This is a genomic window from Heliorestis acidaminivorans, from assembly GCF_008933955.1.
GTDB lineage: Bacteria > Bacillota > Desulfitobacteriia > Heliobacteriales > Heliobacteriaceae > Heliorestis > Heliorestis acidaminivorans.
In genome coordinates, this window is the sequence record NZ_WBXO01000005.1 from 1 (window position 1) to 115,343 (window position 115,343).

A 115,343-nucleotide genomic window follows, 5' to 3' on the forward strand; every position below is an offset into this window, starting at 1 on the left:
CACCCCCACCCCCCCGACCACGACCCCAAAGAATTATAGATAAAAGATATCGAGAACTAAGATATAGAGCAATAAGCAGTAGAGGCCTAAGCAGTAGAGCAAGAAGCAGTAGAGCAAGAAGCAGTAGAGCAAGAAGCAGTAGAGCAAGAAGCAGTAGAGCCAGAAGCAGTAGAGTCAGAAGCTGTAGAGCAAGAAGCAGTAGAGGAAGAAGCAGTAGAGCAAGAAGCTGTTGAGCAAGAAGCAGTAGAGAGAGAAACTATTAAAGCCGAAGAAAAAGAAGTAGAGGCTGAAGAAGTAGCAGTAAGAGACGAATCTGCTGAAGCAGTAGAGTCAGTAGATATTAAGACTGATGCGGAAGAAGTAGCAAAGATAGAGGAAGTTAAAGAAAAAGCAGAAGAGATTGCTGATGTGGTAGCAGAAGCATCAGAAGCATCAGAAGTCGTATCAGAGGAAGTAAAAGAAGAAAAAGAGTCAGATGCAGATGAAGCAAAAGGGCCTTCCTTAAACTTAATTGGTTCTAGTAAGAGCCAGCGCACAGGACGCAGTCGTAGTAGAGAGCAAGCTAACAGACCAAGAGCTTTTGGCCGCCCTTTAGCCGCTCCACCTACAACATCTGCACTTGAGAAAGAAGAAGCATCTAAAGAAATAAGCATGAGCAATCTTGTAAAAGGAACTTCAGCAGAAAGAAGTAGTAGAAATCAACGGACTATTCGTCGAATAACTGCGGCTGTACCGAAAGAAGAGGTAGTTACACAAGCAAGCACAAGCTCCAGAAAAAGCTCTTCAGCTTCATCAAACCGATCAGGGTCTTCACAACGGAGTCAACGTGGCCAATCGAAGTGGAAGATTGTACTCGTTTTGCCAGGCGACAACTTAACTAAGATAGCCCGAAGAAATAAAGTAACAGAAGACGCTATACGTCAGCTCAACCAGCTAGATGCAGAAGGTACAATCGAGACAGGTCAAACATTGATGGTGCCTAGAGAAAGCTTGAAATGATGCGGTTGCTGTGACAAAAAAAGAAAAATGGTTAAAACCTCATAACGTAGCTGAAGAGCTAAATGTGACAGAAGAGAAAGTTTTAAGTTGGATTATTTCTGGTAATTTGCCTGTCGTTGATTTTGATGGTTCTGGAGACTATAGAATTCGAGAAAAAGAATTTCATAAATTTATTGATCAACAACAGACCAAAACAGCGATGGCTTTAGAGCAACTGAAGATGCAGATTGAAGAAGAAGCAATTATTTTTGAAAACCTTTATGAATGGATGCAAGAAGAATATAAAATGCTGACAACACAATATCAGAACATTGACGATTGTCTGCTAGATGTTTTAGAACAATACAAAGAAGGTTGGGAGCGCTGTTTAACATCTGGAGAAAGAGCCAAAGCTCAGGTCTATCAGGAAGCGATGATGGAAATATATAACCGCTGGGAAAAGCCCAAGCAAGACTATCAGCAATGGTTGATGAACCATGAGAAAAGATGGCAAATCTTTATGGCTCAATTAGGGCCTATGCTAGAGACTAATGCTGGTCTTATGGCTCCGGCCGATCCTTATCTAGCTCTTAATATGTCTCAAGTCAAAAGTGCATCAACTATGGACTCTTTTGTTGAATCAAAACGACATCAAAAAGATCTTTTCCAAGCTTTATATCTCTGGATGAAGAGAGAAAACAATACTTTATTAGACCACTATAAAAGAATGGAACGTACCATCAATAGAGTTGTAGATAGCTTACAGCGTAAAGCTAAAAAGTCTAGTAAGAGCATGGAATTTGAGCGGGGGCAAACTTTTCAGGAAACTGCGGCTATGCTATATCGACAGTGGGAAAAGGTGCGAAATGACTTCAATCGACATCATCTCTTAGGACAGCAACGGTGGTCTCAGTGTCAAAGTAAAGTAAAAATGAGCCTTGCTAATAGTCGCAGTTACTCGTCGCAAAGCGATTCTGTTGGTCACGGTGCCAAAATGGTAAGTACTTTTGATGATGATGATCAAGAGCCGGAATCCACATAAAAAGGATTCCGGCTCTTGCCGTCTAAGAAGTATTATAGTGAAGTATTATAGGGTATAAGAAATAAAAGGAAACATGAAAGATGTCGGTTAAAAGAGAATAATAGTGTAACTAGGCAAAAACGACAAGAAAATACAAGATGTGACGGAAAAATCTGTTAATAACTATGTGGATATTGTGAATAAAACCAATAAGAATGTTTCAATTTCAATAAAAATTAAAGAAAGGTGTCGGGACTTTGTCATGAAAATAGGTCTTTTGCAGTTTTCAGTCTGTCGAGGAGAGTTGGAAAAAAACGAAACTATTATAGATGCTTATATGAAAGAAGCAGGGGAGATGGCTCCAGATGTTATAGTTTTACCTGAAATGTGGACTAGAGGCTACGATTTAGAAAATCTTCATCTCCATAAGGATTTAGAAGAGCTAAATGGTGAAAGGACTGCCCAAAAGCTAAAAAAATGGGCTCTAGAGACAGGCGCCTACATTGTAGGCGGCTCTACAGCCCTTAGAAAAAGTAACACCAAGGGTTTTACTAATACTATGTATGTAGTCAATCCCCAAGGTGAGAAGATACTTACTTATGATAAAGTTCATCTATTTCGTCTGATGCAAGAAGATCGTTATATGGTAGCAGGCCAAGAAAAGGGGAATTTCTACATTAAGGAGTGGCCTTGCGGTGCTATTATTTGTTATGATCTTCGCTTTCCCGAATGGGTACGCCAAACCATCCTAGCTAATCAGGGACAGATGCTTTTTGTTGTTGCTCAATGGCCCCAAGTAAGAGTGGCTCACTGGCGCACACTTTTGCAAGCTAGAGCCATAGAAAACCAAGCTTATGTCATTGCCTGCAATCGCAATGGTGCTGACGATGATGGCACTATTTTCGCTGGTCACTCTATGGTCATTGATCCTTGGGGAGAGATTGTAGCGCAAAAAGGAGAAGACGAAGGCTGGCTTTGGGTTGATATTGACCCGAATAAGGCAGTTGAAGTGCGAAAAAAAATCCCCATTTTTGCCGATCGCAGGGTAGAGCTTTATTAGTTTGCTTTCTTTGACCTTACTGCTTCGTTGACTTTCTCGTTAACTTTACTGTTTCTTTCATAAAGAATTCGTAGACCTTCGAGGGTAAGACTTGGATGAATGTAATTAACTTCTGAACAGTCTTGTCCAATCAAAGAAGCAAAACCACCAGTAGCGACCACTTTTACTTCTTGACCTTCTTCCCACATTTCTGACTTGAAACGTTTCACTAGCCTATCTACCAGACCGCGATAGCCATAGTATATACCGGCTTGCATGCTTGCAGTTGTATTTTTACCAATGGCTTGATCTGGGCGCTTAATATCAAATCGAGGTAGCTGTGAAGCTTGGTCGACTAGAGCTTCCACAGAGATGCCTATGCCAGGACAGATAACGCCGCCGAGAAAATCGCCTTTGTCATTGATAGCACATATGGTAGTAGCTGTTCCTAGGTCAACAGTGATAATAGGGCCACCGTAGATATGTAAGGCCGCTACAGCGTTGACAATGCGGTCAGCACCTAAACCTTTGGGGTCATCGATACGTAAGTTAATACCTGTTTTGATTCCCTTTTGAACGACAAGAGGTAGAATTCCCCATTGCTCTTGAAACAGTTCGGTGAAAAGGGGATTTAGAGGTGGTACGACAGATGAGATAATTACACCATCGATTTGAGTAGCTTCAATAGCATGGTTTTCCATGGCTTCTAGCATCAAAATGGTATATTCATCTTTGGTTTTATGACGGTCTGTTTGTAAACGCCAGCTAACGGAGACCTTGTTCTGCTCATCAAAAAGAGCTGATACTATGTTGGTGTTACCAATATCTAGTACAAGAAGCACCCTATAATTCCTCCAAGCATTCCAATAAGGATATCCTTATTATTCACTTGAAAAAGAAAATATCCTCCCCAAAAAAGAGAAATTACTGGTTGGCCAACTTTCCTTCTTTAAGCAGTGTTAAATCTTTTCCAAGCTCCTCTTGGAGCTGTAACATTTTTTTTATATAATGGTGAGCAACCTTTCCTGCTTCGGTGAGGTGGACACCCGTATTCGTACGAGTAAAGAGGGTTACATTTAAGTTTGATTCGAGGGACTGAATCTGCGAACTTATGGCTGGTTGTGTAAGATGTGCCAATTTAGCTGCTTTGGAAAAGCTTTTTACTTGTGCTACGAGACAAAATACTTCAAGTTGGTTAAAGTTCATTGACCCACCCCACTTCATTTTATAAATTTACCCTACTAGTGTAAATGAGAACATGTTCAAATACAAGCCGTCAAAATAAGGAGCGACTGTAAGCCCTGTCATGGTAGAAGCAGGATTTTTTTGTATAGTTCTCGAAATTAAGTGTAACATTAAAGTATCGTTACGTGCGGAAAGGGGTCATTGGTATGTTTCGGATCACCTTTTTCGGGACTGGCAATGGGCTTAGCTATCCTAATCGGGAAAATACTTTTTTTCTGGTACAGCACTTGCCTAAGAATAGCGCTTATCTAGTTGACTGTGGTGGTTCTCCGTGGGCTAAATTGGTCAGAGCAGGTGTTGGGCCTGAAGATCTGAAAGCCCTTTTGATTACTCATGGTCATGCTGATCATACCTATGGCTTACCTGCCTTAATTCAGAGCCTTTGGCTTGCTGGTAGGAAGAGTCCGCTTCCTATCTACTGTCCTTCTGGCGCAGAAAAAACTATTCAAGGTCTGCTCGATTTATTTCATTTGCCTTCTAAGCCTAATATGTTTGAAATTATCATTCAAGACCAGCCCTTAGAGCGAGAAACAGAGGTCTTGACTGATGGAGGATTACGAATCACAACTTTTCCTGCTTTACATGGCATTCCTACCATGGGAATGATTTTTTATGAGAAGATAAGAGATAGAACTGTCAATGTTGTTTACTCAGCAGACACTGTCTACAATCCTATGTTAGAGACCTTAGCTCATAAGGCTACCTGTCTAATACATGAATGTAACGGTGCAGAGCAAGCTCTAGGACAACACTCTTCTATGCACGATGTTGTTAGGTTGATGAAGAAAACAGAACCAGAGCAAGTTGTACTAGTGCATCTTACGGAAGGGGAAAATTACTCGACTCTGATGGAGAAGTACGATCTGAAACAGCCGAAGTTTTTAATTGCTGAAGATGGCATGAGCTTACGAATTTCTTAAGTTCTTTTATAGAAGCTATTTCTAATAGCTACTGTGCTAGTTAAATTTTTGTCCTCGTAAAGCTTCATAGTGCTCATAAGCTTGTCGAACCAGCCTGATTAACAGGCTAGTGTGACAAGCTTTTTTTTATTATAGCTTGAAAATATTAGACATGGTTGTCTAGCTTTATAGTCAAAGGTTAAGCAAAAACTAGAATTACTTTAGACAAAACCTTGGAAGGAAGACTAAGAATCTGGTACTATTTAGTTGGCGAAACGATTAACTCAGGGGAGGTGCAATATAGTGGCCTTCGTAACCTTTCGTGAAGAACGTTGTAAAGGCTGTGCTCTTTGTACAACTTATTGTCCTGTTAATATTGTCACTTTAGACAAAAGCCGTTTTAACAACAAAGGATTCCATCCAGCTGTCGTTACGGATATGGAAAAATGTAAGGGTTGTGCTTTTTGTGCTCGCATGTGCCCTGACTTAGTCATAGAAGTGGAAAAATAAAAAAGTAGGTGAATCTTTTGTCAGAAAAGGTGCTCATGAAAGGGAATGAAGCTATTGCTGAAGCGGCCATACTTGCTGGTTGTCGTTGCTTTTTTGGCTACCCTATTACACCTCAGAATGAATTAATTGAGTATATGGCCCGCCATCTGCCTGAGGCTGGCGGTACTTTTTTGCAATGTGAAAGTGAAATTGGCGCGATTAATATGGTTTTTGGCGCTTCTTCAGCTGGTGTTCGGGCTATGACTTCTTCATCTAGCCCTGGAATTAGCTTAAAGCAAGAAGGTATTTCTTACATAGCTGGTGCAGAGCTTCCTGCCGTGATCGTTAATATTGTAAGATGTGGCCCTGGTTTGGGAGGCATCTTGCCTTCCCAGAGCGATTACTTCCAGTCCACGCGCGGTGGTGGCCACGGTGACTATCGTATGTTCGTCTTAGCTCCTAATTCAGTTCAGGAACTGGCCGACTTAACACTCTTAGCTTTTGAGAAAGCTGATGAATATAGAACCCCAGTTATGATTCTAGGTGATGGCATCTTAGGTCAGATGATGGAACCAGTTGTATTGCCTGAAAAAGCGACTATAACAGTAGATAAACCATGGGCTACTACAGGTCGTGGTAAAAGAGGCAAAAACAATCTTGTCTCATCACTCTTCTTAAATCCTGAAGAGCTAGAACAACACAATTTTAAGCTTCAGCGCAAATATGATCTGATGAAGGAAAAAGAGACTCGTTGGGAGTCTTACCTTACGGAAGATGCCGAGGTTATTGTAGTTGCTTATGGTTCAGCGGCTCGTCTTTCCATGGCCGCTGTCAATATGGCTAGAGAGCAAGGGATCAAAGCTGGTCTGATTCGACCGATCACTCTTTTCCCTTTCCCAGATCAGCCAATTAGGGCTCAGGCAGAGAAGGGTACTGCCTTCCTTGCTGTGGAGTTAAGCACAGGCCAAATGGTGGAAGATGTGCGCCTCGCTGTAGAAGGTCGTAGTCCTGTCCATTTCTATGGCCGTTGTGGTGGCGTTGTTCCTGATCCGAAAGAGATCTTAGAAAAAATTGTAGCAATCAGAGCTTTACAAGAGGCTAGATCAGAAAGCACCGAAGGAGGTGCGGCCTAAATGACTAGAAAAGTATACAGTAGACCGCAGAGTGTAGTGGACATGCCTTTTCACTACTGTCCCGGTTGTCATCATGGCTTGATTCATGGCTTGATGGGTGAAGCTTTAGATGAACTTGATCTGACAGAAAAAACTATTGGTGTTGGCCCTGTAGGCTGTGGTGTTTTCGTCTATGATTATCTTGATACAGATATGATCCAGGCTTCTCACGGTAGAGCGCCAGCTGTTGCAACAGGTGTCAAAAGAGCTTTACCGGATCGATTCGTTTTTACTTATCAGGGTGATGGCGATTTGGCCGCTATTGGGACTTCCGAAATCATCCATGCCGCCGCTCGAGGTGAAAACATTACGGTCATCTTCGTTAATAATGCTATCTTCGGCATGACAGGTGGACAAACAGCACCGACTACTCTAGTGGGACAAACGACAACGACAGCTCCAATTGGGCGTTTAGAAGAAGTAGAAGGAGCTCCTATTCAAGTCTGCGAAATGTTGAATACTTTGCAAAAACCTGCTTTAATCAGCAGAGTATCTGTTCATAATCCAGCTAATATTATGCGCGCCAAAAAAATGATCAAAAAAGCCTTCCAATGTCAGCTGGAAGGTCGTGGTTTTAGCTTCGTTGAAGTTTTATCATCTTGCCCCACGAACTGGCGTATGAATCCTTTGCAAGCTCTTCAGTGGATAGAGGAAACTATGAGTGCTTACTACCCCATTAAAGACTTCCGCATGCCAGAAGGAGGGCAATAAGATGGAACATCGCATTATCCTCGCTGGCTTTGGCGGTCAAGGCGTTATGTTAACAGGCCAACTTATGACTTATGCTGGCATGATGGAAGGCAAAGAAGTAGCTTGGATTCCTTCTTATGGACCAGAGATGCGCGGCGGCACAGCAAACTGTAGTATTACTATTGCTGATAAGCCTATCGCTTCACCTATCGTTTATGAGCCTACCGTAGCTATCGTACTTAACCAACCATCATTAGAAAAGTTTGCTCCCAAAGTTGTACCTGGTGGTCTTTTGATGATCAATTCTTCTCTCGTCAATGGTCAAAGTGACCGCACAGATATTCGTCAGATCGGATTAAAGGCAAATGACTTGGCCAATGAGATCGGAGACTCTAAAGTAGCCAATATGGTTATCTTAGGCAGTCTTATCGGCTTGACTGGTATTATCTCTATGGAATCGATTCTAGAATCTTTGAGAAAAGTCTTGCCACCGCATCGCCATAAGCTTATTCCTATGAATCAGCAAGCTCTGGAAAAAGGAATGGAGCAAGTACTTTCTCTGTCGTAAGGAAAATCACTCCTTCGTTCGCCGAGCAGGCGCTGGTTGTCTGAAGAGAAATGGCAGGCCTTGCTTCTTTTCATCCCTTGGATCGGGCAAGCGAAAAGCAAGGAACAAAGCTAGGACCTGAATTATTGCAATACTAATAAAGAGCCAAGGCATAGGTATAACCTTGAGAAAAGCGCCAGCTACAAGAGGCAATAGCGCAACTGGGGTGGCGAAAAGGTTGGAGATACTTACGTAGATAGGCCTTTTTTCTTCTGCCGTTGTCTCCATAAGATAATTAACAAAGCCGAGCCAGCCGCCAAGAACCATCCCTAGCGTCATAAAGCCTAAAAGGGTAACAATGATGGATATTAACCCTGTTACTTGTCCTGAGAGGAGTATGAGTAAGGGTACTATGATATTCGTAGCAAGTGTAGCCATAATTGTTCTTTTGTTGCCCGCTTTATCGCTTAAGTAACCCCAGAGCAAGCCGCCAATAACTTGGCCAATAATTTGAAACATGACAATAAAGCCGATGAGCCAGGCAGGTAAAGAGCCTGTTTGTTGCACATAAAGGATATAAAAAGGAAAACCAATAATATTGAAGCCCATAAGTACCTGCACGATCAGCATTTTGCTAAAAGATGGATGATCTTGCAGGTATTTTGGTACATGGGTAACTACATAGCGTGCTGAAACTTTTCTTTCTTTTGCATCTTTCTTAGGTGGATCTTGGGTCATACGAATGGCAAAAATAGAAGCCCAGAGTAAGAACAAGGCGAGAAAGAAAAGTAAGGCAAAGTTATAAGGAAAGGCAAAGTCAGGGGAAGAAAGAACTCTTTGAACGACAAAAGCTCCACCAAGTGCTCCCAGTCCACCTAGAGCTTGCATAGTACCTAGTAGTTTTCCACGATGGGATTCATCAATGGTGCGGCTATAAATATCCATCCAAGATACTTGCCCCATTCCTTCACCAAAAGCAAAGACGGTGAAAGTTACAAAAAAGGTTACCACAATCACAGTAGGTGATAATCCAAACCAGATAGCTAAGACGGGCAAGATGAGCAAAGAACGGGTAAAAAGATGTAAACGTGATTGAAAAAGGTTAAGATTTTGCGCTCCTGCAACCCAACCGGCGATTAGAATCTGAGGCAGGAAAAAGCCAATCGATCTAATAGCGGCCGCTAAGCCTACGAGAAGTGGTGAATCTGTAAGTCCATTCAAAAAGAGGGGAATCAATACGTTGGCATCAAAAAAAGCGAGTGCCGAAAAGTAGAGAGCACCGTTAGCTGTAAGAAAAATAAAGTTTCGTTTATCTAACTTGTCACGCCATTGCAAGGATAGAGATCCCCCTAACATAAATTATGTCACAATCGTCTTATGTAGTTAAGTTCCCCGAGATTTTAAGTCCCATTCTGGAGAAAAAAACCTTGCTATCCCTTTGTAGTTCATGTAGCTTTGCACAATGAGGCTTATAAGGCTTATAAAGGTTAGAGAAAAGGCCAAGAAAAAAGTAGTGCAGAATCATAAGAATAACAAAGAGAGCTTATTTCTCCTTAGTGAGAAATAAGCTCTCTTCGGTATATCTGCAGTTTCCCCAGAGACCTCTTCTAGGCCTTTTCTTCCAAAGTAGCTACAGGGACTTCTATGCGCTTACCTTCTTCTAGTAACTTCACTTGTGCCGTTTCTTTCTGGCGATTTACTTCTTCTATCCAGACAGAGCTTTGCTGATATTGTACTTCGATTGTATCGGGCGATTGTAGGATTTCTTCGGCTCTCTGCGCTTCCACAGCAAGAGCACCTCCTTTTTTCACATACCTTTGTAGGTAGCATAGGAAAAAAGGTAAAAAGCATGCATGGATAAAATTGCCTGTTCTGTGATAACAATAGTACTAAGAGTATTAAGGTCTTAAAGTCTGCTGTAGATAGTTAACAGGTACAGCAAGGCCAATTATGGAATCGTCATCGCTTTCTTGACGTAAGGTAGCAAAGATGACAGCGACAACTTCACCTGCTTCGTTGAGGACAGGGCTACCACTAGAGCCTTGATATATGGTGCTTTCGATCATCCATACAGGTTCATTCCAGTTGCGTAGTCTGGTAAGTCCTACGTATTCTCCTTCTTTGACGACTTTGGAGAAACCAAGAGGATTTCCTATGATCAATAACTGTTCTCCTACATGAACTTGTGCTCTCTCATCAACGGGCAAAGCTGGTAGGTTGGCGCCTTCTATTTTTAACAGGGCCAGATCAATTTCAGGGAAAGACTTCTGCTCTTGTACTCGGTAGACTTGTCCACCACGGGAAAAATTGACATAAATAACTCGGGCATCGGCGATAACATGATGATTAGTCACAATAAGTCCATCTGAGGAAATGTTAAAACCTGTACCTCTACGTCCTAGAGCTTCTACATGGACGACAGCTTGCTGTAGAGCCTGAATTTCCGTATCCTGGGCTAGCTCTTGGGAGCGTGTTAAAAAGTCTAGCGGTGGTAGTCTCAATCCATAAGTACTGCCTAATAAGACTAAAAATAAAAAGATTAAACCTGTAGCCAAGCCCACGGTGCGCACAAAACGAGCTGATTGCTCTTTCTGTTTGCGCAAATCATTAACTTCATCGTCTTCTTCATAACGTTCGTTAAGCTCTTGAAAAAGATCCATTTCCAGTTGTTTTTCCATCTCCGGTGGTACGGGAACATCCCAATAGGCTTTGTTTTCTGCCTTTTCTTCTCTAATTACTGCAGGCAGGCGCTTTTTTTTCTCGGGCACTTCTGAGTTTTTTTCTTCTACCAAATTTCATGACAACTCCCTTACAAAGAGCCCTACTTATAACCAGATTTGATTGAATATCCAAGCATATTCTCGTATGCTATAAATATCTACTCCCTGTTTAACAAAGGGATTTCCCGCGGAAATCAAAAGAGGAGGGAAAGATATGATTGGTCCTTTACCAGAAAAGATGGTTTCCCGTTGCTATGAAGCTATAAAAATTCGCAAATCTAGGCGTAACTTTAACGGAAAAGCCTTAGATAAAAAGGATATTGCTTTGATGGAAGAAGTTTGTGAGACTTTTCAACCTTTTGAAGGTCTTCGGGCTGTCTTCGTCAATGGACCGCCTGACGATGTTTTTACAGGCGTAGCAGGTTCTTATGGTAAAGTAAAAGGTGCACCAGCTTATCTAGCTTTTGCAAGCAAAATAGATCTGCCCGATAATGATGCCAAGATTGGCTACTTGGGAGAAGGCATTATTTTAGAAGCCACTGCGGCTGGTTTGTCGACTTGTTGGGTAGCAGGCTTTTTCTGTCCTGCAATGGTAAAAGATCAAATAAACTTGCAAGAAGAGGAGAAAATCTTCGCTGTTACTCCCCTAGGCTATACCGATAAAGGGCTCAATTTCGAAGAAAAGGCTATGTCTTTTCTCGTCAATTCAAAAAAGAGAAAGAGCCTAAAAGAAATAACCTCTGGATCTGATTATAAAAAGTGGCCTACAGCGGCTCAGCAAGGGCTAGAGGCTCTGCAATGGGCTCCTTCTGCTGTTAACCGTCAACCTTGGAAGGTAAGAAGAGAAGGTGACGACTTTGTTATCTCTACTGATGCTCTACAAGGTGTCTCTAATATCTCCAAAAGACTTGACTGTGGTATTGCTATGCTACATTTTGAGCTAGCCCTTCGTCATCATGGTCAAGAAGGACAATGGCATTTTCTCGAAGATCCCGATGTAGCAAAATGGTCTGTTAAGCCAAGTTAAGCTCTTAATTTGGCTTATCTTTTTCTATTATAGAGTTGTAAAGAGGGCTAATGCAATGGTAGGTACAGGAGAGTCCGTCGACAGGATGTTGCGAATTCAGTATAATTAGCTGGAACAGAAGAAAAGGATGAACACATATGGTAGATGAAAAAGAAAGAATCTTGCGGGAACAACTAGAAGTAATCAAGTACCGTTTAGAGTTACTTGGGCAAATTGAGGAAAAATTAAAAGAAATGAGAGCTCTTGCTGTCTATGCCTCAACTAATGATTTAAGTGAAGAGGAAGTAGAAAAAATTCAGGAATGGGTCGATCGCTTACAAGATGAAATTGCCCAACTGAATGAAGAAGCAGAAGTATTCTCGAAATCAGAATATATAGAACCTAATAGAATTATTCATTGAAAACTATTACATATAGTTGACAAGCAGACCTTAGCAAAGAAGTCTCTCAATAGGTCGATCAGGGGGAGGGATTGCTCTTGCTTCTAACAGAAAAAGAAAAAGAATTGCTACTAGCAATTCTAAAAAAAGAACGTATTAAGCTTTTCCAAGGAAAAGAGAAAAAAGAGAGCATCGAAGCAATGATTCACAAGATAGAACAATCGATGCGCAACGTTAAGGTGAACGAAATTCCCAAAAAGTTTGATACCTTCAAAAAATAAATCTGTTCAAAAGTTTGCTCTTAACGCAAAGGTGCTACAAAGGCTTCTAATTCACTTTTGCTGGAAATAGCACCCATTTTAACATTTTGGATAACACCGTTTTTATCGATAAAATAGGTTGTTGGTAAGCCTCCTACGTGATAGGCCAGGGTAACGTCTCCACTTTCATCGAGTACGATGGGGAAAGTGATCTTAGCTAGTTCAAGAAACTTATTGACATCTCTTAGATCATCTTGAAAAGTAAGATTAACACCGATGATAACAACGTCATCTTTGTTTTCTGCATAAAATTGATTCATATGAGGCTTCTCTGTTAAGCAGTAGGGGCAGGTAGTTGCCCAGAAGTTGAGCACGATAGGCTTTCCTTTTACATCTGCTAAAGATAGAGTCTCTCCATCTAATGATTTAAGTGTAAAGTCAGGAGCTACCTGTCCTCTTAAGCCAAAGGAAGTTGTAGTTGTACCGCGCTCTTCATCAGCACCGCAACCTCCCAAGAACAGAGCTAGGGCGAGTAGTAGAAAGGGAAGCAGGTAACGGTAAGCTTTTTTCATCTTTTTCCTCCTAGAAATACCCCCGAGGGTATTGCGTGTTTTCGTTTTAATAGTACTTGCTTTTGCATTGAAAAGCAAGCCTTCGTGAATGTGAAGAGTTTCCAGTAGCTTTATTGTATATTTACTCTGATAACTAGCTTCCCCAAATCAAAAAATCTAAATCAAGAATGAACTAAGAAGAAGAAGACCTTGTGCGGGTAAAGTGCACAAGGTCTTCTTCTTAACAAAAAAACATATGAATTACAGAAGCAAAGAATTACAGAAGTAAGCTGTTAGCATACATTTTTCATTCAAAAGAGCTATTCTTTAACGTTGAGAGCGGAACGTAACTTGGCAAGATCGAGAATGTGTTCTTGTTCCTGCCGAATCAATTCACGTACAGGTTCTTTGTCAGTATCGGAAACCAAGCGAAGTAGTTCGTTGAAAAAGAGAATAGATTCTTTCTCAAAGCGAAGGGCCAAATCAATAGCATCTTGATCACTCTGAATCTTAGCAAGCAATTTCTCGATTTCTTCTGCTTTACCAAAAACATTATCTTCAATTAAAAACTTCATATAAGCTTCATATTCACCATCATATTGCTGAGGAGTCTGGTAATCACCAAGACGATCTCGTAGATTCTGAAAATCTTCAATATGTTGGCCTTCTGCTTTTGCAAGATATTGTAGAACAGGTCGTGCTTGCTCGCTTATTACCTTATCGAGCAGAGCTTTGTAAAAGGCTTCTCCGTTCCGTTCAATGGCAATAGCAAACTCAACAACTTCAGCAGACTTAAATAACATTTTCCCCACTCCTTTTCCTGACCATGAACATGTTATCACAAAACACAAAAAGCAGTCCAGTAAAAAGAGTCAATAAAGAGCCTATAAAGAGTCAATAATAAGTCTATCTTTTTTCTAGAAAAGATACAGCAGAAAGACCTGCAACAGAGCCTTGTCCAACTGCTTTAGAAATCTGATAGGGCTTGCCAGTACAATCACCGGCTCCATAGGCACCAGCAATATTAGTCTCCATCATTTCATTAACTAAAATAGCTCCGTTTTTTGTTTCTAGACCAGGCAAAAGTACGTCTGCCCTTTGTGTTTCACGGATAATAAAGACACCTTCTACAGGAATTTCTCTTTGATCTAACACAAGAGCTTGTACAAGATCGCCATTGCCTTTTAGCGCTACTGGTTTTCCTTCCTCGATCTCCATGTTAGCTAGAGCGTTCCGCTCTTTTTTATCTTTTAATGGGAAGTAGTAAAGCTTATCAACCACTTCAGAAAGAAAAGCAGCTTCTTCCCAGCCTTCACCTTCTGTGTAATCTAAAAGAGCTACCTTGCGGTTACGAAAAAGAGGTCCATCACAGGTGGCGCAATAAGATACGCCTCGCCCTAAGTAGTCACTCTCTCCTTCAAGTTGCTTTTCAATATGAACGCCTGTAGTGATAATGACTGTTTTGCTCTCGTATTCTTTTTGACCGCTTTTAACGAGGAAGAAATCACCCATATGATAAATAGATGAAACTTTTTCACTATGGATAGTTATGCCCATCTTCTCAGCATGATCGAGAAAGTGATCGCGCAATTCTCGACCACTTATGCCGTAAAAGCCTAGGTAATTATCAACCCGCTCAGCCTTTTCTAGCCAAGGGCTACATACTTTTGATCCTAAAACTAAAAAAGATTTCTTACGGATCTGTAAGTTCAAAGCGGCTGACAAACCAGCAGGTCCACAGCCAACAACTATACTATCTAGTCTTTCCATTTTCGTTCCTCCTTGCTTACGTAACTTTAGAAGCTACATTCTGCTTAAATAATCTTTCAAATTAAATAATCTTTCAAAAAAAGCTACTCGTCAAGTGTAGGGTAACCGAATCAAGCAGGAAATACTATACTGATCATAACAAAAAAGTTAAGAAATCATCAGACCAAAATATCTAAAACAAAGTGAAACAAATCACTAGAAAGAATTTACAACAATCTTTGTTTAAGCATTGACGATGTCTCTCAAGGTAGTTATAATATTCTTAAAATTTAGTATTCTCTGTAAAGGAGGGTGGGTCCATGACTTCAAGAGAAGATATGGCAATGGAATTGCTGAGTATGTCTTTAGAAGAGCTAGAAGTAGAAGCAATACGTCTTGAATCTAAGTGCCGGACATCCGGCGACATGGAAAGTCAGATTCGCCTTTCTGTGGTCAGGGCGGCCATGTATCAACGGAGTAGTCAGAAAATTTACGAAGCGGAACGTCGGATGGCTGAGACTTACAAAAGAGCGAAAGGGAAGTCAGGCAAGGTCTGGTATGTTCCTCCAAAGAGTGAAAGTCAACCAACAAGAGTATTTTACATGGGAAGAAGCGGTAAGATAAATTCGGCTAACATCAATGATATGCTTGGCGATCTTGAGGAAGCCTAAGAATTCCTAAGAATGCTTTGACCATGTTAAGTGCCTTGTGAATCTAACAATATGAGCCCCCATCGTTGATCAACGATGGGGGCCTTACTTATGACCAGAATTAGTACAGAATTTAACATAAGGTAGTATAATTAGAGAACTTCTTCCTTATTCGTGAATCAAAGGCGGTAAACAGCGGACACAGTCCCAGGTGGAAGGAGTTACGCACAATTTTTAGAGAAAAGGAGATCGTTGATATTGTCTAATTGTTGATATGTGTCTAATAAATGATACAAAAAGAAGTCGAAATTGGCTAAGAAGATACACTAGAGATTATATATACATTCACAAATGTTGATATATAGAGACAAAAGTGTATATTATATAAAAATACTGATAGAAGTAGCAATTAGATACTTCTCAAATATAACTGGTATACTAATCCAACCAAATAGTGTTGACTGCAATTGTTGACACATGCTACACTTATCAACGATTCTTCTATTTATAAATGCTTGCATTTTATCAAAAGAGCTCATATTTAGAAGGAGGTTTGCGAAAAAAGTTACAATTCAGGGTTAATTGCCTCCCAAGGCTTTCATAGAATCAAAGCTTTCTAGACCCAGTAAGTAATAAGCGGAACATGGAATTTGATAATAACGGGGTGGAAAGGGGAAACGTCATGGGGACTAATAATCATTTTGCCATTCGGAAAGTGCATTCCCTGCTTGGCATCATTCCTATTGGATTCTTTTTTCTAGAGCATACTATCACTAACTCTATGGCCATTTTAGGCGAAGATATGTGGATGGCCTTTGTTTCTTTTTTGCATAATCTTCCCTTTAAGATTTTCTTAGAGGTCGGCTTAATTTTCCTTCCTATTGCTTTTCATGCTCTTTATGGTCTCTGGATTGTCTACGGTGCGAAAAACAATACTTTACGATACAGTTATTTCAAAAACTGGATGTTTTACTTGCAACGTATAACAGCAATAATTACTCTTGTCTTTATTATTTGGCACGTCTGGACCTTAAAAACGGCTAATCTATACTATTCACAAAGTTACTTCCAGGCCATGGGTGAGATGCTTTCTAATCCCTTAGTTTTTGCGGCCTATCTGATCGGTTTTCTTGCTGCCGCTTTTCACTTTACCAATGGTATCTGGAGCTTTTTAGTCGCTTGGGGTGTTACAGTTGGACCTAAGGCACAAAAAGTATCCTTTGCACTATGTATGGGATTTTTCGCATTACTCTCTGCAGCGGGTATCGGATCCCTGATCTCTTTCCTGCAGTAAAGAAGCAAGAGGTGGGATGATATGGATAAGAAGTTTATTGTAGTCGGTGGTGGCTTAGCAGGCTTAATGGCTACAATCAAGATTTGTGAAGCCGGTGGAAAAGTAGATCTCTTTTCCTTAGTCTCTGTAAAACGTTCTCACTCCGTCTGTGCTCAAGGTGGCATTAACGGTGCCGTTAATACAAAAGGTGAAGGCGACTCTCCAGCTGAACATTTTGATGATACAGTTTATGGTGGCGATTTTTTAGCGAATCAACCACCTGTAAAAGCTATGTGTGATGCTGCACCTGGCATTATCTACATGTTAGATCGTATGGGCGTTATGTTTAATAGAACGCCAGAAGGTTTGCTTGACTTCCGTCGCTTTGGTGGTACCAAGCATAACCGTACCGCTTTTGCTGGCGCTACGACAGGCCAACAGCTCCTTTACGCATTAGATGAACAAGTCCGTCGCTGGGAAGTGGAAGGTCGCGTTACTAAGTACGAAGGCTGGGATTACCTATCTGCTGTCCTCGACTCAGAAGGGCAATGTCGTGGTATTACAGCTCAAAATATGACTACTATGGAGATCAAAGCTTTCCGTGGCGAAGCTGTTATTCTAGCTACCGGTGGCATTGGTATGGTTTTTGGTCGATCCACTAACTCCACTATTAACACAGGCTCTCCCCAAGCTTCAGCTTACCAGCAAGGTGTCTACTATAGTAACGGTGAAATGATTCAGGTTCACCCCACGGCTATTCCTGGTGACGACAAGTTACGTCTCATGTCAGAGTCAGCACGTGGTGAGGGTGGCCGAGTTTGGACTTATAAAGACGGCAAGCCTTGGTACTTCTTAGAAGAATGGTACCCCGCCTATGGTAACCTTGTTCCTCGTGACGTAGCTACAAGAGCTATCTATAAAGTTTGTTACGAGCTCAAGCTTGGTGTTGACGGAGAACCTATGGTCTACCTCGATCTATCTCACATCGACTCTAAGCTCTTAGATCGTAAGCTTGGCGGCATTATCGAGATTTATGAAAAGTTCGTTGGTGACGATCCACGAAAAGTACCGATGAAGATCTTCCCTGGCATGCATTACACCATGGGCGGTCTCTGGACCGACTATGATGGTATGACTAATATTCCTGGTCTCTTTGCTAGTGGTGAAGCGGAATATCAGTACCATGGTGCTAACCGTCTAGGTGCTAACTCCTTACTGTCTGCTATTTACGGCGGTATGGTCTCAGGTCCGTCCGTATTGAAGTACGCTTCAGGATTGAAAAAATCAGCTCAAGATATTCCTCAATCTGTATTTGATGCCGAAGTAAAAGTACAGCAAGCAAAAATGGATAAAATCTTCAAAATGCAGGGCAATGAGAACCCCTATGTATTGCATAAAGAGTTAGGCGAATTAATGACGGAGTATGTTACGATTATTCGGATAAACAAAAATCTCCAAAAAGCTGATGAAAAAATTCAAGAGCTTATGGAGAGATATCATAAGATTGGTCTGCCAGATTCTGCAAGACATGACAATCAATCGGCTATCTTTACGCGTCATCTTTGGAACATGCTAGAGTTAGGTCGCGCCATTACAATTGGAGCTTTGCTTCGTAATGAAAGTCGTGGCTCTCACTATAAGCCTGAGTTCCCAGAACGTGATGATGAGCAGTTCATGAAAACTACGATGGCTCGTTGGAGTGCCGATGGCCCAATTATTTCCTATGAAGATGTGGACGTCTCACTAATCAAGCCACGACCCCGCCGTTATGACGTGGACAAGGAGGCGAAGTGATTATGGGAGAAACGATAAAATTACGAGTCAAAAGACAAGATAATCCAGAAGCATCGCCTCGCTGGGACGATTTTGAAATTCCTTACCGCAAAAACCTCAACGTAATTGCTATGTTGATGCATATTCAAAAAAATCCTGTCTTAGCTAACGGTCAAAAGACTGCACCAGTAGTTTATGAGTGCAACTGCTTAGAAGAAGTTTGTGGTGCTTGCACCATGATCATTAATGGTAAACCACAACAAGCTTGCTCCGCTCTTGTAGATCAGCTACAAAAGCCAATTACTTTGGAGCCTTTAACAAAATTCCCTGTACTTCGTGATCTCCATGTAGATCGCAACAAAATGTTTGAAAACTTGAAGAAAGTAAAAGGCTGGATTGACATTGATGGAACCTACGACTTAGGACCAGGACCTCGTATGGCACCAAAGACACAGGAGTGGGCTTACCCGCTCTCACGTTGCATGACCTGCGGTTGCTGTGCTGAGGCTTGTCCTAATTACAATGAAAAAAGTGATTTTATGGGACCGGCAGCGATTTCACAAGTTCGTCTTTTTAATGCCCATCCAACTGGGTCTATGCAAAAGGATGATCGACTAGATGCCATTATGGACAAAGGCGGTATCAGTGACTGTGGCAATGCCCAGAACTGTGTTCAAGTTTGTCCGAAAGAAATTCCTTTGACCACATCGATAGCTGATATGGGTAAAGATACAGTAAAACGATGGATTTCCAGAGCTTTACGAGCCTAGGCGTAATTTAAGCTATTCCGGGGTAACTTAAGGAGGTATGATCCTGTAATAATACAGGGTCATACCCCAATTGGACATAGCAATGTGGCCTGAGTTTTCCTTTGCTGTTGTGGGATGAAGATTCTCAGGCTTAATCAATGCAATGTATTGCATTGATCAGGTCTGTTTATTTTTGTTCTGCACAGTTAACGGGAACTCAGGCCTTTTTGCATAGATGCTTTTTTTCACAACATCTTCGATAACATTCCAGGGCAAGAAACACTTTTTTGTCAACCTTTGGCTGTTATTATTAAGTTACGAAGATGTATTTATGAACGAGGAGGTTTTCTCATACCGTGAAGTGCTTTGAATACATGGGCAAAGAACTGTTCGCTCAGTATGGAATCCCTGTTCCGTCCGGACGTATGGTAACAACGGCTGAAGAAGCAGAGAAAGTGGCCGCAGAAATCGGCCGTCCTGTTGTTGTTAAGTCGCAGGTTCTATCGGGCAAAAGAGGTAAAGCTGGAGGCATTAAGTTTGCTGATACACCAGCTGAAGCAAAGAGTGCCGCTAAAGAAATTTTAGCAATGACTGTGCAAGGTCTCCCAGTAAATCGGTTGCTTGTCGAAGAGAAGCTGAAAATAGAAAGTGAAATATATGTGGCCATCACAATTGATGGGGCATCTAAGGCACCAGTCTTGATCACTTCAGCCAAAGGCGGCATGGATATTGAAGAACAAGCAGAAGAAGACATCGTGAAAGTTCACCTAGATGTCTTCTTGGGATTACAACCTTTTATGGCTAAAGAACTAGCAAGAAAAATTGGTCTAAAAGGCGCCTTAGCAAAAAGTTATAGTGATGTTGTTCAGAAAATGTATCGTTGCATGATTGAAAAAGACGCAGAACTAGTAGAGATTAACCCACTCGTCGTATCAGGTGAGCAAGTTATTGCCGCTGATGCCAAGGTGACAATTGATGACAGTGCTCTGTATCGCCAGAAAGATATTGAGTATGTCGATGAAGATATGACAGAAGTTGAAAAGCTAGCTCGCGATGCTGGTATCGGTTCTTTCGTAGAATTAGGTGGCGACATTGCTGTTATGGCTAATGGTGCAGGAATTACCATGGGTACTTTAGATATGGTGCAATTGTTCGGCGGTGAACCAGCTAACTTTATGGATGCTGGTGGCGGCACCGGTGTAGAAGGAACAGCTAAAGCTATTGAGATTCTATTAGCTCAGAATCCTAAAGTAATTTTTATCAACATCTTCGGTGGAATCACTCGTTGCGATGATGTTGCCAAAGCCCTCGTTTATGTGAAGGAAAACAAAGGCATTCCTGTACCTGTTGTGGTGCGCATGGTCGGTACGAATGAACAAGAAGGTGTTGCCATTCTGAAAGAAGCAGGCTTTGAAGCCTACAGGGATATGAAGACAGCGGCGCAAAAAGCTGTAGATCTTTCCAAAACTGGGGGTGCTGAATAGTCATGGCGATTCTAGTTAATGAGCAATCTAAAGTTCTCATTCAAGGGATTACAGGTAAGCAAGGTACTTTCCATCTAAAAAAGATGCAAGAGTTCGGCACGACTGTAGTTGCCGGTGTAGCACCTGGTAAAGGCGGTCGTATTCACGAAGGAGTACCGCTTTATGAAACTGTTTTTGAAGCTGTAGAAGCTCATCCCATAGATGCTACAGTCCTCTTTATACCAGCACCTTATTGTAAAGATGCGGCTTTAGAAGCCATAGAAGCAGGTATCAAAGTTATTGTCATTATCACAGAACATATACCTGTGATGGACGAATTGATTATTGTTAATCGGGCTAAGATGAAAGGTGTTACCATCATCGGCCCTAATACCTTCGGTATGGCTTCTTGGAAGTGTAAACTTGGCATTTTGCCTAACGTAGCTTTCTCTCAAGGTCCAGTAGGTGTAGTTGCTCGATCTGGAACCTTGACTTATGAAATTGTAGGCTCTTTAACTAGTGAAGGTATTGGCCAGACAAGCGTCGTCGGACTCGGTGGCGACCGCGTGCCAGGCACGAACTTTGTTGATATGCTCAAACTTTTTGAAGCCGATCCAGAGACTAAAGCAGTTATCCTTGTTGGAGAAATCGGTGGTAATGCAGAAGAAGAAGCTTCTGAATATATCAAAACTATGTCTAAGCCTGTAGTTGCCTACCTAGCAGGAAAAAGTGCACCACCAGGAAAAAGAATGGGACATGCTGGTGCGATTATAGAACGCGGTAAGGGCACTTACGAAGGCAAAGTTAAGGCTCTAACAGAAGCAGGAGCTCAAGTTGCTACTTTCCCTTATGAAGTAGTTGATAAGATTAAAGCCTTATTGAAATAGCCTCTTAGCCTTTAACTTTTTGGGAAGGCGGGGTGTAATGACCTGTTCGCTAAGGGTTACAGGGCGACGGCACAGGCAAAGTGCTCACTAAGTCATTACACCACAGTGCTTGCCAATGAGTTCATGTCTTAAAAAAGTCGATAGCTTCACTAATATAAGTCTTCGACAAAGAGGCTTTTTGCTTAAGGGTACTTGGTTTAGCAGATAAAGGATAAGAAAAAGTGAAATAGATACCCGAAGGCGATGGGTACGACATACTACCCTGGTAGCGATCGTGCCCATCGCCTTCTCACATATACAATGCCATGAGGGAGGTATGATGTTTTCATGTTCGATCCCAAGGAACTAGAAAGACTGAAGCAGTCAAAGGAACAGTGGAAAGAGAACAAAGTTTCTAAAGTTACTCAACGATTCCCCGAACGGCGCTCAGAATTTAAGACAGATAGTGATATCCCTGTAGATACTGTTTACACGCCTGATGATCTTGGTGTTTTCAATCACGATGAAAAGTTAGGATTGCCTGGTGAGTACCCTTATACACGTGGTGTACAACCTAATATGTACCGCGGTCGTCACTGGACGATGCGCCAATATGCTGGTTTTGGTACGGCAGAGGAGACGAATAAACGCTTCCGTTATCTGCTAGATCAAGGGCAGACTGGACTTTCTTGTGCCTTCGATTTACCAACACAGATCGGCTATGATTCCGATAGTGACCTAGCTCAAGGTGAAATCGGTAAAGTAGGCGTTGCTATTGATACGCTTGCTGATATGGAAATTCTTTTTGACCAGATACCTCTAGACAAGGTTTCTACTTCTATGACTATTAACGCACCAGCGGCTGTTTTATTAGCTATGTACATTGCAGTAGCAGAAAAACAAGGTGTAAGTGCTGAAAAACTGAACGGTACAATTCAGAATGATATTCTAAAAGAGTATATTGCGCGTGGCACATATATCTTCCCACCCGAGCCTTCCATGCGCCTCATTACCGATATTTTTGCCTACTGTGCAGAGCAAGTGCCGAACTGGAATACTATCTCTATTTCCGGTTATCACATTCGCGAAGCCGGTTCTACAGCGGCGCAAGAGATTGCTTTTACGTTAGCAGATGGTATTGCTTATGTGCAAGCGGCCATTGATGCAGGCCTTGATGTGGACAAGTTCGCCCCAAGACTATCGTTCTTCTTCAATGCCCACTTGAACTTTTTTGAAGAAGTAGCTAAGTTCCGAGCGGCTCGTCGTCTCTGGGCTAAGATTATGAAAGAACGCTTTGGTGCTAAGAATCCTAAGTCTTTAATGCTTCGTTTCCATACACAGACAGCAGGCTCTACTTTGACAGCGCAACAACCTGATGTGAATATAATGCGTGTTGCTTATCAAGCGTTAATGGCTGTTCTAGGAGGCACACAATCTCTACACACTAACTCTCGTGATGAAGCATTAGCCTTACCTAGTGAAGAATCAGTACTCATTGCTTTGCGGACTCAGCAAGTTATTGGTTACGAAATTGGCGTAGCTGATACAGTTGATCCACTAGGTGGTTCTTACCATGTAGAGTATCTAACGGATGAACTTGAGAAGAAAGCTATGGAGTACATTAGCAAAATTGACGACATGGGTGGCGCTCCTAACGCTATTGAGTTTATGCAAAGAGAGATTCAAGCAAGCGCTTACAAATACCAGCAAGATATAGAATCAGAAGAACGTATTGTAGTTGGTGTTAACAAATTTATTATGAAGCAAGAGCCACCGAAAGATCTGCTTCGAGTCGATCCAGCTTTAGGTGAATCCCAAAAAGCTAAACTTAAGCATGTAAAAGAAAATCGTGATCATGCCCGTGTTCATGAGGCTTTAGAGCGGATTAGAGTGACAGCTCAAAGTAACGAGAACTTAATGCCAGTCATTATTGAGGCTGTAAAAGAATACGCTTCTCTGGGTGAAATCTGCGGTGTCCTGCGTGACGTCTATGGCGAATATCGTCAACAGATCATTTTCTAGCTTTCAAGGAGGGTTGTCTTTATGAACCGCAAGCCAATTCGCGTTGTTGTAGCCAAACCTGGTCTAGATGGTCACGATAGAGGTGCTAAAGTTATTGCTCAAGCTCTTCGAGACGCAGGAATGGAAGTTATCTATACAGGACTTCGTCAAACGCCTGATCAAATTGTTGAGGTAGCCATACAAGAAGACGTGCAGGTTATCGCCCTTAGTTCATTGTCGGGTGCTCATCTACATCTCTTCCCACCAGTAGTTCAGAAATTAAGAGAACAAAACATTCACGATGTGTTGGTCCTTGGCGGTGGAGTTATTCCTGATGAAGATATTCCTGTCTTACAAGATGCAGGAATACCGGCGATCTTCACACCAGGAGCTTCCACCAAAGACGTGGTTCGATATATTCAAGAACACTTTTACGGACCTCAAGAAAAGCCTAAAGTGCAAAAAATTGATCACATAGGTATTGCCGTAAAAGATTTACAACAGGCTATTGATTTTTATGAAAATGTAATCGGTATCAAATGCACCATGATTGAAGAAGTTCCCGATCAGAAAGTAAAAGTTGCCTTCCTACCAACAGGTGATTCAGAAGTAGAGCTCTTAGAGTCCACTGATCCCGACGGCCCTGTAGCCAAATTCATTGCCAAAAACGGCGAAGGCATGCACCACATTGCCTACCGCGTTGACAACTTAGAAGCAAAGTTAGAAGAGCTAAAGAGAGCTGGCGTGCCCTTAATTGACCAGAAACCTCGTCGTGGTGCTGGTGGTGCTATGATTGCTTTCTTACATCCCAAGGGAACATTTGGTCATCTTGTGGAGCTTTGTCAGAGGGAAGACTAAACGCAATAATCGATGGGAGGTCGCTAGCCCTTGAACATGGAAGAACGTTTGGCTCAGCTAGAGAAATACCGCGAAAAGATCAAAGGTGGCGGAGGACCGAAAAGGATCGCCAAACAACACGAATCAGGCAAACTTACAGCACGGGAACGGATTGAAATCCTTCTCGATGAAGGTTCCTTCGTGGAAGTTGGTGTTTTTGTTGGTAAGTCAGATCTAGCCAACTTAGAAAACCCTGGTGAAGGTGTTGTTGTCGGACAAGGTACGATCGATGGTCGTCTAGTCTATGTCTATGCTCAAGACTTTACCGTATCTGGTGGTTCTCTTTCCAAAGCCCATGCTGATAAAATCTGCAAAGTTATGGACTTAGCTCTCAAAAACGGAGCACCCTGCATTGGTCTGAATGACTCTGGTGGCGCTCGTATTCAAGAAGGTGTAGACTCTCTCGATGGCTATGGTAATATTTTTTACCGTAACACCATCTCTTCCGGTGTTATTCCCCAGATTTCCGCTATCTTAGGTCCTTGTGCAGGCGGTGCTGTTTATTCACCGGCCTTAACTGATTTCATATTTATGGTCAATGGCATTTCTCGGATGTTTATCACAGGACCACAAGTTATCAAAGCTGTTACAGGTGAAGATGTTTCAGCGGAAGAGCTCGGTGGAGCACTTACGCACAATCAGAAATCTGGTGTAGCTCACTTTCTGGCTGAAAGTGAAGAAGAGTCCTTCCAGCAGATACGGACACTATTGTCTTATCTACCTTCTAACAACATGGAAGATCCTCCTATGGCCGCTCCTGTAGCGCCTGAACTAGATCCTGAAGAACTGCTAAGCATTATTCCCGATAGTCCTAATCAGGGCTACGACATGCGTGATGTTTTAATGCGCATCGTAGACGGTGGCTCTTACTTTGAAGTTCAGCCACTATGGGCTCAAAATGGTATTACTGCTTTCGGTCGTATAAATGGCCGTCCTGTCGGTATCTTAGCTAACCAACCAAAAGTTCTTGCTGGCTGTCTTGATATTGACGTGTCTGATAAACTTGCTCGCTTTGTGCGCTTCTGTAATGCATTTAACATTCCATTGTTAACTTTCGAAGATGTGCCTGGTTTCTTACCAGGAACGAATCAAGAATATGGCGGTATTATCCGTCATGGTGCTAAGATGCTGTATGCTTACTCTGAAGCAACAGTACCTAAGATTACAATTATCTTACGCAAAGCCTATGGCGGTGCTTATCTGGCCATGTGTGGTAAACCACTCGGTTGCGATGTTGCTTTTGCTTGGCCAACGGCTGAAATTGCTGTTATGGGCCCAGAAGGGGCCGCAAACATTATCTACCGCAAGGAAATTGAAAATGCCGACGATCCGATTGCTATGCGCCAGGAAATGGTACAGCGTTATCGGGACGAGGTTTCCAATCCCTTTATTGCAACAGCTCGCGGTTATGTAGAGGATATCATTGATCCTAGAGAAACACGGAGTCGTCTTGTAGCAACTTTAGAGGCCCTTGCTAACAAGCGTGAAAGCAGACCAGTTAAAAAGAACGGGAACATTCCTGTATAAGCATCAACAATCCCGCTTCGGAAAGGAGTTGGGTTCATATTGGTACGAACTAGACAAAGCGGTTTTCGTAGCCCCTTGAAATTAAAACAGGCTCAAGTAGCCGCCATGATCTGTGCTCAATGTTATGAACAAATCGAAAAGCTAGACAAAAGCTCAGGTAGTAGCAGAACTTTTCGAGTGCTCCCTGCTGTAGGAACGACAAATTCACCCTGGTCTGGTAGAACTGGCTGGCGTGCTAGAGGTCGTGCTGAAGCATTAGGTCAAAAGAATACGGAACGTTCTATTGAAGACATTGCCAGGCAAGTTGCATCTTCGATGCCTGAGAGCGGGAGGGACATATTTGTGAAGAGATTTAAAGTTCGTGTTGATAACCAAATGTTTTATGTAGAAGTAGAGGAGATCCCTGGTGAAGGTGAAGCTTTTGCTCCAACTGCTACGGCTACAGCAGTTCCAGCTACTGGGCCAGTAAAAAGTGCGCCTAAAGCGGCAGTACCAAAACCAGTAGCTCCCAAAGCTCCTGCACCTGCGAAAGCCGCTCCTGCACCAGCAGGTGGCGGAGGAGGCGTAACAGCGCCTATGCCAGGAACGATCATCGATGTAAGAGTAACAGTAGGACAGCAAGTGAATGCCGGAGACACGGTAGTTGTTCTAGAAGCCATGAAAATGGAAAACGAAATGGCAGCTGATCAAAGCGGAACAGTTAAAGATATCCGCGTTAAGAAAGGTCAGGCTGTCAATGCGGGAGATGTATTAGTTATCATTGGCTAAGACCAAAAGGTCAGGAGGAAAGCGAAGATGGAAAGAGGTACCATAAGATTCACCGACACTACGTTGCGTGATAGTCACCAGTCACTACTGGCCACCCGTATGAAAATCGAAGATATGCTCCCCATCGTCGAAAAAATTGATTCTATAGGATACCATTCTCTCGAAGTATGGGGTGGAGCTACCTTTGATACCACAATGCGCTTTCTCAACGAAGATCCTTGGGAACGTTTAGCAACGATCAAACAATACTGCAAAACACCGCTACAAATGTTACTGCGAGGCCAAAACATTGTTGGCTACAAGCATTATGCTGATGATGTTTTAGAAGCTTTTATCATGTACGCTTGTAAGCACGGTATGGATATTTTCCGTGTCTTTGACGCTCTTAACGATGTACGGAACATGGAAAAAGCCATGGAATATGTCAAAAAGTATGGCGGACACGTGCAGGCCGTTGTTTCCTACTCCATCAGTCCAATTCATGACGTGGCTTACCACGTTAATATGGCCAAAGAATTGCAAAAACGAGGCGCAGACTCTATCTGTATCAAAGATATGGCTGGCATTATGGCGCCTGGTCCTGCCGCTGAGATTGTTAGAGGCATCAAAGAAGAAGTAGACGTTATGGTGCAAATCCACACTCATTACACTTCAGGTATGGGTGCCATGATGTATATGAAAGCTATTGAAGCTGGAGCAGATGTAGTCGACACAGCCATCTCTTCACTTGCCCTATCGACCTCACAACCGGCCATAGAATCTATGATTGTGGCCTTAGAAAGTATTGGCTACAAAACAGGACTAGATCTTCACAAGTTAAAAGAAATTGCCGATTACTTCAAAGATGTCCGTAAAAAGTATAGAGAGTTTGACTTAACTGATGGTACACCAGATACCAACGTACTGGTATACCAAGTTCCAGGAGGCATGATCTCTAACTTCCTCTCCCAGTTAGCTCAACAAAATGCACTGCACAAATTGCCCGAAGTGCTTGATGAAGTGCCTAGAGTTCGTGAAGACTTTGGCTTCCCACCACTAGTTACACCATCAAGCCAAATTGTAGGCTCTCAAGCGGCTCTCAACGTACTGCTAGGAGAACGCTACAAAATGGCTACGAACGAAGTAAAACAGTACATGAGAGGCTTCTATGGCCAACCACCAGGCCCTGTTAATGAAGAAGTGCGCAAAAAAGTTATTGGCGATGAAGAAGTAATCCACTGCCGACCTGCCGATCTTATTCCACCAGGCATGGAAGATGCCAAAAAAGGTGTAGCACCAGTTATGCAAAAAGAAGAAGACGTAGTATCCTACGCCATCTTCCCTAATGTAGCTTATGGCTTTTTGGAAGAAAGACTATCACGTAAAACTGGTGTAGATTACAAGCTTGCCAAAGAAGTTACTGAAGAAGGCGGTAAACCAGTCTACCCAGCTTAACGGCAGAGACGCAGAGGGTACAACCGCATTTTTAGAATATTAAAACCGCCATGCTAGTAAAAACTAGGATGGCGGTTTTTTTTATGTCTATCTAGATTTATTTTTAGCTAGGCCTCTGTGGTTTTTCTCAAGGTCTTACTTTTGCTCTTCAGCAAAAACTACATTATCAATATGCACATTTACAGCTGTCACAGAAACACCAAGGCCGGCGTCGAGGATATAGTGGACCCGATCTTGAATTGCTTTACCGAGGCGATGGAGAGGGTGGCCAGCGTATAGGCTTACAGAAATATCGATAAGTACATCACCATCGTTATAATCTACGTCAACTTTATCTACTGATGCAACACCCTCCATTGCTACTGTCTGGTGAATGATAGTATCAATGACAGCAGGGCTAGCAATAGAAAGATTACCTAGGGATGTAAAAGTAGGCCTTACAATAGACTGTTCAGTCCAATTTTTGCGCTCATTGTCTCTTTTGCGAAAGAAGACTTTAATAGGGTTAACGAGACCCTCAGACCACTTCTTTTTTACTTCAAAGGCGGGAGCAGGTACGACGTGACGTCCTAATTGCATGCGGTGGTAACGGGCTTTACGAATTTCCTTTGTGGAAGCTACATCTTCAATGCGCACAATTTGTTCAATAGGCGGAAGCTCTAATTTGCGTGCAATTTTCTCTACCATGCCATCGGAAGTACCAAGAATAAGAATGCCTTGAGGAGCAAGTTCCTTTAACGCTTTCATGGCATCAAGGCGATGTTGTTCATCATTAAAAAGTGCGGTTTTGATAGCACCGATGCGAGTGGCAGACTTCTTAGCCGATACTCCAGCAAGAATCTTGTTGCCTTGAATCAACAATCCATCGTCTATTATAACTTGGCAATTCATATCATGGGCGAGACGAATAGCTCGATGGCTTTTTCCTGTACCACTAGATCCCACAAAAGCGTATATACGCATTTTTTTATTACCTCTTTGTAAAATGATTCTCTTCTTTATCTATTATACCATTTTAGATCAAGAAGTGTATTGGTAGAATAAGAAGGAGGAAAATTTTTACTAAAAAATCAAAAAAAGAAAAACAAAAAGAAGGAAAATAATTCCATAGAGCGAATATAAACTTAGAGTTTTGAATGAAAGATAGGTGATGCTTAATGGGCTAAGGTGTTACGGTGATGACTTGCTGTTCGGAAAGAACTGTACTCTGTTGGAGACGTTGCAACAGTAGTGCCAGCATCATGACGACGACGCTAATAGACCAGTGGCTCGATGATCAGATAAGGACATTGCCAAGAGGTGGGGATCTTGAGGCTCTTCTCCGGTAACGTGAAGAAACTTAGCCCTTTGCTGAGCGGCAAACCGACAAGATCGGAAAAGCAATAAGGCTAGACAGACTCTAGAACCAAGGAAGGTGATAGAGCGGAGAAGCAGTAGGTCGACCGATTAAGATAAATTAAGAAAGAGGGCGATGATAATTATACCGGGAGGGTAATACTCTCAGCCAATAGGTTTACCAAAAAAGCTCGAGCAAGTAAGATTTTTTACTATAGTTTAATAGGCGACCTTATGATCTAACCGGCCCATGCGCTTCATTAAAATGGCGAATCCCAGTGGGGAACAGCCGGTAGACAGGGATGAAAAAATCATACAGTCGGCAGTTGTATGTATATCAGAGGAGGGTTAGGAGACCGGAAGCTGGGTAAGGCTCCGGTCTCTATGTTTGATAGCAGAAGAAGTTCTTCCTTTTAGGTATCTTTTGGGTGAGAAAGAATATATTTTTATAGGCAATATATAACCTCTTGCAAGACAGGCCCTTGCTTAGATCTAGATTCCAAAAATAATGTTACATACAATTTATAGAATACTTCTGTACTGTAGCGATAGAGGGGATGAAAAAGATGACCCGTCCTATAGAAGAAAAAAACTTACAATCTATAGCACCGGAAGAATATCGTAAAATCCAAGAAGTTGTGGAAGATGTAGAAACAAAAGTGATAGTTTTAGAGAAGCAAATGGAAGTCTTAGCAAGACATATGGTACGGGTCGGCGAGAAGCTGGATTTACTGTTAAAAACCAGTGATAAGTAAGAATACAAAGCTTCTGTTTGGAGGAATGAGATGAGACCCCAGACACAAAAAGCCTTCTTTCTTTTGCTTGGGGTAGGTTTTCTTGTGCCAACTTTTTTATTGGGTTATCTCCTTAACCTACTCCTGCAGGAGATGAACATAAATTTAGTAGTTATGAACCTATCCATCTATTGGTTAGGACTATTTAGCTTTTTTATGCTGGTCATTGTGATGACCAGTCTTTATTTTATAACCAAGGGTGAGCTCTATAATCTTTTCAGTCAGAAAACTAATAAAAAGCATGATGAACAAGTAGATAGTAGTGCAGACGACCAGTGTGACTCTGCTGAGATAAGTTCAGAAAAGAACCCTCTGGTTTTCAAGGAAAACCATCTTTTTTTGACTCTTTTACAACTATGGATGATGAAACAGACGACCTTTCTCAAAGGAACAGTACAAATAATGGATGAAGAGGTGGGGCAACAATCTCACCTTCAAGAATATAGTCGACGTTTACAAGAGCTTTTAATGAGGCAAGAACAATTCTGGCAAGAAATTTATAATGGCTTGTTGCGACAGCCTTCTTTTTCCTGGACGAACTTAAAAGAACTATGGATAAAAACAAATGCTCAAGCAGTATTTGTTGAGTCGCTAGATGAGTTGTCAGCAAAGCTAGATCCTGAAGCACTGCCTCTAGTATGGACTGATGGTGAAAAAGTCAAGCTAGCCTTATCTTATCTTAAGCAATTAGATAGACAAGTTAATCTAGGACCTATAGAAAAAGAAGAACAATACCTTATGGTTCCTATAGAAATTATAGATCATCAAGAAAAAAATACAGTCATAGATGAAGAATTAGCTTACCTATTAGCTTTCTATATCTTTTGTCAGCTTCGTATACTCCTTCAATTTAGTAAAAAGGAAGATGCTATAAGGTTGCTCCTAGCCTTTCCTTTAGAAGATGAAAAGTTATGGCAAGAGAAAGGAGGATGGAAAAGTGTCATCAACAATTCTGATCATTGCTGAAGAAGAACATATGCGGTGGGTTTTTTTTCGTGCCCTTAGCTCTGTTGGATATGATGTAAGAGCAGGGGCTACGGAAGAAGAAAGTCTTCCGATGATAGAAGAGAAGATGCCACAGCTCATACTCCTCGACCTCGACGCCTATCAGTGGGATGGTTTTATTTTTTTACAGCGACTACAACAAATGACCCCGCAAGTGCCTATTGTAGTGGTAAGTCATCAAAGTGCATTGGAAAAAACATTACAAGCTTTAAAACTAGGTGCGCGCGATTATATTCATAAGCCTTTTGATTTACAAGAGCTTCGGGTTACTGTAGAAAAAGCCCTACATATGGAGGCTTTGCAAGACGAAGTTCGTTACTTACGACAGCAAATAGGTCGAGGTTATGGGGAAATCGACTTAGTTGGACAAAGTCGCGCTATGCAATCAATAAGTCAGCTTGTAGAACAAGTTGCTAATTCTATGGCCCCCGTTTTGTTACAAGGGGAGAGAGGTACAGGCAAAGAAACAGTTGCGCGAGCTCTGCATTATAAGAGTAAGCGGCGCGAAAAGCCCTTAATTATTTTTGACTGCTCGGCAGTGCCAGCCAAAATGGCAGAAGGTGAGTTATTTGGTTGGGAGGCAGAAGACCATAGCCGGCAAGGTGCGCTCCTACTTGCTCAGGGTGGCACTCTTTTCTTGAAAGAAATAACTTCTCTCTCTCTTCCTTTGCAAGCTCGCTTAGTTGAAGTGTTAAATAGACGTTTTTTTCGTCCTGCGAAGAGCCAAAAAGAAAAAGTAGTTGATATTCGATTTATTGCATCGACAACTTTGAATATGGGACAATTAGTGAGAGCTGGGCGTTTTCGAGAAGATCTATATTACCATTTAAAAATAATTCCTGTATTTCTCCCACCTTTGCGACAACGTGTGGAAGATATATCACCTTTGGCCCATCATTTCCTCAAACGCTTTGACCCTACGGGTCGTATTCATGGTTTTACAGCCGCCGCTATGTCGGCTTTAGAAGCCTATCCGTGGCCAGGTCATGTACAAGAGTTAGCTACTGTAGTAGAAAGAGCTTTGTTACTTTGTCAGGAAGAATGGATTGATCGCCAGGACTTTTATCTACCCTATAGTGCGGAAGAAAGGTTGCAAGCGGTACAAGATAGAGAAAAAGGTCAAGGCCAAGGCTTTCGTGAACAGACCAAAGAAGAATCAATAAAAGATATTTTATCAGAAGCAAGAAAGAAGAGAAGCACAGATAGAAGAGTAGATAGAAGATCAGATAGCTCTGCAATAGACGAAAGTACAGTTATAGAAAATCAGCAAGGGAGCAAAGTAAGGGCTAAAGATTTGCATAAAGACAGAGTGATTTATGAGTTAGCAGAAGAAGCAGGTGAAGCTGACTTAGCTGAATATGTAGCAGGAACAGAAAAAAAAGTAATTCGAGGACCAGGATTTACTCTCTTATTAGAAAAAGAAACTATCTTTGTAGAAGATATTGAAAAAAAATTGATTGAATACGTTTTAGAACGTTTTGAAGGCGATCAGAATAAATCGTCTCGTGCTCTAGGTATGACCAGAGCTTCCCTTGCTTCGAGGATGCAAAAATATCAGATCAGCCATGTGGGTCGACGAAGAAGGTCTTGAATAAACATAAGAAGTTTACTTTTTGAAAATATGACTATAGTTACCTGTAAAAAGAAAGAGGTTTTTGTTGCTCTTATGACGAATTAAAGCTATTGCCTGCTTGTGGTTAAGACTGAGGAGGAATATAGTGAATCGACGACAGTTTATGATTGCTTCCGCAGTTTTTCTGGCCTCTTTCACTGTTGCCCCCTCTGTATCCCTTGCTTCGGGCTTAACAGTTAACAATCGCCTTCTTCGTCAGGGTGTGACAGGTCAAGATGTTTTACAGTTGCAGAATCGATTGAGAGACATGGGCTTTTTGCATGTCAATCCTACAGGTTTTTTTGGAACTTTAACGCACAATGGAGTTATGCAATTCCAGCGTTTCCGAGGTCTTACGGTAGATGGTATAGTAGGGAATCAAACTTTACAAGCTATGCGACCTCAGTTAGTACAGTGGACGAGAGCTACTCAATTACTGCCTCTGCGTACTGATGTTTGGCTGACTGAACCTTTAAGTGGTCTCACCTTTCGAGCGCGAAGAACAGGTGGCGCAAACCATGCTGACATGGAGCCGTTAACCTGGAACGATACTGACATTTTTAGGCGTATTTATGGTGGGCGGTGGAGCTGGGAACGTAAGCCGATGATCATTACTATTCGAGGCTGGCGTCTAGCAGGCTCGATCAATGGTATGCCTCATGACTATCAAACGATAACGAATGGCTTTCCTGGTCACTTTTGTATTCACTTCGTAAATAGTAGAACTCATGGAAGCAATATTATAGATACTCAGCATCAGGCGGCTGTACGTATTGCCGCTGGCTATGGACCATAAAAACATAATTGTAAAACCACAAAAAGAGCATGGCAAAAGAGCCGACAGATTAAGATCTGTCGGCTCTTCTCCTTGCTACTTACTAGCCCTGAGTTTTCTTTCTAGTTCATTTTGTTGCTATTGAGACTATATTGCTCATCAACTTCCAGCAAACCCCTATCATGGTAACTTACCAACGAACATAATTCGTTAAAATAGGGCCATTATTGAACTGTAGGGGAGAGCTGATTATGTCTCGTATACTTGCAGTTGGCACAGCAGTGCCAGAACAAATGGTTTCTCAAAAAGAAGCCCGTCAATTTGCGGAGAAGCTTTTTCAGGAAGATTTTAGAGATCTAAATAGATTGCTTGAAGTTTTTGAGAGAAGTCAGATAAAGAAACGTCATTTTTGTATGCCTCCTGATTGGTTTCAAAAGAAGGTATCTTTTCGTGAGAAAAACAAACTCTATCAAGAGGAAGCAATTAAGCTAGGAATGAAAGCTATCGATAACTGTTTACAGAAAGCTAAGCTATCTCTAGAGGAAATTGATAGCTTTATTTTTGTATCCTCAACAGGAATTGCTACACCTTCTATAGATATGCATATCGCTAATAAGATGCAAATGCCGAAGCATATTAGACGTATGCCTTTGTGGGGTCTAGGTTGTGGCGGTGGAGCTATTGGCATTAGCCGAGCTTGTGAACAGACTCTAGCTCACCAAGGAGATTATATTCTCTTACTGTCCTTAGAACTATGTGGCCTTACTTTTATGCATTCAGATCGTTCCAAAAGCAATCTGATAGCTACCTCTTTATTCGCCGATGGCTCTGCCGCTACTTTGCTAAGACATGACAGAACTGAGCAGTACGGCGAAGCTTTCGTAGGTCCTGAGGTGTTAGATTGGCAAAGCTACTATTGGCCTGAAAGTTTAGACATAATGGGTTGGGATGTAACAGAAGAAGGGCTCAAAGTTCTCTTTTCTCGACATATTCCGAATCTTGTCAAAAAAGAAATAGGCCCTATCGTAGAGGCTTTCTTAGCCAAGCAAGGTCTCACCGTAAAGGATATTGACTGGTTTATTGCTCATCCAGGAGGGTTAAAAGTTCTCGATGCTTATGAGGAGGCTTTGAAGTTACCTAGCCATAAAACAGCTATTTCAAGAGAAGTGCTCTGTCAATACGGCAATATGTCATCAGCAACAGTGCTTTTCGTGCTTGAAAAGACAATAGAACAAAAACCTCCTGTTGGAAGCTACGGTCTTATTACAGCTTTAGGTCCTGGCTTTTGCTCCGAACTTTTGTTGGTTAGATGGTAATTATAAAAAACGATGCAGTAAAGGAGATAGTAAGGATTGGCCCAATTTTTTTATGTTCTATTTATTTTACTGATAGTACAACGTTTAGGAGAGCTTTTATTAGCTCATCGCAATGGTCTATATATTGTAAAAAAGGGCGGTTATGAAGTAGGGAAGGAGCAATATAGAGTAATTGTCTTACTGCATAGCCTCTTTTTTGTGGCTCTTTATACAGAAGCAATCTATTTAGGATCTGTAGCACCACCATGGTGGATAGTACCGACTATTCTGTTTTTCTTAGCCCAGGGCTTACGTTATTGGGCTATTTTTTCTCTTGGTCCTTACTGGAATACAGGAATTTATGTATTACCAGATGCGCCAGTTGTAACGAAAGGTCCTTATCGTTATCTGCGCCATCCCAATTATCTCGTTGTTATGACAGAATTGCTTACTTTACCGCTTATCTTTGGGGCTTATGGTACAGCTTTGATTTTTACTTTAACTAATGCTTATATTCTCTCACAACGCATTGCTCTAGAAGAGCGTGCTTTAGCGGAAGTAACAAATTATGAAAAAGTGATGGCTCAAGTGCCTCGGTTATTACCAAGTAAGCTAGAAGAAGCTGTGCGGGATAGTAAGAAAAAAGTATAAAAAATATAGTACGGTAAATTAAAAAATGAAAAAATTACATGGCCAGAGGGTGTACCCTCTGGCCATGTAATAAAAAAGAGTATGGCTGTAATCGAGATTCTGTCCCCGGCTAAAGCCGATGGATAGTCATTTGTCTAAACAAAGCTTTCTAAAGAAAACTTTACTTCTCGCCGTAGCGAGTGCCCCTACCCGCGACATTGTCGCCTATTTGGGTTGCACGCTAGTGGAGTTTACCCTTGCACTCCTCCGTCGCCGGAGGATATCGTTTCTGTGGCACTTTATGGCTACTTACCTCTCCTAAGAGATGCTTTTGCCGTCGTCAGGTCGCCCTGCCCTAGTTTGCACTAGGCACCATACTCCAGTCCTGCTTCAAAGCAGAGCTGGGCGTGTCTCGAATTTCCTCGACCCCTGCAATAGCAGAAGCCGCGACTATCCACCATACTCTTTTTTCTTATTGTATCACAAGAGAGCAGAAACTGTAAGAACAGTATGCCTGCACAAGTGATGCTAATACAGTATATAGAAAGAGCGTCAATGATGCAAGTGGTAATTCTTGCAATGTCATTATGACGACTAGATCGATAATTGGTTTACATAGTTAGTTTACGAAGGTCGACGCAAGACAAAAGTAACAATTTCAGAAGGGCAAGCTAACCGAAAAGGAAGCCAATGACCAAGGCCACTATTAACGAATAGTTTACTTTGGTCGTCACCATACCAGCCACGCATATACTGCATAGCCCAAGGGAATAAAGAACGACTACCAATACCTACTTGTCCACCATGAGTGTGTCCAGCTAAAGTCAATTCAACTCCGGCTGTACGAGCTTCATTGAAAAAATCAGGGTGATGAGTTAGTAGTATTCTGGGAACACCTTCGGGTGCATCTTGTAAAGCTTGGTTAAGCATCTGCTGACGAACAATAGCCCTTGAATCAGCTTGTCTGATAAAAGGATAGTCTACACCAACCATACAAAGCTGTCCATCTGCAATTGTCATAGAAGTGTTTTCAAGATTCACCACAGAGCTATCATCAAAAGCGGCTCGAACTTCACGCAAACCACGATAATGTTCATGATTGCCTAAGCAATAAAAAGAGCCATAAGTAGTTGGAATCTGATCAGCCATAGCAAGAGCAGGCCGCAAAAGTGGTAAGTCGTCTACATAATCACCTGTAATAGTTACAATATCAGGCTTTTCCTTAGCGATCATCTCCACTGCTTCTTCCCATCGGTTTAAAGGGAAAAAAGTGCCCAAATGAACATCGGAAATCTGAAGTACTCGTAAGCCATCAAGCTCTGGTGAAAGACCTGGTATAGTGACTGGAAAAGTTCTTGTAATAACTCGATTATCGCCAACTAAAGTGCCTTGTGTTGCTACAGTTAAGGCTACAAAGGGAACGGCCGTTAGAGCCCCTTCAATCATGCGGCGACGACTGATTTTTTCGGGCAGATGTACCTTACTTACGCTTTCTTCATCAGCACTTTTATCTTCTATAGGAAGAGCCTGACCATCCTTCTTTTGCCCTGCCGCTCTAACAAGTTGCTCCTTGTTTTTTTCTGACCCTCCATAGCGATGAAGAATAAAAACAAGGGGTAGACTAATGAGAAAAATAAACTGAGCTATGTTCCAAGCGAAAGCTGGATAATAAGCGATTCGTAACCCAGGTTGAGTATCTTGAAAACCTGTCAATATACTATAGATCAAGGGTAACAGTGATATAAAAGCGATTAACCAGTAGACAATTCTTCTTTTTACAGGGCGAAAAAAAGGAATCCAACGAACAAGAGCCATATAAGACAAATAATTAATCAATAAAAAAGCAAAAACAGGTAAAAAACGCATAATCGAAAAAAAGGCTGTTTCCACCAAAAAAATCACTCCTAATAGGATGGAAGACCTAGCTATCCTAATACAATGATTTATACCCTGCCCAAAGAGGACAGGGTACTGTAATAAGCATTAGTCTGTCTCTAAGAGAGGAACGGCGCCTGGTTCTTGTTGTGGCGGAGGGATATTCCTCTTTCTTGGAGCTTTTACGCCTGGTGCTGTTTCACCTGGACGGCCATATTTTTTGTACAATTCTTCAAGAGAACGCTGATCCAATCGATAGGTCACCAGACTCTTGGTTTTTTCGGACATGGACATACCTCCTTCACAGGTTTTATTTTGACCTGTTTGGAGTCTTGTCATTCTACTGTTACTTCGTCAATTATCCAGATTTGCTCAGGTCCAATGTTGAGAGGTTGAAGAAGATGGATCGTGTATTGATTTTTACCATGAGTCACAAGGACGGAGGCTTTGCCGGGCTGGCTATCCCGTTCTGTGAGACTGAAGGAATCTTTGTCAGGAGAAAAACCTAGAGCAATGCCATCAACACGAGAGACTTCTACAGGATCTAATCGCCAAAGTTGATGTCCTTCTTGTACAGCAGACTGAATATCTTGCAAATTCGATGGTGCTGGAATCTTCCCGTGACGAATTGTAAGATAATCAAAAAAAGCAAGCGGTTCTGCTATATACATATGACCGGCAATAGACTCAATGATCTGTCCATCAATGAGAATTTGAATGGACGTAAAATTTAAGGCAGACAAACTATTAACAATAGATCCGACCAAAAGGGCTTCACCACTAGAGCCAAGGTTGATTCTATAGATATGGTCAGATAAATTTATAGTAAGTCGATCTTCATCTTCAATCACTTGGTCTAATAAGATTGTTTCTTCTGGTATTAAAGTGATTAACTGCTCATTCCGAGGACCTGCCTTGAGTTGTTCAAAAATTTTGGCTACTTTTTCTTCTTGTGTACCTGACACAGTATATTCTTCGCAGGCTAAACGATTTAATTCTCTATCGGGAAAATATAATTGCACTACTTTTTCAGAAATAGGTGATGATATTTCCTCTTGTTGTTGCGATGAAACTGCTGAATTAGCACAGCCAGCTAAATAAACGGAAGTAAGGACTAACAAAAATAATAGAAAAGCATAATGGAGATGCTTTAGTTTCAGCCTGTACAAAAAGAATCCTCCCTCCAACGAAGTTATAGTTAGAAGCTAAATACTCTTTCGCTAGAAAAAAGTATAATCCTGCCTTATCAACCATAAGGAAATTTAAAGTCTCTTTTTATTTCTGTTTTAGCAGGAATCATACTTATCTATGGAGAAAGTAGATGGTTATAATGATGCCGTATGATTCTATTAATGAATCCTTTGGAGGGAAGAGGTATGTTTTTTAATAAGGGCTCTAACATGCCCGCTTCGTTGCCTTCTACTTCAATAAATATTACAAGCGAAGAAGCAAAAGTATCTAAGCAACTGTTGAACCTGAGCGAGAAAGACCTTACACTCTTAGCTGAACTTAAGCCTATCTTAGAACCTCGTATTGATGAAGTGGCTAACAATTTTTACAAACAATTGTTGGCTTTACCTGAGCTACGTAAATTTATTGAAGAGAATTCGACGTTAGAGAAGCTACAAGGCACGTTTAAACGTTATTTAATGAGTCTCTTTACAACAACTGTTGACGATAAGTATATCCAATATAGAACTCACATTGGACATGTACACAATCGTGTCAAATTGCCACCCTACTGGTATACGGCCGCTTATCAGGCACTTTTTAACTCTATTTACCCCATTTTAGAGCAAGTTCGAGATCGCCGTAAAGCCATGGAAATGATTACAGCTTTACAAAGGTTAACGAACTTAGATCAGCAAACGGTAATGTCAGCCTACATAAAAGATTACTTGAAGGAAATTGATCAAAAAGAAGAGATGGAAAGACTTCTTTCTGAGATGCAACAACTACAAGATCGCGTCAACGATTCTAGTCAAACCTTGGCGGCGACAGCGGAAGAGACTGCCGCTTCAGCGGCTGAAATGGCCTCAGCGGCGCAAAGAATTTCTCAAAATGCTATACAGGCTACAGAGTATGCCAGTAATGTTAATGCTCTTGCTGAATCAGGCGAGTCTAAGATTCAAGATACAGGTAAAGCTATTGAGAATCTAGGTTCTTTAATTCAAGGCATGCAAGAAAAGATTAAAGCTCTTGATGAAAGTTCCGAGAAAATTGAATCGATAGCTGGTGTTATTCAAGGTATTGCAACGCAGACGAACTTACTTTCTTTGAATGCTGCTATTGAAGCGGCTAGAGCTGGCGAATCAGGTCGCGGATTTACTGTTGTTGCCAATGAAGTCAAAAAGTTAGCAGGCTTCTCAGAGCAATCAGTTCAAGAGATTGCAGAAATGATCCAGATCTCCCGTCAGCATACTACTGAAGTTTCTCAAGCTATGATTCAAACGAGCAAAGCCATGGCCGCCGCTTCTGCTGTAGCACAGGAAGTAGTGCGCAGCTTCGGCGATATTATTAGCTCAATTGATAACAACCAAGAGCGTGTCCATTCTATTGCCAAAGAGATTGAGAGCTTAACAACTACCTCTAAGCAGATTGAAGAAGCATCTGATGAAGTAGCTCGTTCTGCTGAAGCTCTTTCTGTTATGGCTTTTAACCGCTCCTAGTGCTAGAAGTGAAAAGATAGCATCCAAAAAGACATAAAAAAGACCTCCTTGCCAGTAGCCTTATCATAGGCTCGGTAGGGTGGTCTTTTTTTTTTGACATGTTGGTCTTTCTATTTTACTTGAATATATTCGTCCATGATGACAAGACCGATTAAGCGTGCCCAGATCAATATAAGTACAGTGAGTTGTTGTAAGAAAAAGGAGAGATAAAGACTAGTCCATCCTCCACCGGGCCAGTTCATAAGTAGGCTATAAAGTAAGGCGATGATAAGAAAGGCTAGAATATAGACAATTCCACGAAGCGTTAGCAATGAAAAATAATGCTTAATCACATAGGGGAAAGCAACTGTAAAGTTAGCAAGAGCAGAAGGCTTGCGATTAGAGCAGCAACTTGTTGAAATTAAAGCTAAACGAGCCTTATCAGCAATAAAAGAAACAAAGGAAAAAGCTAACAGAAATAACAAGACTTTGGCTAATAGATAGCTTAGCCAGGAGAAAATGGTCCAGTTAGGGTTAATAGTTCCGAAGGAAAAAGTAAGCCAGAAAAGGATGGCATAAAGAGGTGCTAGTAAGAGAGCTAGTGCCCAACAATAGAGATAATGGTCAGCTATACCACGAATAAAGGAATGAATTTGCTTTTTTGGGGACTGTCTGCTGTGGCGGTTATCTCTAAGGACTGCTATTAGGCCAGCTTGTAAAAAAGGAAGAAGGCAAGCAAAAAGAAGCAAGGGAAGGTAAAAGAGCCCTTGTGCTAAGGCATTCATAGCTGGTGTTTGAAAAGGCAGTAGTAAGTCGTGGTAGAGAGAATAACTCATACTATCCCAACTTCTCTCAGGCAGGCCTGTAGTTAGACCTTGTGGGCTTACCCAGTCAGCAGGTAAGGCGGGAAAGGCTTTTAACAAGTAGAGAAAAAGAGGGAGTAATAAAGGAAGAAGTATAAGTAAGCTAAGAAACCACAAGAGCAAAGAAAGTGGAAAGAGATTTAAGGAACGCCTGAATAGGCTTTTAGAAAAAGAATGAAGCAGGAAGAATCACCTCCTGCTTCATTCTATTGGACTTCCCTAGAGACCATGACAGTCGATCTAATGAAAAGATAAGCCTATTCTTTTTAGCAGTAAAAAGCTACAAAGCTAATGCTAAAAGACTCTGATAATAGAGAGCAACTAAGAGAGTCCAGCGAAAGGCTGGCCACCAGGCGCTCTCTTGGGTCCAATCATTGTTTAGTCGATTCATGTCTAAAGGTAGACGCTCCTCGGGGTCTATATGAATAGCTAAAGGTGGTTGAGAATGCTGGATTCTTATTTCTAGATACCTCTCTTCTCCAGACCATTGGACAATTTCTTTTTGACCATTTTGGTGCAGAATCAATATTTCTACTGGTGCTATAAGTTCGCCACGACGATCAATGCGAACTATCCAAGCAAGTCCTTCTGCTGTTCCCAAAGGCTTAATATCTCCCAGAGCATAGTCAAGATAAGCAGGGCTTTGCAAGCCTTTTTGCAAAAATTTAGCGCTTTCTGAACATCCTTTTTCTTTTACAACAGCTACGAAATCATCTGTGCCAGGATGACGAAAAGCCCAGCGCTGGTAATAGGTAGATAAGATGTCGAACACCTTTTCTTCTCCTAGCAGACCTTCAAGGCTATAGAGAAGCAATGCACCTCGATAATAAACAGATGTAGCATAGGAGCGCGACGAAGCGTAGTCATAAGCTGGTAAATCAATAGGATCTAGTACAAGCGGTTGCAGGACCGTACGAAAAAGTCCTGGACTGTTGGTGCTTAGAGGTAGAGGTAGCAAAGGCTGTCCGAAGATGGAAAAAGAACTGCGACTATCACCATAAAGTCGCTCTAGAATTTTTCCTTCTGTATAAGTGGTAAGACCTTCATCTAACCAAGCTTCTTCAAACTCATTATTGGCTACGATACCATACCAGTACTGGTGTATTGTTTCATGGACTAATACTCTTTCTGGTTCCATTGATTGTCCATGAGAAAGCAGAGGCGTGCCTCCAGTAATTAGGGTGGGATATTCCATACCTCCAGCGCCAAGAGCATCTCCCGGTGGATCGATGACTGTCAAGGTTTTATAAGGATAAGGTCCAAAGAGATTATGAAGCTCTCTTAAAGTTCCCACTACAGCATTTAATTGTCTGGTGGCTAAATGACTTTTTTCTGGCCTTGTATAAAGTGATACAATTACTGGTTCTCCTTGGGCGGGCTTGAAAGTATCTTGATATATGACAAAGCGTGGATCGGCGGCCCAGGCAAAGTCGTGAACCCACTTTTGAGCGAAATGATAGTGTATTACCCCTTTTTCCTTAATTGGTTCTGTGATTTCCTCGCCTGTAGCTCCCACAATATAATCTTCTGGTACGCTAATTCTTACATCATAGTTAGCAAAATCGGCAAAAAATTCACTGTTGCTATGATACTGATGAAGATTAAAGCCCTCGGTAGGTCGCCCTCGCTGTCCGGCAAGCTCATAAGCGGCCAACTTAGGATACCATTGACCAGCCATCACAAAAGGCTCTACAGTTCCAGAACGAGCAAAGATTGCTGGTAGATGAGTTCGAAAAGAAATAGTAACTTCTAGCACTTGCTTAGGCATTAGCGGCTCAGGAAGTTCTAGTAAGGCGAGAGTCTTATCTTGACGATTGTCGTCATCTGGTTGTATATAACGTAAGTTGTCTGTAATGTCTTTAGAACCTTCTGCTTGATGATAGGAGATAGAGAAAACCTCAACTTGACCTGTTTGAGTATGATTTTGCTGATGTCCTCTGTGAAGGCCTAAAGAGTTGTTCATAAAAGTAGAGCCAGGAGCAAAAGCATTTTGATACAGATGGATTGCTATCTCGGAAAGTGGTTCAGTGCCTGGATAAGTCCAAGTGATAGTAACTTTACCATCAATAGTAGAAAGTGAAGGCACAAAGTTACTTTCAATTTGGTAATGCACAGGTGGCTCTTGGTCTGGCATACTCAATGTCTTGACATTGGAAGCGGCCACAGCCACCGTGGCAGGGATAGGTGATAAAGGTAGTAAAAGCAACAAGGCAAAGAAGAAGAAGAGGCAGAGAGAGAGCATATTTCTGGTAAAAAGATAGTTCATCATAGACCGCTCCTTTTTTGTACTTACTACGCTGTCCGCAAAAGGGTAAAAAACTGGTAAAGTCAAGCCTTTACTGCTCATAAAATGGACAAGATGAAAAAAAGGGGAGGCGGAGGTATGCAAGGTAATCCTTTAGATAGCACAACCTTCGAATTTCTTCGGCTAGGTTGGTGGTTCTTGCATATTCTTTTCATTATGACGATCTTTTATCTCGGTCATCGCTACTGGCCCAAAAAATAAAAAAGAAACTTTTCCCTCTACTTTACTAGGAACCATTAGTTGGAAAAATTAATAAGATATTTACGAATTAAGGATTGTAGGGGGAGGTCCCGCTTCATGGACTTAAACAATGTGAAGGATGCCATTGGTCAGCTACTCAATCAGAGTAAACTTAACCTTCCAATTAGCGATGCAGAAGAAAAACAAGTAAAGGGCATTGTCGATAAGGTCAAAAAGAAACAGTCACTTAGTGATGAAGACCGCAAAAAAGCTGTTAAGCTTGTTAGCCAGTTTTCCAAACAACTGGCGCCTCAGCAAGGTCAACAGCTCAAAGCAATGTTAGATCAACTGATGAAGGCTCATAAGGTTTCTGACAAAGACAAAGCCGCGCTAGAGCAGATTAAGAAAATGTTATAAAAGTAGGGGGTCTAACAGAAAGGAGGGATTATACATGAGCTGTACCAGAACCATAAGTCCGTTGATTCTAGATCGACGCGTTCTTGGTCTTGTCCTTACTTTAATTGTTATTGCAGCTTTTTACCCCACGATTTTTGGCTGTTACTAGATAATTACGACCCCATTGAGTAGTTATAAAGAGGGGAGTCCTGTACGGCAGGGCTCTCTTTCTTTTTTTCGAGTGATAACATACACCTTTTTCCACCAATTCTATAATATGTATTAGCTAGTGGTCAGAGAAACTATGGAGGTGTAGAAATGAAGCCACGGTCGTCACGATCGCCACGGTCGCCTGGGCAAAGACGGTCACGGTCACGTCGACGAAGCAAGAAAAACAGTATTGATCATCGCTTAAAAATATTAAAAGAGCGCGAAAGTAGGTTAATCAAAACTATCCTTCAGTTAGAGCAAAAAAAAGAAAAAATGAAAGAAGGTAAAAAAGGTAAGAAAACAAATACTTTTTACGAGAAAAGATTTGACGGGCCTCTCCATGACGAAAGTGATCTAGATCAAATTTTTAGCAATAGCCTCGATGAAGTAGGGACAGAAGGTACAGATGCGCTCTCTGCCCTATTAGACAAAGAGGCCGATAAAGATAATTCCTCAACAGAGAAAAATCCATTAACAGCATTGAGAGAAATTTTTCCCAAAAACTTTGATATACACACAGTAGAGAAAGAAATTCAAGGATTGAAATCAAATGCCCATAAAGTTGAAGGATTATTGAAAGAAGCTGACGAAGCCCTTGATTCTCTTGTCAAATCGATGGGTTATATGGGTGTCAAACCAAAGCGAGGTAGTTGGGCTTACCGTCGCTGGCGTAAATTACAAAGAGAAGGAGATCGTTCCGGAGATAGCCAAGGAGGGCTCGACATAGGAGCTCTGCTTAATCTAGCATCCATGTTTGCAGGTTCTGGAAATCCACTAGGAACTGCCGCAGGTGTTACGGCATCACCAGCAACAGGTGCAGTACCAGCTCTTGGTTTTGTAGGAGACTTAATGAAATCTCCTACTGTACAAAACGTGTTGATGAATGCGGCAACCTCTTTTATGAAAAAAGGAAAGTTTAAGCTCTTTTAATTATACAAATATCAATAGTGCAAATAGCATCAAATACCATTAAAAAAACAAAGAATATTGACATTAAAAGATAAAAAGTTAAAGAAAAACCAAAGTGTTAATGTGACATTTGTCACGTACTTTGGTGTTTTTTTTTATTAAAATGCGATTAGAGAGATAAAAGGAGGGAGCGGCAAGACCAACTAGGTGAAAGTTATTACATACTCAGGAAGGAGGGGGTAATGTGGAAGTAGGCAGAAAAATACGCATTGCCATCTTAGCTGTTGGCTTGTTTATGCTGGCCGCTGGTGCAGGAACGGCAACAATGCACTCTGTAACCAGTAGCGCTGCTTTTTGTGCCAGTTGTCATATCATGGATACCTACATGAATTCCTGGGAGCACTCTTCGCACAGAGAGGTCGCTAGTTGCAATGATTGCCATACAGATCAGCGAAACATTCTGACGAAGACTTGGTCAAAAGCAAAAGCAGGTACTCTCCATGGATACGTAAATTACCTTACAGAGCATCCAGATTACTTAGAGCTCTATGATTCGAGTCGAGATATCGTACAAGGTAACTGCATTAGTTGTCACAGTGATCTTACTTTCAAGACAAACTTAGACTATCAACCCTCGCAAGGAGGCAACTATTGCTTTGACTGCCACAGCTCTGTACCCCATGACTTTTATCGACCGCGATACTGACCAAAATAAGAAAGGAGAGATTAATGAATGAATAAGAAGAAGTGGCTTCTTGGAATCTGGGCTATCCTGATTATCTTCATGTTTGGCGCTTTTATAAGTGGTTGTAATTCACAACCTGCCGCTACTTTTGGCTACATAGAAACAGGATTCGGTCCTAATGAGCACGATATGGAAAAATACGCCCTCCTCTTCCCCCACCACTATGACTCTTTTATGAAAAATGCAGAAATGAGTGACGAAAACTCAAAGTATGGTGGAAGTATTCTGGACGACCACTTAGAGAAGTATCCTTACATGAAGACCCTTTTTGCAGGCATGCCTTTTTCTCTTGAATACAATGAAGATCGCGGGCACGTCTATTCCATGATCGATCTTGTTGAGATCAAGAGGGTAACTAGCCTACCTGGTGGAAAACAACAGATGGGCTCTTGTCTCACTTGTAAAACTGTAGAAGCTTTTGATCTGCAAGTAGAAATGGGCTTAGATTATTACTCAACTCCTCTTCCTGAGCTGTTACCTGATGTTGTACACGGTTTTAGCTGTTCTGTTTGTCACGATCCACAAACTATGAAGCTTAGTGTAGGTCAACAACCTTTTATCGATGCTATGAATCGTATTGGTACAGATGTCACTAAAGCTACACAACAGGAAATGCGTACTTATGTGTGTGCACAATGTCACGTTGAATACTACTTCAACCCAGCTCGTCAAGGCGAAGTAACTTTCCCTTGGGATAAAGGCTTTGATGCGGCTGACATGGAGCAGTATTATAACGAGATCGCAGGACCTCTTTACGGCTTTAATCAAGATTGGGTTCATCCAGATACGGGTACACCATTATTAAAAGCACAGCACCCTGAGTTTGAAATGTACCAAGGTTCAATTCACCAGATTAACGGTGTTTCTTGTGCTGATTGTCACATGCCTTACGTCAAGCAAGGTAATACAAAGATCTCCAGTCACTGGATGACTTCACCGATGAAGCATATGGAACAGTCTTGTACGGTTTGTCACCGTCAGAATGTAGATGAACTTCGTGACTATGTCTATTCAACGCAAGACACTGTATTTGTTAATCTAAAGAAAGCTGGCTCTTATAACGAGCAAGCGATCAACACAATTGCTAAAGCTATTGAGCTAGGAGCTACTGATGAAGCACTTGCCCAAGCACGTGCCTTACATCGTCAATCACAGTGGCGCTGGGATTACGTAGCTGCTGAAAACTCTATGGGCTTCCATAACACTTCTAAAGCTTTAAGTACTCTTGCTGAATCAATTGAGTTAGCTCAACAAGCTACCATGGCGGCGGCTCGTGCTGGCAACTTCCATGACATTCCTGAACTGAAGCCTTATGGTGATTATGTTTATGAAAGATTTGAAGTAAGCGGCTGGTCAAAAGATCGTGCCCGCACTCAAGCACCGACATCGATGGATTGGCACCACTAGGATATTAATAGCATATTAATTACTTTCTTTTTATCTGTGGTGGTTAACTCTAGAACAAGACTAGTTAAAAAGTAGAGACGATGTGCCTTACTGCACAACGTCTCTACTTTTTTATATTTATGCTTTTTTCTAAACTAAATTTTTCACAATACTTTAAGTTCCTTACACAATCTTTTTAATACTCTTTAAGCGGTATTGCTAGGGTACGTTTTGCTTTACAACGGGAGCAGAGGAGGAGATGAAGGCATTGCACTTCTTCGTCAATTGTCATCCCTAATTGATCATCACGATCATAAGGACTGTAAGGTTGTGCAAAATCTTCTAGTCGTCCTTGATCTACCATTAATAAGGAACATTGTTGACAGGGTATGGATATACGAGTAAGGCCATTGCAGGCGGGACAAAGCTTTTCCATAACTATCGCCTGTCCTTTCCATTTCAGGCTAACTTCTTTATAGGTCACTCATAGCGAAGTGCTGTAATCGGATCTAATTGCGAGGCTTTACGTGCTGGATAGAGTCCGAAGATAAGACCTATACCAGAAGCACCGAGAATGCCAAGCAAAAAAGCAGAAGCTGGAAGGTTAGATAAAAGTCCTTCTAAAGGCCAGTTGGCCCAATAAGCCAAACCGTGTATGGCGAGCAAGGAGAATAATGAACCAATGAGACCGCCTAAAGCGCCTAGTAAAAGGGCTTCAATAAGAAACTGCATCATAATCTGTCTAGGTGTTGCTCCAAGAGCACGACGAATGCCTATCTCACGAGTTCGTTCTTGCACAGATACTAGCATAATATTCATAATGCCAATGCCCCCAACGAGCAAGGATATACCAGCAATAGCAGTAAGAAAAGAAGTTAAAGTACCTAAAATGCTTTCGCTAACTTTGATAATATCTTTTTGAGAAAAAACTTGGATCTCTCGCTCCGTTTGTACCCGACTGAGCACGGCTTTGATACGCTCCTGCAAAGCATCGATCATATTGGGGTTCTCAGCTCGTACAAAAATAATTCCTACGTTGCGAATACCGGAGATATCTTGTACGGCAGTAACTGGTGCTACGATAATATTATCGCGATCGTGACCAAAAGAATGACCTTTTTCTTCTAAAGTTCCAATAACACGAAAGGTCGCTCCGTTAATGCGCACTGTACGTCCTAGAGGGTCTGTTGCACCGAAGAGTTTTTGACGGACTGAAGAACCTAATAGAACTACACGAGAACGAGCTGTAATTTCTCCACTATGAAAAGAGCGACCTTCAGCTAATTCGTAGCCTTGTATAGATAGAAAAGTATCGCTATCACCGTAAAGGGTAATACCTGCCCGTGCTGAAGCTGTCTCTGCTCTTGCTGGCACTGTTAGACTAGGACTAACTACATCAATGTGAGGTAAGTTTTTTAGTTTCTCAGCATCTCGCATTGTTAGGTTTGATCTCATCATACCAGGACCAAAAGCGCCATCTTCACGAGCAGGCATAACCATTAGCAAACCAGCACCTAACTCAGAGATCTGTCCTGTTACTTCTTTGCGTACAGTATGACCAAGTGAGATAAGTGTGACGATGGCAAATACACCGATAACTACGCCTAGTACTGTCAGAGTGGAGCGAAGACGATGAGCCCATAATCCTTCAAGAGCTAATAATATCATCTCATAAGTCTTCATAAGCTGTGCAACCTTTGCTGTTCTTGTGAAGTTCTACTTTCTATCTTGGGAATTACAACAACAGATTCTTCAGGCGCAACAATAGAGCCATCTTGAATAGTAACTATACGATCGGCCCATTTAGCTACATCAAGGTCATGGGTGACCATCAAGATGGTCTTGCCTTCCTCAAGTAGCTCTCGGAAGAGATGCAAAATTTCTCTGCCTGTTCGTTGATCGAGATTGCCTGTAGGTTCATCAGCTAATATGACAGAAGGTTGATTAGCTAGAGCTCGGGCTATTCCAACGCGCTGTCTTTCTCCACCTGATAGTTCTATAGGCCGATGATGCAAACGATGGGACAATCCAACTCGCTCCAAAAGTTCTCTAGCTCTTCTTTTTCTTTCTACAGGTGCAAGACCTCCATATAGCATAGGGATTTCTACATTGCGCTGGGCACTAAAGCGAGGAAGAAGATTAAAAGATTGAAAAACAAAGCCCATCTTCTGATTGCGAAGCTGACAACGTTCTTCTTCTAATAGGTTACCTGCCTCATGTCCTAGTAGTTGATAAGAACCACTAGAAGGACGATCCATCAAACCGATAATGTTCATTAAAGTACTTTTGCCGCTTCCCGAAGGACCCATAATAGCTAGAAATTCACCAGTATGAACAGACAAATTTATATTACGTAATATTGATAATCTGTTACCGCTAAACTTGAAAGACTTTTGCAAATCTATAATATCGATAATTTTTTGCACCATAGAGCTAAGTCCTCGCCGGAGCAGAGCTTTTTACTTTTACACTTTGCCCCGTAGTAATAGAAAGTCCACTAGGGATAATTACTTCATCGCCTACTTCTAAGCCTTCGAGAACTTGGGCATAAAAGTCGTCTCGAATACCAAGCTTAACATCTACAACAGTAGCTCGACCGTCACGAAGCACGTAAACTTTGGCAACTCCCCGCTCTTCCCAGATGGAATCTACTGAAATACGTAAATCTTGCACTTCTTCAAGTAATATTTTTCCATCAGCAGTCATGCCTGCATAGACCTTAACATCATCAGGTACAGAAATAGTTACTTGAAAACCGCGATTGCCATCTAAATCTCGACGAGCCATCTTGGAAAGACTAAGCACTTCGCCAGAGAAGACTTGTCCTGGATAACCGGTAAAGGACCACTGAACAGGCATCCCTGGCTCAACAAGCAAAACTTCAGACTCATCTACTAGCGCATGTACAATAAGGTCTTCCATATCACTAATCTGGCCAAGCGGAACACCGAGAGGAACCCAGACACCACTATGGGCCATTTTTTCTGTCAATTTGCCATCCATAGGGCTAAGTACATCAAAGTCACCAAGGCGCGCAATAGGTTGATCTTGCTTGACCGGATCACCTTCTTGCACTAGCCACTCCAGAAGACCGGGGCGAGGTGTATAGAGACTAATTTCTTTTTGCGGTCGTACTTCTCCACTTATCCAAAGCTCTTGCCAGACAGAACCGTGATCTGCAGAGATAGTTTCAACTTCCGTTGGTTTAGGTACCAAAAAAGAAAGCACTAGAAAAGTAGATGAGATTAGAAGAAGTAAAGCAAAAAGACCAGAAAATAATTTTTTTTGTGACAAATGACCTTTTTGGGCCAAAGCCCAGACCCCCTTTTTTCACATTAAATAAATAGACAAGGTGATGGATAAATAAAGAAATACCAGACAATTCTGTAACAAACAGAACTATCTGGTATCTTGTCCTTTTAGACCTTTTTTTATCAACTATGATCTAGACTTTCCACTTTGCTCCCTTAATCCAAGAAGATGGAGAGCTTTGAGCCCTTTGGATTGAATCATAATACGGAAGGTTTCCCCCATTCCTAAGGGTTGAATTAATTTCTTAAGTTGCTGTTGCCGACGAAAATCTGCTACAGTCATTGTTGCTTTAGGCTTTATTTCTTCGGGGTCAAGCAAGCTAATAAGAAACCACATCTGATTGGTCAAGCCAAGAGTCTGCCAAAGTCTTTCTTCACCAAGAGTTGACAAAGCAGTAAAATCAATATGGGTAGTAAGATCTTTCAAGCCTATGTGGGTGAAAGGGTCATTATTAGCCTGATGGCGATAATAAGTCATTAAAGTACCTTCAAAACGAGATGGATGATAAAGCACTTCTGCTGGATGGCCATAGTCAATGGTAAGTACAAAGCCACGTTGAAGATGATCATCTATAAAAGAAACCCAATCTTCCATGGTAGGATTGATCTCAATAATTTGACCTTCTTCAAGAGTAATATGGCGTTGCCAGATGTGCTTATCTGCCCAGTCTGTTACAACAGTTGTGGAGATTGGACCGCTTTGCCAAGCAAAATTATCATCATGCAAGGCTACATAAAGCTCTTGTAGCTTTCCATCTTTATAGACCAAGCGGTGAACAGGAAGAGCATCAAAAAACTCATTACTAAGAACTAAGCCTTGAAGTTTGTTAGGCAACTGCTCCGCGGTGATCCATCCATAAGTTCCTCTTTCCATTCCTGCTGGATCTTCGTAAGAAGAGTATGTGGAAAGCTCAGATAAGAGTGCCTTCTGTTCTAGACGTCTTTGTGGGCTTACTTCAATTAAGTGATAGATTAAATGGTTTGACAAGTCCGTAGAGGCTAGTGCTGTTAAAATACTATGAGCCATAAGGCCACGACCTGGCCCTAATTCTATAATGGAAAAAGGAGTAGGGCAGTCGAGGTGGCGCCACATTTCCTCAATCTGACGTGCTAGCAATTGGCCAAAAAGAGGACTAACTTCCGGTGAAGTAATAAAGTCTCCTTCTGGGCCTAGAGGACTTCTTTCTGCTGTATAGTAACCGTAGTCAGGGTGATATAAAGTCAGTTCCATAAAATCTCGGAAAGTCATAGAACCTTCTGTTGTTATGATGTTTTTAAGATGTTGTTGAAGCTCAAGATGACGCATTTCTTGATTAGTTGCCTCCCTAGCTATATTCTGAGCCCAATCATAACATTGATGAGATAGCTTGTCCAAGCTTTCTGGTCTTCGAAACCCTTTAGTAGGTGCTATCTTAATAGGAGATCTAGCTATGGCCAATGGCTGAAAGAATTTATGAATTAGAGGATAAGCATAAATGATACTTTTCACATTACTGATAGCTTGGCAAACTTTACAAGCCTTGTTATGATGAAAGAGAGAAAGGAGTGATTATGAATGAAGTATAGTTGTCTCCTCTGTGGGTATATTTACGATCCTGCTCAGGGTGATCCTGAGAACGGTGTCTCTGCTGGCACAGCTTGGGAAGAGGTACCTGCTGACTGGGTTTGCCCCTTGTGCTCCGCTGGTAAAGATGAATTTGAAGCTGTATAAAAGCAAAAAAACTGTCCACAACTACATGTGGGCAGTTTTTTTGCTTTTTTTGCTTAAATAATGAAAAAAGTGTGAAACTAGCTGTTGACAAGAAAAAGAAGATTTACTATACTACGAATCGTAAACAGTAACAATAATAATTACTATTAACGGAGGATGAGATTTATGGAATTTGTTAATGAAGTTCAATTAGGTGTTACTAAAGGAACAGCAGTAGAAGATGAAGTTACGGCTAATTTCCGTGGCGAGACCACAGAAACAGGTCTTTACCTAGCAATGGCACGTCAAGCACAGCGTCAAGGCTACCCTGAAGTAGCTGAAGTACTTAAGCGAATTGCCTGGGAAGAAGCAGAGCACGCGGCCCATTTTGCTGAATTAAATGGCATGATTTCTTCCTGCACCAAAGAAAATCTTGAGAAAATGCTAGCTGGTGAGATTGGTGCTAACAAAGGCAAAAAAATGGCCGCTACCAAAGCCAAAGAGAACAATATCGATGCGGCTCATGATTACTTTGACGAGTCCTCGAAGGATGAAGCTCGACATGCTCAGATGTTGAAAGGTATGCTGGATCGATACTTTGCAAAATAATGAAAAGTTCTTCAAGGCAGAGTGCTAATACTCTGCCTTTTTCTTGTTATAATAAGCAACAGTAGTTCTAGCCCATTTTACAGCGGTTTGCTAAGTAAGCTATTACACAACAGATCTTGCTTAAAAAAGGAGTGGCATCTTTTAATGGGCCTAATCGATTTGCATACCCACTCTACAGCATCAGATGGAACATTAAGTCCTTCTGATTTGGTACAAAAAGCAAAAGAAAAAGGTATTACTCTGCTTGCTTTGACAGATCATGATACAATTGACGGTGTAGCAGAAGCACAAGCACGAGGAAAGCAGTTAGGTGTAAAAGTTATTGCAGGAATTGAATTAAGTGTGAATTATTACAATCAAGAAATGCACATTTTAGGTTATCATGTAAATGTAGATCATCCAATATTGCAAGAAGAACTGCTTAAATTAAGACATTATCGAGAAATTCGCAATCCTCTTATGATTGAAAGATTGAAAAAATTGGGAATTTCGATTACTCTAGAAGAAGTAGGGGAAATTGCAGAAGGAAATATTATTGGTCGTCCTCATATTGCAGCCCTGCTTGTTCGCAAAGGTATTGTATCTACAACGGAAGAAGCTTTTGAGCGTTTTCTAGCCGTTGGAAAAGCAGCTTATGTAAAAAAAGAAAAGTTAACGCCACAAGCAGGAATTGAACTATTAAAGAAAGCAGGCGCAACAGTAGTTTTAGCTCATCCTATTTTTTTAGAGAAACAAGACAAGGCTAGCTTATCAGCGCTCTTGCGCGAGCTTGTCTCCTATGGTCTTGGAGGGATAGAAGCTTATTATCCCGAACATTCTGCAGAAGATGTAGAAAAGTTTGTAGCTCTAGCTAAAGAGCATAATCTGATTGTTACAGGCGGCAGTGACTATCATGGTTCTAATAAGGTAGATATAGAACTTGGTAGAATCATGGCTAATGGAAGTCCTTTGCCTGTAGAACTGATGAAAGTAATAAGGGAGAGTATAGAATATGTATGAATTAATTGTTCGGAGCCATTTTGATGCCGCTCACTACTTGCGTGATTATCCAGGTAAGTGTGCTCAGATTCATGGTCATACTTGGGATCTAGAGGTTGTACTTTCTGGTACTCAATTAGATGAGTTAGGTATGCTGATTGATTTTGGAATTGTAAAAGCAGAATTAAATCGTATCTGCGATCAACTTGATCATAAAATGATTAATGATCATGAATATTTTCAAGAACATAACCCTACAGCAGAAAATTTGGCACGCTTTTTCTATCAACAATTGACCGATTGGGTAAAAACAAGGTATCCTCATGTTAAAGTAGCTTCTGTAGAAGTTTGGGAATCTCCTCGTGCTTCCATTCGTTACAGAGCAGAATAAATTTTTAGTGATTCATAAGGAGAAAGGATATGTTAACGTACGAAGACGTCTGGGAAGAACTGCTACATGCATTAGAAGAATCGGGATTGGATATTTTTGACATTCAAAACTTTATTGAGACAGGAAGTTGTCTCCGTGAGTTTCGTTGTTTTTGTCAAGTCCCCGATGCCACTGTTCACTCAGAGCTCAAGACGGAGATTGCCTTTCTCTGGGATGCCAGAATGACGGCTTCATCTCTTTATGATCTACAGGGTTCATCAACGCAAATAGCAGTAGATTCTTTTTCTTCTTCCAATGAGGGTTCTTTTCAAAGAGGAGAACTTAGTGGGCCTGTTTTGGAGTTAGAGATCAAATATTACTTTCCTGCTAAAGACTTTCAATGGGCAGGCATTTTGACGCGAAGAGTACAAAGTATTATTAGCCATATGGTAGAGCCCCAGAAGATGCCAGAAGTAAACTTTGAAATATCCGTAACTCCTGAACAACAAGTCAATATTCATAGTGCTTATGCCTTTTATAAATGGCCTCTTCGGCTCGATAGCTTTGAAGTGCAATTTGATTCCCTAGGCAACGAAATTTCTCGTATCCTACATGCTATGCATCATTCTGGTCACTTTGAGGAGCTACTTTAGATAATGGAGAAAGCAGTTAGTATACTAAGTAAGAAATTTCCTCAGGGAATTGGTTACGACTTGGTAGCTTTTCACGCTTCTGCTACTGTGGCCGATTACGTAGAGGCAGTAGAAGATTTTTTTACAGCAAATAGATGGTCTGCCTTACGACATGAACAGAAGGAACAAGAAGGGTGGGGTCATTGTCTAGGCTGTCCCCATTGTTGTTCAGAGAGGATTCCCTTGACTATAGGCGATGTCATTACTTTAACAAGCCTATTACCTGATGGTATAGAGCGTCCTAGGGAAGGTCCTGTGCATAGCCAAGATATAGCTTTAGCATTAGACAAATTTGCACATATAGATGTAGTAAACGGTATGGTTGATATTACTTTAAAGCGCAATGAGCAAGGGCAGTGCTATCTTTTTGATGAAGAAGGAAAACGTTGCTCCTATCATGCTTGGCGACCTCTGGTATGTCGAACTTTTTTCTGCTCTTATCTATCCCATAGAGCCGATAAGTTTCGTCAACGGCTGATCAATGATGGTGAAGATGAGCTAGTGCGTTTTTTGCTAACTTTTAATCTTCTTCCTGAGCTTTGGCAAGGGAAGGTTTCCATAGAAGATTATCCTGAAACGGCTTGGGGCAAGGCCTATGATCAAAGTAACAATGTCCTACCTCAGAATATTGAAAAAATTGTTCTATTAGAATCTTTTACAGCTTCTCTTGGCCTTGTCAGGATAAATAGATAATGGTATGCTTGTGTTAATAAAATAGACCTGTAAAGGGGTTGGGACGGGTGTTGGAACTCCAGACCCGAGAACTCGGCTCATCAAAAGTAGTAGACATAAAAGGTGAAATCGATGGTGTAGGACTAGACCGCTTTAAAGCTGGTTTAGCCGAAGCAGGAGATGCCGAGGGTCAATCAGTTATACTTAATTTTACTGATGTCATGTTCATAAGCAGCTCTGGACTAGGCGCTTTGGTGGCCTTTTATAAACAATTGCGTGCCCAAAATCGTAAGCTCATTGTTTATGGATTACGCGATGTTATTCGACAGGTCTTTGAGATTGTTCGGTTGAACAAAGTTATGATTCTTGTTGATACGGAGGAAGAGGCCTTAAAGTTGCTAGAGGCAGAGGAGTGAGTTGTCGTGAACTTTCTAGAATTGACTCCGATGCAGATAGATGCACTCAAAGAAGTAGGTAATGTAGGCGCTGGTAATGCGGCCACTGCTTTATCACAAATGGTTCAGCGTGGCATTGATATGAAAGTGCCCAACTTGAAGGTTGTACCTTTTTCCCAAGTTGCTGAGCATATGGGTGGAGATGAGAGTATTGTAGCTGGAGTCTATCTACGCGTAGATGGAAAAGCGCCAGCTAATATTCTCTTTGCATTGACGGAGGAATCAGCCAAAAGGATGGTTGATTTGCTAATGGGCATGCAACCTGGGACGACAGTTTCCCTTGGGGAAATGGAGATCTCTGCTTTGAAAGAAGTAGGGAATATCTTAGCTGGTACTTATCTAAATGCTTTGTCCATGTTTACAAGACTTACTTTTGAGCAGTCTGTACCAGCTCTGGCTATTGATATGGCGGCGGCAATTATCAGTGTAGTTTTGACAACTATTGCTGAAGTAGGCGATCATGCCATGCTTTTGGAAACAGAGTTTCAAGGCCTAGATTTAGAAGTAAAAGGAACGCTTTATCTGATACCAGAAGAAGGCTCCTTAGAATTAATATTAAGTACACTAGGTTTGGCGTAGCAGTAAGGCCTTTGATTGTATCTAGGAAAGGGCGAAGTCTATGGGCATGATAGAAATGGATATGGTGAGTCGCTACGATGAGTTACCTCGTGTCCATCGATTAATTGATGAGCTAGGTCACAAGAATAATTGGGATCATGAAACGATTTTTTATCTAAAACTTGCTTTATCTGAGGCAATTAACAACGTTATTGTTCACGGATACGGTGGAGAAAGTGATAATCCTATTACGCTTCAAATGAGAGTAACACCGGAGCGAATAGAGACCCATCTTTTAGATCAAGGAAAAGGATTCTTGATTCATGAACGAAAGGCATCTTTGCCTAATTCCTGTAGTGAAAGTGGCCGTGGCATTTTTCTTATTTGCCATTTTATGGACCAAGCCTTTTCTGCTCGCAAAGGTGAGTGGAATGACTTAACACTTATTAAGGAACTAAGAAATTCCTAATTACTCAGTTACTTGCTTTTATTGCGCCTTTTTGCGGGGTAAGGTATAATTGAGCCTATGGTCTTTTAGTTGAAGGAGGTGTAGTAGAATGATTACTAAAGATATGAGTATTGGAGAAACAGTTTCTAAATTCCCTCAAGTTGTACCTGTATTCATGGGCTTTGGAATGGGTTGCCTAGGCTGTTCAGCCGCTCGATTTGAAAACATCGAACAAGGTGCTCGTGCTCATGGTGTAGACGTAGATAAATTAATGGCAGAACTGAACAAAGCTGTTAGCCAAGGTGAAGAAAAATAAAATAGCAAAGTACAAAAGGAAGCTTTTTTAACTAAGAAAAAGCTTCCTTTCTTTTTGCCTATTTTTCTTACTATTCTGCTTATTTATCATCTATTTTGGATAGAATCGAAGCTTTTAAGGATGAATATTTTTATAATTGCAACTACTTTGTAACATATTGCACAAACTTTATTGTTGCGAGTATAATTGACTTAATTACTGGTACAACTCGGGAGGAGGAACTACATCATGACAAAATACAACATTCCCGTACAAGTTCCTGTTGGCGTTTCTAATAAACATATTCATCTCTCCCAGGCTCACTTAGAGCAGCTTTTTGGAAAAGGACATAAATTAACTGAATTGAAGCCACTTTACCAACCCGGTCACTTTGCTTGTAAAGAAGTGGTAACTATAGCAGGTCCTAAAGGTATTATTCCTAATGTTCGCGTTCTAGGTCCTCTTCGCTCGCAAACACAGGTGGAAATCTCTCGCTCCGATTCTTTTGCTTTAGGTATTAAACCACCTCTTCGTGACTCTGGTGACTTAGAAGGTTCTGCCGGTTGCATACTGATGGGACCGAAAGGTACTGTTGTTTTGGAGGAAGGCGTGATTATGGCGGCTCGCCATATTCACTTAGGCGTAGAAGAAGCAAAAGTTCTGCAGTTGAAAGATAAAGACCGCGTCAATATTAGCGTTGGTGGTGAGCGAGGCCTTATTTTCAACAATGTTCTGGTAAGGGTGGCACAAGGTCTTCGCTTAGAATTCCATGTTGATATAGATGAAGCGAATGCTGGCTTTTTAGCTAGTGGTGACTATGCTTATATTACGGAGAAAAGTGAAGAAAAAGAGGTTTCAACAATGTCAGAAAGAGTAATCCAGAAAATTTAAAATCAGGAAAGCGGATTCGGAGTAAAAACGTGGTATAATAAAAAGTGGCTACAGATGTATGTAGCCACTTTTTCTATTACATATAATCGCCATAAAGCACCAGTGACAACAGTCACTTTTGATTAAGGGAGGATAACCTTGTGCGTCAAATCGGAATTGACTATGCTAATATTGGACACGTTTTGTCACGCACTATTTTTACAGCTGATGGTCAGATTCTATTAGGTCGAGGTGTTGTTTTAACAGCTGGTTTTATTGCTAAGCTACGCAACTTAGGGATTACAGCCCTCTATATAGAAGATGAAAGATTTTCTGACATAGTTCTTAAAGACGTGGTAAGTGAAGAGACGAGACGAGAAGTCCTGCGATCATTAAAAGAATCTACTGATGTAGTTCGAAGTGGCAAAAAAATTGACGGTAAAAGGATCAAAGATGCTGTCAACCAAGTGATCGACGAAGTAATGAGAAATCACAATGTACTAGTTAGCTTCCCAGATATTAGGACGAATGAAAACCAATTGATGGCTCATAGTGTTCAAGTGTGCATTCTTAGTGCTCTCTTAGGTGTTGCTAGTAGCTTGGATCGATATCGTCTCGCCGACTTAGCTGTAGGAGCTCTGCTTCATGATCTAGGCATGACTGTATTGTCTAAGGAGCTTGTAATTAAGCCACTTCAAATGATGACAGCTGAAGAGCGACAAGCTTACTATGATCATACCTTAAAAGGTTTTGAGCTATTACGCAGTAACGGCAATATACCTTTAACATCGGCTCATGTAGCTTTCCAACATCATGAGCATATCGATGGGTCGGGCTTTCCGCGCAATCTACAAAGCGATGATATTCATCTATACGGACGCATTACTGCCGTAGCAGATACTTATGATCAGCTAGTCAATGGTAATCGAGAGGGACGCAAATTTTTACCCCATGAAGCTTGTGAGTTCTTAATGGCTAGCGCAGGTTCTAAGCTTGATGTGGAGCTGGTACGACTTTTCTTGAAAAATATTGCCGCCTATCCTACAGGTGCTTCAGTACGGCTATCGACAGGAGAAATTGGCGTAGTAGTCGATCAAAATAATTCTATGCCTATGCGGCCTATAATTCGCGTCTTAGAAGAGCGAAGTCGCGTTATTGAGCCTATAGAATACGATCTAGTATCAGAGAAAACAATGTTTATAAAAGAAGTAATGCTGTAAAAGTTTGTCACGTCAACAAGCTGGGCACTCTATTGTATAGTATTTATACTATTTTTTGTGCAGGCGAGTTGAAGTATGAGCATTTGGAAAAAAAGGATCAAAAAGTGGTCCTATGAAGTCACAGGCATTGCTATTGGAGCTTTTATTTTTGCCTTTGGCTTAAACTACTTTATCATTGCCAATCGTTTGGCTGAAGGTGGTTTAACTGGTGTTGTCTTGATTCTCCATTACCTTTTCCATTGGCCTGTTGGTCCCACTTACTTAGCTTTAAATTTACCTCTTTTTATCGCTGGTTGGCGCTTTCTAGGTCGTGATTTTGCTTGGAAAACTTTAGTAGGGACAGCCCTTGTATCTCTGGCTATTGAGCTTACTAAGCACTTTCAAGCACCGATGGCAGAAGACCTTTTTCTGGCCGCCTTATATGGTGGTGGTGCTGTCGGAATCGGTCTAGGAATTATTTTCTATCTCGGCGGTAGTACAGGCGGTGCTGATATTTTGGCCCGCTTCATCAATCAATACTGGGGCTGGCCTGTCGGGCGTGGTTTATTGCTTGTTGATACAATTGTTATTGTAGCTGTAGGTATTTTTTTCGGTCTTACCGTAGCTCTCTACACACTGGTAGCTGTTTTTGTCGCCACTAGAGTTATTGATTTTGTACAGGAAGGTGCTTATTCAGCTAAAGCCGCTATGATAATTTCTGATAAAAGAAGTGAGATAGCCGAAGCGGTGGTAGACAAACTAGGAAGAGGAGCTACCTTGTTTAGTGGTCGAGGTGCCTATACTGATCAAGATAAAGAAGTCTTATATTGTGTAGTCAGTCGCAATGAGCTCGTTCGTTTAAAAGCTCTTGTTTACGAATGTGATCCCAAGGCGTTTATGATTATTAATGATGTTCATGAAGTTTTTGGTGAAGGTTTCCGAAGATGGCCTTACAAAAAGAAAAAAGGTGTTGTAGATGGTTGAAAAGGAGTTAGCGAGCTTTCTGTAGAAGTCGTTGGCTCTTTTTCTTCTTCTGTCTGCAAGTCGAGAAGATATTCTAATACTTCTCTATCCATATTCATAGAAGATTCTTTACTATAGAGCAATTTTTCTAAAGATCCAATAGTTGAGGTAAACATGTTAATTTTTTCAGATAGCAGATCAAGCATATATTCTTCAATCGTGTTTCGGGTAGTTAAATTATAGACTTGAACGTCTCGGTCTTGTCCTAGACGATGAACTCTGCCAATACGCTGTTCTAAGCGCATAGGATTCCAAGGTAAGTCATAGTTAATTACTTGGTGACAGAATTGCAAGTTAATACCTTCCCCACCTGACTCTGTAGATATGAGTACAGGAATATCACTTTGGTGGAACTGGCTTTGTGTGATAGCTCTAGTCCAGCGACCTAGGCCACCGTAATAAGTTAAAAAAGGAATGCCTGCGCTTTGTAGGTGCATAGCCAAGTAATCTAATGTTTGCACGTACTCAGTAAAGATAATGACTTTTTCTTTATTTTTTTTGACAAATTCTGTTACGACCTGTCCTTTGGCGTTATGGCGGATTTTTTTGGCAAGGGGGATCAGTTCTGTAAGTCCCATTGATTCAATAGTACCCATTGCGGCAAAAGAGCTAGAACATACTTCGCGCAAAAGTGTTAGTAAACCAAGGACGCTTTTTTTCTCTTCTTTGCGACGTCGAAATTCGCCACGCAAATATTTTACAACAGCATTATAAAGAACTCTTTCAGGCTCTGTTAACTCAATTGGTAAGAGATGGACTTTGCGAGGAGGCAATTTTATTTCGCATTCACTACGGTGATGGCGAACCATTACTCCTGATAATATATCTTGCAATTCTTGAGGATTTTTTGGCTCTCTTTTGTTGCGCATAAAAGCACTCTGAAAGTCTTGGTACTGTCCGAAATAGCCTGGTCGAAGTAAGTCAACGAGGTGATAGAGCTCTTTCAAGTCGTTTTGTACGGGCGTAGCTGTTAGTAATAATAAGTTGCGGCATCGGAGAGAACGCATAAATTGATAGTTGCTACTTCGTGGGTTTTTTAGTCGATGGGCTTCGTCGACTATTATGACGTCATAATCAATGGATTGGATAATTTCGGCATGAGGAGACCGTTTGGCCAAATCGATAGATGCTACGACAAAAGGATGCCAGTTCCAGCCGTAATCTCTTTTGTTAACCCAGCAAGGGAATTCGAATTTACTGCGCATCTCGCTCGCCCATTGGCCTGTAAGATTGGCAGGTGTTAAGATTAAGACTTTCTCTGCCCCTCCACGGTATTGTAGTTCTTTAATAAAGAGACCTGCTTCAATTGTTTTTCCCAGACCCACTTCATCGGCTAGAATGGCCCGTCCGCCCATAGGAAATAATGCTTTCCAAGCGGCTTGGATCTGGTGGGGCAAAGGATCGAAAGTTAGTTGATGCAAGCATTGCAAAGGACCCAAATATCGTCATCCTTCCAAGGAAAAACTGTTATCTTATTCTGCAAGTTGCTGTTAAGCTTCATGTCTGGTAAATATTCCGCTTCCTCGGAAGTGTATATCTTGACAGACTGCGCATAATAAGAGAGGTCTACTATGGTCTAAGGTTAATGTTTCATCTATATTTTTACAATTATTTAACAACTTCTTAAAAAACCTTGGACAGCCTGTGGTAATTTTTGATAATATAACTGAGAAGGAAATGATAGGTAAGGAGGGCAATGGCCCTGTATATTCTTCTACCGGCTTATAACGAAGCAAAAAGTTTACCAAATTTATTGCAAAAGTTTCAAAACTTTCGTCGGGATGTTGAGGATCTCAAGATTGTAATTGTTGATGATGGTTCGCAAGATGATACAGCAGTTATTGCGGAAAGCTTTCAAGGTTTGTTAGATGTTGAAGTAATTCGTCATGGTCAGAACAGAGGTCTTGGCTGTGCAATGACAACAGGATTAAAGTGGATATGCAAAGTAGCTAAGCAAGATGATGTTGTTGTTACTATGGATGCTGATGACACTCATGATCCAGGTCATATTCCGGCGATGATGGAAAAGATTCGTCGTGGTGCTGATGTTGTTATCGCTTCGCGCTATCAAGAAGGGGGCGAGCAAGTAGGCTTATCTCAAGTAAGGCGACTAATGTCTTGGGGAGCATCTACTTTCCTTGGTGTTCTTTTTGGTATTGAAGGGGTAAAGGATTATTCTTCTGGTTATCGTGCCTACCGTGTTGGTATCTTACAGCAAGCTTTTGAACGTTTTGGAGATAATTTTATTGAAGCACAAGGTTTCGATTGTATGGCTGAAATCTTGCTAAAGCTACGGACTTTTCAACCAAATTTTGCAGAAGTGCCTTTAGTTTTGCGCTATGATCGCAAGACTGGGCCTAGTAAAATGCCTGTTTTAGAGACTGTTTTTCAATATCTCTTTTTAGCTAGAAAAGCGGCGAGGTTGGATGATCGTTAATGAAGCATAATTTAGGCGACGGCTTGTATTTAATTTTGCTTTCTATTTTTATGGGTGCTTTAGGTCAGGTCTTACTCAAAATGGGGGCTAACAAGCTAGTTCTTACGGGAGGCCCCTTGGTAACGGCTTTTATACAAGGGATTACACAAATTATCAAAAATCCCCTGATTCTTGGGGGGTTTTTGCTTTTTGGCCTTAGCTCTTTAATCTGGATTGTAGCAATTTCTAAAGTGGAGCTAAGTCTTGCTTATCCCATGGTCAGTCTTGGCTATGTTCTTGTACTCTTTTTATCCTGGGCTTTTCTAGGTGAAACACTTTCGTTGATAAGGATCAGTGGGGTGCTCGTCATTTGTTTAGGCGTTTATTTGATCGCACAAAGCTAGAACAATTTCAACCAGATTTACAAGGGTTACATAGCCCTATAGTTCCTTGGATTTTTGGGGGACTCCTTCTAGTCGCTTTACTTTTGCGCCTGCAGGGAATTGATCAGCCTTTTGCTGATTTTCACAGTTGGCGCCAAAGCGATACAGCGGCTGTTGCACGCCATTTTTATGAGCTGGAGATGAACATTCTCAGGCCACAGCTTCATTACTATGGTGCTCCGCCTAATTATGCGGAACTAGAATTCGGCCTTGTACCATACTTGACTGCTTTGCTTTACCATCTCTGGGGTGGTGAAGCTGTCTGGATTGCTCGGTCCGTAATTGTTATTTTTTCGCTTTGGTCCATCATTTCTATTTATCGTATTGCCAATCATTTCTGGGGAGGCTGGGCTAGTTTAGCCGCCGCTTTTGTTTTGGCATTACATCCTACTTATGTCTATTTTTCACGTTCCTATCAGCCTGACGTACCGATGATCGCTCTTGCTTTAGCAGGGTTAGCCAACTTTTTGGCTTATCGAAAAGGAGGCTCTCTTTTTCATGCATCCTTAGGTTGCTTTTGGTTTACTTTAGCTGTCTTAGTAAAGCCACCAGCGGCTATCTTTTACTTTCCCTTAGCCGTTTGGTGGTTCTATTCGCAAAGGAACTGGTATGTAGCCCTAGCTTATATCGTTTTTCCTATTGCCTTTACGGCCGCTTATATCTGGTCTATCCATGGTATTGCGCAACATCCATTTGTCTCCGGTCTTACTGTGGGCTTTGCCCAAAGACTGTTGGAGCAAGGACTGCCGGCCGGTTGGTTTAATGATGTAGGGCACGGTTTGTTTTTCTATACTTTTACGCCAGCGCTTTTTCTCCCTGTCCTTGTTGGCCTCTGGAGAGTTTTTAGTGGTCAAGAGTGGAAATGGATTTTACCTTGGATGGTAGGTCTTACGGCCTTTTTCATGCTGGCAGGAAATAGAGTACTTAGTCTTTTGCAATATTACTACTTGGTGGCTATACCACTAGTAGCTCTACTTGTAGCGGCGGCTTTGTCGCAAGCAGAACGGTTCAAAGAGCAAGATAGCTGGGTCTGGCGTCAGAGTTGGCAGAAGATACGTTATACTGTGCTTTTCTGGCTCTTTCTAGCTGGAGGCTCTTATCTCGTAGTTAACACATACCATTGGTGGCTACCTCAATGGTGGCTTCATAATGAACCCTGGCGTTATGAGCGATGGTATAGTCTAGATCAAAAAGTTTTATCGGTAGGTTCTAAGCTTGATGAAATTACTGATAAGGATGATTTGTTGCTCATTGTAGAATCAACGCCACGAACGCTTTACCATAGCAAGCGTTTTGGCTGGTTCATCGATCCTCAAATATTTGATGAGAATTATCTGGAGAGAGCACGAGCTGAAGGAGCTACTTATCTTGTTTGGATGGAAGAAGGTCCTCCACCATACGCAGGTGATTCTAATTGGTTTCAAGAAGGCTTCTGGCTTGTAGATATAAGGGAGTAAAGAGTAGCATAAGGCTACTCTTTACTCTTTTTTTCTCTCTTTTTGTACTTTTCTTTTGGAGATGGCTTTTCGATGATTGTAAACTTCATAAGAACCCATGAATACAAGAAAAAGGCCAAAGATTTTTCTCAAAAGCGGTGCTGGTATATGAGCCGCTAAAGTAGCACCTACGAGAGCACCGGCAATAGCCCCGGAGGCTAATAAGAGAGCTAACCGGGGCTTTACGTTACCATTTTTATAATGTGTTACAATAGCAACGGTGGAAATAGGTAAGAAAGCGGCTAGAGCTATGGCCTGGGCTTGGTGCTGAGTTAGCTCCATTAAGATTACAAGGGAGGGAACGAGTAAAGTTCCTCCCCCTAAAGCTAGTCCACTTAATATACCGGCGAGCAGACCAATTAAGGCTAAGATGATGGCCATAACATTCTTACTCCTGCAACAATCATAAATAGTCCTAGCAATAGACGCAGATTTTTAGGCGAGATTAGATTCATCAATCTTGCACCAATGTAAGCGCCTACCATGCCAGTTAAGGCAACTATGAAAGTAAGCGATATAGGAAGATGACCGTGATACCAGTAAATTAAGGCACTAGTTAAAGAGGTAGGGAGAATGACAGCTAGGGAAGTACCGTGAGCTTGGTGTTGAGCGACACCAAGAAAAAAGACGAGGGCTGGTATGACAATAGTTCCTCCGCCTATACCTACAAGACCGTTAACGAGGCCCGTAGCTACTCCAGCTAGGAGTAGAATTATTAGTGTACGTCGATTAGTTGGTAAAAAAGACATGGTAGCCTCCCTGCCGTTAAAGCTTTCTTTGATACCATATAAACAGCATTTTCTACAGCTCAGGAAGGGATATGCTGAATTGCGTCTAATTATATAAAGTATTAAAGAAATTAATAGGAACCTATAAATGAGGGGGAGCAGGTGATGAGACTACGGACTTTGATTGTAGATCAAGAGCACCTAGCACGACAAAAATTGCGTCAGCATTTAGAAAAGCATGATTTCATCCAACTTGTAGGAGAAGCTACTTCGATGCAGGAAGCTATAGATTTACTTGAACACGTTGATTACGCTTTGATATTTTCTGAAGTAGATCTTCCTGGAGGAAGTGGCTTGGACCTATGTGCTCAATTAAAGCAATCTCTTAACCCGCCTCTTGTTATCTTGGTGACATCTTCGGAACAATATGCTTTGAAAGCTTATGAAGTAGATGCTATTGATTATCTACTCAAGCCTTTGGCAGAAGAACGGGTCAACGAGAGTCTACGTAAAGCACAACGATTTGCTAAACCAAAAAGAAAGCTTAAAGAGCCAACCTTAGGGAAAGAGTCCTTCTGCTTGGGGATTATTCCAGTAGAGCGAAGTGGTAAGACCATCTTGCTTCAAGAAAAAGACATCATTTACGCTTTCACAGATAATGATGCTGTTTACATAAAAACCACAGGAGAACGATTTATAACGAAATACACCTTAAAAGAGCTAGAGAGTCGCTTACGAGGACCTAAGTTTTTTCGCTCACATCGTTGCTATCTTGTTAACCTCGAAAAAACTAGAGAAGTAGTTCCCTTCTTTAATGGTACTTTTAACCTCATAGTAGACGATAGCGAGAAGAGTGAGGTGCCTGTCAGTCGCAGTCAGTCGAAAAAATTAAGAGAGCTCTTAGGTCTTTAAGCGAAAAGACTTCAGTATAGCTGGAGTCTTTTTTTTGCGTCCTTAAAAGGGTCTGCTAGTCAAAACATTTACATATATAGAGAGCAAGGAAAAAGAGAGGAGCGGATGGAAGAATGGGCAGTGCCTTTGATGAACTAATTGTGCCCATGCTGGTCATCAGCTTACTCGCAGGCTTAGCAACAACTTTAGGAGCTATCTTAGTCTTATGGTGGCCCAATTTAGAATCTAAAAAACTAGGTGCTTTTCTTGGCTTTGCAACAGGTGTAATGATTGCTGTTGTTTTTCTAGACTTACTTCCGACAGCTTGGCAATGGGGTGGGATAAGCGCTTTAGTTACAGGGTTCTTATTAGGTGTTTTAATGATTGCTTTAGCTGATCTTATTTTGACGCGCCTGATCCGCTTCGGTGACCAAAGAAGAAAAATAAATCCTTTACGTAAAATGGGCTACCTAATCGCAATTGGCATATCCCTACACGATTTTCCAGAAGGAATTGCTATAGCTGCTGGTGCTGCTGCAGAATTTCACTTGGGCTGGTTTGTCGCCTTAGCTATCGGTTTACACAACATACCAGAAGGAATTGCTACAGCTGCTCCTTTGCGCATGAGTGGTCTAGCTAACTGGAAGATCATAGTGTTAGCAACAGTGATGGCTTTATTTACTCCTTTAGGTACGTTGCTAGGTTTTGGAGTGTTAACTATATCAACGAAAGTATTAGCACAACTTATTGCTTTAGCTGGTGGTGCGATGATTTATCTGGTCTTCTCTGAATTATGGCCTGAGGCTAAGAAAAACAATCCTTCTTGGGCTTATGGTGGTGCTTTAATAGGTGCTGTGGCTATGTCTATGCTTTCTTTTTTTCATCATTAAATTTTTCAGGGTAAAAATGGGAATATCAGGGATGTCTTGTCCATATCTATGAAGCAGAAGAGTTTCATAAGGGAGGACGAGAGGTCATGGACAGGGATAGAAGCTGGTCAGCAGGCATCATCTTGCTGGTAACAGCACTAGTCATTGCTTTTGGTCTGGGTGGTTGCCAGGCCATAGACCGTTATGTATCGATGAAACAAGATTTTAAAGCCAAGGAAACGGGTGCTGTACAAGAAGAACTTCCTGTGGAAGAAGTTAGTGAAAGTCAATTAACGGCAGAACTTGACTTGGACAATCTTAATTTCTTAGAAGAGCAATTTATTCTTACTCTCTACTTTGCAGATCCCAAAGGACAAAATCTCATAGCTGAAGAACGTTCCATTCCAAAAACAGAAAGCTTGGCCCGTTCAGCAGTACAAGAACTCATAAAAGGTCCAGGCCTAGCAGGTGGTTCGTTGCCGACTGTACCGGCAGGAACGAGATTGCTAGACATTAACATCAAAGATGGTGTCTGTATTGTTGATTTAAGTAAGGAGTTCAAAACTAATCATGAAGGTGGTTCAGCAGGCGAAACTTTAACAGTCTACTCCATAGTAAATACATTGACACAGTTTCCCTCAGTTGAGAAAGTTCAATTTCTAGTAGAAGGACAATATATTGATACGATTGCTGGTCACGTTGATGTTTCTGAAGCAATGGCTCGCCACAATACAATGATCGTGGAATAAAGCAAAAGCTAATAGAAGAAACCCGTAATCTTTGTCAAAAAAAGACAAGGTTACGGGTTTTTTTTGTTGTAATTTATGATAGTATGGAAGGAAAAGATTAGTTCTTCTGAGGCTTAGTTGTTTTTTTTATTCCATTGATGACCTTGTTCGACAAAAAAATGGTCTACGATGCGAATTTTTTTGGTAAGGATTGCTGAAGAAAAGTTCTGATGCGAGAGGAAGGTAATATTTCTCGAGCCGGGAGGTACATGAATGAGATGAGAAAAGGGATCTTATCGATCTTACTTGGAGGCGCATTGCTTTTTTCGCCCCTCTCTTTGACCATATCCGAAGCTGGACAGGGAGGTGCAGCGCCTGGCTGGATTCATTCTAGCTGGCAAATGTTAAACCAACAACAGGAATTACCAACAGATGTTCAGAAACCTGACTATGGACAAGGTCGTGAGACAACCAGCAATGAGCTAACCAAAGCCATCGTAAATGGCAACCTGGTCTATGTTCGCTCTGGACCTGGTACAAACTATTCAATCGTAACATCTTATCAAGCTGGTCATGTGGTGGAAGTAGTCAAAAGCCAAAATCAATGGTCCCAGATACGTTTGCCTAACGGAAGCTATGGATGGATGGCAGAGTGGCTATTGCAATTTCCCCAAGAAAAATCAAAGAGTGAAGATTCTAAGGATTTCAAAGTAGAAAACCCTACAAATCCTACATATGTTGATTCTGAAGATATTACAGATAAGAGTATAAAATCTTGGCTTGTTACTACAGAATTTACAACCAATATCCGTAGTGGCCCTGATGATAGGAATTACGGTGTGGTAAGAACAGTATCGAAAGGCCAGGTTTTTGAGCTGGGTCAAGTTCAAAATGGCTGGTATCAAGTTTTAGAACAAGGTCAGGTCGTAGGCTGGATAGCTTCCTGGTTAGTATCTGTAAAGCCTATTACAGCTCCCGAAGCAATCGTTGATGATCGCAGAGCTGTAGGTGAGGTAAGCCGCGGAAGCCAGATAATATCATCAGAGCGAGTAGTTATCAACGAAGGAACTGGTGTTGCAGGTAAGACTATTGTTATTGACCCCGGACACGGTAACTTGAATCCAAGATGGGGAGTTATCGACCCTGGTGCTATAGGGCAATTGGGCACACAAGAAAAAGATATAGCTCTTGATATTAGTCTTCGTTTAGAAAAACACTTAAAAGCCAGGGGAGCCCATGTGATTATGACTCATCGAGGTGATGGAGAGATTCGCGTAGAAAATGAACTCTATTACCGAGCTGAAGTGGCTAACTCTGCCAATGCAGATCTTTTTATTAGTGTTCATAACAATGCTCACTTTAACCGAGAGACAGGTGGTATCTCTACGTTCTACTATGCTTCAGGTGTACAACAAGGTGAAAGAGGCTTGAGAAGCAGAGTAGCTTCTATGATTCAACAAGAGCTTGTTGCTGAACTAGATAGAAGAAATATTGGTACCAGGGAAGCAAACTTTGTAGTTTTGCGTGAAACCAAGATGCCCTCTGTGCTTGTGGAGATCTTATTTATTTCTAATTTAGAAGAAGAACAAATGCTACGGCAAGAAAACATTCGCGAGCGTTCAGCTCTAGCTATGGCTAAAGCAATACAACGGCACTTTGAACAGCCCTAAGGTAACAGAAAAACAAGCACGTGAGAATTTCTCACGTGCTTCCTTCGTTGGTAACTTTTCTTTTCAACAAGCATATTATATGCTATGGTTTAAACGGTCGATTTAGCGCCCTTTGGCTAGGAGTGAGTCTTTTGAGACGTTGCCAACCTATTGGACTCTTTGACTCAGGTGTTGGCGGATTTACGGTGGCACAAGAAATATTCCGTCAACTTCCTCATGAAGAGATTCTCTACTATGCAGATACAGCTCACGTTCCCTACGGTCCTCGTTCCGTAGAAGAACTAATTCGTTTTGCTACTGAAATTACCACTTTTCTCGTATCGCAGGGTGCCAAAATGATTCTTGTAGCTTGCAACACAAGCTCTTCTCTAGCTTTGCAGATACTACAAGAACGCTTTCACGTACCGATTGTTGGTGTTGTCGATCCAGGAGCACAAGAAGCGGTAAAAACAACGCGAAATGGTCGAGTTGGCGTCTTAGCTACGGAAGCTACGATTCGAAAAGGTGCTCATGGTATGCGAATTCAAGAGCTTGATTCCTCAATTCAAGTATACGGGCAAGCTTGCCCGCTTTATGTACCTCTTGTAGAGTCAGGGAAATATCTTTCCAAAGAAGCGGAAGAAGCTTCTCGCCTTTACTTAGAACCACTAATGAAAGCATCTGTAGATACGATCATTTTAGGGTGTACCCACTATCCTTATCTGGAACCATCGATTCGTAAAATTATTGGTGATGCTGTTCATTTAATTGATCCAGCCCGTCAAACAGTGGCACAAGGTAAGTATCTTATAGAGAATGGCATAGTTCCAGCTCGTGATAGTAGATATGGCAAGCCTCATCATCACTTTTATGTAAGTGGAGATCTACAATCTTTTCGTCAGGTAGGTGGTCCTCTGATTGGAGCTCCTATTTTACAAGATCTTCGCCAAGTCTCTCTCGATGGTATTTTAGATGGTGTAGCTCCTCAATTAATCTCCGCAACAGCATGAAAGAAATAACTTGGATGGTATGTAGCTTATGAGTAAGAAAGTGGGAATTACGACAACCATTCCTGCTGAGATTGTATATGCCGCAGGCTGGAGGCCTATTGATCTTAATAATATCTTTATTGCTGGCGAAAATCCTAGTCAAGCTGTTGATAAAGCAGAACAGGCTGGATTCCCTAGAAATATTTGTGGATGGATCAAAGGTCTCTATACAACATTATTAGAATCGCCAGAGATTGAACAGGTAATTGCAGTAACTCAAGGTGACTGCTCTAATACTCATGCTTTAATGGAAACGTGGCAATGCGCCGGTAGAACAGTGATCCCTTTTGCTTATCCTTATGATGGAGATTATGACTTACTTAAGCTACAGATGGAGAAGCTGATAAAAGCCTTAAATACAGATTGGGATAGCGTTTACCTTTGGAAGCAGAAGCTTGACAGAATACGTGCTAAAGCTCATAAGCTTGATCAATTGACTTGGGAAAAAGGTACTATTGATGGAAAGACAAATCACCTAGCACTAGTAGGTTGCTCTGACTTTAACGGCGATCCTGATAGTTATGATCTTTACCTCGATGAACTCTTAGCATCTTCAGAAGGACAAGAGCAGAAGGGGTCGGTGCGTCTTGGTTATGTAGGCGTACCGCCCATTACTTTAGATTTTTATGACTACGTAAAAGAGCAAGGTGGCCAAATCGTTTTTAATGAAGTTCAGCGGCAGTTTGCTATGCCTTTTGATGAGCAAGATGTGGTCAAGCAGTATCAAAAATACACCTATCCATATTCGATTTTTCACCGCCTTCAAGATATGGAGTGTGAAATAAAGCGGAGAAAGATTGACGGAATTATTCACTATACGCAGAGTTTTTGTTTTCGTCAGATTGAGGACCTCATATTGCGACAAAAGCTTGATGTACCCCTGCTTACCTTAGAAGGAGATCGACCTGGGCTCTTAGATGCTCGAAGTCGTATGAGACTAGATGCTTTTATCGATATGTTGTCCTATTAAAAAAAAGATTCATGAAGATGGGGGCTTTCGTAAAGCCTATGAATATTGGTTTAGACCTTGGTAGTCGCTTTGTCAAAGCTGTTTTCTTTCAAAAAGGTGAAATGGTAGAACAACGTTATTACGACACCCTTGAATTTTATCGTCACTACGGTCGGAAAGTGAACGATAATCTGGTAATTGATGATAAGGCTTTAGGATGGCCTGCTTATAATAAGGTTGTTTCGACAGGTTATGGACGTAATTTACTTCAAGTTCAAGGTGGCCAGGTTATTCCAGAGTTACGGGCTCATACGGAAGGGGCTAAGTACCAGACGGGCTTACAAGACTTTACCTTGCTTGATCTAGGTGGCCAAGATAGTAAGGTTATTAAGGTGCAAAAAGGGCGTATGGTGGATTTTCGCACAAATGACAAATGTGCCGCTTCCTCAGGTCGTTATCTAGAAAACATGGCCCTTGTTTTAGGAATGAAGGTGGAAGATTTAAGCTCTTGCCATAGCTATCCCGTAACCCTATCTTCTACTTGTGCCGTTTTTGGAGAATCGGAACTGATTGGACGTATTATTGAAGGACATAGTCTAGAAAGCTTAGCTGCTGGTGTGAACGAGACGATAGTCAAAAGAGTAGAGCCAATGCTAAGAGAACTTTATAGTACAACAGTTATCTTTACTGGCGGTGTAGCTTATAATAAAGCTATTCGCAGTATGTTAGAACAGAGCCTTGACGTGAAAGTTATTGTACCAAAGTATCCTCAATTAAACGGCGCTATTGGCTGTGCTACCTATATAGGAACATAAGAAAGGAGAATAGGGGTGCGAAAACTAACCTTTGAAGAGATTGCTAGCCAAGTGGAGAGACTTTGTATTGAAGCTAATACAGTAATTGGTGATGACGTAACAGGTGCGTTAAAGTCAGCTTGTGCACAAGAAGCCTCGCCGCTCGGTCGTTCTATTCTTGAAAAAATTATAGAGAATAATGATATTGCTGCTCGAGAGACCGTACCCATTTGTCAGGATACAGGAATGACAGTAGTCTTTGTTGATTGGGGACAAGAAGTGCTTTTTGAGGGTGGAGAAATCAAAGAAGCTATTCACGAAGGAGTTCGTAGAGGTTACGACAAAGGCTATTTACGCAAATCAGTAGTACAAGACCCCTTAGAAAGAGTCAATACGGGAGATAATACACCTGCTGTTATTCACTTTGATCTCGTACCGGGTGACAAAGTTCGTATTCTTGTAGCTCCTAAAGGTTTTGGTAGTGAGAACATGAGTGCTCTCAAAATGTTTAAACCTTCTGAAGGTATTGAAGCTGTTAAGAAGCTTGTTGTGGAGACAGTAGACAAGGCAGGCTCTAATCCCTGTCCGCCTATTGTCGTTGGCGTTGGCATCGGCGGAACTATGGAAAAAGCAGCCTTGCTTGCCAAAAGAGCGCTCATGCGTCATCTCGGGTCCTCTAACAGCCAACCTCATCTAGCGGCACTAGAAAAAGAATTGCTAGAAAAAGTAAATGCACTAGGAATTGGACCGCAGGGATTAGGTGGTTCGACAACAGCATTAGCTGTCCATGTAGAAACTTACCCAACTCATATAGCGGGATTGCCTACAGCCGTAAACATAAATTGTCATGTTACCCGTCATGCTGAAGTGGAGCTATAGGGAGAGAAAGGGGGAGTAACCATGGAGGCTATCAAATTAACAACACCTCTAACTAAAGAGCAGAGCAAAAAGTTAAAAGCAGGCGATCAAGTTTTGATCAGCGGTGTCATCTACACAGGTCGTGATGCCGCCCACAAGAAAATGATAGAAGCTATGGAGAGAGGCGAAGAGCTTCCCTTTGACGTAAAAGATACAATCATCTATTACGTGGGGCCTTGTCCCGCTAAACCAGGGCAGGTAATTGGTTCTGCAGGGCCAACAACGTCCGGTCGCATGGATGCCTATGCTCCCGCTCTAATAGCAAAAGGCTTAAAGGGCATGATTGGCAAAGGGCTTCGTACTCCAGAGGTCATATCAGCTATGCAAGAACACTCTGCCATCTACTTTGCCGCCATTGGAGGCGCAGGAGCTCTCATGGCCAGAACTATTAAAGAATCAGAAGTTATTGCTTATGAAGAGCTAGGTACAGAAGCAGTGAGACGACTAGTTGTTGAAGATTTTCCTGCTATTGTGGTCATTGACAGCGAAGGAAATAACTTATATGAGCAAGGAAAAGAAGCCTATCGTAAAAAATAGAATCAAGGCCTAGCATGAGGAGGTAAATAATGGCTCGAATAGACGGCCGTGCTTCAGACCAACTAAGGGACGTCAAAATTGATAGAGACTATTTAATTCATCCTGAAGGTTCTGTTTTGATCACCATGGGTAACACAAAAGTTATTTGCACTGCAACAGTAGAAGAAAAAGTACCGCCATTCCAAAAAGGCTCTGGCAAAGGATGGGTTACAGCAGAGTATGCCATGTTACCACGTGCTACAGGTACGAGGACACAGCGAGAATCTTCTCGAGGAAAACAACAAGGCAGAACAATGGAAATTCAACGACTTATAGGTAGATCTTTACGTTCTATTACAGATCTACCAAGGCTGGGCGAGAGAACTATCTGGATCGACTGTGATGTCATACAAGCTGACGGAGGCACTAGAACAGCGGCTATAACAGGTGCTTATATGGCTCTCCACGATGCTTGCACGAAGCTTTTGCAAAAAGGCGCGATCCAGCAGAATCCTTTACTTCAGCAATTAGCAGCTATCAGCGTAGGGAAAGTAAAAAACCAACTGCTCTTAGATCTTTGTTATGAAGAAGATTCTCAAGCTGAAGTTGACATGAATGTAGTTATGACTAGTGACGGGAAGTTTGTAGAATTACAAGGTACAGCAGAAGGGCATCCTTTTTCCATGGAAGAAATGAATGGCATGGTGGAGCTTGCCCGAAAAGGCATCAAAGAACTTCTAGTCATTCAGAAAAAGATGATTGGCACTTAGTATGTAAATAGTATGTAAAAAAACACGATTTGACAGAAACAATTAGGTCCTGTTAAATCGTGTTTTTTTCAAAAAGATAATTGAAAGATTATAGAAGAATTAGCTTGTGAATATTTGCGCTTGACAAGAAGAAGTTAGTGCAATTACGATGTTGTGAGTATTACATTTGTCCTGTCATGAGGGGTTGAAGAAGGATGCAGATCATCATCGCAACGAAGAACATGGGAAAAGTTCGAGAATTTGAGGCGATGACGGAGAGTCAAAAAGCACCGTTGCCTATACAATGGCTTTCTCTCCGTGACTTTCCAGAGATTGGGGAAATCGAAGAGACAGGATCTACTTTTCGTGAAAATGCTTTATTGAAAGCTCAAACTGTTGCCAATATAACTGGTTTAGCCGCTCTATCTGATGACTCGGGCTTACAAGTTGATGCTCTAGGTGGAGCGCCTGGCATCTACTCTGCCCGCTATGCAGGAGAGCCAAAAGATGACGAGCGAAACAATGCTAAGCTTTTGCAGGAACTGCAAGGTCTTCCTTTTGAACAAAGGACTGCGCGCTTTATTTGTGTTTTAGCCTTAGCGTTACCGGATGGACAAAAGTTTTTTGCAGAAGGTGCTTGTCACGGTTTTATTGCCAAAGAAAAAGCAGGTGATGGTGGCTTTGGCTACGATCCCCTTTTTTATCTGCCTTTTTATCATAAGACTATGGCTCAATTGAGCAGTACCGTAAAAAACAGCATTAGTCATCGAGCTTCAGCCATGGAAAAGATGTTTTTTCTATTGCGCGCTCTTTTGTTTCCAGAGCCAGAACCGATGAGGAAACCTAATTTTTAATTAGCTAAAACCCTGTTGACAAAGAGATTTACTTTCGCTAAAATGTTCAGGTATAGGCAAAAGATTTATTTGGCTAAACTATGCGGGAGTGGCGGAATTGGCAGACGCACTGGATTTAGGTTCCAGCGGGCAACCGTGGGGGTTCAAGTCCCTTCTCCCGCACCATCAAAAAAATTAGCCAGATGCGGCCTCACGAAGGTGATCCATCTGATGATTACGTTAGGAAAAGGTTCAACCTCGGTGCGCCATCGCCGAGGTTTTGCTATTCATAGCGATTTTTTTCGTAATAATAACGTAAAAGAGAGAGAAAATTACGATGGTATCAATAATTAGTAATGAAAAAAGCAATAATTGGGAAAAATAGTACTGTCTGCAGGTTAATCACCTTTAATAGCAGGAAATATTAGATGTTCGTAGAATGATCATCTTATGCTTTTTCTTAATATCGGTTACACTATGCTGGTAGATCGTTACTGATGGCAACGATTTAATAAGTTACGTAGAAAGACGAGAGGTGTACATAGGTGAAATCAACAGTGGAAAAGATAGACCAGAATAAGGTTGTATTGGAAGTTGAAGTGCCTGTAGATAAGTTTGAAGTAGCATTGAATAAAGCTTACAAAAAAGTTGTTGCCAAGGTGAGTATACCAGGCTTCCGTAAAGGCAAAGCACCACGTAAGATTCTAGAGCAATTTTATGGTCCAGAGGTCCTCTTCGAGGATGCACTGGAGATTATTGTTCCAGAAGCTTACTTTAATGCTGTGGAAGAGCACAATGTTGAGCCCGTAGACCAACCAAACTTTGACATGGTTCAACTAGAATTAGGCAAACCTCTTATTTTCAAAGCAACAGTTGCAGTTAAGCCAGAAGTTGTTCTGGGTGAATACAAAGGTCTTGAATATAAAGCTGAGCCAGTGGAAATTACTGAGGAAGCAGTTCAACAACAACTGGAAAATTTACAAAAACGTCATGCTAGAATGGCAGAGCTTTCTGCTGACAGCGAAGCTCAAATGGGCGACACTGTAATGATTGACTTTGAAGGTTTCAAAGACGATGTTCCTTTTGAAGGTGGCAAAGGAGCAGATTACCAGCTAGAATTAGGTAGCAACACCTTCATTCCTGGCTTTGAAGAAGCTCTTGTGGGAGTCAAAGTAGGGGAAGAGAGAACATTGGACTTGACCTTCCCAGAAGAATATCATGTTGCTGAACTAGCTGGCCAACCTGTCAAGTTCGTAACAGTCATAAAAGAAATTAAACGTAAAGAATACGCACCTATTGATGATGAATTTGCTAAAGATGTAAGTGACTTTGATACATTAGCAGAACTTACTGAAGATATTCGCAAGAATTTACAGACACAAGCTGAGCAAGCTAAAGACAGAGAGATTCGCAATAGCCTTATCGACAAAGCTGTAGAACAAGTAGAAATTAGCATTCCTGAAGCAATGATCAACGAGCGGGCAGAGCAGATGATGCAAGACTATGGTAGACGTTTGGAATATCAGGGCATATCTTTAGATAACTTCTTAGAGATGACCAAACAAAGTAAAGAGAGCTTGATGGCTAACTTCCTACCAGAAGCTGAGAATTCTGTAAAGAGAGATCTAGTTCTACAAGCAATTGCTAAGGCTGAAAATTTAGATGTAACTGACGAAGAGATCGATAAAGAAATCGCTGAGTTAGCTGAAAACTATCGCCAACCTGCTGATGTGTTGCGTAAACTATTGGTAGACAATGGTCAGCTCAGTAGCCTCAAAGATGGCATGAAAGCAGACAAAGCAATTCAGTTTCTTATCGACAACGCATCTGTCCAAGAAGGATAGAATTGCCAATTTGTTGAACTAGACCTCAAGGTGAGACATAGACTGAACTGTGTATGAGGAGGATACCGTGGATGAGTCACTTGGTGCCTATGGTTGTAGAGCAAACAAATCGTGGTGAACGTGCTTATGACATTTATTCACGATTATTAAAGGACCGAATCATCATCCTTGGTGGACCAATTGATGATACTGTTGCCAATCTAGTAGTAGCTCAATTGCTTTTCCTAGAAGCAGAAGATCCTGACAAAGATATCCACCTGTACATTAACAGCCCCGGTGGTGCTATAACTGCTGGGTTTGCCATATATGACACCATGCATCTGATTCGCTGTGATGTATCAACAATATGTGTAGGGATGGCAGCATCGATGGGTGCTTTCTTGTTGGCAGCTGGTGCGAAAGGTAAGCGTTATGCTTTGCCGAACGCTGAGGTTATGATTCATCAGCCTCTTGGTGGCGTAAGAGGCCAAGCGGCCGAAATCGAAATCCATGCTCGCCATATTCTAAAAACAAGAGAGCGCCTTAACAAAATACTAGCTGACCGAACAGGTCAGCCCTTAGAACGAATCGAAAGGGACACCGACCGAGACTACTTCATGTCTGCAGAGGAATCGAAATCATATGGTATCATTGACGGGGTGATGGAGTTCAAGCCGGCCAAGGCATGAGTAGCAGAGAGGTGAGTTTATGTACAAAGGTTTTGGTGACGACAAAGGTCAACTTAAGTGTTCTTTCTGCGGAAAGCTACAAGATCAGGTCAAAAAGCTAGTAGCCGGCCCTGGTGTCTACATCTGTGACGAATGTATTGAACTTTGTAATGAAATTATTGAAGAAGAATTACAAGAAGAAAACAGCTTTGATCTAGGAGACATTCCTAAGCCCAGGGAGATTCGAGAGATCCTTGACCAATATGTAATTGGTCAAGATCAGGCGAAAAAAGCTTTGTCCGTAGCAGTCTACAATCATTACAAGCGTATCAATCTTGGTTCTAAGATTGATGATATTGAATTGCAAAAATCCAATATTGTCATGCTAGGACCAACTGGTAGCGGTAAGACATTGTTGGCTCAGACATTAGCGAGGATATTAAATGTTCCTTTTGCCATCGCTGATGCTACATCGTTAACAGAAGCTGGTTATGTCGGTGAGGATGTAGAAAACATCCTGCTGAAGTTAATTCAAGCCGCCGATTACGATGTAGAAAAAGCAGAAAAAGGTATTGTTTACATTGATGAGATTGACAAGATTGCCCGTAAATCAGAGAATCCATCTATAACCCGTGATGTCTCTGGTGAAGGTGTCCAACAAGCTCTGCTAAAGATTCTTGAAGGAACAGTCGCTTCAGTACCTCCCCAAGGAGGAAGAAAGCATCCTCATCAAGAGTTCATTCAGCTTGATACGACCAATATTCTCTTCATTTGCGGCGGTGCCTTTGACGGTATTGACAAAATGATTATGAATAGGGTTGGCAAGAAGTCCATGGGCTTTGGCGCTGATATCCGTGGCAAAGAAGAAAAGAAAATCGGTGAGATTTTACGAGATATCTTGCCTGGTGACTTGTTGAAATTTGGGCTAATCCCTGAATTTGTTGGTCGCTTGCCTGTTATTGTAACTCTAGACGCTCTAGATGAAGAAGCACTGGTACGCATCCTTACTGAACCAAAGAATGCCTTAATTAAGCAATATCAGAAATTCTTCGAACTAGATCAAGTGAACTTAGAGTTTACAGAAGAGGCCTTGAAAGGTATTTCTGCAGAAGCTATTAAGCGTAATACTGGTGCTCGTGGACTACGAGCTATTCTAGAAGAAGTTATGCTTGATGTTATGTTTGATATCCCCTCTCGTAATGATGTTAACAAATGTATCGTCACCAAAGAAGTGATTGCTAAACAGCAAGAACCAGTTCTTGTTACCAGTGATAGGAAGAAGAAAAAGGAAGAATCTGCATAGAATTACAGAAACCCCTGAGGGACATTCTCCCTCAGGGGTTTTTCCATGGTTATAAAAAAAGAGGCAAGATGAATACTAAGGAGGATTGGTAACTATAAGAAACGGAGTGACCTGTATTGTCTTTCTCGTCTAGCTTAAATTGGTTTTTGGGATTGCTCCAGATATTCTTTATCATCATCATCGGCACCTACTTCTGGCACTTGCTTCGCAACCAGCAAAGTAACAAATCAGCGGTGGAGAGAGAATCAAGAAAAGAACTGGACAGATTACAACTCCTACGAAGCATTAGTTTATCTGAACCACTTTCTGAGAAAACAAGACCTAGTAACTTTTCCGAAATTGTAGGGCAGAATGAAGGCATCAAAGCGCTGAAAGCGGCGCTCTGTGGTCCTAATCCTCAACACGTATTAGTCTATGGACCACCCGGTGTGGGTAAAACAGCGGCGGCAAGGTTAGTATTACAAGAAGCAATAACTAATCCTTTGTCACCTTTTCGGGATGATGCTAAATTTATTGAAATTGATGGTGCCACTGCTCGTTTTGATGAACGAGGTATCGCTGATCCGCTCATTGGTTCTGTCCATGATCCTATTTACCAAGGTGCCGGTGCAATGGGTATGGCTGGAATCCCACAACCTAAGCAAGGTGCTGTTACGAAAGCCCATGGAGGAATTTTGTTTATTGATGAGATTGGTGAGCTTCATCCCATTCAAATTAACAAAATGCTAAAAGTCCTTGAGGATCGCAAGGTCATCCTGGAAAGTGCTTACTATTCCAGCGAAGACAACAACATACCTGGCCATATTCATGATATTTTTCAGAATGGTTTGCCAGCAGATTTTCGATTGGTCGGTGCTACAACGCGATTACCTCAAGAAATACCTCCTGCCATTCGCAGTCGTTGTTTGGAAATCTACTTCCGCTCTCTAAACGGAGAAGAAATAGCCATAATTGCTAATGGTGCGGCAGAAAAGATGTCTATGAAACTTCCAGAAGAAGCTGTAAAAGTTATACAAGAATACGCTACTAACGGTCGTGAAGCAGTTAATATAGTACAAATAGCAGCAGGAATTTCGTTAAGCAGTGGAAAAAATGAATTAGCTATAGAAGATATTGAATGGGTTGTCCATTCAGGTCAATATAACAGAAGACCAGATCGTAAAGTACCTACAGAACCACAGATTGGTCTCGTCAACGGTCTTGCTGTTACAGGCCCTTCCACTGGTGTGCTGATGGAAATAGAAGCAACTGTTATTTCTGCAAAAAAAGGTAAAGGTCTAATCACTGTTACAGGTATTGTTGATGAAGAGGAATTGGGAGGAATGGGTGGTAGAAAAATAAAACGAAGAAGTTTAGTAAAAACTTCTGTTGATAACGTTGTAACAGCCTTGCGCTGTAAAACAGATATTGAACCAAGAGACTGGGATATTCACATTAACTTTCCAGGAGGGACGCCTATAGATGGACCTTCTGCAGGTATTGCCATGGCCACAGCAATATACTCAGCTATTAAAGCAGTACCAGTTCATCATAAAGTAGCTATGACAGGGGAAATCTCAGTACGGGGACATGTAAAGCCTATTGGTGGTGTCTTAGCCAAAATTGAAGCGGCTCGAATTGCAGGAGCTGAACGAGTCCTCATACCAAAAGAAAACTGGTTAGAAAGTTTCAAGATGATTGAAACTCCCAAAGTAATTCCCCTTAGTACGCTCGAACAAGTTTTTACGGAAGCTTTGCTAGATACAGCAGAAGATAGTAAAGAAGAAATTATGGAAAGCTATGAACTGATACCTGCCACAGCATTTGGGGCTGTTGCTGGTGATTCCATAGAAGAAAGATCAACCCTATGACAAAAGGGTGGGATTTCCCTCATGAATATAGTAAAATGAGGATATTCCTCAGCCCGCAACAGGTTACAGGAGGTGCCCCTTATGACAGAAGAAAAAAAAGAGCGGCAAATTGAACAAGAACTGCCCCTCTTACCTCTAAGAGGGATTATCGTTTTCCCATATATGGTCATCCATCTTGATGTAGGACGGGAACGTTCCGTAAGTGCTGTCGAAGAAGCGATGGCCCAAGATCGCCTTATCTTTCTAGCCACACAAAAAGAAGCACAAACAGACCAACCAACAGAAGATGATATCTACAATATCGGGACTGTAGCAGAAGTAAAGCAATTGCTTAAATTACCTGGTGGAACAATTAGAGTCCTCGTAGAAGGTTTGGCTCGAGCAACTATTCAAGAATATAGAACGCTAGAGCCTTATATGAGAGTACAAGTGCGAGAGCATGTGGAAATAGAAGAAAAAACCTCCACTATAGAAGCTCTAATGCGTTCTCTAGTCAATCAATTTGAGCAATACGTCAAAGTTTCGAAAAAAATCCCCCCTGAAACTTTCGTTTCTGTTGTGGCTGTAGAAGATCCTGGTCGATTTGCTGATATCATAGCTTCTCATCTTAACTTAAAGACACAGGACAAACAAGAAATCCTAGAAGCACTAGATGTATCGAAGCGCCTAGAACTACTATCAGAAATCTTAGCCAAAGAGATGGAGATTTTAGAATTAGAGCGTAAGATTAATGTTCGTGTCCGTAAACAGATGGAAAAGACGCAGAAAGAATATTATCTACGCGAACAGATCAAGGCAATTCAAAAAGAATTGGGCGACAAAGACGATAAACAAGCAGAATCAGAAGAGTTGCGGGATAAGATTCAAAAAGCTAAATTGCCCAAAGAAGTCAAAGAAAAAGCCTTGAGAGAACTGGAAAGACTAGAAAAAATGCCACCAATGGTTGCAGAAGCCACCGTTGTGCGTAATTACTTAGACTGGTTAATAGCACTTCCTTGGTCTAAGCAAACTAAAGATCGCATTGATGTAGAAAAAGCAGAAGAGATACTAAATGAAGATCATTTTGGACTTGAAAAGGTAAAAGAAAGAATTATCGAATATCTAGCTATTCGTAAATTAGTCCAGAAACCCAAAGGTCCAATTATCTGTTTTGTAGGTCCTCCTGGTGTTGGCAAAACGTCACTAGCTCGTTCAATTTCTAGAGCCTTAGAACGTAAGTTTGTCCGCTTATCACTCGGTGGTGTTCGTGATGAAGCAGAGATTCGTGGTCATCGGCGTACCTACGTAGGTGCCATGCCTGGCCGTATTATACAAGGAATGCGTACTGCTGGAACTAGAAACCCTGTTTTTCTACTTGATGAAATCGATAAGATGACTATGGATTTTCGTGGCGACCCAGCTTCAGCATTACTAGAAGTATTAGACCCAGAACAAAACAGCACATTCTCAGACCACTTCATTGAAGTTTCTTTTGACTTATCTAAAGTCATGTTTATTACCACAGCTAACAGTACCCATACCATACCTAAGCCACTGCTCGATCGCATGGAATTGATTCATATCTCGGGATATACAGAAGAAGAAAAAGTACGGATTGCTCAAGATTATCTCATACCTAAGCAAGTAGAAGATCATGGCTTAACTAATGAGCAATTACAAATATCAGAAAATACTTTGCGACGAATTATTCGAGAATACACTCGTGAAGCTGGCGTACGTAACCTAGAAAGAGAAGTAGCCTCTCTGTGTCGTAAAAGTGCCAGAGCTATTGTCAAAGACCCCCAGAAAAAAGTATCTATATCTTCTGGCACTTTACCTACTTTTCTCGGCATACCTCGTTACCGTTATGGTTTGGCTGAGCAGGAATCGCAGATTAGTGTAGCCACTGGTTTAGCTTGGACTGAAACAGGTGGTGACACCCTAGCTATTGAAGTAGCTCTATTGCCTGGGAAAGGCACTTTATCTTTAACGGGTAAGTTGGGCGACGTAATGAAAGAGTCCGCTCAAGCAGGGATTACCTATGTACGTTCACGAGCAAAAGAACTAGGCATAGACGAGAAGTTTCATCAGGACAATGATATTCATATTCACGTACCGGAAGGAGCAATCCCGAAAGATGGCCCTTCAGCTGGTATTACTATGGCTACTGCCCTAACGTCAGCATTGACTAAACGTCCTATTAACAATGAAGTGGCTATGACAGGTGAGATCACACTGCGAGGGCGTGTACTTCCTGTTGGTGGTATAAAAGAAAAAGTACTTGCCGCCAATCGAGCTGGTTGTACCAAAGTAATTCTTCCTGCACAAAATAGAAAAGATCTAGAAGATGTGCCACCTAACGTAAAAAAGAAATTAAAATTTATGCTAGTTGAGCACATGGACGAAGTTATAGCCGAAGCTTTGCTAGATCAACTGCCTGCTGATAAAGCAGAACCACCTGTGACATTAAAAAATGATAATGGTAACGGCACAGCTTATCACAACGAAATACCCACAGGACTACAAAGCTAAGAGTAGGCTTTTTTTATCAACTTTTACTTTTTGTCCAACAACAATAGGGGTGACTTTCGTTTCCTGTCACCCCTGCTTTTTTTTAACAATAGAATCTGGAGGAATCAATGGAAGAACGTAACGAAGAAGCTTATCGTATTTTGGAATCAGAATATGTAATTAGTGCGGTAGCTCCCGCCCAGTATCCTGAACTAGAATGGCCAGAAGTAGCACTAGTTGGACGTTCTAACGTGGGCAAATCATCATTAATCAATAAGATATGTAACCGAAAGAATCTAGCACGGACCTCATCTAGACCGGGAAAAACGCAGACCCTTAACTTTTATCGTATTAACAATGAAGTACATCTTGTGGACTTGCCTGGTTATGGCTATGCTAATGTACCAAAGTCATTAAAGTCGACTTGGGGCAAAATGATGGAGCAATATCTCAAGAGCCGTGCTCAATTACGTGGTGTCCTACAGCTTATCGATATTAGGCATAGCCCAACTAAAGATGACGTAGCTATGAACGAATGGCTAGCCCATTTCCAAATTGCCACAGCCGTTATTATTACCAAAGCTGATAAAATATCGAAGGGCCGGTATGCTCAACATGTCAAAGAAATTCGTCAAACATTGAACATAGCGCCCCATATTCCAACGATTATTTTCTCAGCCCAGACTGGTGAAGGCAAAGAAGATGTTATTGAACTACTCGATCATTTATGGCACTATGACGAAAAAACAGAGTCTTATGAAGAATAGGGACAGCTCTTTTATATAAGGGCTGTTTTTTTTTGCTTGTTAGGATGCACAAAAAAGTTAAGTAAGGCATAGCTTATTCCGAAGATGAAAAATGATAATGAAATTCATATTCGAGAAAAGGGTGTGTCATCTCATGTGTGGTATTGCAGGTTGGTTTGACAGTGAACGAGATCTTACGAACGAAGGGGCGGCGAGAGAACTACAGAAAATGGTTCGTACACTAACTCATCGTGGTCCCGATGCTTCAGCACAATGGCTATCAACACGAACAGCCCTGGGGCATAGACGGCTCATTGTGGTTGATCCTGCAGGCGGAGCACAACCGATGGTTAGAAAACAAGGTGACAATGAATTTGTCATTATATATAACGGTGAACTGTACAATACACCGGAATTACGGCTAGAACTTATTGATGCTGGTTATACCTTCCAATCACATTCCGATACAGAAGTACTGTTAAATGCTTTTATTCACTGGGGTTCTCGTTCTGTAGAAAAGCTAAATGGGATTTTTGCTTTTGCTGTTTGGGATGTAAAAAAACAGAGCCTCTTTCTAGCACGAGATCGCTTTGGTGTTAAACCTTTATTCTATACCAAACAGGGCAGTGCATTTTTATTTGCTTCGGAACTGAAAGCACTTCTAGCCCATGATTTAGTAGAACCAGCTGTAGATGTAGAAGGTTTGGCAGAAGTTTTTGCCATAGGGCCAGCTCGAACTCCAGGTCATGGTGTCTTTCGAGGTATAAAAGAACTGAAGCCAGGATATATGTTAGAGCTGAATGAGCAAAGCGAGAGAATTCGTCCCTACTGGCAATTGATTAGTCAGCCTCATGAAGATGATCTGGATAGGACAACTGATAAGGTTGCTCATTTGCTTGAAGATGCCGTAACGAGACAGCTAGTAGCTGACGTGCCTGTCTGTACCTTTCTATCAGGAGGTCTTGACTCAAGTGCTTTAACAGCTTTTGCCGCTAGAAAATATCAACAAGAAGGGGAAGTGCTCCATACTTTTTCTATTGACTACAGTGAAAATGACCGCTACTTTAAGCCAGGCGACTTCCAGCCTGATTCTGATCGACCCTGGATTGAGCGAGTATCACAACACTTTGGAACAGAACATCACTATGTAACCTTAGAGATTAATGAGCTTACAGAGTCTCTTTACGATGCTATGAGAGGTAGAGATTTGCCGGGTATGGCTGATGTAGATAGCTCCTTACTTCTGTTTTGTAAAGAAATAAAAAAAGAAGCAACTGTAGGTCTATCAGGAGAATGTGCTGACGAAGTTTTTGGTGGTTATCCTTGGTTTCACCGTAAAGATATATTAGAAAGTCATCAATTTCCTTGGTCCCCTCTTCAAAGTGAACGATTCTCTTTTCTTTCAGCCTCTTTGCGTAATGACATAAAGCCTGAAAACTACTTATCTCGTCGCTATTGGGAATCGATTGAAGAAGTACCGAAACTAATTGGTGAAGATCCTATGGAAGCAAGAAGAAGAGAGATTTCCTATCTGAATATTCAATGGTTTATGGCCAATTTATTAGATCGCAAAGACAGAATGAGTATGGCTACTGGATTAGAAGTGCGAGTACCTTTTTGTGATCATCGTCTTGTAGAGTATGCATGGAATATTCCATGGCATATGAAGGCCCATAATGGTCGTGAGAAAGGCCTTTTGCGCAGAGCATTGACTAACTTATTGCCGGAAGATGTGATTGAAAGAAAGAAAAGCCCCTATCCCAAAACGCACCACCCAGCCTATCGTCAGGCTGTTATGACGCAATTACGAGAAGTGCTTCATGATAATTCTTCTCCCTTGCTGAATCTAGTCGACCGCTCCTATCTCTTATCGTTGTTACATTCTGAAGCGAGTCAAAAAGATGCACCAGAACGGCCTTGGTTTGGCCAATTGATGACATTGCCGCAGTTCTTTGCTTATCTATTACAAGTAAATATGTGGCTTCGTGAATATGGTGTAAAGATCTGCTAAGGAGCTGTCATATCTATATAAGGTAAAACTCTATAGATAATGGAAGGAGTGAGCCGGTGAAGATAGGTCATGTACGCAAGATCTATCCTGGTGCCAACAGTTCTGGTGGTTTTTTTTCTTTCTATGATCAAGTGATTGAACCAGATTGTACACGTATCCTTGTGATCAAAGGTGGTCCTGGTGTCGGGAAATCTTCTTTGATGAAGTCTATTGGTTCTGTAATGTTAGAAAAAGGCTTGGACATTGAGCATCACTGCTGTTCTTCGGATAACGAATCTATTGATGGTGTAGTCATCCCTGCTATAGGAGTTGCTTTACTAGACGGCACAGCACCCCATGTAGTTGACCCTAAAAACCCCGGTGTGGTAGACGAAATCATTCATCTTGGCGATCACTGGAATGAAACGAAACTGGTCAGCTCTAAAGCAGAGGTAATTCGTTGCAACCGTCAAGTTGGTCGCTTTTTTGCTATTGCTTATAGCCGGTTACGGGAAGCAAAAGTGGCCCATGATGAATGGGAGTCTTATATTACCGAAAGTATGAATTGGCCTGCTGTAAATAAAGTAGCACAAGAAATTGAAGAGCTTCTCTTTGATGGAGTTATAGCAAATTATCAACAAGAGCCCAAAGTGCGTCATCTTTTTGCTAATGCTATTACACCTGGAGGTCTTGTTAACTATGTGCCAACCTTACTGGATGGCTATAATCATAGTTACGTAATTAACGGAAATCCAGGCACAGGGAAGTCAACTATTTTGGCTAGAATATTAGAAAAAACTAAAGCTCTTGGATTAGATTGTGAAGTCTTTCATTGTCCCTTTGATCCCAAGAAAATAGATCTTATATTAATTAAAAAACTAAAAAGTGCCCTAATTGCAGACTCAGAATTATTGCAATTAGATCTGAGTAAGAGCACACCTTATCAGTGTACTTTTAACCTCAACGACTTGATTAAGCGTAAAAATTTAGAGCTCTGGGCACCTGATGTCGCATCGGCTAAGGAAAGGTTTTGGAATGTGCTTAATGAAGCTATAAAAGCAATAGGTAAGGCTAAATCATGTCATGATGAATTAGAAAATTACTATATTCCTCATATGGACTTCAATGCTATCAATGCTCGTAGAGATAGAATCAGAGAAAGAATTCTAGAATATGCAAAGGAGCAAAAAGTTTTATAAGCACAAGATAGCTTGCACCTCCTGGACCAAAAAGTGTCCAGGTTTTTTTATTAATTATTTTTTTGTATTGAATGATGTAGCTAATCTTTGGGAAAAATACTTACTAAATTATAGACAAATATAATAGATTCACAGGAGGAAACAGAATGAATTTGCTACAAGATAGGGTTACACGAGAAAAGGCACTGCAGAAATTAGATGAAGAACATCAACGCTATAGACAAGTCTTAGAAGCGACATATGCTTTATCTGAAGAAATGATGCAAGCTACTTTAGAACCTTTACACAAAGAGTTGATAGCTATTCGAGAACAAATAGAAAGCATCAAAACTACTGCTCTATCCCAAGAAAAAATAGAGGTAACAGAGCGAGCTTTGGAGAATGAGAAGAAGGAACAAGAAGAAAAGAGAAGTTCTGCAAGAGTAAGAGGTAATCGTAAAAAAGAGGAGAGAAGCCCTAAGAGCAGAATTCGTTGGGGCAATACGGACGAAGAAATTCGTAAAACTGTCTTTGAACAACTTCACTCTTTAGAGCAAAAAGGTAAGGATATTACTATTACAACGATAAAATCAGAAGTACCTAGCATGATGCGTTATGTTTACGGTGATAAAGCGCTTTTTAAGGGTATTGGTGATTTAATGGATGAGTACAAAGACGCTAAAAACAATGAAGAAAAAGAAGTAGAAAAAAACAGTACTTTCATTTCGCGAGTTATAGAATTGCCTAATATCGATAACAATGACTTTGATGGACCTGGAACAGATCCAGATGCGGGTGCTATGCCTATTGTTACGGTAGAACAGGAAGCGGCTTTCTTTCGAAGTGAGTAAAAATAGTTTATCGACGGGAGAAACTATTAAGCTTCTTAGAGAGCTTTGAGCTTGCGACTGGAGAAGGTATCTGCTCGTACCTTCTCCAGTCGCAGAAATGGTAAAGGCGGTTTATGTTGTCAGTAAGAATAGCTAAAGTTATAAGCCTTACTTTACGATACTAACTGATGAGGAGTGATAAAAAAGATGTCTGCTATGAAACCGATTGATGTTTTTTCATCTTTACCGCCTCTAGCTATTAGTCCCACAGGTCAGGGAAAAAATAATACAGAAGGACCTGCCTTTCAACAGTTGCTTGATAATAAGCTAAGTTCCCAAGAGGATCAACTGATCCAGGCATTACATAATGAGAACAACAAAAAAAATCAAAACAGAGGTTCAGAAGAAGACAAGAAACTTCGTGAGCTATGTCAGGAATTTGAATCCATATTTATTTATCAGATGCTAAAAAGCATGCGCAATACTATTGATCGCTCTGACCTCATTCCAGAAAGTCCTGGTCGACAGATCTGGGAGTCTATGCTAGATGAGGAATATGCCAAGGAAATGGCCAAAAAAGAAGATCTTGGTTTGGCCAGACTCCTTTACCAAGATTTGAGTGGCCAAAAATAATAAAAGCCAACGCCAAGCTTGCGAAAAACTACTCGCAGGCTTTTTCCTTTTTAATACAGGCGCAGGAACAATTATACCCCTTCTCGAAATAGTCTAATAAGAGGTTGCAGAGGGGGTATGGTTTGTGGCAAAAATAAGAGGTTCTAATTCAATCTATAGAGTAGAACGTAGACTTGCTTCTCAAAATCTATCGGCCCATATTGAACCTCATCGATTTAACTTCTCTTCAACAGAAGAACTAGATTCCTCGGCAACGCCCCTGATAGGGCAAGATAGAGCAATTCGAGCTCTGGACTTCGGGGTTGCTATTAAAAATCATGGATTTAATATTTTTATAACGGGACCTGTAGGGTCAGGCAAAATTGACTTTGCTCTGGACAGATTGAAAGAAAAGGCTGAACAGGGAGATGTACCTCCAGATTTACTTTTTGTATATAACTTTCAAGAGCCTTCGAAGCCTAGCTTAATAACTTTGCCAGCAGGTATGGGCAAAGAATTTCGCGATGACATTGCCTGGTTAACTGATGAGATGGGTAAAGAAGTACGCAAAGCTTTTGAGAATGAGAATTTTGAAGAACAGAAAAATGCCTATCTACAGCAAGTAGAAGCGAAGTTATCAGAAGCTTTTCAAGAGATGGAGCAAAAAGCAAAGCTAGAAGGCTTTGTCTTACAAAAAAGTTCTAATGGGATTTTTACAATTCCTATTAATCATGCCGGCAAAGCTATGACCAAAGAGGAGTTTGAGACATTAGAAGAAGAAGAACGTCAAGCAATTACAGAGCGAGAAAGGAATCTAGAATCGCAATTAGCTCACATTGTTCGTCGTACTCGCAATTTGCAAAAAGAAACCTCAGGTCATCTTAGTGATATGGAAAAAGAGACGGCAAAGCAAGCTACTTCTCGTCTCCTTGAGTTATTAGTAGAAAAATATAATGATCAAGAAAAAGTAAAAGCATACCTGTTTGCTTTTCAAGAAGATATGATACAGCATTTAGATGATCTAAAAAGTGTTCATTCTGATGATGAGACTGTTGAATTACCGCTGTCCATGTCAGCGCTCAGAAAAATGGGTAAAAAAGATACTACTTCCCGCTATGAAGTAAATATTTTCGTTGAACAGAAGCATCAGCAAGGATCTCCTGTTATTGTTGAAATGAATCCAACTTATGCTAATTTATTTGGTAAGTTAGAGTATAGTAGTTCTTTCGGAAGTTTTGTTACCGACTTTACCATGTTCAAAGCTGGTGCTATTCACTATGCTAATGGTGGTTACTTGATATTACCGGTCAAAGAATTGTTAACTGCTCCGGGAGCTTGGGAATCTCTGAAAAGAGTGCTCAAAAAAAGAGAGATGATTATAGAGAATCTCAGTAATCAACTGGGCTTGTCTTTGACAGCGACAATTAAACCTGAGGCACTTCCAATTCAAGTAAAAGTTATATTAATTGGCCACCCTAAGCTATATCATCTTTTGTATCAGCTCGATGAAGATTTTCGTAAACTATTCAAAGTCCCTGTAGACTTTGCCAGCTTTGTAGAGCGTAACGAGATAACAGTAGATCAATATGCCATCTATGTTAGTTCAGTATGTAAACGAGAAGGGTTGTTGCCTTTTGATAGTGCCGCTGTTGCTGTTGTCATTAACTATGCTAGTAGGTTAGCTGGTCATCAGCGTAAATTATCAGTCAATATGGAAGCGTTGAAAGATCTGCTAGTGCAAGCTTCGCTCTGGGCTCAGCTAGACGGTGCGGACCTTGTTACGGCAGAGTATGTTCATAAAGCGGTAGAAGAAAAGATCTATCGTGTAAGCCGATTGGAAGAACAAGTGCGCGAATTGATGCAAGAAGGTACTATTATGATTGATACGGAAGGCGCAGTTATGGGGCAGGTCAATGGGCTAGCTTTAATGCATGTAGGCGATCATCTCTTTGGAAAACCAAGCCGTATTACGGCAACTATCTATATGGGTCGAAGTGGCATTGTGAATATAGAACGAGAAACACAGATGAGCGGCCAAAGTCATTCCAAAGGAATTATGATCTTATCTTCATTTTTTGCTTCTCGTTTTGCCAAGGAAAGGCCGCTTGCTTTTAGTGGTACTCTTACTTTTGAACAGCTTTATGAAGGTGTGGATGGTGACAGCGCTTCTTCTGCTGAACTTTATGCTCTAATGTCAGCTATTGCAGAAGTACCTATTGATCAGTCTATTGCTGTTACAGGATCTGTAAATCAGAAAGGTGAGATTCAGCCTATTGGGGGCGTCAATGAGAAGATTGAAAGCTTTTTCCGCCTCTGTGAGCAACGTGGGCTAAGAGGTGATGAAGGCGTTATTATACCTGTACAAAACAAGGCCCATCTTATGTTGCATCGAGATGTTATTAAGGCTGTGGAAGAAGAGCGCTTTCATATCTATGGAGTTAAAAACATCGATGAAGGTATGGAGATTTTAACAGGCCTAGAAGCAGGTACAGCAAGCACTGATGGCACTTATCCTGACGATACTATCAACGGTATGGTTGCCCAAAAACTACAGGCGCTCAATGATAAATGGCGTAAAATTAATCTTACAGGTACAAAGACAAGTAGCAAAAAAGAAGTAGCTCCTAAGAAACCCAAAAAACGTTAAAAAGATAGTGAGCTATCCTTGGTGCGAGTACCTTTGGTAGCAGTTTAATGGTGGTCAAACTATGAAAAAACCCTGGAGAATCAACTTCTTCCAGGGTTTACTTTTCTTTACTTCGATGGGGACCAGGGTCACTAGGTTTATCAACAGCTGGTTGCTCATCAATGAGAAGATCATGGCCAAGGTTGTTGGCTTCCTCTGTTAGAGCTAAGTGGTCTAGCTCAGTAAAACCACCAGTTGCTTCAAAAGTACTTTTTTCTTTTTTACCAGGTTTCAATTTCTACCTCCTCTTCGAAGGTATCGTCAATGTTATTCTTTTTCTTTTCATGGAGATCATCATTTTTTGTGAAATCGTCATTGCTGGGAATGATATGATAAGGCAAGAATGGTGCACCTCCTTTGTGACTTACAGCTAGCATGTGCTGTAAGCGTGATAATCATACTCCTACAAGGAATTTAAATAGTAAAGTTGACAATTCTTCATTAATAGCAAATCAACTGTTACGCAAATATACTATTGAAAAGAATAACCCCCTAGGGGTATAATAAGAACTGTGAAAAGCAAACTATCAATTAACTAAGCTATTCTTTAGTTTAGAAGGGAGGCGTTACACATGCCTATGTATGAATATCGTTGTATACAATGCACTCATCTTTTTACCATGTTACGCTCCTTTGACGATCGAGATGGACAAATTCTTTGTCCCCATTGTCAATCAGATCGAGTTAGACGGTTAATCAGCTCTTTTGCAAGCACTAATTCTTCTTCCGGCAATAATAATTGCGGTGGAGGCGGATTTTTCCGGTGAGGCTAAGCTTTAGGGAGCCAGTTTGGTTCCTTTCGCCAACATGAAGAAGTAAAGCAGAAGTAAACCATTTTTCTAATAATGCTATGTTCTTACCCAATTTGGGTTTGTCATAACTCCCTCTATGTAAGCCTCCAGAGTTTTCTGGAGGCATCTTTTTTTAACTTAAGGTCAATTGCTTAATGAACTTGTAAAGAAGATAGTCCTAGAGCTTTTCTTTTCGTTTCAATTTCGTTGATATAGATTTGGACTGTTTTTTCAGCATCGAGCTCTACAACTACTTTACCTAAGCCTAACTCGGCTGTTGTTTCCGTCAGCGTTTTGACAACTACGTCACTGCCTGTAATAGATGGAACTGGCGCCACATGGACCATCCAACCTAAGGCTATGGCTGTACAAGCATCGGCTACTGCTTTTTGTTCTAGATATTCTGGTGCTCCAATGACAAGAGGTAGCATGTTTGTATCAACGTTGAGGGCATCGGCTAGCTCTTTAGCTGTTAGGGTCATTTTACCAATGTCAACACAAGCACCAAAATTAAGAACTGGTGGGATACCAAGAGCTTCACAAACTTTGCGAAGGCCAGGGCCTGCTTCAGCGGCGGCGGCTGGATCTGTTAAGCCGCTGTATTGCATGACGCTGGAAGTGCAACCGCCTGATAGAACTAGAATGTTGTTTTTGATCAGGCCTTGCGTAATTTTGAAGATATTACTACCACCCTGGCCATACCGTGCTGTAGTACAACCGACGATAGTTGCAATGCCTCGAATGTTGCCATTGGCGATTTCATCAATAAGAGGTTGGAAAGAGCCTCCTAAGGCGGCTTTTACTGACTCTGTAGAGAAACCGACCATGCATTTGTCACTTACATAAGGTGGGATATAGACTTGTCTTTTCTCTTCTTTTCTGGCTTTGAAAGAATCGAGGGCCATTTGGAGAGCTTTTCTAGCCTGCTCACGCATGATTTCAGGACGGAAGTCAAGCATTTCTGAATCAGGCATGCGAATTACTGGATCGACAGATAACATCTTGGTGCCGTAGCGTTTGGCGTAAAGTGGCAAGGTAGGTACTGTGCAGTTGTAATCATAAGTCCACAAATCGACTGCACCAGTAGCAAAAAGATATTCTTCAGAGAGCCATTCACCTTCTTGGTTGCCAAAAGCTTTCAAGTCATGAACGCCGGAATAGTTCATCATCTGCTGTCCTTCACAGACGTGACCTAGCACTTGTAAACTTTCTGCACCAACTTGCTTTGCTTTTTCCTGCCATTCATCGGAAGAAGCTTCTTCAACAAGTACATGAGCAAAGAGTGGCATATGACCATTGGTGATGATATTGACGCGATTTTCCTTAAGCAGGCCCATGTTCTGTTTTTTGATTGTCGGCTGTTGTGTACCCATGAGAATTTCTTGGATAATGTTGAGCATTAAGAGGCCCTGGTATTCATTGGCAATACCTAAACGTACCGATTTAAGTAGAAAATAGATGGGATCGGCGTTCAGGTTAGTCATGCACATGGTTTGTGCCATAGCTACTTCGGCATTAGCACCACCAGGGAAGATATCTAGTTTACGCCACAGTTCTTTTCTTTTGGAAGGGGCAAAAGCTTCAGTCGTTTGGGATGGTTCATAATGAGGGCGGCAAATGTCAGCAATGACCCAATCAGCAAAATCGGCGGCTAAGTCGTTAATGTTTTTGTTTGTATCGAGACCAGCTAGAGAAGCCCAATGTTTCAATTTTTCAGGTTCACGGATTTTTAGGCCACTTTCTGGATGGTGAGCGGCCGCTTTGAGAGTACGAGCCGCTTGATGACAGTGATAGACATTGGCGGCTGTTCCGATGGTAACATGGCGATACATAAAGTTACGTGCTACCATGACATGGGCATCAACACCACAGACACCACGTTGAACTTTGCCAGAGATGCGGCAAGGACCATTAGCGCAAAGTTGGCAAGACAAACCTTCAACGCAAAATTTACAGCGAACTTTTTCTTGCTCTGTGAAGCGATCGAAAACATTTGTTAAGCCTTGTTCATGGACGGACTTGTACATAACGCGCATAGCTGGATCGATAATTACGTTGAGTGGATAGCCTTCTTTAGTCTGATCGTCTTTGTGAGCTACATGCTCTCTTTGCCAGCGGTGCACTTCTCCTGGTGGTGGTGCTACTTTTTCATCAATCATAAACTTAGGAACTTTATCATGGTCATCGTGATGAGCTGATGGGTCGTTTGTACCTGAAGAGGGATGGCTTGTGGGGGCATGTTCTAGCGTTTTGCCAGGGATGGTAGGATCAGTAGAATGCTGTAGATCTCTAGAAGAATAATCACCGGACGGTGTAGGGGCCATCGATTTGCCTTGGCCTTGTCCAGACATTTTTTTGTCGTTGCTCATTAAGCCGACTCCTTATTATCTTATTGCTTATTGAATCAGGAATTTTAATGGCAAAAATTTTTAGAAAGACCGAGGGAAGAGCTTCCCCGGTCTTTTTATATAGGAATGTTTCCGTGATAAATAAGGATCTTTCCCTAACAAATAAAGATATTTTAATAAAAAGTTAAAAGCTACCAAAAGGATTTTGGTTAGACTTGTAAACTGAAGGACTGTAATCTCCACTAATGGAGCCAGTAGTACCTGCTCCAAAAGTGTTTTGTTGACCATAGCCACTACTTTGACCCATAGATATTGGTGAAGTATAAGAAGAACCAGAACCACCGATCATGGATGTGGAAGTAAAGGGTTGACTCATAGTTGAGCTACCAAAGTTCATTGAACCAATGGGAGAAGTACTTCCCATACCAATATTAGAAGTGCTCATGCCAATTCCTGAAGAGCCCATACCCATACCGGAGGTGCCCATACCTGTTCCCATTGTGTTAGTACCCATAGTTGTTGTATAAGGACTCATAGTTTGTGTACTTGTTCCAAAAGTTGGCGTATCACCACTGATACCAGTAGTACCATAACCACTAGTGCTATAACCTGTAGTGCTATAAGGCGATGTTGAAGTCATTACTTGAGAATGACTGGCTAAAGACTGCAATTGTTGTGTCATTTGAGAGCACATATTTTGTACTTGTCGAAGTTGGCCGCTGACTTGGCTTTCGCTTTGAGCAATGGAGGTCAGTTGTTGTTGATTACGACGCTCTGATTGTTCCATTTGGTTAACCATGGACTCAACCTGGCGTAACTGAGATTGAAGACTTTGAATTTGCTGTTGCATAAAGGCATCCATTTTTTGAATTCCTCCTTGGTTATAATGAGATATCTATAGTTAAATCTCCCCTTATGGAAGGGCTTGTAATCGAGGAGGATAATGGAAATTATGTTGCTTTGATGCAAACCTGGAGGATGCCTTAGCTCGTTTGCTAAGGCATCCACCGTTTTTCTTCACAAGTTACTTGGCGTAAAAGTATGCTTATCCTAAGTAAAGTTGTTGTGCTAATGGCACCACCACAGCGCTTCTAATTTTTTGAGTTCAAAGATACCTATTATCTAGGTGTCTCAGACTGAAGATGAAGCCCATCTCATTGGAGAATTGTATGGAAAAAGATAAACAGAGAGTTAGTTCAAAAAATGGTTAAAAATGTCGAATAACTTTTGGCTATACTTGAATTTTTCGCTGATTTTATTTATAATAGTGTGAAGCGGTATTTTAACAGGCCCTGTTCATGATCGGGCAAGTGCTTTTTTTGAAATACTTTTCTTTCTGGAAAAACCGTTATAGGAGGGTAATAGGTTGACGATTAACCTCAAAAAAGGTCAGAAGGTTGATTTGACCAAAGGTGCTTCAGGAATCTCAGAACTTATCGTCGGACTAGGCTGGGATCCCGTCAAAAAGTCGGGCGGTGGTTTGTTATCAGGATTGTTCGGCGGCGGTGGCGGTCAAGATATTGATTGTGATGCTTCTGTGTTGATGTTACAGGAAGGTGATCGCCTCCATGAAGCGGTTTACTTTGGCCAATTGAAGAGCAAATGCAAAAGTGTCGTTCATACTGGCGATAACTTAACAGGAGATGGCGATGGGGACGACGAACAAATTTTTGTTTCATTGAACAAAATACCTTCGTCCATACATAAGCTTGTCTTCGTTGTTAATATCTATCAAGCTGTTCAGCGCAAGCAAGATTTTGGTATGATTCAAAATGCTTTCATTCGTATTGTTAATAAAAATAACAACGTGGAACTATGCCGTTATGACTTGACAGAGAATTATAGCAAACAAACGGCGCTGATAGCAGGAGAAGTCTATCGCTATCAAGGTGAATGGAAGTTTGCCGCAATTGGACAAGGTACAACAGATCCATCTCTAAAAGAGCTAGCGAGCCGTTATTCCTAACGGTTACGCTCGATCTGCTCTTTGAGATATATTATGTAGGAGGGATTCTTCGTATGGGTATCAGTTTATCCAAAGGTCAAAAAGTTGATTTAACCAAAGGTAATGCGAGTCTGAAAAAGATTGGGATTGGACTCGGTTGGGACACCAATAAATATGATGGTCAGCATGATTTTGATTTGGATGCCTCCGTTTTCCTAGTTAGTCCTTCTGGTAAAGTGGAAAACGATAAGAACTTTATTTTTTATAACAATCTGCAAGATCCTTCTGGCGCTGTTGTTCACTCTGGTGACAACCGGACCGGTGATGGTGACGGCGATGATGAGTATGTTTCCATTGAACTGGACAAAGTTCCAGAGAACGTTGCCAAGATTGCTTTTACTGTTACCATTCATGACGCGCCAGAACGCAGTCAGAATTTTGGACAAGTAAGCAATGCCTACATTCGAGTCATAGACGAAGCGACAAACAATGAACTGATGCGTTTTGATTTAGGAGAAGATTTCTCTGTTGAGACAGCCGTTGTAGCTGGTGAGTTATATCGTCACCAAGGGGAATGGAAATTTAACGCTATCGGTTCTGGTTTCCAAGGCGGTTTAGGTGCATTATGTAATAACTACGGTCTAAGCGTATAATTGTGTGAACTTTGCGAAACAGGGGTGTCTGATGGGCACCCCTGTTTTTCAAAACTGGAGGTGATTTTTTGAGCCAATCGGTTCAAAAAGGACAAAGAGTCGATGTAACAAAAAGTTATCCTGGATTGGATAAAATTTCAGTCGGCCTTGGTTGGACATGTGAAAAAATGGCAAACATAAACATTGAGGTTGATGGTGCTGCTTTTTTACTTGATTCTCAAGGGAAGTGCCTTCACGACGGCCTTATGATTTTTTATGGACAACAGCAAGGCCTTCAAGGAGCGATTGTTCACCAGAATGCATCTCCTGTAGACAAAGAAAATTTTCAAATTCATCTAAAGCAGATTCCAGGTACCGTTGAACGCATTGCTTTTACTATTACCATTCACGAAGCAGAACAACGCAGACAAAGTTTTGCCAATGTATCTAACATTTACATTCGAGTCATGAATGGGCAAAATGGTGGAGAAATCCTGCGCTTTCCCGTAGGTCCTTTTCAGCGAGAAACGGCCATAGTCGTTGGTGAATTGTACCGACATAAAGGTGAATGGAAATTCAATGCCATTGGGGCGGGCTATCATGGGGGCTTGGCTGCCTTATGCAACAGCTATGGTCTAGAAGTGATCGACAAACCATCACCACCTCCACCACCAAAACCAACACCTCCGCCGCCACCGACACCAAAGCCTAGGCCGACACCGCCACCGACACCTCAGAACAATCCTTCGCCTGTGCCAACAGAGGAAAGAATCAGCCTTTCTAAGATTGAGTTGAAGAAAAAAGGCGACCGCATTAACTTGGAAAAGCGTCAAGGGCAGTCCTTGGGCCATCTGGTTGTCAACTTGAACTGGAATCAGCGTGGTGGTGCACCGAAGGAGACTGGATTCTTTAAAAGTCTCTTCGGGGGTGCTTCTTCACAAGGCATTGACCTCGATCTCGGTTGTCTCTTTGAGTTAAAAAATGGAAAGAAGGGTGCCATACAAGCTTTAGGAAATTCCTTTGGCTCACTCCAGCAAGAGCCCTTTATTATGCTTGACAAGGATGATCGAACCGGTGCTTCTACAGAAGGTGAAAACCTATTGATCAATGGCATCAAAGTTCGAGAGTTCAAACGCATTCTGATCTATGCTTTTATCTATGAAGGAATTACCAACTGGGCGCAGGCTGACGGTGTTGTCACAATCAAGCCACAGACTGGTGCAGAAATCGTAGTACGAATGGACGACCATTCGCAGAGCCAGGGTATGTGTGCCATTGCTTTGTTGGAAAATGTCAACAATGAAACGTTTAGTGTAGAAAAAATAGTTCGCTTTTTCAAAGGCCATCAAGATATGGATCGTGCCTTTGGATGGAACATGAAATGGGTCGCCGGTTCTAAAGATTAACATAACTGCAGGGGGCAGCCATGAAATACGATATTGTCGGCTTAAAAGACGAAGAAGTTGAAAAATCGCGGGCAGAGCACGGATCGAATGAGTTAACCTTACAAGATTCAGAAACTTTTTGGGAAAAGCTTATCGGCAACTTTAAAGATCCCATCATTATGATTCTTGTAGTAGCACTCTTGATCAATGTCGCACTGGCTTTCGCAGGCTTTGCGGAATGGTATGAAGGTGTGGCCATTGCGACGGCTGTTCTATTGGCAACGATGGTTGCAACCTTTTCAGAGCACAAGAATGAAGCATCTTTTCAGAAGTTACAGGAAGAAGCTTCAGAAATTACGAATAAGGTTTTCCGCAATGGTCAATTGGTAGAAATTGCTGTCCATGACATTGTTGTAGGCGATAAAGTTGTTCTACAACCTGGCGATAAAGTGCCAGCCGACGGTAGAATTGTGCAAGGCGAGATGAAGGTGAACCAGGCTTCCTTGACCGGTGAGTCGGAAGATGTTATCAAGAGACGAGCGTTCGATGTTCAGGTAGGCGATAGGAATGACTTAAACAATCAGTTCTTTGCCTTTCGCGGCACTGTCGTTACGGACGGTGAAGCGATTGTGGAAATTGAGCAAGTGGGAGATAAGACGATCTATGGCCGTCTAGCCAGTGAGCTAAACGGGGAAGAGCGAGATTCTCCATTAAAGGTTAAGCTTTCTGCCTTGGCCGAGGGCATTAGTAAGTTTGGATACATTGGTGGTTCCTTTATTGCTCTTTCTTTTATCTTCAAAAAAGTTTTCCTTGATCATTCTTTTGATATGGTGCAAATCGCAGCCTATGTTAGCAACTGGCAAGGCTTTTTGAATGATATCGTCACTGCTTTGATTCTAGCCATCATCATTGTTGTTGTGGCTGTACCGGAAGGTTTGCCCATGATGATCGCCCTTGTCTTGTCACTGAACATGAGAAAGTTGTTGAATGCCAAAGTTTTGGTCCGGAAAATGATTGGTATCGAAACAGCAGGCAGTTTAAATATTCTGTTTACTGACAAAACGGGTACGTTGACGAAAGGGCAATTGGAGACTGTCCTTTTTATGAACGGCGATCGCCAGTCCTTCCCTAGTTACAAGGGCATGCCGAAAGAATTGCAGGATTTATTAGCACTCAGTGTTCGCAATAACTCTTCCTGCGTTATTACGACGGATGGACAAGGCCAACGGAAGTGTATTGGTGGCAACGCTACGGAACGAGCCATAGTTGCTTTTACAGACCTTAACTACGAACCCTCCTGGAACGTAGCTGTCGAAAAAAACATTCCTTTTAATAGCAAACGTAAATTTTCCATGTCACAAGTACAAGGAGATCTAAATCTAACGCTAGTAAAAGGCGCGCCAGAAACCATTTTGGACCGTTGTCGTTTCTACTATGATGAAAAGGGCCAGAAAAAGCCTTTCGACAATAAAAAAGCCCTTGTTCAAGAGATGGACACGCTGGCCAAACGAGCCATTCGTTTGATTGCTGTGGCAGCGAGCGAAGAGCCCATCGCTGGTGAAGATATGCCTAAAGAATTAACACTGGTTGGTGTTCTTGGCATTCGCGATGATTTGCGCCAAGAATCGGTACAAGCGGTACGCGAAGCCCAGGATGCAGGCATTCAAGTGGTTATGATTACAGGAGACCGGAAAGAAACAGCCACGGCCATTGCCAAAGAAGTAGGTTTGTTAACTCAGAAAGATAGCCTTGTGCTGACATCTGCTGATTTGCAAGCCCTCTCTGACAAGGAATTGCAAGCATTGTTGCCTCGCCTTCGTGTCGTTGCTCGCGCCTTGCCGACGGACAAAAGCCGGCTTGTGCAAATAGCACAGAGCCTAAATATGGTCGTAGGCATGACAGGCGATGGCGTCAATGATGCACCGGCCTTAAGCAAAGCCGATGTTGGTTTTGCCATGGGTAGTGGTACAGAAGTGGCCAAAGAATCAGGCGATATTGTAATCTTAGATGACAATTTCTCTTCCATTACCAAGGCTGTACTTTACGGACGTACCATCTTCAATTCGATTCGCAAGTTTTTGGTATTCCAATTGACCGTGAACGTGGCGGCCATTACCGTTGCTTTCTTGGGGCCTTTCTTTGGCGTTGATTTGCCTTTGACGATGATACAACTGTTATGGGTCAACCTCGTCATGGATACCTTGGCGGCCTTGGCTTTCGGTGGAGAACCGGCACTTCGACAGTACATGCAGGAACGGCCGAAACGACGTGATGAGTCTATCATCAACACCGATATGTGGTCATCCATTCTGACCAATGGCCTTTCTATCGCAGCAATGAGCATTGTCTTCTTGAAGTACCCACCTGTTCAAGGCCTATTTACCAGTGAAGCGGCTTTCCTAACAGGCTTTTTTGCCTTCTTTATCTTCTTGAATAACTTTAATAAGTTTAACGCACGGGTGGAAGGCCTGAATCTGTTTAGTCACATCGGCAAAAATACAGGCTTTATCAATGTGGTGTTACTTATCTTTGTCGTGCAGATTGTCTTTACCTATATTGGTGGCGATGTTCTACGTACCGTGGGATTAACTTTCACTGAGTGGATCTATGTATTAGCCTTTTCGGCCATCATTATCCCTATCGATCTAGCGCGGAAAGCGGTACGCAATATGATGAGCCCTAGCGAGGACAAATCCTATAATACTTCTGAACTTTCGACACAGACGGAGTAAGAGATAGAAATTTGATGGCGCCCTAATGCATACATTGCAATGGGGCGCCATCAATATAGCCTATCGATTGTGAAAACGATGACCCAGCTCGTTGATGAAAAAGTCAAAAGCGGGTGAAAGAATATGAAAATACAAGAGCTTTATAATCAAGCCCTTGCTCAAAAAAAGCTAATCCTACCGCCGGGAGAGTGGGCGGGCCCCTTACATATTCGTCATTCTATGGTCATCGAAGGGCCGCGAGCCACGCTTTGGAGCCAATCGGGCCCTGCTTTGATCATAGATGCCGACAGAGTGATCGTCAGAAACATATCGGTAGAAGCGCTCGGTGAAAGCGATCTAGTGGCCATTGAAGTTCGCGGTCAAAGAAGGGCAACCTTCCAAGATGTGAAGATACGAGGTCGAGTGGCAGGCATTCCTGGCGAATCAGAAAAATGGCCTGTCCCTAAACTGCTTGAATTAGGTGCTTTGCCAGCGCAAGAAGCTTCACAACGGACGATTCGTGTCCATGTACCTGTACCTTGTCGTGTTGAATCAAAGATCAGCGGCCTTCGGCTATCGCCAGAGCACTTACAAATTGGGAGCAACGAGATCTCAATTCATATCGATCCTTTGCCTGCTCATACCCTTCTTTGGGGTGAACTTGTCATCCATTCTCTTTTTCAACGATCTATCACTGTAACAGCGACGACAACAACAGAGGCGGTGGTGTCTGAAAAAAGACCACTTTGGGTGCCATCGGCAGAAAAGGAACAGGTCGATCGTGCAAAGAAAGCGCCACCTTCTAAATCTCCACCTTCTGCTAGCTTATTAAGAGGCCAACGAGTCGACTTGTCTGAATTATGTGCAGGAAAAAACAAGTGTACCATAGCTGTAGGTTGGACTGTAGAACGGAAGAATTTTGAAGTCGATAGCGCTGTATTTGCTCTTGGCTCGCATCAGAAAGTGCGCCATGATCAAGATTTGCTCTTTTATGGCAATCCCAGCAATGAATACCTTGCTCTTAAAAAAGCGACTAATGCTTTAGAACAAGAGCATCTGGAATTAGAACTAGCCAAAGTGCCTTCTGAGATAGAGCGCCTTGTCCTGACCTTATCGATTTATGAAGCAGAAGAAAGGCGGCAAAACTTCTCGTACTTCTCTACGATTTACTTGAGACTCCTTGTTGATGAGGCGTCAAAGGAAGTAGAAGTGTTTCGCTTTGACCTGTCTTCAGCCTTTGTCTTAGAAACAGCGATTGTGCTCGGTGAGATTTATCGTTATAAAGATCATTGGCGTTTTTCTGCTGTCGGAGCTGGATATCACGGTGGATTGAAAGCACTCTGTGAAACCTATGGTATCAATGTGGTTAGCTAGCAAGAACGAAGGAGTGACAGTAATGTCTTTTCGTTTTTTTAAGCGTATCAAAATTGCCCCCGGTGTTACGATGAATCTAAGTAAATCGGGACCTTCCTTTTCTTTTGGCCCGCAAGGTATGCGATATACCGTTGGTTCAAAAGGCACAAGAACGACCTTAGGCCTGCCTGGCACAGGTCTTTATTATACAAAAGCAAAAAGTTGGGCTTCTCAACGATCGGAAAGAACGACACCGTCGCGCCAAGGGACCCCAGGCTCCGAGCTTGGTTTTTTTCAGCAGATGCTTTTATCGACGGAAGAAAAGCATTACCTAGCAGGCTTGCAAGCCCTCTTATCCAATGATTATGGCGGCGCTTATGAAGCATTTCAGAAAATTGAGCATCTCGCCGACGGTTCTTTTATGTGTGGTTATATTGCCATAGGACGCCAACAATATGAGCAAGCGGAATATTTCTTTCAAAAATGCCAGCCCTGGCAACTCGGGCAGATTAGCAACAAAATCAACCCTAATTTGGAGCTTCTTCTGGATATAACAGAATATATCGAAGCTCCAATCCGCATTGACGAAAGAGGCCTTGCTCTTTGCTTTGTGGAAGCCTATCAACGGCAAGGCAAAGTAAAAGAAGCGATTGCAAAGCTCAATGCTCTTTGGGAGCACAACAGTAGCGACAAGGTTCTTTGCTTATCTCTTGTTGAAGTGGTCACGATGGCTGAAAGAGCTGAGCAAGCCTTGCTTAACGATGTCGTCGAAATGACCAAAACAGTCGTCAATGATGAGCCGATCGATACGAATATTCTTTATTTACGGGCTTATGCTCTCTATCGACTTCATCTGACCGATGGGGCCATTCAACAACTATCTGCGATTGTTCGCAAAAAAAAGGACCGTCCCCCATCATTGCTGTTAGATATTCGCTATCTTCGTGGACAAATGTATGAAGAAGTTGGAAAAATGGCGCAAGCACGCAAGGATTATGAAGAAATCTATAGAAACGATCCAACTTATGGAGATGTTGTGAAGCGGCTAGGTTTATCATTCTAGAAACAGAAAAAATGGATAATAAAGGAGGAGTTTTTTATGCTAAATCTCGACAAAATGGAGTCCAATCAACGTAGATTGCCTGTCTATCTTTTATTAGACACCTCCGGTTCTATGCACGGACAACCGATTGAGGCATTGCGTCAGGGCGTCAAGTACCTGATCTCTTCCTTGAAGAAAGAACCGCAGGCCATCGAAACAGCCTACCTCAGTGTGATCACTTTTTCGAGTACAGCCAAGCAAATGGTACCTCTTACAGATCTGCAAAGTTTTCGAGAACCTCAGCTTGATGCCAACGGAACGACAGCCTTGGGAGAAGCTTTGAAAATTCTGGAGCGTTGCCTTGATACAGAAGTTAAAAAATCAACGGCAACACAAAAAGGTGATTATAAGCCTCTTGTTTTTATTCTTACCGATGGCGTACCGACCGATAGCTGGGAAGGGCCTGCCAATGTGATCAAGCAAAAAGCAGGCAAGCTTGCCAATATTATCGCTGTAGGATGCGGGCCCGACGTAGATCTGAACACATTAAAGAAAATTACAGAGATTGTTTTGCATATGGAATCCTACCAGCCTGACGATTTCAATCAGTTTTTCCGCTGGGTCAGCGCATCTGTATCCATGGCGAGCCAAAAATTTACGGCCGATGGAGAGAAACCTGCTCAATTACCACCACCACCGCCAACGATTCAGATCGTGCCCTGATCAACCAGGGCACCCTTTCTTTCAAGAAGGAGTTAGACCATGATACACATAAGCTTCTTTAAGGTAGATCCTAGAAAACAGCGGGAGCTAGAGGTGCTTTTTCGATCCTATGGTTTTATTGTAGAAGAGGCCCTGATTCATGCAAATGATCCCCAAAGACATGCTTTTTTGTCAAAAATAGTGCAAGGACTCATAGCTATCGCAGAAGTGCCAGAAGCTTTAGAACGGAACTTTACCAAAATCCTCTATCGTTGTGATCAGCAAAAACAAAAACCTATCGTTCGGAAATATGAACTTACTGAAAAGGTCTTCGAGATAGAGGAGAAAGCCATTGAGAAGGAAGAGGAAAGAGAGAAAACTGATAAAACAGAGAAAACTCTTGAAAAAATAGATAGGGTAGAACAAAAAGAATCGCTAGATCCTCCTCTTGAGCCAGCATGGAGAGACCTGCCTCCCCAAGATGAACAGGATTGGGTCCCTCTTCATGTGGCGGACTATCAAATTGTAAATGATGCATGGGCCATGGCAGCAGCGAGTCGACGAGGAAAATTGCATGCTCATCAAGGAACGCACCGAGAAGACGCATTTTCCATCGGACAAGAGGGAGCTTGGACTTTGCTTGCTGTGGCGGATGGAGCAGGATCTTGCCAATATTCTAGAGTCGGCGCGGCCCTCGCTTGTCAAAAGGCTCTGCTACATATGCAACATTGTCTAAAAGACTATGTATTAGCAGAACATGACGGTGACATTCCCAGCCAGAATGATTTGCTAAAGATAAAGTCATACCTGACCACGGCCATACTCGAAGCGATACAAGCACTGAAAGAAGAGGCCAGAGAACGAGAAATCAAAGTAGAAGAAATGTCTACGACCTTACTTCTCGTGATACATACTTTGTGGCAGGGCAAAAGCGTTGTAGCGAGTGTACAAGTCGGTGACGGAACCATAGCCATCTGGCACGGTGGCGATACTGTTACCTTACTAGGCAGTGCTGATACAGGAACCTTTGCCAGTGAGACAAGATTTATTACAACGAGGCAGATAGAGCAAGAATTGGGCCATCGCATCTTTTTTTCAATAAAAAAAGGTGTTAATGCTGTGACTGCTATGACCGACGGCGTTTGTGATGATTTTTTTCCTGCAGAAAAGGAAATGCCGGTCCTGTTCCAGCAAGTCCTCAAGGTACTAAAAGATGGTAAAGAACCAGGCGAGGCTTTGCTCGATTTTCTCTCTTATGAGCGTAGAGGTTCTTTTGACGATCGCACCATGGCGATATTGTTTAGGAGATAAAGGTTATGGCCAAAGCAAGAAAAAAAAGCAAGAAGAACCTTTTAGAAGCGACCTTAGCAGATGGAAGTACCATTCTATACGAACCTGAGATACTTGGTGAAGGTAGCGAAGGCATTGTACACTTTACAGAAGATAAAAAAAAGGTCGTTAAGTTTTACAAAGATAGCAATGACAGCAAAGATCCAGAGCGTCGTCGACGGATTGAAAATATCGTGTACAAGTATAACCCCACAAGAAATCCTGAAAGTGGGGACTATTGGAAAAGCCTATACTGCTGGCCTACTGCTGTCGTAGTAGCTCCTCGTCTTGGTGTCCTTGTGCCAACTTATCCTGCTCATTTTTTCACGAAAGATGGACGAGAAAAAAAGCTAAGTTGGTTCATTTCTCCTCGCACAAGAAACTTGATCAGCAAAGCAGAGCGAGGTGACTGGCTGGGCCATCTAAAGATTGCTATCATGATGGCTCGTGCGACACGGCGCCTTCATTCTGCCGGCCTTGCTCATTCCGATTTATCCTATAATAACTTCTTGGCCGATCCTGTGATTGGTACCGTTACGATGATCGATCTAGATAGCCTTGTCGTTCCAGACGTGTACCCGCCCAATGTGGCAGGGACACCGGGTCTGATCGCGCCGGAAGTGATCATGGGTAAAGGAGCGCCTTCCATACGCACCGATTTGCACGCGCTGGCTGTACTCGTTTATCAAACTTTGTTATTTCGTCATCCTTTGCGAGGCCCCAAAATAAATTCTACTTTATCGGCAGAAGAGGATGAGCAACTTTCTATGGGCGCGAAGGCGCTTTTTATTGAAGATCCCCACGATCAAAGCAATCGCCCACAAGGCACTTTTACAAGCTTTGAGCGATTGGGACCCTATTTGTCAGAACTCGTTACCAAATCTTTTATAAAATACTTACACATGCCTGACAACCGCCCTACAGCGGCCGATTGGGAACAAGCTTTAATTCGGACAACCGATTTGATTCATCCTTGTTCGAACGATCGTTGCGAATTAAAATGGTTTGTGTACGGGACGAGTTGTCCTGGTTGTGGACAAAAAATGGCCCATCATCCCGTACCACTGTTGCAGTTTTATAAAGAACAAAATGGCAAACCCGGCCATTTTATCAATGAACGTCGTCAGCTTGTTGTCTGGTCTGGCCTCTATCTTTACAAATGGCATGTTTTTGATCACATTCGAGCTGGTGAAAATGCTGACAAAACGCCACAAGGGTATTTTCGCTATCATGAAGGGCAGTGGTACTTTTTTAATCTAGAGATGGATGCCCAATTGATTGAAAAGGGCATACAAAAGACAATTCCCAAAAATCAATCCATCCCTCTTCAACAAGGTCAACAAATCCGCCTATCGACAGAAAGGCGTGGCAGAATTGTTTATGTACAGATGATCAAGGAGCCATAAAAATTTATTAACAGGTGGTGAAGAACATGGATTATAAAATACTTTATCCAGGCGCTTTTCCGATTATAGAAATGAAATTGCAAAAAGCTGAAAGCATTAAGGCTGAAGCCGATGCCATGGTGGCCATGTCTTCAACAGTCGATGTCTTAGGTTCTGTGCCCGGTGGAATTATGCAAGGCTTGGCTCGCATGCTCGCTGGAGAAAAGTTTTTCTTTCAAACTTTGACGGCCAATCGTGGTTCAGGAACAGTCTTGCTGGCCCCATCCATTCCTGGTGACATTATCGATATTAACTTAGATGGTACCTACAACTTGATTGTGCAAAAAGACGGTTTTTTAGCAGGTACGCAAGATTTGCAAGTATCTACAAAGATGCAAAATTTAATGCAAGGCTTTTTATCTGGAGAGGGTTTTTTTGTTGTTAAAGTGAGCGGTCACGGAAAAGTCTTTGTGAACAGCTACGGTGCCATTCATGCTATCAATTTGGATGATGGGGAAGAGTTTGTTATTGACAACCAACATTTGGTGGCCTGGCCTGATTACATGGATTACAAAATCGAAAAAGCTTCAAGCAGTTGGATACATACTTTTACCTCGGGAGAAATTGCCGTTTGCCGCTTCAGAGGTCCAGGCACGGTACTGATTCAAACGCGCAATCCTGGCGGTTTTGGCAATTGGATTAAAAAGTTTATTCCAGGTGGGCGACCAGGCTCATAAGAGATAGAGGGCACTTTTGAAAGTCGAAAGCGAGGAAACGATGGGTGATTCATTTTAATGATTTGAAGGCTGAAGATATAGAGAGGATTTTTTATATTCCTCCTGAACCCTATGATTCCAATTGGGATCGAGATACATTGTCATATGCTTTAGGTGCAACTTTATACATGCCAGCCCATCGTCCTTGTATTGCGAACGATCTCATAACAAACAAATACAAAGAATTGACTTCTATGGTCATCTGCCTAGAAGATGCGATTGGTGATCACCAAGTCGTCGAAGCAGAAGAAGCACTTTTGCTTCAACTTCAACAGCTAGAATCAGCATGGCAGACTATGTCAACGATAGAAAAAGCGGGCTTGCCCTTGATCTTTCTGCGCCTGCGAAGCCCTGAGCAATTTCATCAGCTTATTGAGAAACTGATGCCTTTTATGATGACCGGCTTGCTTCATGGCTTTGTTTTTCCCAAATTTTCGCTTCATAATGGCGAAAAGTACCTTCAACTGCTTCGTCAACTCAATAGGTCTGTTCGCATATATGGCATGCCTATCTTTGAGACGCGAGATATTATGTATAAAGAGAGTCGTATCGACACGTTGCTTGCTCTCAAAGCTTTACTAGGTTCCTATAAAGAGATGATCTTGAATATCCGTATTGGAGCGACTGATTTTTCTAGTCTTTTCGGCATTCGTAGGAGTCCTGATCTGACCTTATATGATATCGTGCCCATGAAAGACTGTATTGGCGATATTGTCAATGTTTTTGGTCGCATCGACGATCCCTATGTCCTTTCTGGGCCCGTTTGGGAGTATTTTCCCACAGACAACCGTGTATTGAAGCCTAAATTGCGAGAAGCGCCATTTGAACGGTATGGCCATCAAGGCCTTGCTTTTCGCCGACAACTGATTACACGTTATATCGATGGCTTGATTCGTGAAATCTTGCTCGATCAAGCCAATGGTTTATGTGGAAAAACAGTGATTCATCCCTCCCATATTCGACCTGTGAATGCTTTGCAAGCTGTCACGTACGAGGAATATTGTGATGCTACGACCATCGTGAGCAATAATGACGGAAAAATAGGCGTTATGAAAAGCGCTTTTCATAACAAAATGAACGAAATAAAGCCTCATTTGAGTTGGGCAAAGAAAATTATTACAAGATCATGCATTTATGGAGTGCTTAATGAGACATATGACTTTACGAGCTTACTGGGGACAGAACAATATGATAAATCGTCTATTGAGTGAAGAAGCCGAGAAGGTTCAAGAATCTTCAGAGATGCTGATCCATATTTTAGATGATTTGCACATCCGTCTTACCGTTACAAGCAACCCTTACGAACTTTCGCTAGAAAGCCTTTTTTCACTTGCCGCTCGCAAGAATCGTCATAGAAGTTTTCTCTTTGTCAGCAAGCTTCTAGGCAAGCATATTGCTATCGAACCAGAGGTTGCTTTTGTTGCAGGGAAGTTGCTTGCACAACGCTTTATGGAAGAAAGAGCTAGAAAGCAAACGATGACAGAGAACAAAGCGACGTTCTCTTTGCCTTCGCCGCATATTTTTATCGGTTTTGCTGAAACGGCAACAGCCTTAGGGCATGCTGTTTTCTCTTGCTTTGATCAAAATGCCTTCTATTGGCATACAACGCGTGAGAAAATCAATGAATTGCCTGATCTATTTGGCTTTGAAGAAGAGCATTGTCATGCACCGGAACATCGTCTTTATGGGACGGCTCGATCCTTTTTTGATAAGGATCATCCGATTGTGCTCATTGATGATGAATTAACGACAGGCAAATCGGCATTAAACTTTATTCAGGCGATTGAGCAGAAGTATAGAAGAAAAGAATATTATATTCTTTCCATTCTTGATTGGCGTTCCGAAGAGGATCGAGCGACCTTGCAGGCAATGGAACAGCGCCTTGGGGTTTCTATTACCGTGCTTTCTTTGCTCTCCGGTACTATAGAATCCTGGGGTGCGGTAACAGAAAGAGCGATAGGAGCTTATATGCCCCAAGAAGAAGTGGCTGATCCCAAATCGCCACTTCCGCAGGTGGGGATCTATGCATTAAAAGAATTACAAGGAATGTCTTTGAAAAATGGCACTTCTGTAGATGTGGTAACATACGGCTTAGAAAAAGGGATCGCTTATACATCCATTGATTCAACCGGTTGGGTCAATAAAGCGCCCTATCTCCCTTATACAGGCCGCTTTGGTATCACACCGAAGGAACAAGCACAACTAGAGGCTTTGGCTTATAAGGTAGGTAAGCAATTACAACAACGGCGACGGGGAGAAAAAGCCTTATGTCTGGGCACCGGAGAATTTATGTATCTTCCATCTAAGATAGCCTCCTATATGGGTGAAAAGGTACTGGTGCAAGCAACAACGCGCAGTCCTGTTTATCCTGTTGATAAGGAAGACTATGGCATTCGTCATGGTCTTGCTTTTCCCAGCCCCGATGATCCTCTGATTCCCAATTATGTTTATAATATCGGGACAGGCATGTACGATGAGATTTTTTTATTTCTAGAGCGGCCTCTTCCGAAGGAAAGGATCATGCCTTTACTAGAAGCTTTGGACTCTAGGGGCATCGATCGGATTTGTATGGTAGTGCCAGAAGCGATCGTACCTCACCCTGATCCGATGGGCTCATATCGTGCTGATGATGTTGTTTTTTTACTGAAAGATCTTAGCGGTATGGTGGAAGAAGTGCCGACTGAAGAACGGGAACGAATGATTCAAAAGGGCGTCCATTATTCGGAGATGCTTCCCTTGGAATACAAGCCAACGCAAGAATATATGGATCTTTTCTATCAGACCTTGGAAGAGTCGGCTCGGAAAATAGCCTGGGCCACGGCCGTTGTCGCTGAAAAGATAATAGGTTTGCATGCTTCCGAGTTTGTTCTCGTCTCTTTGGCTAGAGCTGGAACACCTGTAGGCATTTTAATTCGTCGCTATCTAGAGCAAATCCATGGTCTTACGGTACCTCATTACAGCATATCTATTATTCGTGACAAAGGTATTGACGAAAAAGCATTGCTTTATATTTTGCAGAACCATGGTGGCAGAGACCTTCAGTTTGTGGATGGTTGGACAGGTAAGGGTGCTATCTCCATGCAGTTAACGAAAGCTTGCCAACAGTTCAAAGATAAATATTCCATAGAGCTTTCCGATAGCCTGGCTGTCTTAGCCGATCCTGGCTATTGCGCGCCCCTGTACGGCACGCGAGAAGACTATCTAATTCCCAGTGCTTGTCTTAATGCTACTGTGTCCGGGTTGGTCAGTCGAACGGTCTATAAACCGGAACTCCTAGGCCCCTTTGATTTTCATGGTGCTCGCTATTACAGTGAGTTGCAAGAAGACGACGTTTCTAATCTATTTGTTGACACCATTTCGAGATATTTTGAAGAAGTGGCCTTAGAGGGGCAGAACCATCTCGCGATGAAAAGGGAAGAACATCTTTTTTGCGATGACCATAGAGGCACGGAAAAAAGCTTCTTGCTTGAAAAATGTTCTTGGCAAGGCTTACGGTCCCTTCGTTCGATTCAAGAGCGCTTTGGAATCAAAGATATCAATCTCATCAAGCCAGGTGTAGGGGAGACGACCCGAGTCCTTTTGCGCCGTGTACCGTGGAGAATTCTTGTAAACTCCATGGAAAACCCCAATCTTACCCATATCCTTATTCTCGCTCGTGACAGGAATGTACCTGTGGAAGTCTATGGGAATATGACCTACTCTTGTTGTGGCTTGATTAAACCCCTTGAAGAGATTGAAAGGGAGGCATAGGAATTGACAGGAAAAATACTTTTTGCCTCCGATCTAGATCAAACACTGATCTATTCGCGACGAAGTATGGGTGACTATGGCCATCCCCATCTCTTGGTGCCCATAGAAGAGTATAAAGGTCGCATTATATCTTATATGACGACCTTGGCTGTAAAGCGCTTCTGTGAGGCTGCGCGGCAGGCTATCATTGTTCCTGTAACGACACGAACGGTGGAACAATACAGACGAGTGAAACTACCTATCAGGCCTTCCTATGCCGTGGTTAGCAATGGCGGTCATATTTTAAGGGAAGGACACCTCGATAAGAAATGGCATGATAAGATTTTATCTCAGATCAGCGACAAGTGCTTGGACATAGGGAAGATGGAAAGGGAATTTGCAAAAATAGCTAAACCTGATTGGGTTACATCTTCCCGTAGGGCTGATCAACTTTTTTTGTATTTTCTTATTGAAAGAGACAAAGTGCCGTCAGCAGAACTGAAAGCATTTGCTTGCTGGGCGCAGGAACAGAATTGGCGTCTCTCTATACAAGGTAGAAAGCTTTATCTTGTACCAAAACCAGTGAGCAAGTGGACTGCCGTAGAAGAAGTTTTAAAAAGAGTTGGCAAGCCCTTTGTTGTTGCCGCCGGTGATTCACTTTTAGATCAAGAAATGCTTGAAAAGGCCGATCTTGCTTTGGCACCTGCTCACGGAGAACTCTGGGCTACTCATGGCCCCAAAAAGCGCTTGCACCACCATGGAGAGAATGAGGAAAGCTTAAAAAGAATTTCTTTCCTTCCTCAGCAAGGGATTGTGGCAGGGGAAGCAATTTTGAATCATCTTTTGGCCCTTTGTGAAGACAAAAAAGAAAGCTCTGCGATTAGCTCGTAGAGCTTTCTTTTCTGTACTTTAGCTTTTAAGTGGATTAGCATTTGCCTTTGTATTGTTATTTATAGAATATAGGCACACCCCCTTTGGCATAGAACCAACTTTTTACCCTCTGTTAGTTGCCCTCAAAGCACATTTTTCGCTAAAATAAAGCCAAGAACTAACTTGTCCTACTTAATAAAGAGGTGCTTAATTCTATGGAAAGTCAAAAATCGGCTGTTATTGTGTTATCAGGTGGTCTTGATTCTACTACGACAATGGGGATTGCTAAGGAAGCAGGATATAAGCTCTATGCTTTGACTTTTGATTATGGACAGAGACATCGTCGTGAGCTTGAATCGGCTGAAGCTGTCGCTTCTTTTTACGGTGCTGTTCATAAAGTGATGGTACTAGGGGATCTATTTGCGGAAAGTGCTTTATCCGAAGGTACTTTGAGAGAGAGGCCTTTGTCAGAAGGACCTTTGACAGAGCGGCCTGCTGGGGAGACGAAGGAAGATCTATCTTCTCTCGGCTTTGTGGAGCAGGGGCAGTTGCTTCCTGCGACTTATGTGCCGGCGCGCAATGTTCTGTTTTTAGCTTTGGCTCTTTCTTATGCTGAGAAGGTTAAGGCTGAGGCTATTTATATGGGTGTGAATGCCCTAGATAATGCAGGATATCCTGATTGTCGTCCTGCTTTTATTGAAGCTTTTCAGCAAGTTGTTAATTGCGGTACGGAGCGAGGTGTTTTAGGAAAAGGGGTGCGTTTGGAGACGCCTTTGATTCAGTTGGAAAAAGAAGAGATTGTGAGCTTGGCTTTACAGTTACAATGTCCTCTTCATTTAACTCATACTTGCTATGCTGGGCAGTACCCTGCTTGTGGACAATGTGCTAGTTGTGTTAGTCGCAGGGATGCTTTCATGAGATTAGGACTAGTCGATCCTTTACCTTATCAATAAAATGCTTATCTATCAGTACGATGGTTCTATGGAAGGGCTTTTTACAGCTATTTATGAAGCTTATTATCGCCGTGAGCAACCAGAGGACATTCAAGCTATAGCTAAATCTAATCCGCCTCTTTTTGCTGAGCTTGTAGTAATTGAGACGGATGTGGAAAAGTCGGAAAAAGTTGTACAGTCCATTCATAAGAAGATTTCAGATGATGCTTTTCGAACGGTATCCTACGCTTTTTTATCGGAAGTGGAAGGGTCGGAACAAGCTATTTATCAATATCTTAGATTAGGATGGAAAATAGGTCCTCAAGTTGACCGCTACCTAGTCGATCCGGTTTGGACTGTCCAAAAACTTAGATCCAAAGTAGCGAAGGAAAAACATCGCATGCTAGGTCTTTTGCGGTTTCGCTTGCTTAGTAATTCGATTTATTATGGGCCCATGGAACCTGATCACAATATAATAGGATTAATAGCACCCCACTTTACGAAGCGATTAGCCGATCAGAACTGGATGATTCACGATTTGAGAAGAGGATTGGCCGCTTTGTACAACCAGAAAGAATGGATTATAACGGACATAGATCCTAATAAAAAAGTAGAGCTAGCCTCTATAGAAATAGAATATCAAGATTTGTGGAAAGCTTACTTCACATCGATTAATATTGAAGAACGAAAGAATTTGAAACAACAAAAAACTTATATGCCTTTTCGATATTGGCGTCATTTGATTGAGAAATAGGTGGATAAAATTAGATGCTTAGAAGCGTTGACAGTGATATACAGAGGTGTTACAATTACGACAACAATAGCATAGGTTATGCCTCATCTCGAAAAAGAGGTGGGGTAGAGGCGCGGTTGATCAAGAGTAGATTCAAGAAGGTCCAAAGGCATGGACGATGCATTGAATGGAAAGGGCTCACCGCCGAAGCTTAGACGATGGCACTTGTTTAAGCTGGGTCTGTAATGAATAATTGCAGGACTGTCACCACGGAGCTTTTCCCACCTTTTTTAAGGCGCTCTAAAGTGGTGGAGCACTATCTTACCAGGGAGTAGAGAGGGCATTCTTTACGTTGACGTAACAGTCGTCGAGAATAGCTCGACGGCTTTTTTGTGCTTTTTAATATTGGAAATAATTGGCTATATAGAATGAGGGGCGAAGAATCATGAAATTACAAGGTACTGCAAAGGTTAATGAAGCAGGGCATTTGACTATTGGTGGATGTGATGCTGTAGAGTTGGTTCAAAAACACGGAAGTCCGCTTTACGTAATGGACGAAACTTTTCTTCGTGAAAAATGTAAAGCCTATTACGATGCTTTTAGTGCCTCCGGTGCTGGCGAAGTCATATATGCTTCTAAAGCATTTATGAACATGGCTATGTGTCGAGTTATTGAACAAGAAGGCTTAGGTTTGGATGTTGTATCGGGCGGAGAGCTTTATACAGCTAGAAGAGCAGGCTTTCCTATGGAAAAAGTATACTTCCATGGTAACAACAAAACGGACAGTGAGTTAAAACAAGCGATTGAATACGGTATCGGTCACATTGTTGTAGATAATCACTATGAGATGGATCGTTTAAATGCTCTGGCAGAACAAGCTGGTACAACTGTTAATGTACTGCTTCGCATTACGCCTGGTATTGAATGTCACACTCATGAATTTATCAGAACAGGGCAGATTGATTCTAAGTTTGGTTTCCCGCTACCTACAGGGCAAGCTATGGAAGCTGTAAAAGCAGTTGTGTCTTGTTCGAACCTTAAGTATGACGGCTTACATTGTCATATTGGCTCTCAGATTTTCGAACTGGAATCTTTCCGCTTCGCGGCTGAAGTGATGATGAACTTCATTGAAGAAATTCAAAAGCAGACTGGTGCTGTTACTACTGTCTTAAACT

At 41.8% G+C, this 115,343-nt stretch carries 113 protein-coding genes, 1 tRNA gene, 1 other RNA gene, 3 pseudogenes and 1 riboswitch (1 of these 119 running past the window's edge); of the genes and pseudogenes, 92 read left to right on the forward strand and 26 right to left on the reverse strand.

What is annotated here, in order from left to right; translation table 11 throughout:
* The first annotated feature begins 408 nt into the window (after positions 1-408).
* The 3 genes from F9B85_RS07525 to F9B85_RS07535 all read left to right on the forward strand — a co-directional run bounded on the left by F9B85_RS07525 (position 409) and on the right by F9B85_RS07535 (position 3,059).
* Positions 409-999: a LysM peptidoglycan-binding domain-containing protein gene (locus F9B85_RS07525; protein ID WP_151619785.1), complete on the forward strand. Its 591-nt coding sequence runs from the start codon at positions 409-411 to the stop codon at positions 997-999.
* Between the two features lie 10 nt (positions 1,000-1,009).
* Positions 1,010-2,020 (forward strand): MerR family transcriptional regulator, encoded by a 1,011-nt coding sequence (locus tag F9B85_RS07530; protein ID WP_151619786.1) that lies wholly within the window; start codon positions 1,010-1,012, stop codon positions 2,018-2,020.
* Positions 2,021-2,261: 241 nt separating this feature from the next.
* Positions 2,262-3,059: a carbon-nitrogen family hydrolase gene (locus F9B85_RS07535; RefSeq protein ID WP_151619787.1), complete on the forward strand. Its 798-nt coding sequence runs from the start codon at positions 2,262-2,264 to the stop codon at positions 3,057-3,059.
* On the opposite strand, the gene F9B85_RS07540 is transcribed toward F9B85_RS07535, so the two are convergent.
* On the reverse strand, positions 3,056-3,880 hold the full coding sequence (locus tag F9B85_RS07540) for a type III pantothenate kinase (protein WP_151619788.1): 825 nt from the start codon (positions 3,878-3,880) through the stop codon (positions 3,056-3,058). The genes F9B85_RS07535 and F9B85_RS07540 overlap by 4 nt on opposite strands.
* 82 nt (positions 3,881-3,962) lie before the next feature.
* A complete protein-coding gene (locus F9B85_RS07545; RefSeq protein ID WP_170270310.1) occupies positions 3,963-4,244 on the reverse strand; it encodes a LysR family transcriptional regulator in 282 nt (93 codons plus the stop codon).
* Between the two features lie 185 nt (positions 4,245-4,429).
* Here F9B85_RS07545 and F9B85_RS07550 point away from each other — a divergent pair, with 185 nt between their 5' ends.
* The 5 genes from F9B85_RS07550 (at position 4,430) to F9B85_RS07570 (ending at position 8,101) form a co-directional block, all read left to right on the forward strand.
* Positions 4,430-5,203: an MBL fold metallo-hydrolase gene (locus tag F9B85_RS07550; protein WP_151619790.1), complete on the forward strand. Its 774-nt coding sequence runs from the start codon at positions 4,430-4,432 to the stop codon at positions 5,201-5,203.
* Positions 5,204-5,485: 282 nt separating this feature from the next.
* Positions 5,486-5,692, forward strand: a complete 207-nt coding sequence (locus tag F9B85_RS07555; RefSeq protein WP_151619791.1) for a 4Fe-4S binding protein — start codon at positions 5,486-5,488, stop codon at positions 5,690-5,692.
* A 17-nt stretch (positions 5,693-5,709) separates the two neighbouring features.
* A complete protein-coding gene (locus F9B85_RS07560) occupies positions 5,710-6,804 on the forward strand; it encodes a 3-methyl-2-oxobutanoate dehydrogenase subunit VorB (RefSeq protein ID WP_151619792.1) in 1,095 nt (364 codons plus the stop codon).
* Positions 6,805-7,554 (forward strand): thiamine pyrophosphate-dependent enzyme, encoded by a 750-nt coding sequence (locus F9B85_RS07565; RefSeq protein WP_151619793.1) that lies wholly within the window; start codon positions 6,805-6,807, stop codon positions 7,552-7,554.
* 1 nt (position 7,555) lies between these two features.
* Positions 7,556-8,101, forward strand: a complete 546-nt coding sequence (locus tag F9B85_RS07570) for a 2-oxoacid:acceptor oxidoreductase family protein (RefSeq protein WP_151619794.1) — start codon at positions 7,556-7,558, stop codon at positions 8,099-8,101.
* Between the two features lie 6 nt (positions 8,102-8,107).
* Here F9B85_RS07570 and F9B85_RS07575 read toward each other — a convergent pair whose 3' ends face one another.
* The 3 genes from F9B85_RS07575 to F9B85_RS07585 all read right to left on the reverse strand — a co-directional run bounded on the left by F9B85_RS07575 (position 8,108) and on the right by F9B85_RS07585 (position 10,872).
* Positions 8,108-9,415 carry an MFS transporter gene (locus F9B85_RS07575; RefSeq protein WP_170270312.1) on the reverse strand — a complete coding sequence of 436 codons (1,308 nt, stop codon included), beginning with the start codon at positions 9,413-9,415 and terminating at the stop codon, positions 8,108-8,110.
* A gap of 272 nt (positions 9,416-9,687) precedes the next feature.
* Entirely contained in the window at positions 9,688-9,867 is a 180-nt protein-coding gene (locus tag F9B85_RS07580; protein ID WP_151619796.1) for an H-type small acid-soluble spore protein, read from the reverse strand.
* A gap of 111 nt (positions 9,868-9,978) precedes the next feature.
* On the reverse strand, positions 9,979-10,872 hold the full coding sequence (locus tag F9B85_RS07585; protein ID WP_151619797.1) for a S1C family serine protease: 894 nt from the start codon (positions 10,870-10,872) through the stop codon (positions 9,979-9,981).
* A 142-nt stretch (positions 10,873-11,014) separates the two neighbouring features.
* Here F9B85_RS07585 and F9B85_RS07590 point away from each other — a divergent pair, with 142 nt between their 5' ends.
* The 3 genes from F9B85_RS07590 (at position 11,015) to F9B85_RS07600 (ending at position 12,488) form a co-directional block, all read left to right on the forward strand.
* Positions 11,015-11,827, forward strand: coding sequence for a nitroreductase family protein (locus F9B85_RS07590; protein ID WP_151619798.1), 813 nt, complete (start codon positions 11,015-11,017; stop codon positions 11,825-11,827).
* Positions 11,828-11,964: 137 nt separating this feature from the next.
* Positions 11,965-12,228: a hypothetical protein gene (locus F9B85_RS07595; RefSeq protein ID WP_151619799.1), complete on the forward strand. Its 264-nt coding sequence runs from the start codon at positions 11,965-11,967 to the stop codon at positions 12,226-12,228.
* Positions 12,229-12,305: 77 nt separating this feature from the next.
* A complete protein-coding gene (locus tag F9B85_RS07600; protein WP_151619800.1) occupies positions 12,306-12,488 on the forward strand; it encodes a hypothetical protein in 183 nt (60 codons plus the stop codon).
* 20 nt (positions 12,489-12,508) lie between these two features.
* Here the strand turns inward: F9B85_RS07600 and F9B85_RS07605 are convergent, their stop codons facing one another.
* The 3 genes from F9B85_RS07605 to F9B85_RS07615 all read right to left on the reverse strand — a co-directional run bounded on the left by F9B85_RS07605 (position 12,509) and on the right by F9B85_RS07615 (position 14,788).
* Positions 12,509-13,039, reverse strand: a complete 531-nt coding sequence (locus F9B85_RS07605; protein WP_151619801.1) for a TlpA family protein disulfide reductase — start codon at positions 13,037-13,039, stop codon at positions 12,509-12,511.
* A 299-nt stretch (positions 13,040-13,338) separates the two neighbouring features.
* Positions 13,339-13,821, reverse strand: coding sequence for a ferritin-like domain-containing protein (locus tag F9B85_RS07610; protein ID WP_151619802.1), 483 nt, complete (start codon positions 13,819-13,821; stop codon positions 13,339-13,341).
* 103 nt (positions 13,822-13,924) lie between these two features.
* Positions 13,925-14,788: an NAD(P)/FAD-dependent oxidoreductase gene (locus F9B85_RS07615; RefSeq protein WP_151619803.1), complete on the reverse strand. Its 864-nt coding sequence runs from the start codon at positions 14,786-14,788 to the stop codon at positions 13,925-13,927.
* Positions 14,789-15,087: 299 nt separating this feature from the next.
* On the opposite strand from F9B85_RS07615, the gene F9B85_RS07620 reads away from it, so the two are divergent.
* The 12 genes and pseudogenes from F9B85_RS07620 to F9B85_RS07670 all read left to right on the forward strand — a co-directional run bounded on the left by F9B85_RS07620 (position 15,088) and on the right by F9B85_RS07670 (position 28,168).
* Positions 15,088-15,438: a hypothetical protein gene (locus tag F9B85_RS07620; RefSeq protein ID WP_151619804.1), complete on the forward strand. Its 351-nt coding sequence runs from the start codon at positions 15,088-15,090 to the stop codon at positions 15,436-15,438.
* A gap of 661 nt (positions 15,439-16,099) precedes the next feature.
* Complete coding sequence (locus tag F9B85_RS07625; RefSeq protein ID WP_151619805.1) at positions 16,100-16,711, forward strand: succinate dehydrogenase cytochrome b558 subunit; 612 nt, start codon at positions 16,100-16,102, stop codon at positions 16,709-16,711.
* Between the two features lie 21 nt (positions 16,712-16,732).
* Positions 16,733-18,484: a succinate dehydrogenase flavoprotein subunit gene (sdhA, locus tag F9B85_RS07630; RefSeq protein ID WP_151619806.1), complete on the forward strand. Its 1,752-nt coding sequence runs from the start codon at positions 16,733-16,735 to the stop codon at positions 18,482-18,484.
* Positions 18,485-18,486: 2 nt separating this feature from the next.
* Entirely contained in the window at positions 18,487-19,233 is a 747-nt protein-coding gene (sdhB, locus tag F9B85_RS07635) for a succinate dehydrogenase iron-sulfur subunit (protein ID WP_151619807.1), read from the forward strand.
* Positions 19,234-19,568: 335 nt separating this feature from the next.
* The gene (sucC, locus tag F9B85_RS07640) at positions 19,569-20,696 is read left to right on the forward strand and encodes an ADP-forming succinate--CoA ligase subunit beta (protein WP_151619808.1); all 1,128 of its coding nucleotides are present in this window, start codon (positions 19,569-19,571) and stop codon (positions 20,694-20,696) included.
* Positions 20,697-20,698: 2 nt separating this feature from the next.
* Positions 20,699-21,562 (forward strand): succinate--CoA ligase subunit alpha, encoded by an 864-nt coding sequence (gene sucD / locus F9B85_RS07645; protein WP_151619809.1) that lies wholly within the window; start codon positions 20,699-20,701, stop codon positions 21,560-21,562.
* A 327-nt stretch (positions 21,563-21,889) separates the two neighbouring features.
* Positions 21,890-23,563 (forward strand): acyl-CoA mutase large subunit family protein, encoded by a 1,674-nt coding sequence (locus tag F9B85_RS07650; protein ID WP_151619810.1) that lies wholly within the window; start codon positions 21,890-21,892, stop codon positions 23,561-23,563.
* Positions 23,564-23,584: 21 nt separating this feature from the next.
* Positions 23,585-23,968: pseudogene (locus F9B85_RS14595) on the forward strand (cobalamin B12-binding domain-containing protein); the annotation flags it as partial.
* A gap of 48 nt (positions 23,969-24,016) precedes the next feature.
* Positions 24,017-24,400: pseudogene (gene mce / locus F9B85_RS14600) on the forward strand (methylmalonyl-CoA epimerase); the annotation flags it as partial.
* 30 nt (positions 24,401-24,430) lie between these two features.
* Complete coding sequence (locus tag F9B85_RS07660) at positions 24,431-25,966, forward strand: acyl-CoA carboxylase subunit beta (RefSeq protein WP_151619812.1); 1,536 nt, start codon at positions 24,431-24,433, stop codon at positions 25,964-25,966.
* 39 nt (positions 25,967-26,005) lie between these two features.
* On the forward strand, positions 26,006-26,734 hold the full coding sequence (locus F9B85_RS14975) for a biotin/lipoyl-containing protein (protein ID WP_341474384.1): 729 nt from the start codon (positions 26,006-26,008) through the stop codon (positions 26,732-26,734).
* Positions 26,735-26,761: 27 nt separating this feature from the next.
* A complete protein-coding gene (locus tag F9B85_RS07670) occupies positions 26,762-28,168 on the forward strand; it encodes a pyruvate carboxylase subunit B (RefSeq protein WP_151619813.1) in 1,407 nt (468 codons plus the stop codon).
* Between the two features lie 135 nt (positions 28,169-28,303).
* Here the strand turns inward: F9B85_RS07670 and F9B85_RS07675 are convergent, their stop codons facing one another.
* Positions 28,304-29,131 carry an Asp23/Gls24 family envelope stress response protein gene (locus tag F9B85_RS07675; protein WP_151619814.1) on the reverse strand — a complete coding sequence of 276 codons (828 nt, stop codon included), beginning with the start codon at positions 29,129-29,131 and terminating at the stop codon, positions 28,304-28,306.
* A 938-nt stretch (positions 29,132-30,069) separates the two neighbouring features.
* Here F9B85_RS07675 and F9B85_RS07680 point away from each other — a divergent pair.
* The 6 genes from F9B85_RS07680 to F9B85_RS07705 all read left to right on the forward strand — a co-directional run bounded on the left by F9B85_RS07680 (position 30,070) and on the right by F9B85_RS07705 (position 35,635).
* On the forward strand, positions 30,070-30,258 hold the full coding sequence (locus tag F9B85_RS07680; protein WP_151619815.1) for a hypothetical protein: 189 nt from the start codon (positions 30,070-30,072) through the stop codon (positions 30,256-30,258).
* Between the two features lie 30 nt (positions 30,259-30,288).
* Positions 30,289-31,263, forward strand: a complete 975-nt coding sequence (locus F9B85_RS07685; protein WP_151619816.1) for a hypothetical protein — start codon at positions 30,289-30,291, stop codon at positions 31,261-31,263.
* Complete coding sequence (locus F9B85_RS07690; protein ID WP_170270314.1) at positions 31,235-32,893, forward strand: sigma-54-dependent transcriptional regulator; 1,659 nt, start codon at positions 31,235-31,237, stop codon at positions 32,891-32,893. The genes F9B85_RS07685 and F9B85_RS07690 overlap by 29 nt, the downstream gene beginning before the upstream one ends.
* A 127-nt stretch (positions 32,894-33,020) precedes the next feature.
* The gene (locus F9B85_RS07695) at positions 33,021-33,710 is read left to right on the forward strand and encodes a peptidoglycan-binding domain-containing protein (protein WP_151619818.1); all 690 of its coding nucleotides are present in this window, start codon (positions 33,021-33,023) and stop codon (positions 33,708-33,710) included.
* 230 nt (positions 33,711-33,940) lie between these two features.
* The gene (locus F9B85_RS07700) at positions 33,941-35,005 is read left to right on the forward strand and encodes a type III polyketide synthase (RefSeq protein ID WP_151619819.1); all 1,065 of its coding nucleotides are present in this window, start codon (positions 33,941-33,943) and stop codon (positions 35,003-35,005) included.
* 36 nt (positions 35,006-35,041) lie between these two features.
* Positions 35,042-35,635, forward strand: coding sequence for an isoprenylcysteine carboxyl methyltransferase family protein (locus tag F9B85_RS07705; RefSeq protein ID WP_151619820.1), 594 nt, complete (start codon positions 35,042-35,044; stop codon positions 35,633-35,635).
* 83 nt (positions 35,636-35,718) lie between these two features.
* Here the strand turns inward: F9B85_RS07705 and rnpB are convergent.
* The 4 genes from rnpB to F9B85_RS07725 all read right to left on the reverse strand — a co-directional run bounded on the left by rnpB (position 35,719) and on the right by F9B85_RS07725 (position 38,658).
* Positions 35,719-36,076: RNase P RNA component class B (gene rnpB / locus F9B85_RS07710), an RNA gene on the reverse strand.
* A gap of 162 nt (positions 36,077-36,238) precedes the next feature.
* Complete coding sequence (locus F9B85_RS07715) at positions 36,239-37,504, reverse strand: metallophosphoesterase (protein WP_151619821.1); 1,266 nt, start codon at positions 37,502-37,504, stop codon at positions 36,239-36,241.
* A 93-nt stretch (positions 37,505-37,597) separates the two neighbouring features.
* Complete coding sequence (locus F9B85_RS07720) at positions 37,598-37,777, reverse strand: hypothetical protein (protein ID WP_151619822.1); 180 nt, start codon at positions 37,775-37,777, stop codon at positions 37,598-37,600.
* 47 nt (positions 37,778-37,824) lie between these two features.
* Positions 37,825-38,658 carry a GerMN domain-containing protein gene (locus F9B85_RS07725; RefSeq protein WP_170270316.1) on the reverse strand — a complete coding sequence of 278 codons (834 nt, stop codon included), beginning with the start codon at positions 38,656-38,658 and terminating at the stop codon, positions 37,825-37,827.
* Between the two features lie 207 nt (positions 38,659-38,865).
* Between F9B85_RS07725 and F9B85_RS07730 the strand changes: the two genes are divergently transcribed.
* Entirely contained in the window at positions 38,866-40,158 is a 1,293-nt protein-coding gene (locus tag F9B85_RS07730; protein ID WP_170270318.1) for a globin-coupled sensor protein, read from the forward strand.
* 110 nt (positions 40,159-40,268) lie between these two features.
* Here F9B85_RS07730 and F9B85_RS07735 read toward each other — a convergent pair whose 3' ends face one another.
* Positions 40,269-40,973 carry a hypothetical protein gene (locus F9B85_RS07735; RefSeq protein WP_151619825.1) on the reverse strand — a complete coding sequence of 235 codons (705 nt, stop codon included), beginning with the start codon at positions 40,971-40,973 and terminating at the stop codon, positions 40,269-40,271.
* Positions 40,974-41,280: 307 nt separating this feature from the next.
* A complete protein-coding gene (locus tag F9B85_RS07740; RefSeq protein WP_170270320.1) occupies positions 41,281-43,269 on the reverse strand; it encodes a M1 family metallopeptidase in 1,989 nt (662 codons plus the stop codon).
* 114 nt (positions 43,270-43,383) lie between these two features.
* Between F9B85_RS07740 and F9B85_RS14905 the strand changes: the two genes are divergently transcribed.
* The 5 genes from F9B85_RS14905 (at position 43,384) to F9B85_RS07760 (ending at position 47,152) form a co-directional block, all read left to right on the forward strand.
* Positions 43,384-43,506 carry a hypothetical protein gene (locus F9B85_RS14905; protein ID WP_279237744.1) on the forward strand — a complete coding sequence of 41 codons (123 nt, stop codon included), beginning with the start codon at positions 43,384-43,386 and terminating at the stop codon, positions 43,504-43,506.
* Between the two features lie 96 nt (positions 43,507-43,602).
* The gene (locus tag F9B85_RS07745) at positions 43,603-43,902 is read left to right on the forward strand and encodes a hypothetical protein (RefSeq protein ID WP_151619827.1); all 300 of its coding nucleotides are present in this window, start codon (positions 43,603-43,605) and stop codon (positions 43,900-43,902) included.
* A gap of 297 nt (positions 43,903-44,199) precedes the next feature.
* A complete protein-coding gene (locus F9B85_RS07750; RefSeq protein WP_151619828.1) occupies positions 44,200-45,021 on the forward strand; it encodes a hypothetical protein in 822 nt (273 codons plus the stop codon).
* A gap of 223 nt (positions 45,022-45,244) precedes the next feature.
* Entirely contained in the window at positions 45,245-45,706 is a 462-nt protein-coding gene (locus F9B85_RS07755) for a NapC/NirT family cytochrome c (protein ID WP_151619829.1), read from the forward strand.
* A 27-nt stretch (positions 45,707-45,733) separates the two neighbouring features.
* Positions 45,734-47,152, forward strand: a complete 1,419-nt coding sequence (locus tag F9B85_RS07760; RefSeq protein WP_151619830.1) for an ammonia-forming cytochrome c nitrite reductase subunit c552 — start codon at positions 45,734-45,736, stop codon at positions 47,150-47,152.
* Between the two features lie 175 nt (positions 47,153-47,327).
* On the opposite strand, the gene F9B85_RS07765 is transcribed toward F9B85_RS07760, so the two are convergent.
* The 5 genes from F9B85_RS07765 to F9B85_RS07785 form a co-directional block, all read right to left on the reverse strand.
* The gene (locus F9B85_RS07765; protein WP_207707076.1) at positions 47,328-47,615 is read right to left on the reverse strand and encodes a hypothetical protein; all 288 of its coding nucleotides are present in this window, start codon (positions 47,613-47,615) and stop codon (positions 47,328-47,330) included.
* A complete protein-coding gene (locus F9B85_RS07770; protein ID WP_151619831.1) occupies positions 47,612-48,814 on the reverse strand; it encodes an ABC transporter permease in 1,203 nt (400 codons plus the stop codon). Before F9B85_RS07770 ends, F9B85_RS07765 begins: the two co-directional genes overlap by 4 nt.
* Positions 48,811-49,560 carry an ABC transporter ATP-binding protein gene (locus F9B85_RS07775; protein ID WP_151619832.1) on the reverse strand — a complete coding sequence of 250 codons (750 nt, stop codon included), beginning with the start codon at positions 49,558-49,560 and terminating at the stop codon, positions 48,811-48,813. Before F9B85_RS07775 ends, F9B85_RS07770 begins: the two co-directional genes overlap by 4 nt.
* Positions 49,561-49,564: 4 nt before the next feature.
* On the reverse strand, positions 49,565-50,443 hold the full coding sequence (locus tag F9B85_RS07780) for an efflux RND transporter periplasmic adaptor subunit (RefSeq protein ID WP_151619833.1): 879 nt from the start codon (positions 50,441-50,443) through the stop codon (positions 49,565-49,567).
* A gap of 126 nt (positions 50,444-50,569) precedes the next feature.
* Entirely contained in the window at positions 50,570-51,817 is a 1,248-nt protein-coding gene (locus F9B85_RS07785) for a class I SAM-dependent methyltransferase (protein WP_151619834.1), read from the reverse strand.
* Between the two features lie 180 nt (positions 51,818-51,997).
* On the opposite strand from F9B85_RS07785, the gene rd reads away from it, so the two are divergent.
* The 13 genes from rd (at position 51,998) to F9B85_RS07850 (ending at position 60,262) form a co-directional block, all read left to right on the forward strand.
* Entirely contained in the window at positions 51,998-52,153 is a 156-nt protein-coding gene (rd, locus tag F9B85_RS07790; RefSeq protein WP_151619835.1) for a rubredoxin, read from the forward strand.
* A 165-nt stretch (positions 52,154-52,318) separates the two neighbouring features.
* The gene (locus tag F9B85_RS07795; RefSeq protein WP_151619836.1) at positions 52,319-52,741 is read left to right on the forward strand and encodes a ferritin-like domain-containing protein; all 423 of its coding nucleotides are present in this window, start codon (positions 52,319-52,321) and stop codon (positions 52,739-52,741) included.
* A gap of 144 nt (positions 52,742-52,885) precedes the next feature.
* A complete protein-coding gene (locus tag F9B85_RS07800; RefSeq protein ID WP_151619837.1) occupies positions 52,886-53,740 on the forward strand; it encodes a PHP domain-containing protein in 855 nt (284 codons plus the stop codon).
* Positions 53,733-54,110, forward strand: coding sequence for a 6-carboxytetrahydropterin synthase QueD (gene queD, locus F9B85_RS07805; RefSeq protein ID WP_151619838.1), 378 nt, complete (start codon positions 53,733-53,735; stop codon positions 54,108-54,110). The genes F9B85_RS07800 and queD overlap by 8 nt, the downstream gene beginning before the upstream one ends.
* 29 nt (positions 54,111-54,139) lie before the next feature.
* Positions 54,140-54,742: a hypothetical protein gene (locus F9B85_RS07810; protein ID WP_151619839.1), complete on the forward strand. Its 603-nt coding sequence runs from the start codon at positions 54,140-54,142 to the stop codon at positions 54,740-54,742.
* Positions 54,743-54,745: 3 nt separating this feature from the next.
* Positions 54,746-55,474 carry a YkgJ family cysteine cluster protein gene (locus tag F9B85_RS07815; RefSeq protein WP_151619840.1) on the forward strand — a complete coding sequence of 243 codons (729 nt, stop codon included), beginning with the start codon at positions 54,746-54,748 and terminating at the stop codon, positions 55,472-55,474.
* A 47-nt stretch (positions 55,475-55,521) separates the two neighbouring features.
* Positions 55,522-55,869 carry an STAS domain-containing protein gene (locus tag F9B85_RS07820; protein WP_170270322.1) on the forward strand — a complete coding sequence of 116 codons (348 nt, stop codon included), beginning with the start codon at positions 55,522-55,524 and terminating at the stop codon, positions 55,867-55,869.
* Positions 55,870-55,875: 6 nt separating this feature from the next.
* Positions 55,876-56,487 (forward strand): chemotaxis protein CheC, encoded by a 612-nt coding sequence (locus F9B85_RS07825; RefSeq protein WP_207707078.1) that lies wholly within the window; start codon positions 55,876-55,878, stop codon positions 56,485-56,487.
* Between the two features lie 40 nt (positions 56,488-56,527).
* On the forward strand, positions 56,528-56,935 hold the full coding sequence (locus F9B85_RS07830) for an ATP-binding protein (RefSeq protein WP_151619842.1): 408 nt from the start codon (positions 56,528-56,530) through the stop codon (positions 56,933-56,935).
* Positions 56,936-57,023: 88 nt separating this feature from the next.
* Entirely contained in the window at positions 57,024-57,230 is a 207-nt protein-coding gene (locus F9B85_RS07835; RefSeq protein WP_151619843.1) for a DUF1858 domain-containing protein, read from the forward strand.
* A 228-nt stretch (positions 57,231-57,458) separates the two neighbouring features.
* Positions 57,459-58,100 carry a phosphate propanoyltransferase gene (gene pduL / locus F9B85_RS07840; RefSeq protein ID WP_151619844.1) on the forward strand — a complete coding sequence of 214 codons (642 nt, stop codon included), beginning with the start codon at positions 57,459-57,461 and terminating at the stop codon, positions 58,098-58,100.
* Between the two features lie 140 nt (positions 58,101-58,240).
* Positions 58,241-59,299, forward strand: a complete 1,059-nt coding sequence (locus tag F9B85_RS07845) for an HD-GYP domain-containing protein (protein ID WP_151619845.1) — start codon at positions 58,241-58,243, stop codon at positions 59,297-59,299.
* A 75-nt stretch (positions 59,300-59,374) separates the two neighbouring features.
* On the forward strand, positions 59,375-60,262 hold the full coding sequence (locus F9B85_RS07850) for a YitT family protein (RefSeq protein WP_151619846.1): 888 nt from the start codon (positions 59,375-59,377) through the stop codon (positions 60,260-60,262).
* On the opposite strand, the gene F9B85_RS07855 is transcribed toward F9B85_RS07850, so the two are convergent.
* Positions 60,229-61,740, reverse strand: a complete 1,512-nt coding sequence (locus tag F9B85_RS07855) for a DEAD/DEAH box helicase (RefSeq protein WP_151619847.1) — start codon at positions 61,738-61,740, stop codon at positions 60,229-60,231. The two genes, F9B85_RS07850 and F9B85_RS07855, sit on opposite strands and share 34 nt — an antisense overlap.
* 257 nt (positions 61,741-61,997) lie before the next feature.
* Between F9B85_RS07855 and F9B85_RS07860 the strand changes: the two genes are divergently transcribed.
* Genes F9B85_RS07860 through F9B85_RS07870 form a run of 3 tightly spaced genes read left to right on the forward strand, consistent with a single transcriptional unit; the run spans position 61,998 to position 64,617 of the window.
* Complete coding sequence (locus F9B85_RS07860; protein WP_151619848.1) at positions 61,998-62,738, forward strand: glycosyltransferase; 741 nt, start codon at positions 61,998-62,000, stop codon at positions 62,736-62,738.
* Positions 62,738-63,121 carry an EamA family transporter gene (locus tag F9B85_RS07865; RefSeq protein ID WP_151619849.1) on the forward strand — a complete coding sequence of 128 codons (384 nt, stop codon included), beginning with the start codon at positions 62,738-62,740 and terminating at the stop codon, positions 63,119-63,121. The genes F9B85_RS07860 and F9B85_RS07865 overlap by 1 nt, the downstream gene beginning before the upstream one ends.
* Positions 63,088-64,617 (forward strand): ArnT family glycosyltransferase, encoded by a 1,530-nt coding sequence (locus F9B85_RS07870; protein WP_151619850.1) that lies wholly within the window; start codon positions 63,088-63,090, stop codon positions 64,615-64,617. Before F9B85_RS07865 ends, F9B85_RS07870 begins: the two co-directional genes overlap by 34 nt.
* Positions 64,618-64,638: 21 nt before the next feature.
* On the opposite strand, the gene F9B85_RS07875 is transcribed toward F9B85_RS07870, so the two are convergent.
* Both F9B85_RS07875 and F9B85_RS07880 read right to left on the reverse strand, forming a co-directional pair.
* On the reverse strand, positions 64,639-65,037 hold the full coding sequence (locus F9B85_RS07875) for a sulfite exporter TauE/SafE family protein (RefSeq protein WP_151619851.1): 399 nt from the start codon (positions 65,035-65,037) through the stop codon (positions 64,639-64,641).
* Positions 65,022-65,546 (reverse strand): sulfite exporter TauE/SafE family protein, encoded by a 525-nt coding sequence (locus tag F9B85_RS07880; RefSeq protein WP_341474388.1) that lies wholly within the window; start codon positions 65,544-65,546, stop codon positions 65,022-65,024. Before F9B85_RS07880 ends, F9B85_RS07875 begins: the two co-directional genes overlap by 16 nt.
* 3 nt (positions 65,547-65,549) lie before the next feature.
* Between F9B85_RS07880 and F9B85_RS07885 the strand changes: the two genes are divergently transcribed.
* The 24 genes from F9B85_RS07885 (at position 65,550) to F9B85_RS07995 (ending at position 91,466) form a co-directional block, all read left to right on the forward strand.
* Positions 65,550-66,296 carry a LytR/AlgR family response regulator transcription factor gene (locus F9B85_RS07885; RefSeq protein WP_151619853.1) on the forward strand — a complete coding sequence of 249 codons (747 nt, stop codon included), beginning with the start codon at positions 65,550-65,552 and terminating at the stop codon, positions 66,294-66,296.
* Positions 66,297-66,409: 113 nt separating this feature from the next.
* Complete coding sequence (locus F9B85_RS07890) at positions 66,410-67,165, forward strand: ZIP family metal transporter (RefSeq protein WP_151619854.1); 756 nt, start codon at positions 66,410-66,412, stop codon at positions 67,163-67,165.
* Between the two features lie 86 nt (positions 67,166-67,251).
* Positions 67,252-67,893, forward strand: a complete 642-nt coding sequence (locus F9B85_RS07895) for a GerMN domain-containing protein (RefSeq protein WP_170270324.1) — start codon at positions 67,252-67,254, stop codon at positions 67,891-67,893.
* A 257-nt stretch (positions 67,894-68,150) separates the two neighbouring features.
* A complete protein-coding gene (locus F9B85_RS07900; protein WP_170270326.1) occupies positions 68,151-69,542 on the forward strand; it encodes an N-acetylmuramoyl-L-alanine amidase family protein in 1,392 nt (463 codons plus the stop codon).
* A gap of 131 nt (positions 69,543-69,673) precedes the next feature.
* Positions 69,674-70,531, forward strand: a complete 858-nt coding sequence (gene murI / locus F9B85_RS07905; RefSeq protein ID WP_151619856.1) for a glutamate racemase — start codon at positions 69,674-69,676, stop codon at positions 70,529-70,531.
* A 28-nt stretch (positions 70,532-70,559) separates the two neighbouring features.
* Positions 70,560-71,540: a 2-hydroxyacyl-CoA dehydratase family protein gene (locus F9B85_RS07910; protein WP_151619857.1), complete on the forward strand. Its 981-nt coding sequence runs from the start codon at positions 70,560-70,562 to the stop codon at positions 71,538-71,540.
* Positions 71,541-71,578: 38 nt separating this feature from the next.
* A complete protein-coding gene (locus F9B85_RS07915; RefSeq protein WP_151619858.1) occupies positions 71,579-72,334 on the forward strand; it encodes an acyl-CoA dehydratase activase in 756 nt (251 codons plus the stop codon).
* 15 nt (positions 72,335-72,349) lie between these two features.
* The gene (locus tag F9B85_RS07920; RefSeq protein WP_151619859.1) at positions 72,350-73,192 is read left to right on the forward strand and encodes a fumarate hydratase; all 843 of its coding nucleotides are present in this window, start codon (positions 72,350-72,352) and stop codon (positions 73,190-73,192) included.
* 21 nt (positions 73,193-73,213) lie between these two features.
* A complete protein-coding gene (locus F9B85_RS07925; protein ID WP_151619860.1) occupies positions 73,214-73,768 on the forward strand; it encodes a Fe-S-containing hydro-lyase in 555 nt (184 codons plus the stop codon).
* 29 nt (positions 73,769-73,797) lie between these two features.
* Positions 73,798-74,517 (forward strand): ribonuclease PH, encoded by a 720-nt coding sequence (rph, locus tag F9B85_RS07930; RefSeq protein WP_151619861.1) that lies wholly within the window; start codon positions 73,798-73,800, stop codon positions 74,515-74,517.
* A 194-nt stretch (positions 74,518-74,711) separates the two neighbouring features.
* The gene (locus tag F9B85_RS07935) at positions 74,712-75,350 is read left to right on the forward strand and encodes an XTP/dITP diphosphatase (RefSeq protein WP_151619862.1); all 639 of its coding nucleotides are present in this window, start codon (positions 74,712-74,714) and stop codon (positions 75,348-75,350) included.
* A gap of 82 nt (positions 75,351-75,432) precedes the next feature.
* A tRNA-Leu gene (locus F9B85_RS07940) sits at positions 75,433-75,515 on the forward strand.
* A gap of 45 nt (positions 75,516-75,560) precedes the next feature.
* Entirely contained in the window at positions 75,561-75,683 is a 123-nt protein-coding gene (locus tag F9B85_RS14910) for a hypothetical protein (protein ID WP_279237747.1), read from the forward strand.
* 191 nt (positions 75,684-75,874) lie between these two features.
* Positions 75,875-77,173, forward strand: coding sequence for a trigger factor (gene tig / locus F9B85_RS07945; RefSeq protein ID WP_151619863.1), 1,299 nt, complete (start codon positions 75,875-75,877; stop codon positions 77,171-77,173).
* Positions 77,174-77,244: 71 nt separating this feature from the next.
* A complete protein-coding gene (gene clpP / locus F9B85_RS07950) occupies positions 77,245-77,841 on the forward strand; it encodes an ATP-dependent Clp endopeptidase proteolytic subunit ClpP (RefSeq protein WP_151619864.1) in 597 nt (198 codons plus the stop codon).
* A 19-nt stretch (positions 77,842-77,860) separates the two neighbouring features.
* The gene (clpX, locus tag F9B85_RS07955; RefSeq protein ID WP_151619865.1) at positions 77,861-79,123 is read left to right on the forward strand and encodes an ATP-dependent Clp protease ATP-binding subunit ClpX; all 1,263 of its coding nucleotides are present in this window, start codon (positions 77,861-77,863) and stop codon (positions 79,121-79,123) included.
* A gap of 116 nt (positions 79,124-79,239) precedes the next feature.
* Entirely contained in the window at positions 79,240-80,973 is a 1,734-nt protein-coding gene (lonB, locus tag F9B85_RS07960; RefSeq protein ID WP_151619866.1) for an ATP-dependent protease LonB, read from the forward strand.
* A gap of 81 nt (positions 80,974-81,054) precedes the next feature.
* Positions 81,055-83,484, forward strand: a complete 2,430-nt coding sequence (lon, locus tag F9B85_RS07965; RefSeq protein WP_151619867.1) for an endopeptidase La — start codon at positions 81,055-81,057, stop codon at positions 83,482-83,484.
* Between the two features lie 107 nt (positions 83,485-83,591).
* Positions 83,592-84,230 carry a ribosome biogenesis GTP-binding protein YihA/YsxC gene (gene yihA / locus F9B85_RS07970; RefSeq protein ID WP_151619868.1) on the forward strand — a complete coding sequence of 213 codons (639 nt, stop codon included), beginning with the start codon at positions 83,592-83,594 and terminating at the stop codon, positions 84,228-84,230.
* A gap of 133 nt (positions 84,231-84,363) precedes the next feature.
* Positions 84,364-86,220 carry an asparagine synthase (glutamine-hydrolyzing) gene (asnB, locus tag F9B85_RS07975; RefSeq protein ID WP_151619869.1) on the forward strand — a complete coding sequence of 619 codons (1,857 nt, stop codon included), beginning with the start codon at positions 84,364-84,366 and terminating at the stop codon, positions 86,218-86,220.
* Positions 86,221-86,276: 56 nt separating this feature from the next.
* The gene (locus F9B85_RS07980; RefSeq protein WP_151619870.1) at positions 86,277-87,398 is read left to right on the forward strand and encodes a PRK06851 family protein; all 1,122 of its coding nucleotides are present in this window, start codon (positions 86,277-86,279) and stop codon (positions 87,396-87,398) included.
* 146 nt (positions 87,399-87,544) lie between these two features.
* Positions 87,545-88,228 carry a hypothetical protein gene (locus F9B85_RS07985; RefSeq protein WP_151619871.1) on the forward strand — a complete coding sequence of 228 codons (684 nt, stop codon included), beginning with the start codon at positions 87,545-87,547 and terminating at the stop codon, positions 88,226-88,228.
* A 186-nt stretch (positions 88,229-88,414) separates the two neighbouring features.
* The gene (locus tag F9B85_RS07990; RefSeq protein ID WP_151619872.1) at positions 88,415-88,840 is read left to right on the forward strand and encodes a rod-binding protein; all 426 of its coding nucleotides are present in this window, start codon (positions 88,415-88,417) and stop codon (positions 88,838-88,840) included.
* Positions 88,841-88,964: 124 nt separating this feature from the next.
* Positions 88,965-91,466 (forward strand): Lon protease family protein, encoded by a 2,502-nt coding sequence (locus tag F9B85_RS07995; protein WP_151619873.1) that lies wholly within the window; start codon positions 88,965-88,967, stop codon positions 91,464-91,466.
* A 97-nt stretch (positions 91,467-91,563) separates the two neighbouring features.
* Here F9B85_RS07995 and F9B85_RS14380 read toward each other — a convergent pair whose 3' ends face one another.
* Positions 91,564-91,740 carry a hypothetical protein gene (locus tag F9B85_RS14380; RefSeq protein WP_170270327.1) on the reverse strand — a complete coding sequence of 59 codons (177 nt, stop codon included), beginning with the start codon at positions 91,738-91,740 and terminating at the stop codon, positions 91,564-91,566.
* Between the two features lie 337 nt (positions 91,741-92,077).
* On the opposite strand from F9B85_RS14380, the gene F9B85_RS08000 reads away from it, so the two are divergent.
* Complete coding sequence (locus F9B85_RS08000) at positions 92,078-92,272, forward strand: FmdB family zinc ribbon protein (protein ID WP_151619874.1); 195 nt, start codon at positions 92,078-92,080, stop codon at positions 92,270-92,272.
* Positions 92,273-92,448: 176 nt separating this feature from the next.
* Here the strand turns inward: F9B85_RS08000 and cooS are convergent, their stop codons facing one another.
* Positions 92,449-94,665 (reverse strand): anaerobic carbon-monoxide dehydrogenase catalytic subunit, encoded by a 2,217-nt coding sequence (gene cooS / locus F9B85_RS08005; protein ID WP_243138113.1) that lies wholly within the window; start codon positions 94,663-94,665, stop codon positions 92,449-92,451.
* A gap of 163 nt (positions 94,666-94,828) precedes the next feature.
* Complete coding sequence (locus F9B85_RS08010) at positions 94,829-95,506, reverse strand: hypothetical protein (RefSeq protein ID WP_151619875.1); 678 nt, start codon at positions 95,504-95,506, stop codon at positions 94,829-94,831.
* Positions 95,507-96,010: 504 nt separating this feature from the next.
* On the opposite strand from F9B85_RS08010, the gene F9B85_RS08015 reads away from it, so the two are divergent.
* The 16 genes and pseudogenes from F9B85_RS08015 to lysA form a co-directional block, all read left to right on the forward strand.
* Entirely contained in the window at positions 96,011-96,610 is a 600-nt protein-coding gene (locus F9B85_RS08015; RefSeq protein WP_151619876.1) for a TerD family protein, read from the forward strand.
* Positions 96,611-96,663: 53 nt separating this feature from the next.
* Positions 96,664-97,242, forward strand: coding sequence for a TerD family protein (locus tag F9B85_RS08020; protein ID WP_151619877.1), 579 nt, complete (start codon positions 96,664-96,666; stop codon positions 97,240-97,242).
* A 68-nt stretch (positions 97,243-97,310) separates the two neighbouring features.
* Positions 97,311-98,627 carry a TerD family protein gene (locus F9B85_RS08025; protein WP_151619878.1) on the forward strand — a complete coding sequence of 439 codons (1,317 nt, stop codon included), beginning with the start codon at positions 97,311-97,313 and terminating at the stop codon, positions 98,625-98,627.
* A gap of 20 nt (positions 98,628-98,647) precedes the next feature.
* A complete protein-coding gene (locus F9B85_RS08030) occupies positions 98,648-101,338 on the forward strand; it encodes a calcium-translocating P-type ATPase, PMCA-type (protein ID WP_151619879.1) in 2,691 nt (896 codons plus the stop codon).
* A gap of 123 nt (positions 101,339-101,461) precedes the next feature.
* Complete coding sequence (locus F9B85_RS08035; RefSeq protein ID WP_151619880.1) at positions 101,462-102,691, forward strand: TerD family protein; 1,230 nt, start codon at positions 101,462-101,464, stop codon at positions 102,689-102,691.
* 22 nt (positions 102,692-102,713) lie between these two features.
* A complete protein-coding gene (locus tag F9B85_RS08040; protein ID WP_170270329.1) occupies positions 102,714-103,733 on the forward strand; it encodes a DUF4236 domain-containing protein in 1,020 nt (339 codons plus the stop codon).
* 36 nt (positions 103,734-103,769) lie between these two features.
* Positions 103,770-104,435: a vWA domain-containing protein gene (locus F9B85_RS08045; RefSeq protein ID WP_151619882.1), complete on the forward strand. Its 666-nt coding sequence runs from the start codon at positions 103,770-103,772 to the stop codon at positions 104,433-104,435.
* 39 nt (positions 104,436-104,474) lie between these two features.
* Positions 104,475-105,725, forward strand: coding sequence for a PP2C family serine/threonine-protein phosphatase (locus F9B85_RS08050; RefSeq protein WP_151619883.1), 1,251 nt, complete (start codon positions 104,475-104,477; stop codon positions 105,723-105,725).
* 5 nt (positions 105,726-105,730) lie between these two features.
* A complete protein-coding gene (locus F9B85_RS08055) occupies positions 105,731-107,149 on the forward strand; it encodes a protein kinase domain-containing protein (RefSeq protein WP_151619884.1) in 1,419 nt (472 codons plus the stop codon).
* Between the two features lie 26 nt (positions 107,150-107,175).
* Entirely contained in the window at positions 107,176-107,865 is a 690-nt protein-coding gene (locus tag F9B85_RS08060; protein WP_151619885.1) for a TIGR00266 family protein, read from the forward strand.
* A 44-nt stretch (positions 107,866-107,909) separates the two neighbouring features.
* Positions 107,910-109,115: an HpcH/HpaI aldolase/citrate lyase family protein gene (locus tag F9B85_RS08065; RefSeq protein WP_151619886.1), complete on the forward strand. Its 1,206-nt coding sequence runs from the start codon at positions 107,910-107,912 to the stop codon at positions 109,113-109,115.
* Positions 109,051-111,654, forward strand: a complete 2,604-nt coding sequence (locus F9B85_RS08070; protein ID WP_207707079.1) for a phosphoribosyltransferase — start codon at positions 109,051-109,053, stop codon at positions 111,652-111,654. Before F9B85_RS08065 ends, F9B85_RS08070 begins: the two co-directional genes overlap by 65 nt.
* 3 nt (positions 111,655-111,657) lie before the next feature.
* Positions 111,658-112,524, forward strand: coding sequence for an HAD family hydrolase (locus tag F9B85_RS08075; RefSeq protein ID WP_151619887.1), 867 nt, complete (start codon positions 111,658-111,660; stop codon positions 112,522-112,524).
* A gap of 179 nt (positions 112,525-112,703) precedes the next feature.
* Positions 112,704-113,456, forward strand: a pseudogene (gene queC, locus F9B85_RS08080) (7-cyano-7-deazaguanine synthase QueC); the annotation flags it as partial.
* Position 113,457: 1 nt separating this feature from the next.
* Positions 113,458-114,189, forward strand: a complete 732-nt coding sequence (locus F9B85_RS08085) for a TIGR03915 family putative DNA repair protein (protein WP_151619889.1) — start codon at positions 113,458-113,460, stop codon at positions 114,187-114,189.
* A 97-nt stretch (positions 114,190-114,286) separates the two neighbouring features.
* Positions 114,287-114,495: riboswitch (Lysine riboswitch) on the forward strand.
* Positions 114,496-114,613: 118 nt separating this feature from the next.
* Positions 114,614-115,343, forward strand: partial view of a diaminopimelate decarboxylase gene (lysA, locus tag F9B85_RS08090; protein ID WP_151619890.1) — the 5' portion only. Its footprint extends 584 nt past the window's final position; the window shows 730 of its 1,314 coding nt (coding positions 1-730); the start codon lies at positions 114,614-114,616; its stop codon lies beyond the right edge, outside the window.

Bases quoted from the DNA above. Each gene is read 5' to 3' on its own strand.
- F9B85_RS14910 (WP_279237747.1), top strand. From the start codon at position 75,561: ATGATTACGTTAGGAAAAGGTTCAACCTCGGTGCGCCATCGCCGAGGT.
- F9B85_RS14905 (WP_279237744.1), top strand. From the start codon at position 43,384: ATGCAAGGTAATCCTTTAGATAGCACAACCTTCGAATTTCTTCGGCTA.
- F9B85_RS07990 (WP_151619872.1), top strand. From the start codon at position 88,415: ATGTCTGCTATGAAACCGATTGATGTTTTTTCATCTTTACCGCCTCTA.
- F9B85_RS07650 (WP_151619810.1), top strand. From the start codon at position 21,890: ATGTTCGATCCCAAGGAACTAGAAAGACTGAAGCAGTCAAAGGAACAG.
- F9B85_RS07850 (WP_151619846.1), top strand. From the start codon at position 59,375: ATGAGCATTTGGAAAAAAAGGATCAAAAAGTGGTCCTATGAAGTCACA.
- F9B85_RS07830 (WP_151619842.1), top strand. From the start codon at position 56,528: ATGGGCATGATAGAAATGGATATGGTGAGTCGCTACGATGAGTTACCT.
- F9B85_RS07890 (WP_151619854.1), top strand. From the start codon at position 66,410: ATGGGCAGTGCCTTTGATGAACTAATTGTGCCCATGCTGGTCATCAGC.
- F9B85_RS07745 (WP_151619827.1), top strand. From the start codon at position 43,603: ATGGACTTAAACAATGTGAAGGATGCCATTGGTCAGCTACTCAATCAG.
- F9B85_RS07670 (WP_151619813.1), top strand. From the start codon at position 26,762: ATGGAAAGAGGTACCATAAGATTCACCGACACTACGTTGCGTGATAGT.
- sucD (WP_151619809.1), top strand. From the start codon at position 20,699: ATGGCGATTCTAGTTAATGAGCAATCTAAAGTTCTCATTCAAGGGATT.
- F9B85_RS08055 (WP_151619884.1), top strand. From the start codon at position 105,731: ATGGCCAAAGCAAGAAAAAAAAGCAAGAAGAACCTTTTAGAAGCGACC.
- F9B85_RS07625 (WP_151619805.1), top strand. From the start codon at position 16,100: ATGGGGACTAATAATCATTTTGCCATTCGGAAAGTGCATTCCCTGCTT.
- sdhB (WP_151619807.1), top strand. From the start codon at position 18,487: ATGGGAGAAACGATAAAATTACGAGTCAAAAGACAAGATAATCCAGAA.
- F9B85_RS07875 (WP_151619851.1), bottom strand. From the start codon at position 65,037: ATGGCCATCATCTTAGCCTTAATTGGTCTGCTCGCCGGTATATTAAGT.
- F9B85_RS07865 (WP_151619849.1), top strand. From the start codon at position 62,738: ATGAAGCATAATTTAGGCGACGGCTTGTATTTAATTTTGCTTTCTATT.
- rph (WP_151619861.1), top strand. From the start codon at position 73,798: ATGGCTCGAATAGACGGCCGTGCTTCAGACCAACTAAGGGACGTCAAA.
- F9B85_RS07680 (WP_151619815.1), top strand. From the start codon at position 30,070: ATGACCCGTCCTATAGAAGAAAAAAACTTACAATCTATAGCACCGGAA.
- F9B85_RS07800 (WP_151619837.1), top strand. From the start codon at position 52,886: ATGGGCCTAATCGATTTGCATACCCACTCTACAGCATCAGATGGAACA.
- F9B85_RS08035 (WP_151619880.1), top strand. From the start codon at position 101,462: ATGAAAATACAAGAGCTTTATAATCAAGCCCTTGCTCAAAAAAAGCTA.
- F9B85_RS07740 (WP_170270320.1), bottom strand. From the start codon at position 43,269: ATGATGAACTATCTTTTTACCAGAAATATGCTCTCTCTCTGCCTCTTC.
- F9B85_RS07775 (WP_151619832.1), bottom strand. From the start codon at position 49,560: ATGGTGCAAAAAATTATCGATATTATAGATTTGCAAAAGTCTTTCAAG.
- F9B85_RS07550 (WP_151619790.1), top strand. From the start codon at position 4,430: ATGTTTCGGATCACCTTTTTCGGGACTGGCAATGGGCTTAGCTATCCT.
- F9B85_RS07700 (WP_151619819.1), top strand. From the start codon at position 33,941: ATGTCTCGTATACTTGCAGTTGGCACAGCAGTGCCAGAACAAATGGTT.
- clpX (WP_151619865.1), top strand. From the start codon at position 77,861: ATGTACAAAGGTTTTGGTGACGACAAAGGTCAACTTAAGTGTTCTTTC.
- F9B85_RS08070 (WP_207707079.1), top strand. From the start codon at position 109,051: ATGAGACATATGACTTTACGAGCTTACTGGGGACAGAACAATATGATA.
- F9B85_RS07735 (WP_151619825.1), bottom strand. From the start codon at position 40,973: ATGAGTTATTCTCTCTACCACGACTTACTACTGCCTTTTCAAACACCA.
- F9B85_RS07545 (WP_170270310.1), bottom strand. From the start codon at position 4,244: ATGAACTTTAACCAACTTGAAGTATTTTGTCTCGTAGCACAAGTAAAA.
- F9B85_RS08030 (WP_151619879.1), top strand. From the start codon at position 98,648: ATGAAATACGATATTGTCGGCTTAAAAGACGAAGAAGTTGAAAAATCG.
- F9B85_RS08060 (WP_151619885.1), top strand. From the start codon at position 107,176: ATGGATTATAAAATACTTTATCCAGGCGCTTTTCCGATTATAGAAATG.
- F9B85_RS07750 (WP_151619828.1), top strand. From the start codon at position 44,200: ATGAAGCCACGGTCGTCACGATCGCCACGGTCGCCTGGGCAAAGACGG.
- F9B85_RS07685 (WP_151619816.1), top strand. From the start codon at position 30,289: ATGAGACCCCAGACACAAAAAGCCTTCTTTCTTTTGCTTGGGGTAGGT.
- F9B85_RS07535 (WP_151619787.1), top strand. From the start codon at position 2,262: ATGAAAATAGGTCTTTTGCAGTTTTCAGTCTGTCGAGGAGAGTTGGAA.
- F9B85_RS07615 (WP_151619803.1), bottom strand. From the start codon at position 14,788: ATGGAAAGACTAGATAGTATAGTTGTTGGCTGTGGACCTGCTGGTTTG.
- rd (WP_151619835.1), top strand. From the start codon at position 51,998: ATGAAGTATAGTTGTCTCCTCTGTGGGTATATTTACGATCCTGCTCAG.
- F9B85_RS07770 (WP_151619831.1), bottom strand. From the start codon at position 48,814: ATGAAGACTTATGAGATGATATTATTAGCTCTTGAAGGATTATGGGCT.
- F9B85_RS07860 (WP_151619848.1), top strand. From the start codon at position 61,998: ATGGCCCTGTATATTCTTCTACCGGCTTATAACGAAGCAAAAAGTTTA.
- F9B85_RS07610 (WP_151619802.1), bottom strand. From the start codon at position 13,821: ATGTTATTTAAGTCTGCTGAAGTTGTTGAGTTTGCTATTGCCATTGAA.
- F9B85_RS07935 (WP_151619862.1), top strand. From the start codon at position 74,712: ATGCAGATCATCATCGCAACGAAGAACATGGGAAAAGTTCGAGAATTT.
- F9B85_RS07985 (WP_151619871.1), top strand. From the start codon at position 87,545: ATGAATTTGCTACAAGATAGGGTTACACGAGAAAAGGCACTGCAGAAA.
- F9B85_RS07835 (WP_151619843.1), top strand. From the start codon at position 57,024: ATGATTACTAAAGATATGAGTATTGGAGAAACAGTTTCTAAATTCCCT.
- cooS (WP_243138113.1), bottom strand. From the start codon at position 94,665: ATGAGCAACGACAAAAAAATGTCTGGACAAGGCCAAGGCAAATCGATG.
- F9B85_RS07895 (WP_170270324.1), top strand. From the start codon at position 67,252: ATGGACAGGGATAGAAGCTGGTCAGCAGGCATCATCTTGCTGGTAACA.
- F9B85_RS08000 (WP_151619874.1), top strand. From the start codon at position 92,078: ATGCCTATGTATGAATATCGTTGTATACAATGCACTCATCTTTTTACC.
- F9B85_RS07605 (WP_151619801.1), bottom strand. From the start codon at position 13,039: ATGAAAAAAGCTTACCGTTACCTGCTTCCCTTTCTACTACTCGCCCTA.
- F9B85_RS08010 (WP_151619875.1), bottom strand. From the start codon at position 95,506: ATGGATGCCTTTATGCAACAGCAAATTCAAAGTCTTCAATCTCAGTTA.
- F9B85_RS08050 (WP_151619883.1), top strand. From the start codon at position 104,475: ATGATACACATAAGCTTCTTTAAGGTAGATCCTAGAAAACAGCGGGAG.
- F9B85_RS07900 (WP_170270326.1), top strand. From the start codon at position 68,151: ATGAGAAAAGGGATCTTATCGATCTTACTTGGAGGCGCATTGCTTTTT.
- clpP (WP_151619864.1), top strand. From the start codon at position 77,245: ATGAGTCACTTGGTGCCTATGGTTGTAGAGCAAACAAATCGTGGTGAA.
- F9B85_RS07595 (WP_151619799.1), top strand. From the start codon at position 11,965: ATGGTAGATGAAAAAGAAAGAATCTTGCGGGAACAACTAGAAGTAATC.
- sdhA (WP_151619806.1), top strand. From the start codon at position 16,733: ATGGATAAGAAGTTTATTGTAGTCGGTGGTGGCTTAGCAGGCTTAATG.
- F9B85_RS07565 (WP_151619793.1), top strand. From the start codon at position 6,805: ATGACTAGAAAAGTATACAGTAGACCGCAGAGTGTAGTGGACATGCCT.
- pduL (WP_151619844.1), top strand. From the start codon at position 57,459: ATGACAAAATACAACATTCCCGTACAAGTTCCTGTTGGCGTTTCTAAT.
- F9B85_RS07915 (WP_151619858.1), top strand. From the start codon at position 71,579: ATGAATATTGGTTTAGACCTTGGTAGTCGCTTTGTCAAAGCTGTTTTC.
- F9B85_RS08045 (WP_151619882.1), top strand. From the start codon at position 103,770: ATGCTAAATCTCGACAAAATGGAGTCCAATCAACGTAGATTGCCTGTC.
- F9B85_RS07675 (WP_151619814.1), bottom strand. From the start codon at position 29,131: ATGCGTATATACGCTTTTGTGGGATCTAGTGGTACAGGAAAAAGCCAT.
- F9B85_RS08085 (WP_151619889.1), top strand. From the start codon at position 113,458: ATGCTTATCTATCAGTACGATGGTTCTATGGAAGGGCTTTTTACAGCT.
- yihA (WP_151619868.1), top strand. From the start codon at position 83,592: ATGGAAGAACGTAACGAAGAAGCTTATCGTATTTTGGAATCAGAATAT.
- F9B85_RS07925 (WP_151619860.1), top strand. From the start codon at position 73,214: ATGGAGGCTATCAAATTAACAACACCTCTAACTAAAGAGCAGAGCAAA.
- F9B85_RS08040 (WP_170270329.1), top strand. From the start codon at position 102,714: ATGTCTTTTCGTTTTTTTAAGCGTATCAAAATTGCCCCCGGTGTTACG.
- F9B85_RS07720 (WP_151619822.1), bottom strand. From the start codon at position 37,777: ATGTCCGAAAAAACCAAGAGTCTGGTGACCTATCGATTGGATCAGCGT.
- lon (WP_151619867.1), top strand. From the start codon at position 81,055: ATGACAGAAGAAAAAAAAGAGCGGCAAATTGAACAAGAACTGCCCCTC.
- asnB (WP_151619869.1), top strand. From the start codon at position 84,364: ATGTGTGGTATTGCAGGTTGGTTTGACAGTGAACGAGATCTTACGAAC.
- F9B85_RS07795 (WP_151619836.1), top strand. From the start codon at position 52,319: ATGGAATTTGTTAATGAAGTTCAATTAGGTGTTACTAAAGGAACAGCA.
- F9B85_RS07570 (WP_151619794.1), top strand. From the start codon at position 7,556: ATGGAACATCGCATTATCCTCGCTGGCTTTGGCGGTCAAGGCGTTATG.
- queD (WP_151619838.1), top strand. From the start codon at position 53,733: ATGTATGAATTAATTGTTCGGAGCCATTTTGATGCCGCTCACTACTTG.
- F9B85_RS07590 (WP_151619798.1), top strand. From the start codon at position 11,015: ATGATTGGTCCTTTACCAGAAAAGATGGTTTCCCGTTGCTATGAAGCT.
- F9B85_RS08020 (WP_151619877.1), top strand. From the start codon at position 96,664: ATGGGTATCAGTTTATCCAAAGGTCAAAAAGTTGATTTAACCAAAGGT.
- F9B85_RS07910 (WP_151619857.1), top strand. From the start codon at position 70,560: ATGAGTAAGAAAGTGGGAATTACGACAACCATTCCTGCTGAGATTGTA.
- F9B85_RS07885 (WP_151619853.1), top strand. From the start codon at position 65,550: ATGAGACTACGGACTTTGATTGTAGATCAAGAGCACCTAGCACGACAA.
- F9B85_RS07730 (WP_170270318.1), top strand. From the start codon at position 38,866: ATGTTTTTTAATAAGGGCTCTAACATGCCCGCTTCGTTGCCTTCTACT.
- F9B85_RS07760 (WP_151619830.1), top strand. From the start codon at position 45,734: ATGAATAAGAAGAAGTGGCTTCTTGGAATCTGGGCTATCCTGATTATC.
- F9B85_RS07815 (WP_151619840.1), top strand. From the start codon at position 54,746: ATGGAGAAAGCAGTTAGTATACTAAGTAAGAAATTTCCTCAGGGAATT.
- F9B85_RS07620 (WP_151619804.1), top strand. From the start codon at position 15,088: ATGACTTCAAGAGAAGATATGGCAATGGAATTGCTGAGTATGTCTTTA.
- F9B85_RS07810 (WP_151619839.1), top strand. From the start codon at position 54,140: ATGTTAACGTACGAAGACGTCTGGGAAGAACTGCTACATGCATTAGAA.